This is a genomic window from Sporosarcina sp. JAI121 (assembly GCF_013408665.1).
Lineage (GTDB): Bacteria > Bacillota > Bacilli > Bacillales_A > Planococcaceae > Sporosarcina.
In genome coordinates, this window is record NZ_JACCCL010000001.1 from 550,642 (window position 1) to 651,052 (window position 100,411).

At 42.3% G+C, this 100,411-nt stretch carries 84 protein-coding genes, 1 pseudogene and 1 other annotated feature (1 of these 86 cut by a window edge); of the genes and pseudogenes, 74 read left to right on the forward strand and 11 right to left on the reverse strand.

Annotated features, from left to right (window positions below):
* Positions 1-224, forward strand: the 3' end of a protein-coding gene (locus HDC33_RS02605) for an endonuclease (protein ID WP_179390967.1). 4,300 nt of this gene lie to the left of the window's left edge; 224 of the gene's 4,524 nt are visible here — the last part of the coding sequence; its start codon lies beyond the left edge, outside the window; its stop codon occupies positions 222-224.
* A gap of 154 nt (positions 225-378) precedes the next feature.
* Here the strand turns inward: HDC33_RS02605 and HDC33_RS02610 are convergent, their stop codons facing one another.
* Complete coding sequence (locus tag HDC33_RS02610) at positions 379-1,437, reverse strand: acyltransferase family protein (protein ID WP_179390968.1); 1,059 nt, start codon at positions 1,435-1,437, stop codon at positions 379-381.
* Positions 1,438-1,833: 396 nt separating this feature from the next.
* Here HDC33_RS02610 and HDC33_RS02615 point away from each other — a divergent pair, with 396 nt between their 5' ends.
* Both HDC33_RS02615 and HDC33_RS02620 read left to right on the forward strand, forming a co-directional pair.
* Positions 1,834-2,655 carry an alpha/beta fold hydrolase gene (locus HDC33_RS02615; RefSeq protein WP_179390969.1) on the forward strand — a complete coding sequence of 274 codons (822 nt, stop codon included), beginning with the start codon at positions 1,834-1,836 and terminating at the stop codon, positions 2,653-2,655.
* A 117-nt stretch (positions 2,656-2,772) separates the two neighbouring features.
* The gene (locus tag HDC33_RS02620) at positions 2,773-3,414 is read left to right on the forward strand and encodes a hypothetical protein (protein ID WP_179390970.1); all 642 of its coding nucleotides are present in this window, start codon (positions 2,773-2,775) and stop codon (positions 3,412-3,414) included.
* Between the two features lie 378 nt (positions 3,415-3,792).
* Here HDC33_RS02620 and HDC33_RS02625 read toward each other — a convergent pair whose 3' ends face one another.
* The gene (locus HDC33_RS02625) at positions 3,793-4,821 is read right to left on the reverse strand and encodes an NADP-dependent oxidoreductase (RefSeq protein WP_179390971.1); all 1,029 of its coding nucleotides are present in this window, start codon (positions 4,819-4,821) and stop codon (positions 3,793-3,795) included.
* Positions 4,822-5,046: 225 nt separating this feature from the next.
* Between HDC33_RS02625 and HDC33_RS02630 the strand changes: the two genes are divergently transcribed.
* From HDC33_RS02630 to HDC33_RS02740, 23 genes are all read left to right on the forward strand, one after another.
* Entirely contained in the window at positions 5,047-6,012 is a 966-nt protein-coding gene (locus tag HDC33_RS02630; RefSeq protein WP_179390972.1) for an NAD-dependent epimerase/dehydratase family protein, read from the forward strand.
* 431 nt (positions 6,013-6,443) lie between these two features.
* Positions 6,444-7,838, forward strand: a complete 1,395-nt coding sequence (locus HDC33_RS02635) for an MFS transporter (RefSeq protein WP_179390973.1) — start codon at positions 6,444-6,446, stop codon at positions 7,836-7,838.
* An 82-nt stretch (positions 7,839-7,920) separates the two neighbouring features.
* Positions 7,921-9,600, forward strand: coding sequence for a sigma-54 interaction domain-containing protein (locus tag HDC33_RS02640; protein ID WP_179392596.1), 1,680 nt, complete (start codon positions 7,921-7,923; stop codon positions 9,598-9,600).
* Entirely contained in the window at positions 9,597-10,505 is a 909-nt protein-coding gene (locus tag HDC33_RS02645) for a ketopantoate reductase family protein (RefSeq protein ID WP_179390974.1), read from the forward strand. The genes HDC33_RS02640 and HDC33_RS02645 overlap by 4 nt, the downstream gene beginning before the upstream one ends.
* Before the next feature lie 247 nt (positions 10,506-10,752).
* Complete coding sequence (locus HDC33_RS02650; protein WP_179390975.1) at positions 10,753-11,898, forward strand: acyl-CoA dehydrogenase family protein; 1,146 nt, start codon at positions 10,753-10,755, stop codon at positions 11,896-11,898.
* A gap of 21 nt (positions 11,899-11,919) precedes the next feature.
* Entirely contained in the window at positions 11,920-13,542 is a 1,623-nt protein-coding gene (locus HDC33_RS02655; protein ID WP_179390976.1) for a long-chain-fatty-acid--CoA ligase, read from the forward strand.
* Between the two features lie 31 nt (positions 13,543-13,573).
* Positions 13,574-14,356: an enoyl-CoA hydratase/isomerase family protein gene (locus HDC33_RS02660; protein WP_179390977.1), complete on the forward strand. Its 783-nt coding sequence runs from the start codon at positions 13,574-13,576 to the stop codon at positions 14,354-14,356.
* Between the two features lie 69 nt (positions 14,357-14,425).
* Positions 14,426-15,319 carry a 3-hydroxyacyl-CoA dehydrogenase family protein gene (locus tag HDC33_RS02665; RefSeq protein ID WP_370457398.1) on the forward strand — a complete coding sequence of 298 codons (894 nt, stop codon included), beginning with the start codon at positions 14,426-14,428 and terminating at the stop codon, positions 15,317-15,319.
* Positions 15,316-16,089 carry an electron transfer flavoprotein subunit beta/FixA family protein gene (locus tag HDC33_RS02670; protein WP_179390979.1) on the forward strand — a complete coding sequence of 258 codons (774 nt, stop codon included), beginning with the start codon at positions 15,316-15,318 and terminating at the stop codon, positions 16,087-16,089. The genes HDC33_RS02665 and HDC33_RS02670 overlap by 4 nt, the downstream gene beginning before the upstream one ends.
* A 28-nt stretch (positions 16,090-16,117) precedes the next feature.
* Positions 16,118-17,098 (forward strand): electron transfer flavoprotein subunit alpha/FixB family protein, encoded by a 981-nt coding sequence (locus HDC33_RS02675; protein ID WP_179390980.1) that lies wholly within the window; start codon positions 16,118-16,120, stop codon positions 17,096-17,098.
* Positions 17,099-17,120: 22 nt separating this feature from the next.
* Positions 17,121-17,918, forward strand: a complete 798-nt coding sequence (locus HDC33_RS02680; RefSeq protein WP_179390981.1) for a 3-hydroxyacyl-CoA dehydrogenase family protein — start codon at positions 17,121-17,123, stop codon at positions 17,916-17,918.
* Between the two features lie 15 nt (positions 17,919-17,933).
* On the forward strand, positions 17,934-19,082 hold the full coding sequence (locus HDC33_RS02685; protein ID WP_179390982.1) for an acyl-CoA dehydrogenase family protein: 1,149 nt from the start codon (positions 17,934-17,936) through the stop codon (positions 19,080-19,082).
* A 12-nt stretch (positions 19,083-19,094) separates the two neighbouring features.
* Positions 19,095-20,288 carry a thiolase family protein gene (locus HDC33_RS02690; protein ID WP_179390983.1) on the forward strand — a complete coding sequence of 398 codons (1,194 nt, stop codon included), beginning with the start codon at positions 19,095-19,097 and terminating at the stop codon, positions 20,286-20,288.
* A 1-nt stretch (position 20,289) separates the two neighbouring features.
* Positions 20,290-20,685 carry a PaaI family thioesterase gene (locus HDC33_RS02695; RefSeq protein ID WP_179390984.1) on the forward strand — a complete coding sequence of 132 codons (396 nt, stop codon included), beginning with the start codon at positions 20,290-20,292 and terminating at the stop codon, positions 20,683-20,685.
* Positions 20,686-20,696: 11 nt separating this feature from the next.
* Complete coding sequence (locus tag HDC33_RS02700; RefSeq protein ID WP_179392597.1) at positions 20,697-21,860, forward strand: thiolase family protein; 1,164 nt, start codon at positions 20,697-20,699, stop codon at positions 21,858-21,860.
* Between the two features lie 72 nt (positions 21,861-21,932).
* On the forward strand, positions 21,933-23,231 hold the full coding sequence (locus HDC33_RS02705) for an MFS transporter (protein WP_179390985.1): 1,299 nt from the start codon (positions 21,933-21,935) through the stop codon (positions 23,229-23,231).
* Between the two features lie 69 nt (positions 23,232-23,300).
* Complete coding sequence (locus tag HDC33_RS02710) at positions 23,301-24,278, forward strand: NAD(P)H-dependent flavin oxidoreductase (protein ID WP_179390986.1); 978 nt, start codon at positions 23,301-23,303, stop codon at positions 24,276-24,278.
* Between the two features lie 47 nt (positions 24,279-24,325).
* Positions 24,326-25,942, forward strand: coding sequence for a long-chain-fatty-acid--CoA ligase (locus HDC33_RS02715; protein WP_179390987.1), 1,617 nt, complete (start codon positions 24,326-24,328; stop codon positions 25,940-25,942).
* Between the two features lie 61 nt (positions 25,943-26,003).
* Positions 26,004-26,786 carry an enoyl-CoA hydratase/isomerase family protein gene (locus tag HDC33_RS02720; protein WP_179390988.1) on the forward strand — a complete coding sequence of 261 codons (783 nt, stop codon included), beginning with the start codon at positions 26,004-26,006 and terminating at the stop codon, positions 26,784-26,786.
* A 38-nt stretch (positions 26,787-26,824) separates the two neighbouring features.
* Positions 26,825-27,229, forward strand: a complete 405-nt coding sequence (locus HDC33_RS02725; protein WP_218843152.1) for a PaaI family thioesterase — start codon at positions 26,825-26,827, stop codon at positions 27,227-27,229.
* 308 nt (positions 27,230-27,537) lie between these two features.
* The gene (locus HDC33_RS02730; protein ID WP_179390990.1) at positions 27,538-28,092 is read left to right on the forward strand and encodes a TetR/AcrR family transcriptional regulator; all 555 of its coding nucleotides are present in this window, start codon (positions 27,538-27,540) and stop codon (positions 28,090-28,092) included.
* A 116-nt stretch (positions 28,093-28,208) separates the two neighbouring features.
* On the forward strand, positions 28,209-29,537 hold the full coding sequence (locus HDC33_RS02735; protein ID WP_179390991.1) for an MATE family efflux transporter: 1,329 nt from the start codon (positions 28,209-28,211) through the stop codon (positions 29,535-29,537).
* Between the two features lie 88 nt (positions 29,538-29,625).
* Positions 29,626-31,011, forward strand: coding sequence for a S41 family peptidase (locus HDC33_RS02740; protein WP_255457283.1), 1,386 nt, complete (start codon positions 29,626-29,628; stop codon positions 31,009-31,011).
* 96 nt (positions 31,012-31,107) lie between these two features.
* Here HDC33_RS02740 and sda read toward each other — a convergent pair whose 3' ends face one another.
* Positions 31,108-31,236 (reverse strand): sporulation histidine kinase inhibitor Sda, encoded by a 129-nt coding sequence (sda, locus tag HDC33_RS02745; protein ID WP_179390992.1) that lies wholly within the window; start codon positions 31,234-31,236, stop codon positions 31,108-31,110.
* Between the two features lie 604 nt (positions 31,237-31,840).
* Between sda and HDC33_RS02750 the strand changes: the two genes are divergently transcribed.
* Positions 31,841-32,542, forward strand: a complete 702-nt coding sequence (locus HDC33_RS02750; RefSeq protein WP_179390993.1) for a hypothetical protein — start codon at positions 31,841-31,843, stop codon at positions 32,540-32,542.
* 57 nt (positions 32,543-32,599) lie between these two features.
* On the opposite strand, the gene HDC33_RS16475 is transcribed toward HDC33_RS02750, so the two are convergent.
* Both HDC33_RS16475 and HDC33_RS02755 read right to left on the reverse strand, forming a co-directional pair.
* Positions 32,600-32,734 (reverse strand): hypothetical protein, encoded by a 135-nt coding sequence (locus HDC33_RS16475; protein ID WP_255457284.1) that lies wholly within the window; start codon positions 32,732-32,734, stop codon positions 32,600-32,602.
* Positions 32,734-34,029 (reverse strand): helix-turn-helix transcriptional regulator, encoded by a 1,296-nt coding sequence (locus tag HDC33_RS02755; RefSeq protein WP_179390994.1) that lies wholly within the window; start codon positions 34,027-34,029, stop codon positions 32,734-32,736. Before HDC33_RS02755 ends, HDC33_RS16475 begins: the two co-directional genes overlap by 1 nt.
* Before the next feature lie 188 nt (positions 34,030-34,217).
* On the opposite strand from HDC33_RS02755, the gene HDC33_RS02760 reads away from it, so the two are divergent.
* The gene (locus tag HDC33_RS02760; RefSeq protein WP_179390995.1) at positions 34,218-34,382 is read left to right on the forward strand and encodes a hypothetical protein; all 165 of its coding nucleotides are present in this window, start codon (positions 34,218-34,220) and stop codon (positions 34,380-34,382) included.
* A 10-nt stretch (positions 34,383-34,392) separates the two neighbouring features.
* Positions 34,393-34,551: a hypothetical protein gene (locus HDC33_RS02765; RefSeq protein WP_179390996.1), complete on the forward strand. Its 159-nt coding sequence runs from the start codon at positions 34,393-34,395 to the stop codon at positions 34,549-34,551.
* Positions 34,552-34,646: 95 nt separating this feature from the next.
* Here HDC33_RS02765 and HDC33_RS02770 read toward each other — a convergent pair whose 3' ends face one another.
* Together HDC33_RS02770 and HDC33_RS02775 are read right to left on the reverse strand one after the other, a co-directional pair.
* On the reverse strand, positions 34,647-35,684 hold the full coding sequence (locus HDC33_RS02770; RefSeq protein ID WP_179390997.1) for a PTS sugar transporter subunit IIC: 1,038 nt from the start codon (positions 35,682-35,684) through the stop codon (positions 34,647-34,649).
* Positions 35,685-35,903: 219 nt separating this feature from the next.
* Positions 35,904-36,509 (reverse strand): transposase, encoded by a 606-nt coding sequence (locus tag HDC33_RS02775; RefSeq protein WP_179390998.1) that lies wholly within the window; start codon positions 36,507-36,509, stop codon positions 35,904-35,906.
* A gap of 343 nt (positions 36,510-36,852) precedes the next feature.
* Between HDC33_RS02775 and HDC33_RS02780 the strand changes: the two genes are divergently transcribed.
* Together HDC33_RS02780 and HDC33_RS02785 are read left to right on the forward strand one after the other, a co-directional pair.
* Complete coding sequence (locus HDC33_RS02780; protein WP_179390999.1) at positions 36,853-37,281, forward strand: VOC family protein; 429 nt, start codon at positions 36,853-36,855, stop codon at positions 37,279-37,281.
* Between the two features lie 261 nt (positions 37,282-37,542).
* The gene (locus HDC33_RS02785) at positions 37,543-38,094 is read left to right on the forward strand and encodes a DL-endopeptidase inhibitor IseA family protein (protein WP_179391000.1); all 552 of its coding nucleotides are present in this window, start codon (positions 37,543-37,545) and stop codon (positions 38,092-38,094) included.
* 135 nt (positions 38,095-38,229) lie between these two features.
* On the opposite strand, the gene HDC33_RS02790 is transcribed toward HDC33_RS02785, so the two are convergent.
* Positions 38,230-39,384 carry a polysaccharide deacetylase family protein gene (locus HDC33_RS02790; protein ID WP_179391001.1) on the reverse strand — a complete coding sequence of 385 codons (1,155 nt, stop codon included), beginning with the start codon at positions 39,382-39,384 and terminating at the stop codon, positions 38,230-38,232.
* A 409-nt stretch (positions 39,385-39,793) separates the two neighbouring features.
* Here HDC33_RS02790 and HDC33_RS02795 point away from each other — a divergent pair, with 409 nt between their 5' ends.
* The 3 genes from HDC33_RS02795 (at position 39,794) to HDC33_RS02805 (ending at position 43,590) form a co-directional block, all read left to right on the forward strand.
* A complete protein-coding gene (locus HDC33_RS02795) occupies positions 39,794-40,768 on the forward strand; it encodes an ornithine cyclodeaminase family protein (RefSeq protein WP_179391002.1) in 975 nt (324 codons plus the stop codon).
* Between the two features lie 152 nt (positions 40,769-40,920).
* Positions 40,921-42,081 (forward strand): NAD(P)/FAD-dependent oxidoreductase, encoded by a 1,161-nt coding sequence (locus HDC33_RS02800; RefSeq protein ID WP_179391003.1) that lies wholly within the window; start codon positions 40,921-40,923, stop codon positions 42,079-42,081.
* A 45-nt stretch (positions 42,082-42,126) separates the two neighbouring features.
* A complete protein-coding gene (locus HDC33_RS02805; RefSeq protein WP_179391004.1) occupies positions 42,127-43,590 on the forward strand; it encodes a sodium/proline symporter in 1,464 nt (487 codons plus the stop codon).
* A gap of 613 nt (positions 43,591-44,203) precedes the next feature.
* On the opposite strand, the gene HDC33_RS02810 is transcribed toward HDC33_RS02805, so the two are convergent.
* A complete protein-coding gene (locus HDC33_RS02810; protein WP_179391005.1) occupies positions 44,204-45,061 on the reverse strand; it encodes a MurR/RpiR family transcriptional regulator in 858 nt (285 codons plus the stop codon).
* 289 nt (positions 45,062-45,350) lie between these two features.
* Here HDC33_RS02810 and gnd point away from each other — a divergent pair, with 289 nt between their 5' ends.
* The 28 genes and pseudogenes from gnd (at position 45,351) to HDC33_RS02950 (ending at position 81,572) form a co-directional block, all read left to right on the forward strand.
* A complete protein-coding gene (gnd, locus tag HDC33_RS02815) occupies positions 45,351-46,247 on the forward strand; it encodes a phosphogluconate dehydrogenase (NAD(+)-dependent, decarboxylating) (protein WP_179391006.1) in 897 nt (298 codons plus the stop codon).
* Between the two features lie 35 nt (positions 46,248-46,282).
* Complete coding sequence (locus tag HDC33_RS02820; protein WP_179391007.1) at positions 46,283-47,323, forward strand: TRAP transporter substrate-binding protein; 1,041 nt, start codon at positions 46,283-46,285, stop codon at positions 47,321-47,323.
* Between the two features lie 121 nt (positions 47,324-47,444).
* Entirely contained in the window at positions 47,445-47,948 is a 504-nt protein-coding gene (locus HDC33_RS02825; protein ID WP_179391008.1) for a TRAP transporter small permease, read from the forward strand.
* A 43-nt stretch (positions 47,949-47,991) separates the two neighbouring features.
* Positions 47,992-49,272 (forward strand): TRAP transporter large permease, encoded by a 1,281-nt coding sequence (locus tag HDC33_RS02830; protein ID WP_179391009.1) that lies wholly within the window; start codon positions 47,992-47,994, stop codon positions 49,270-49,272.
* Between the two features lie 28 nt (positions 49,273-49,300).
* The gene (locus HDC33_RS02835) at positions 49,301-50,266 is read left to right on the forward strand and encodes a sugar kinase (protein WP_179391010.1); all 966 of its coding nucleotides are present in this window, start codon (positions 49,301-49,303) and stop codon (positions 50,264-50,266) included.
* A gap of 21 nt (positions 50,267-50,287) precedes the next feature.
* Complete coding sequence (locus tag HDC33_RS02840) at positions 50,288-50,932, forward strand: bifunctional 4-hydroxy-2-oxoglutarate aldolase/2-dehydro-3-deoxy-phosphogluconate aldolase (RefSeq protein ID WP_179391011.1); 645 nt, start codon at positions 50,288-50,290, stop codon at positions 50,930-50,932.
* A 36-nt stretch (positions 50,933-50,968) separates the two neighbouring features.
* On the forward strand, positions 50,969-52,117 hold the full coding sequence (gene dgoD / locus HDC33_RS02845; RefSeq protein ID WP_179391012.1) for a galactonate dehydratase: 1,149 nt from the start codon (positions 50,969-50,971) through the stop codon (positions 52,115-52,117).
* Positions 52,118-52,263: 146 nt separating this feature from the next.
* Complete coding sequence (locus tag HDC33_RS02850) at positions 52,264-53,259, forward strand: C-terminal binding protein (protein WP_179391013.1); 996 nt, start codon at positions 52,264-52,266, stop codon at positions 53,257-53,259.
* Positions 53,260-53,318: 59 nt separating this feature from the next.
* Positions 53,319-53,588 (forward strand): HPr family phosphocarrier protein, encoded by a 270-nt coding sequence (locus HDC33_RS02855; protein WP_179391014.1) that lies wholly within the window; start codon positions 53,319-53,321, stop codon positions 53,586-53,588.
* A gap of 171 nt (positions 53,589-53,759) precedes the next feature.
* Positions 53,760-55,226 (forward strand): alpha-ketoglutaric semialdehyde dehydrogenase GucD, encoded by a 1,467-nt coding sequence (gene gucD / locus HDC33_RS02860; protein WP_179391015.1) that lies wholly within the window; start codon positions 53,760-53,762, stop codon positions 55,224-55,226.
* Between the two features lie 83 nt (positions 55,227-55,309).
* Complete coding sequence (locus tag HDC33_RS02865) at positions 55,310-57,520, forward strand: dihydroxy-acid dehydratase domain-containing protein (protein ID WP_179391016.1); 2,211 nt, start codon at positions 55,310-55,312, stop codon at positions 57,518-57,520.
* Positions 57,521-57,614: 94 nt separating this feature from the next.
* Complete coding sequence (locus tag HDC33_RS02870; protein WP_179391017.1) at positions 57,615-58,514, forward strand: fumarylacetoacetate hydrolase family protein; 900 nt, start codon at positions 57,615-57,617, stop codon at positions 58,512-58,514.
* Between the two features lie 218 nt (positions 58,515-58,732).
* Positions 58,733-59,419, forward strand: a complete 687-nt coding sequence (gene rpiA / locus HDC33_RS02875; protein WP_304625679.1) for a ribose-5-phosphate isomerase RpiA — start codon at positions 58,733-58,735, stop codon at positions 59,417-59,419.
* A 16-nt stretch (positions 59,420-59,435) separates the two neighbouring features.
* Positions 59,436-60,191, forward strand: coding sequence for an SDR family oxidoreductase (locus HDC33_RS02880; protein WP_179391018.1), 756 nt, complete (start codon positions 59,436-59,438; stop codon positions 60,189-60,191).
* 274 nt (positions 60,192-60,465) lie between these two features.
* Positions 60,466-61,464: a P1 family peptidase gene (locus HDC33_RS02885; RefSeq protein WP_179392600.1), complete on the forward strand. Its 999-nt coding sequence runs from the start codon at positions 60,466-60,468 to the stop codon at positions 61,462-61,464.
* Between the two features lie 623 nt (positions 61,465-62,087).
* Positions 62,088-63,110, forward strand: coding sequence for a TAXI family TRAP transporter solute-binding subunit (locus HDC33_RS02890; protein WP_179391019.1), 1,023 nt, complete (start codon positions 62,088-62,090; stop codon positions 63,108-63,110).
* Between the two features lie 34 nt (positions 63,111-63,144).
* Complete coding sequence (locus HDC33_RS02895; protein ID WP_179391020.1) at positions 63,145-63,636, forward strand: DUF1850 domain-containing protein; 492 nt, start codon at positions 63,145-63,147, stop codon at positions 63,634-63,636.
* 41 nt (positions 63,637-63,677) lie between these two features.
* Positions 63,678-65,621, forward strand: coding sequence for a TRAP transporter permease (locus HDC33_RS02900; protein WP_179391021.1), 1,944 nt, complete (start codon positions 63,678-63,680; stop codon positions 65,619-65,621).
* Between the two features lie 93 nt (positions 65,622-65,714).
* Positions 65,715-67,172 (forward strand): SLC13 family permease, encoded by a 1,458-nt coding sequence (locus tag HDC33_RS02905; protein ID WP_179391022.1) that lies wholly within the window; start codon positions 65,715-65,717, stop codon positions 67,170-67,172.
* Between the two features lie 68 nt (positions 67,173-67,240).
* Positions 67,241-68,643, forward strand: a pseudogene (locus HDC33_RS02910) (FAD-binding oxidoreductase).
* The gene (locus HDC33_RS02915; RefSeq protein WP_179391023.1) at positions 68,633-69,925 is read left to right on the forward strand and encodes a (Fe-S)-binding protein; all 1,293 of its coding nucleotides are present in this window, start codon (positions 68,633-68,635) and stop codon (positions 69,923-69,925) included. Before HDC33_RS02910 ends, HDC33_RS02915 begins: the two are co-directional and overlap by 11 nt.
* A 21-nt stretch (positions 69,926-69,946) precedes the next feature.
* Complete coding sequence (lhgO, locus tag HDC33_RS02920; protein ID WP_179391024.1) at positions 69,947-71,161, forward strand: L-2-hydroxyglutarate oxidase; 1,215 nt, start codon at positions 69,947-69,949, stop codon at positions 71,159-71,161.
* 299 nt (positions 71,162-71,460) lie between these two features.
* Entirely contained in the window at positions 71,461-72,531 is a 1,071-nt protein-coding gene (locus HDC33_RS02925; protein ID WP_179392601.1) for an extracellular solute-binding protein, read from the forward strand.
* Between the two features lie 292 nt (positions 72,532-72,823).
* A complete protein-coding gene (locus HDC33_RS02930; protein ID WP_179391025.1) occupies positions 72,824-73,894 on the forward strand; it encodes an ABC transporter ATP-binding protein in 1,071 nt (356 codons plus the stop codon).
* Positions 73,895-73,906: 12 nt separating this feature from the next.
* Positions 73,907-75,628 (forward strand): ABC transporter permease, encoded by a 1,722-nt coding sequence (locus HDC33_RS02935; RefSeq protein WP_179391026.1) that lies wholly within the window; start codon positions 73,907-73,909, stop codon positions 75,626-75,628.
* Positions 75,629-75,717: 89 nt separating this feature from the next.
* The gene (gene argH / locus HDC33_RS02940) at positions 75,718-77,235 is read left to right on the forward strand and encodes an argininosuccinate lyase (protein WP_179391027.1); all 1,518 of its coding nucleotides are present in this window, start codon (positions 75,718-75,720) and stop codon (positions 77,233-77,235) included.
* On the forward strand, positions 77,235-78,170 hold the full coding sequence (locus HDC33_RS02945; protein WP_179391028.1) for an N-acetylglucosamine kinase: 936 nt from the start codon (positions 77,235-77,237) through the stop codon (positions 78,168-78,170). Before argH ends, HDC33_RS02945 begins: the two co-directional genes overlap by 1 nt.
* Positions 78,171-78,713: 543 nt before the next feature.
* Positions 78,714-81,572, forward strand: a complete 2,859-nt coding sequence (locus tag HDC33_RS02950; RefSeq protein ID WP_179391029.1) for an S-layer homology domain-containing protein — start codon at positions 78,714-78,716, stop codon at positions 81,570-81,572.
* Positions 81,573-81,701: 129 nt separating this feature from the next.
* Here the strand turns inward: HDC33_RS02950 and HDC33_RS02955 are convergent, their stop codons facing one another.
* A complete protein-coding gene (locus HDC33_RS02955) occupies positions 81,702-83,117 on the reverse strand; it encodes a DUF6612 family protein (RefSeq protein ID WP_179391030.1) in 1,416 nt (471 codons plus the stop codon).
* Positions 83,118-83,341: 224 nt separating this feature from the next.
* On the opposite strand from HDC33_RS02955, the gene HDC33_RS02960 reads away from it, so the two are divergent.
* The 12 genes from HDC33_RS02960 to ilvA all read left to right on the forward strand — a co-directional run bounded on the left by HDC33_RS02960 (position 83,342) and on the right by ilvA (position 98,643).
* Entirely contained in the window at positions 83,342-84,508 is a 1,167-nt protein-coding gene (locus HDC33_RS02960; protein ID WP_179391031.1) for a hypothetical protein, read from the forward strand.
* Positions 84,509-84,526: 18 nt separating this feature from the next.
* Entirely contained in the window at positions 84,527-86,278 is a 1,752-nt protein-coding gene (locus HDC33_RS02965; protein WP_179391032.1) for a hypothetical protein, read from the forward strand.
* 36 nt (positions 86,279-86,314) lie between these two features.
* A complete protein-coding gene (locus tag HDC33_RS02970) occupies positions 86,315-86,932 on the forward strand; it encodes a class D sortase (RefSeq protein ID WP_179391033.1) in 618 nt (205 codons plus the stop codon).
* A gap of 553 nt (positions 86,933-87,485) precedes the next feature.
* Positions 87,486-89,153: a dihydroxy-acid dehydratase gene (ilvD, locus tag HDC33_RS02975; protein ID WP_179392602.1), complete on the forward strand. Its 1,668-nt coding sequence runs from the start codon at positions 87,486-87,488 to the stop codon at positions 89,151-89,153.
* Positions 89,154-89,157: 4 nt separating this feature from the next.
* Positions 89,158-89,400: a binding site (T-box leader), on the forward strand.
* Between the two features lie 133 nt (positions 89,401-89,533).
* Positions 89,534-91,261 (forward strand): acetolactate synthase large subunit, encoded by a 1,728-nt coding sequence (gene ilvB / locus HDC33_RS02980; protein ID WP_370457446.1) that lies wholly within the window; start codon positions 89,534-89,536, stop codon positions 91,259-91,261.
* Positions 91,258-91,773, forward strand: coding sequence for an acetolactate synthase small subunit (ilvN, locus tag HDC33_RS02985; RefSeq protein WP_179391035.1), 516 nt, complete (start codon positions 91,258-91,260; stop codon positions 91,771-91,773). Before ilvB ends, ilvN begins: the two co-directional genes overlap by 4 nt.
* Positions 91,774-91,807: 34 nt before the next feature.
* On the forward strand, positions 91,808-92,842 hold the full coding sequence (gene ilvC / locus HDC33_RS02990) for a ketol-acid reductoisomerase (protein WP_179391036.1): 1,035 nt from the start codon (positions 91,808-91,810) through the stop codon (positions 92,840-92,842).
* Positions 92,829-94,370 (forward strand): 2-isopropylmalate synthase, encoded by a 1,542-nt coding sequence (locus HDC33_RS02995; protein WP_179391037.1) that lies wholly within the window; start codon positions 92,829-92,831, stop codon positions 94,368-94,370. Before ilvC ends, HDC33_RS02995 begins: the two co-directional genes overlap by 14 nt.
* A 46-nt stretch (positions 94,371-94,416) precedes the next feature.
* Positions 94,417-95,517 carry a 3-isopropylmalate dehydrogenase gene (gene leuB / locus HDC33_RS03000; RefSeq protein ID WP_179391038.1) on the forward strand — a complete coding sequence of 367 codons (1,101 nt, stop codon included), beginning with the start codon at positions 94,417-94,419 and terminating at the stop codon, positions 95,515-95,517.
* 92 nt (positions 95,518-95,609) lie between these two features.
* On the forward strand, positions 95,610-97,019 hold the full coding sequence (gene leuC, locus HDC33_RS03005; RefSeq protein WP_179391039.1) for a 3-isopropylmalate dehydratase large subunit: 1,410 nt from the start codon (positions 95,610-95,612) through the stop codon (positions 97,017-97,019).
* Positions 97,020-97,038: 19 nt separating this feature from the next.
* Entirely contained in the window at positions 97,039-97,629 is a 591-nt protein-coding gene (gene leuD / locus HDC33_RS03010) for a 3-isopropylmalate dehydratase small subunit (RefSeq protein WP_179391040.1), read from the forward strand.
* 36 nt (positions 97,630-97,665) lie between these two features.
* Entirely contained in the window at positions 97,666-98,643 is a 978-nt protein-coding gene (gene ilvA, locus HDC33_RS03015) for a threonine ammonia-lyase (protein ID WP_179391041.1), read from the forward strand.
* A 252-nt stretch (positions 98,644-98,895) separates the two neighbouring features.
* Here the strand turns inward: ilvA and HDC33_RS03020 are convergent.
* On the reverse strand, positions 98,896-100,411 hold a 1,516-nt coding region (locus HDC33_RS03020; RefSeq protein WP_304625680.1), incomplete at its 5' end, for an exosporium glycoprotein BclB-related protein.

Here is a 100,411-nt window from a genome sequence, read left to right on the forward strand (position 1 = left end):
TTGAGTTAAATGAAAAACTTAACAATGGAAGTGCCCCCTACCACGGGAAACTTTCGGTTTTATTGGAATGGCACGAATTAGATCCAATCGATGCATTCGAACAAAATCGAAACGAAGTCATTCAGGAATGGCAAGGCAACCGAAACCCATTCATCGATCATCCCGAATGGGTGGAACTGATTTGGGGAGAGAGTAGTTCAGAAGAATTTCGGATTGCTTCTTGAGTAGGGTTGTAGTGGTGGGAGTTGGAATTGAATGGAGTTGAAGCGGTGACAGTCACCACTACAACTTGGAAACAATTCAGAAAACTAAGCGCGGTTCCATTTACTAGTTAATTCAATATAAAAGCTGAACCCCATATCAAGGGGTTCAGCTTTCTTAATTGATTGCTGGAGTTGTAGCAGTTTTTTTCGGTGAGAAACCGCCAAGAAATAGTTTCCCGTGCGGCATCATTTTTTGAATGATGATGGAAACAATGATTGGAATGAATAATCCAAATGCCGTGAATCCAATAATGCCATATGTGAAATAATCATTTAACAAAATATCTGTGAAAATATGCAAGTACATAATGGAAAGTGAGTGTTTCTCGACATGTTGCAGCCAGTTAAGCGACATTCGGGAAGTGATGAATTGGAATCCGCCCACCAATACGAGTGTGAATGACAGTGGGATGACCAAATCTAATAGGAAATGATCATAACGCAAAAATTTCATGCTTAACCGATAATCAATTAGACTTAAGCTATCAAGCAAGACTGCAGTTACACTGACAACAACCCCCGCGATCATCCAGCGTTTCGTGACGTTCGTCCAAATATCCTTCATGTAATAGCCGAGCGCGAAATAGACGACCGCCATAAGTGCAACGTCGATATTCCAAATCATTGGAATCGCTTGCGAGGCTTCAGATGGTTTTCCGCCAATCACATGCATCGCAATGATGCTTTCAAAGTGGGCGATTATATAAAAGATAGCCAGAATAATGAACTGTTTCGTGCGGCTGAAGTACTTTGTCAGCCATAAGAAAAACAAATACGTAAAGAATAATGTCGTAACAAACCAGAAGACGCCATAAGCACCTCGTACGAAACGACCGCCAACGGCAATTGTCGATAAATCATTTATATACCACGATAAATCCGTATTGCCCGACCCTATTTCTATCCCATAACGAATCAACGTAATACTTACCAGGAAAAACAAATAGGGGACAATCAGTTGCATAAAACGTTTGTGTATCGAAAGTTTTAGCAGGCCTTTTTCCACTACGGGCTTAAAAAACAAACCACTCAAAATGAAAAATGCCGGCATATGAAACCAATAGATATACTTCGAAAGAGGGAAATCAAGTTGTCCCGGATAATGACCAATCACGACAAGAATCATTAAAAATCCCTTCGTGACATCCACCCAGGATAAACGTTTCTTATTCATAACTCTACTCCTCCAGAAAAATGACCTTTTTCAAGTGTATACCCCTATCCCAGGTTTTTATAGCGATGTAACAGTATTGACACGAGAATGAAAGAAAGCTGGAAGTATTTGCGGGTATTGTTGCAGGGGCTGAGTACAGTGGGGTGCCGGTGGGATTGACAGTGGGGTGACAGTCACCACTACAACTCTGGAACAATTCAGAAAACTTCCATAGGGTCCCATATTGTGACGGAATAAAGAAGTACGCAACAATTCCATATTATTCTTTTGGCTAGAACACGACATTCACTAGAAAATGAATTACAATAGTATTCAGTTCATAGCAAAAGTCGACAAACTTCGCGAATTGCTTGTTTTCTATATAGATTAGTCCAAGGGGAAGAGGGTGAATTTCATTTGTTGCATCATGAGACGCACATTTTAAGTCCGAAGCATGATTGGATCGTATTCCTTCATGGGCTGGGCGGCAACTCAAATATCTGGTATAAACAAATACGTGAATTTAAAAAGCATTTCAATCTGCTTTTCATCGACTTGAGAGATCATGGAGGGTCTGTGGATTACGAACCTAGTTTACCTGAGTACACACCGGAAGTATTATCCAAAGACGTTGTGAAGGTGATGGATTTCTTAGCAATTGAAAAAGCTCATTTCGCCGGCATTAGTTTAGGCTCTGTCATTATACATGCGTTGCATATATACGCGCCTAGTAGAATCAAAAGCATGATTTTAGGCGGGGCGATCATTCGATTAACGCCTGTCGCTAAAGCGATATTGAATACAGGGAATCTTGTTAAAAACATAGTCCCGTATATGTGGCTTTATAAAACATTTGCACATATCCTTATGCCGAAAGCACACCATAAGAAGTCGAGAGATGTCTTCATTAAAGAGGCAAAGAAGCTGAGTCAAAAAGGTTTTATTAAATGGTACAAATTCGCTGCGAAGGTTTGCGGGATTTATCCGCAAATTGATAGTGAAAAACATGCAATCCCTAAGCTTTACATTATGGGAGACCAGGATTATATGTTTCTTGGACCTGTCAAGGAAGACACTATACATGATAAATCGTCTTCCCTGCATATCATTGAGCATTGTGGACACGTTTGTAACATAGAAAAACATGGCGAGTTCAATCGGATTGCGATACAATTTTTCAAAGAACAGGAATTGCTTTCAACTACTTTGTTAACCAAGAAGTGTGCCAATACTGCATAGAATGAAAATGAAAACCAGCCAACGATCTTGAATGGCTGGTTTTTTCAATGTGTTCCTTCGCGTGTTATGATTGTAGCAAGATACTAGCAAAAAGCTTTAAGCAATGGAGGAAGAAAAATGGACATAAAAGAACAACAGTTATTTGCCTACTATTATAAGAAGTTTGCCGAAAGAAGTTTTGATGAGAAAGACCTTTACAGTTTCTTGATGTTAGTGAAAGATGAGGCTGAGGGGATAAAAAGTATTCAAGAGCTTGGAAATTTCATTGCAAACCGGGAAGATAGTACGGGGTATGTGAATGAATACCTTGAAGAGTGTAAGCGAATCATCAATAATCTGGGCAAAGAATCGAATGGAAAGAAGATTGAGGATCTGTTCTCGTTCAAGGAGATACGAAACGGCTTTAATACGTTGTTTTTAAAACACGGCTACGAGAAATTGCCTCCGGCGGTTATAAATGATTTCATATTATGCATCATTTCTTTATTGCAGGGCGTTAAATTAGTATCAGGTAATTTGAAAAGAGAAGTGGGGCATCTGAGTTTTGCAGTTTCCAGCAAAGAAATATTTTTGATGGGAAATATGAAAGCTCTTAATAAGGGGCGGTATATTCCCGTAACGTTTCAAATCCTAGTTGCAGAGAATAGTTATGAAAAGGTAAAACCGCAGGACAAGAATGACACACCTTACCTATTCAATGAGGAACTGATCGAGGTTGTAAATATCGATGGAGAAATTGTGATTACGTTTATTGGGTGACAGTCACCACTACAATTCATGAGCAATTCAGAAAACTAAACAACTCAAAATAAGACCAGCCACAATTGGACAGTGGCTGGTCTTTTTGTCTTTACTGCTATGTATTATGCGGCACTACCGGGAAATCCCCAGTCGGATGAGGCGTAGTATTATTTTTCACCTTCCGCCGAAGGTGCCCCTGCGCGGGACAAAGATGTGCCGCTTCTCTGTGATTAGTAGTATATGCATGATTGAAGAAGAATATACATGCTACTATCCGAGGCTGGGTGACAGTCACCACTACAAATCAGACACTATTCAGAAAAACTACTCAATTTTATATAAAGTCAAAGACACCCAGCCATGTGTGTACCTGGCCGGGTGTCATCGTTTAAATGATTAAAGCTTCGCATATTCAGGGTCCGCAACTTTCACAAGCTGTTTACCCAGATTCGTACCTTTGAATAAACCGAGAAATGCTTCCGGTGTATTTTCAAAACCTTCTACAATTGTTTCCTCGTATTTCAGTTTACCTTGCTGTAGCCATTTCCCTAAGTCAGTGGCACCGACACTGAAATCGGCTGCATAATCGCCAATTGTGAAGCCTTTCATAAGCGTACTTGTCTTAATCATGGCGGATTGGATCCGAGGGCCTGTATCTTTTCCATCTGAATTATAAGAAGAAATAGCTCCGCATAATGCAATTCGTGCATGTCGATTTAACAGTGTGAAAACGGCATCTGAAACATCGCCCCCTACATTATCGAAATAGATGTCTACCCCGTTAGGTACGGCATTACTGAGATCGTCCCAGAAGCTTTCCTTCTTATAATTAACAGCTGCATCGAAGCCGAGCTCATTTAGTAAGTAATCGATTTTTGCGTCAGAACCGGCGATACCAACTACCTTGGCGCCTTTAATTTTTGCGATTTGCCCAACTACTGAACCAACAGCCCCGGCAGCCCCCGAAACGACGACCGTTTCACCCTCTTTGGGTTTTCCGATATCAAGCAATCCGAAATAAGCTGTTAAGCCTGGCATACCTAGAATTCCCAAGTGAGTTGTGACAGGAGCAAGGGCCGGATCGACTTTTCGGATTTCTTTTTCAGTCGCTACGGTATATTCAGCCCAACTGAGATTCCCTACGACTACATCTCCTTGTTTGAAGGCGTCAGATCGGGACTCGACCACTTCAGCCACGACACCTCCAACGATGACCTTATTTAATTCAAATGGAGCAATATAGGACTTGGAATCTTGCATTCTTCCACGCATGTATGGGTCGACGGATAAATAAAGTGTCCGCACCAAAATCTCATTTTCGTTTGGAGAGGGAATCGAACTCTCCACAAAATTAAAATCCTCTTTCGACGGCATTCCTTTTGGACGGTTGGCAAGGTGAATTTCCTGTAGTTTTACTAGTGTCATTGAAAGTCCTCCCTTATGGTTGCCAATAAGATGGCAGAGCAAAAAGCATACACGTGCGAAGATCGTGGGTCAAAGAATCAGGACCGGGTGTTCAATTTCGACTGATTATTGATTTCTGGATCCTTACTGGTAGTTGCATCAAAAGAGAATACAACAAAATAAGTTACTGATATAATGGAAAAGACGGAATATTTCTCCTGTAAGATTTGGTAAAGGGTGAGGGAATTGAAAATACTCGTAACAGGCGGACTGGGTTTCATCGGAAGCCACACGGTCGTGGAGCTTTCCAATAAAGGATATGAATGCGTTATAGTGGATAATTTGGCATTAGGTAGTCGTGAAACGTTCGGGCGGATGCAGAAAATCTCCGAATACCCAATTCGATGCAGGAATATCAATCTTTTGGATAGAGAACAGTTGGCGGATGTATTTAAACAAAATCGATTCGACGCAGTCATTCATCTGAACGAGTCGAGAGCGGTCGATGAGTCGATGGAAAATCCACTCGTGCGTCATGAGGATATGATAAATTCCACGGCGAATCTTTTGGAAGAAATGAAGAAAGCGGATGTGAAAAGAATTATATATAGTTCATCTATACCGGCCCGTAAAGATACAACAAGTTTCGGTTGGAATCCATATGACCATACCAATTCAATCGTTGAGGAGATGCTATATGATCTATCCCATTTGGATCCGAAATGGCGGGTTTCGGTTCTGAAATATACCACCCCTGTCGGCGCGCATTCTTCCGGGATGATTGGCGATGAACCGGGCGGAATCCCTACTAATCTGCTGTCCTCCATTGCCATGGCTGCAAACGGTGGGGAAGTGGTTGTGGATGTACCGGGTGAACCTAGTTTGATGGGTTTTATTCATGTGACGGACCTTGCGAACGCGCATGACAAGGCACTGAAATATTTAATCCGGAATGCAGGAAGTCGAACATTGAACGTGGGGACGGGAAAGGGCTATTCCGCGCTGGAAGTTATCCACATGTTCGAGGAAGTGAACGAAGTGAAAATCCCCTATCAAATTGTGGACAAGTATCTGGAAGACTTTGCGATGAATTGTATAGATTCATCGGAGGCAGAAAACGAATTGGACTGGAAAGCGGAACGCGGGCTGCGGGAAATGTGTGAAGATACGTGGCGGTGGGAGAAGGAATCGAAGAGATTGTTGATGGGATAGGGGAGTTTTGTTGATTGAAATGATAATAGGAGAAAAGAGCGTTGACGTTGGGACTGATATCACATGACAAAGAACGGGTATAGGAGTTTTTAATAAACTATTGACTACCCGTCGATTGGGGTAATGTGAACTACACAATGATAATTGTGCTGAGAAAACACCTTCTGTTAAATCGATTTAGTTAAAAGACTAAATTTGATACAGAAGGTTTTTTTAGTTCGCGGTCCTATGTCATAGTATTGTTTTTTTACGACTACTTGAATGTTCATAATTGTAGTGCAGCACCATGGATTCTTACATTTGTTTTTTACAATTTGTGCGTAATAGACTTCCCAATAAAGTTTAGGTCACTAAATTTTGAAAAACTGGCACGATATTTGCATTACATAAATATAAGCGGGGAAATAAATATAAGGGGGGAGAAGCCCAAAATGAATCCTGTAAAACTGCAGAATACTTTTATTGAACCAGATGATTTACTTAGATATGAACTACTATTATATTCCGCAGTATTTTTAAACACGTTAATTACTGTTATGAACACTTCAATGTTTAATGTCGCTATTCCCGATATTATTGACTTTTTTAAGGTGAATGCCCAATCCGCTTCGATGATTGTAAGTAGTTATTCTATTATTTTTGCATTGAGCGCTATTTTATACAGTAAACTTTCTGAATCAATTCCAATTAAATGGTTATTGTCTATCGGCATTTTATTACTTTGTACAGGTTCTATTATTGGAATGACAGCAAACTCCTATTTGGGACTTATACTAGCGCGTATCTTACAAGCATTAGGTGCTTCTTCTATCTCTGCACTAAGTATTATTGTGACTACAAGATATATCCCTTTCAAACGACGAGGAAAAAGACTTGGGCTTGTTGCAGCCGCTGTTACACTTGGCTTTGGAATTGGCCCACTTGTAGGTGGTATATTGACTCAATTTTTGGGATGGAAATATTTGTTTAGTGTTTCTTTATTATCGCTAATTGGATTACCATTTTACTTTCTATTACTGCCACTCGAAAAAAGAAAAAAAGAGGTGTTTGACAACATCGGTATATTTCTTTTCTTCGCAGGAATTGTCCTGTTTTTAGGGACAATCACTTATTCATGGTTATTGAGTCCTTTATTAATCGTAATCGTATTCATTTTTTTAAGGCATATTAACCGTCATAAAGCACCGTTTTTAGAGCCTACATTAATGAAAGACACATCTTTTTTATTTATTACTAGCGTAGGATTTATCACTTTTTTCTGTAATTTTTCTATTTTATTTTTATTGCCATTAACGCTCGTTAGTTCTTTTCATATAAAGAGTTCTGCCATAATAGGTCTTACTTTATTTCCCGGCGCACTTACGGCCGTCGTGATTTCCATACTAGCGGGAAGAGCAGTCGATAGGATTGGTGCTGAATGGGTGGCTTTTATCGGAACGTTTCTTATGCTTATTGCAGGGGTGGTTGCAAGTGCATTGGGAAATTATTCTATTTTATTTATCATGATAATCTTTAGTATCTCTAGTAGCGGCTTTGTTTGTATTACGACAAGCTTTCCTAATATTTTAACGAAAATATTGCCAAGAGATCAGTTGTCCACTGGAATTGGCACACTTCAATTGATTCAATATATGGGCGGGGGTATTGGCGTTACTATATCAGGGAAATTAGTAACCTATTTTGATGATAGGCTACCAGGACACTATCAGTATGTATTCGTTTTTATCACTTTGTCATTTATTGCATTGGTCGCCGTTATTATTTATGGTTACCATTTTAAGTTATTTAAAAGACGGCTAAAACCAGAAAAATCGATTCATGGATAAAGAGCACAGCGAAAATCAAGATTTTGCATTATTAGGAAAACAGAGGTAACATTATTACAAAGGAGTGCTTGTTTTGATTCAGATGGATAATATACCTTTTCTGTATCTTGAGACATCTTTAAATAATGAAGTGCTTAGTATGAATGTGCACCTTTCGGCCGATCTGAAAACAGAAGTGCTGAATAAACCTGTGAGTGAAATTTTTGACGTTTGGCATGCGAAACAGGGAGGAAAATTAATTCAGGCAAGATTGAACAATAAAGGATATATATTTTTAAAAGAACAATTTACTGACTATGGAATTATCTATGTTGGAATTACATCTCAAGAACTTGAAAACAAGTCGAGCGAACTACAAGAGTTGCAACGTATAAACCGTCATCTTGACGCCGTCATTGAGAATTCTTACGATGGTATTTATATTACGAATAAAGATGGAGTCACATTGCGAACGAATTCAGCAATTGAAAGAATTACGGGTATACCGAAAGAATATTATTTGAATAAGAAAGTAGACGATTTAATTAAGCGGGGGATTCTTGAGGATTCTGTTACGCATAAAGTCATGGAGAAAAAGAGAAGTGTATCTCTTGTGCAACTCAATTATTCAGGTAAGGAAACACTTCTTACTGGCAATCCGGTGTTTAATGAACAAGGGGAAGTGGAAAGTGTTGTCACGAATGTACGCGACTTATCTGATCTGAATGGCTTGCAAATCGCCCTTCGGAAAGCCAATGAATTAAATGAAAGCTACCAAAAAGAGATTGAAAGACTAAAGAGAAGCGAGTCCTTCATAGATGGGAAGACTGTTGTGGAAAACGAGCAGATGCGGATTATCTATGATACAGCCAAGCGTATTGCAAATGTCTCCGCTACAGTTCTGATTCTAGGGGAAACAGGTGTTGGTAAAGATGTGTTAGCCAAATATATTTATAATGAAAGCGAGCGGAGAAGAAGCGGCAAATTCATTAAAGTGAACTGTGGTGCAATTCCTTCGCACTTGCTTGAGTCAGAGTTATTCGGTTACGCTGGCGGTGCTTTTACTGGTGCAAGTAAAAATGGGAAGCCTGGCATGTTTGAACTGGCGGATAAAGGATTTTTATTTTTGGATGAAATTGGTGAAATGCCGTTAGACCTGCAAGTGAAACTACTAAGGGTCATTCAAGAAAGGGAAATACAACGGGTTGGTGGAACATCAACAAAAAAAGTTGATGTTCGGTTGCTAGCAGCGACTAATCGGAATTTAAAAGAGATGGTTCAAGAAGGGAAGTTCCGTGAAGATTTATATTACCGTTTAAACGTCGTTCCAATTGTTATCCCGCCTTTACGGGAACGAAAAGAGGAAATACATGAATTAATTAAGTTGTTTTTAAAAGATATCAATGAAAAGTATGGAATGAAAAAAGAATTGAATGCAGAACTTATTTCTTTTTTCTATCGACATAATTGGCCTGGTAATATTAGAGAGCTTTCCAATTTGCTAGAACAAATTGTTCTGCTCAACAGCGTGGATCGTCTTGAGCTCGAGCATCTGCCAGCTGAGTACAAGATGGAAAGCAATGCCCAACCAATCGTTGTCAATGAAACAATGACATTGAAAACAGCAGTGGAAGCAGCTGAAGAAAATCTTTTGAAGCAGGCTGCCGAAAAGTATACGACAACATATGACCTGGCAAAGGCGCTTGACACGAGCCAGCCGACCATCGTTCGGAAACTGAAAAAATACAATGTTCGATTGAAAGGGAGAGATCGTAACCTATGAATATTGGTATTATGGGTAGCGGCGCAGTCGGTTCTTTTTTTGGCAGTTTTTTAACAGAAGCCGGACACGAAGTGAAATACATTGCCCGCGGGAACCACTTAGCTGAAATGAATAAAAATGGATTGGTAATTATGCGAGGGGATGAAAAAGTAACCATCCATCGGACATTCACCGACAACATTGAAGCGCTTGACGACAGCGAACTCATTTTGTTCTGCGTTAAATCAGGGGACACGAAGGAAACTGCGGAACGTTTAAAAAAAGTGATTCCCGAATCGGCCTATGTCATGACGCTTCAAAATGGTGTGAGTAATGAAGAAGAGTTGGTCAAGGTGCTTGGTGAAGAACGCGTGTTATCAGCGGCGGCATATGTGCAGGCTTCAGTTGAATCACCGGGCATGATCAAACAAAGTGGAAGGTATAAACTTGTTATCGGTGCACTTGGTGAAAAGGGGAAAGAAGCCGCGAAAACATTCTCAACGCTTCTAAACGAAGCTCAAATCCCAGCGGATTGTTCTCGGCAAATAATGTTGAGAAAATGGAAGAAGTATTTGTTTAGCTTACTATTTAATCCGTTATCAGCTGCGACGGATAGGTCAATCGGACAAATACTTGAAGATCCACATCTAAAAGAAGTAGCATGGATGATTGGTTTGGAAACAATTCAGGTAGCTAGATTGTGTGGCTATCCATTAACTGAAGAGGATATCCATATTGCCTTTCAAAATGCCGAATTTGCAAAAGAACACACGACATCGATGCTGCAGGATATTCGGAAGGGAAAAGTGACTGAAGCGGACGAGTTAATAGGTTATGTATTGAAAAAAGCTCATGAGCACAAGTCACCGATGAACACCTTGAAAACTGTGTATTTACTGCTGAAAAGTATAGAGAACACCCTTTAAAACTTGTATTTTTACAGGTTTTTTTCTTTTTCTCCGCCAATCACTCAAAAGTGGATCGTTGATTCAAAAATGAATCGCTAATCCATGGGGAATCGACTAGTATTGGATTCAAAATTGAATCGAAAATGTAGTGAATTATGTGTAGGGATATCCAAAACCCAGTCATTCGGCATCTTGAAGTTTGGCACGAAAGTTGCAACTGTCTATATATAGGAAAATGAATGGCCATAAAAGGGAGGAAACGAATATGTTCACACAATTGAAACCAGAGATTGATCAAATGAAACAAATGGTTCGAAACTATGTAGAGAGAGAAGTGGAACCGTATGCACAGCAAATAGAAGAGGAAGATAAAATTCCGCAGCATTTGATAGAACAGGCAAAAGAACTTGGATTGTTCGGTATAAGTATTCCGGAAGAGTATGGGGGAATCGGCTTAAATGCAGTGGGCAAGGCGGTTATACTTGAACAGCTTGGTCGGACGCATAATGGTTTTGTAAGTCTCATTAGCGCACATACCGGCATAGGAAGTACCGGGCTTGTGAAACTCGCTTCCCCTTATTTGAAAGATAAGTATTTACCGGGAATGGCGGCAGGAGAAAAAATCGCAGCATTTGCGCTTTCAGAACCGGCAGCTGGATCTGACGCAACAAATTTAGAAACGAGAGCAGTAAAACGCGGTGATAAGTGGATTGTGAATGGAACGAAGCATTTCATTACGAATGCACCAGTCGCGGATGTTTTTACCGTTTTTGCTTTAACCGATAAAGAAAAAGGGGCAAAAGGCGGCATCACAGCTTTCTTAATCGAAAAAGATTTTCCAGGTTTCACAATCGGGAAAATAGATAAAAAAATGGGCCTCCGAGGATCGTATACCGCCCAGCTTATTTTTGAAGATTGTGAAGTACCCGATGTAAATGTTATCGGAGAAGTTGGAATGGGCTATTTGTCCGCTTTGAAAATTCTCGGTGAGGGTCGCGTTGGACTCGCTGCCCGGGCAGTGGGCTCCTGTGATAAATTGATTGAACTTTCTGCATCCTATGCGAAAGAAAGAAAACAGTTCGGCAAGCCGATTGCGGATAACCAAGCAATTCAATGGATGCTTGCGGATATGGCAACGGAGACGGAGGCTGCTCGAATGCTTACATTGAAGGCAGCACATATGATTGATGATGGAAAAAAAGTGATTAAAGAAGCGTCCATGGCAAAACTATTTGCTTCTGATGTATTTAATAGGGTTGCAGATAAGGCTGTTCAAATTCACGGCGGGATGGGGTACGTAGCCGATTATCCAATTGAAAGGTTTTACCGGGATGCGCGTATCACAAAAATTTATGAAGGTACAAATGAAATTCAACGCCTCATTATTGCACGGAAAGTGTTGGAAGGGTAATTGAATAGGGGGTTGGAGAGGGTGGGAAAAACGGAAAATAAACCATGGAAGCAATGGTATGAAGAGAGATTACTATCCCTAAAGTTACCGGAATGTTCCATTTACGCGCTACTCGAAAATACTGTTAAGCGGTTTCCCTCTCATACAGCAATTGTATTTGAAGACGAAACAACAGATTACACAACTCTAAAGGCACAAGTGGACAAACTTGCTGGAAAATGGAAGGAACTTGGTTTGAAAAAAGGGGATCGGATTGGCTTGATGATGGCCAATCACCCTCTTTATATTGTGAGTTACTATGCAGCGCAGGCGCTAGGTCTCATCGTTGTCCAAGTGAATCCAATGTATACATTTCGGGAGTTAATGCAAATTGTGAATGATTCCGAAACGCAGTATATTGTTTTTGACAAGATAGCCAAGCGTACTGTTGAAGAAATAAAAGTGGTGTATTCGTTCGAACAGTGCTTCTCGATTGAGGATGACGACAGTGGATTCATATCTATTCAATCACTTATTGACAATGGAAAGGCGATCATTGAACCTGAAGTCATTAATCCGCATGAAGATGTCGCCGTTATTCAATATACCGGAGGAACAAGTGGAGTAATGAAAGGCGCAATGCTCACTCATTATAATCTTACTTCAAACGTCGTTCAAAGCTTTGAAATGTACGGCGAGACCATGAGGCAGGGAGAAGAAGTTGTCCTAACAGTGACGCCGCTTTACCATGTGTATGCAATGACGAGTGCAATGAATCTTGGTATTTACATTGGAGCAACGATTCTTTTGATACCTAAATTTGAAATTCAACATGTTCTTGATAATGTGAGGAAATATCGTCCGACATATTTCCCCGGTGTACCTAAAATGTACAATGCGTTTATAAATTACCCGGCTATCGAAAAATATGATTTGAAATGCTTGAATCATTGCTCATGCGGCTCCGCTCCACTTCCTATTGAAGTCATTAAGCGTTTTGAAGAATTGACAGGTGCTGTGATTGGTGAAGGATTTGGTTTATCAGAAGCATCTCCGTCAACACATCGCAATCCGAAATTCTCTAAACGAAAATTAGGTAGTATCGGAATTCCATTTCTAGGCACAGATTGCATGATTATTGACGACAACGGTACAGAACTGAGACCCAATTGTGTTGGCGAGCTGCTAATCAAAGGTCCGCAAATCATGAAAGGCTACTGGAACAACGAAGAAGAAACCAAGCTAGCGCTACGTAACGGCTGGCTGTATACAGGCGACCTGGCAATGATGGATGAAGAAGGCTATTTTTATATCGTAGGCAGAAAAAAGGAAATGATTATCGTCGGCGGTTTTAATATTTATCCACAAGAAGTGGAGAGCGTCTTATACGAACATCCAGATATCCAAGAGGCGGCAGTGGCGAGCATTCCCCACACTAATTTGGAAGAAACGATAAAGGCATTCATTGTACCGAAAGAAGGCGTCACAATCGATATCGAAGAAATCAAAGGGTATTGCTACGCAAAGTTAACGCCGTACAAAGTACCAAAGGAATTTGAAGTGATAGAGGAACTTCCGAGAAACACAGTCGGTAAGCTATTAAAAAGACTGCTTATCAAAGGGGAGCTGGAGAAGAGGGGACTAGAACCAAACGGGAAGAGATAAGGCGAACAGACAAGGAGGGGAGGAATTATTAATGTTACATGATGACTATGAAAACATTGACGTGAAATTTGAAAATAAAGTGTGTGTTGTTACATTAAACCGACCAGAAAAAAGAAATGCACTTGGTCAAGAAATGAGAGAAGAGTTAAGAAGTTTCTTCACTAGCATTAAAGATAATGATGAAGTAAAAGTCATTCTATTAACCGGCGAAGGTAAAGCTTTTTCTGCCGGAGGTGATCTAAGCGCCTTGAAAACGGTGGATGCAGTGTCGGGAAGAAGAAGATTGCAAGCGGGGCATGACATGATCCATTCCATCCTCGATTTAGAAAAACCGGTTATAGCGGCGGTTAATGGTGTGGCTGCTGGAGCAGGAGTCAGTCTTGCATTGGCTTGTGATGTAATCATTGCGGGTCATTCAACTTCCTTTATTCAGAGCTTCATTAAAGTGGGATTGATACCTGATCTTGGTTCCATCTATTTCCTTCCAAGGTTAATAGGACGTCATCGTGCTATGGAACTGATGCTGACAGGTGGAAAAATATCTGCTGACCAAGCGCAGCAAATGGGCGTTATTAATCGTATAGTCCCAGATGATTCACTATTAGATGAAGCATATTCTTTGGCCGCGACATTGGCCGAGGGACCAGCTATTGCAATGGGCTTAACAAAAAGAGTAACAAATAAAAGCATCTTGGCTGACATTAATGAAACGCTTGAGTTAGAAGGTTTTGCCCAAGGTATGTGTTTTGAAACCGAAGACTTCAAAGAAGGTGTGAATGCATTCTTTGAAAAACGCAAACCACAATTTAAGTAATGAATAGTAAGGTATTTCTAACGTTGCATGTTCATCATTACGATCTTTACGGGAGAGGAATTGAGCATAGTGGAAAACAATAAAATCAGTCATGTAGCAGTCGTCGGTTCAGGTGCGATGGGTTCACAAATTGCAATGGTTTGTGCACTTGCGGGTTATCCAGTCACGTTACAAGATATTGAACAAGAAAGTCTTGATAGAGCGAAGGCGTTTCTTAAAAAGCAGATGGACAGTCGTGTTGAAAAGGGAAGATTCACACGGGTAGAAGTAGACAGCGCATTTGACCGACTTTCATTTACCGCTTCCATAGAGGACTTGTCAAATGCAAATATAGTGATTGAAGCGATTGTTGAAAAACTGGATGCGAAACGTGAACTTTTTGCTAAGCTCGATAAAATTGTAGCGGAGAACACGATTTTAGCAACGAACAGTTCAACGATAGTCAGTTCAAAACTGGCAGATGTCGTTAGCTATCCGGAAAATGTTTGCAATATTCACTTCTTTAATCCGGTTCTTGTCATGGAGATGGTTGAAGTGGTGAAAGGACCCCATACGTCTGAGGAAACAGCCGCGAAAAGCATGGCGTTTGTGGAAAGCATTCGTAAAACACCGGTTTTGCTTAAGAAGGAAATATCGGGTTTCATCGCTAACCGTATTCTCGGAAAGTTGATGGATGAAGCGGTATTCCTTTATGAAAACGGTTACGCCACACACGAAGAAATCGATCTCGTCTGTAAAAAAGCGTTGAATCACCCGATTGGACCGTTTGCTTTAATGGATTTAACAGGAATTGACGTAAATTATTTCGTGCGAATGCAACGATATAACGAAAGCGGAGATGAAAAAGATAAGCCGGCTCGTATTGTCGCTGAAAAAGTGGAGAAAGGCGAGCTTGGCAAAAAGACTGGAAAAGGTTTTTATGAATACGATGAAAAAGGGATCAGAGTGGGGGTACTGTCATGAATATAGTTGTATTGCTGAAAAGAACATTTGACACGGAAGAGAAAATTTCAATCGCCAACGGACAGGTCCAAGAAGAAGGCGCAGAATTCATCATTAATCCGTACGACGAATATGGCGTGGAAGAAGCCATCCGACTACGCGATAATCATGGAGGCGAAGTGACAGTCGTATCCGTCGGCGGCGAGGAAGCGGAAAAACAACTGCGGACAGCGCTCGCGATGGGAGCGGATAAAGCTGTTCTTATAAACACAGAAGATGATCTGGATGAAGGCGATCAGTTCACGACTGCGAAAATTTTAACAAGCTATTTAACAGACAAAAATGCTGATATCATCCTTGCAGGCAACGTAGCAATTGATGGCGGAAGTGGTCAAGTCGGGCCACGTGTCGCGGAAGGACTCGGCATTCCATACGTTACGACGATTACACAAATTGAAGTCAATGGCAAAGCTGTCTCCATTACGCGGGATGTCGAAGGGGATTCGGAGAGTATACAGACATCACTTCCTGTGCTTGTAACGTGTCAGCAAGGGTTAAACGAACCTCGTTATCCTTCGCTTCCAGGAATCATGAAAGCGAAGAAAAAGCCGTTAGAAGAAATTGAGCTTGACGATTTGGATCTGGATGAAGAGGATGTGCGGGCGAAAATAAAAACCCTCGATATTTACTTGCCGCCGCAAAAAGCTGCAGGCCGTTTGCTGGAAGGTGACATTTCTGCTCAAGTGGACGAACTTGTGGGACTGCTTCGTAACGAAGCGAAAGTGATCTAACAATAACGTATAACAGGAGGTTTTAGTGATGGGGAGAAAAGTACTTGTATTAGGTGAGGCCCGTGAAGGACAGCTAAGAAACGTATCATTCGAGGCAATTGCTGCCGGGAAGAAAATTGCCGGAGATGGCGAAACAATCGGTGTGTTGATTGGTGAATCGGTCGGCAAGCATGCGGAAGAGCTGATTCAGTACGGTGCAGACCGTGTCATTACAGTCGAAGATGTGCAACTTGCACAGTATACTTCAGACGCATATTCCCAGGCGTTCATGGCCGTTTTGGATGAGGAAAAACCGGAGGGCATCGTTTTCGGCCATACAGCTCTCGGTAAAGACTTGTCGCCGAAAATTGCCGCTAAAATCGGTGTAGGTCTCGTTTCCGATGCAACATCGATTGAAGAGGAAGCCGGTGAAGTCGTTTTCATACGCCCGATCTATTCCGGTAAAGCATTTGAAAAACTGTCTGTGAGAGATGGTATCGTTTTTGCGACAATCCGTCCGAACAACATCGCGCCGCTTGAACAGGACAAAGCGCGGTCCGGTGAAGTTTCAAGCATCGAAGTACCCATTACAAACCTTCGTACCATCATTAAGGAAGTCGTTCGCAAAACCTCAAAAGGCGTCGACTTATCAGAAGCGAAAGTCGTTATTGCCGGAGGACGGGGCGTGAAAAGTGAAGAAGGTTTTGACCTATTGAATGAACTTGCTGAAGTGCTTGGCGGTGCGGTTGGTGCATCCCGTGGAGCTTGTGATGCGGACTACTGCAATTACTCTTTGCAGATTGGACAGACAGGGAAAGTCGTGACGCCTGATTTGTACATCGCTGCCGGCATTTCGGGTGCTATCCAGCATTTGGCGGGCATGTCGAACTCGAAGGTCATTGTCGCCATCAACAAAGATCCGGAAGCAAATATCTTTAAGGTTGCGGACTATGGCATCGTAGGCGATTTGTTTGAAGTCTTACCGATGCTAACGGAAGAGTTTGAAAAGCTTAGAGCGGTTGTAAATTAAAAGACAGTTGGGAGAGGTACAGATGAAAAACATTTCAATCATAGGTGCCGGTACGATGGGAAGAGGAATCGCTCTCACCTGTTTGGAGGCGGGGTACGACGTTAAAGTGCACGATGTGAATGAAGCGTCACTTTCAGTATGCCGTCAGTACATCGAAAAATACAGCGATAAAAAATCAATCGTTTATACAACAGACTTAAAAGAAGCGGCGTATGAAGCAGACTTGATAATAGAAGCTGTTCTTGAATTGATGGACTTGAAAATAGCCGTTTTTAAAGAGCTTGATGTATACGCGCCAAAAAAGACGATTTTAGCGACGAATACGTCAACGATGAGTCCGACAGAAATCGCTGCTCAAACAAGTCGTCCTGCCCAATGTATAGCCCTTCATTTTTTTAATCCGGTACCTAAAATGAAACTTATTGAAGTGATACGTGGTCTTGAAACATCTGAGGAAACGATTGAAAAATGCTTTGCATTCGGCAAATCCATCGGCAAAGAATGTGTGAACATTAATGAATTCCCCGGCTTTGCGGTTAGCCGAATGAATTGTCTAATTGGTAATGAAGCGATGAATATGGTGATGGAGGGAGTCGGGTCAATCGAAGATATTGATAAGTCGATGAAGCTTGGATTGAACCATCCGATGGGCCCACTTGCTCTCGCAGATTTAGTCGGGCTGGATACGCGGCTTCGCAACATGGAATATTTGCATGAGACACTCGGTGAAAAGTACCGCCCTTGTCCGATATTAAAAAAGTATGTAAAAGCCGGTTGGCTTGGTAAAAAAAGTGGGCGCGGATTTTATCGATACGATTAAAAGGGGGGCTAATGAATGAACTTTGAATTGGATGAGGATATAAAGGTTTTAAAGCGGCATGTCCGCGATTTTATTCAAAATGAAGTCGAAAAAGTCGCGATGCAGATTGAAGAAGAAAATAAAATTCCAGGACATATTGTAGAAATGTCGAAGGAAATGGGTTTGTTTGGATTAAGCATCCCTGAAGAGTACGGTGGTCTTGGCATTGGAATGGTTGGGAAGTGTGCATTATATGAAGAAATTGGTGCTACACACAATGGCTATACGACATTGATCGGTGCTCATACAGGGATTGGAACAGTCGGTATTGTGGAAATGGGAAATGAGACACAAAAGCAAAAATATTTACCTGATATGGCGGCGGGCAACAAGATCGGTGCATTTGCTTTAACCGAGCCAGACGCGGGATCGAACGCGACGAATTTGAAAACGACAGCCGTTAAAAAGGGCGATACCTATATGTTGAATGGAACAAAGCATTATATAACAAATGCAACGGAAGCAGACATTTTTACGGTGATGGCCGTGACGGATCCTTCCAAGGGAGCGAAAGGAATTACATCTTTTATCATTGAAAAAGATTTTCCAGGCTTCCATGTTGGGGCAGTAGAGAAGAAAATGGGGTTACGCGGCTCGCATTCGGCAGAAATTATTATGGATAACTGCGAAGTGCCAATTGAAAATGTGTTAAGTGGAGAAGGGCAGGGCTATGTAAATGCCTTAAAGATCTTAACGAATGGGCGTGCAGGGCTTGCGGCAAGAAATTTGGGTTCTTGTCAGAAATTACTCGACTTATCCGTTATGTATGCTAAAGAGCGCATTCAATTCCAGGTCCCAATCATTGAACACCAGGCCGTCGCTCATATGCTGGCGGAGATGGCAGTTGAAATCGAAGCGCTACGATCATTTACATATCGCGTCGCCTGGATGGTTGATGAAGGACAAACAGTCATCAAAGAAGCCGCGATGTTAAAACTTTATGGGTCGGAAGTGTATAATCGCGTCGCCGATAAAGCCCTGCAAATTCATGGCGGTATCGGGTACATTTCCGATTATCCGATCGAACGATTTTATCGGGATGCAAGAATTACTCGAATTTATGAAGGTACATCAGAAATCCAAAAGAATATCATTTCAGGTCAGTTAACTAAAGAGTATGCATAAGGGGGCAATGTTATGGGAGAACGGGTGGTCATTGTCGAGGGTGTACGAACGCCGATTGGACGGTACGGCGGCGCATTAAAAGAAATCAATTCCGGATTTTTAGGATCACATGTCATCGAAAAACTACTGGAAAAAGCATCTCTTCCACCTGAAAAAGTAGATGAAGTTATTTTGGGAGAAGTTCGGCAAACGACTGAATCATCGAATGTCGCTCGTGTTGCAGCGATTCGGGCAGGTATCCCCTGTGAAAAACCGGCATTTACCGTGAATCGCCTTTGTGCTTCCGGAATGCAGGCCATCGCTTCCGGTGTTCAACAAATTCAGTCAAATCTGGCTGCCATCGTGGTCGCTGGCGGAACCGAAAGTATGAGCAGTTCACCTATTTACTTGCGAGGTGCACGTTTTGGCGGGGATAAAACGTATTTAGTCGATTCAAATTTAGAAGCAGGTCAGCAACCGAAAGAAGTTTACGGTGAAGATATGGGCATGGGAATCACCGCTGAAAACGTAGCGGAAAAATACCGGATTTCTAGAGAAGACCAAGATGCATTTGCGATTGAAAGTCAAAAAAGAGCAGCGGCAGCAATTGGTGATGGAAAATTCGATGATGAAATTGTTCCGTATGAAATAAAGTCGAGGAAAAAAACGATTGTCTTTGATAAAGATGAACATCCACGACCGGAAACAACGATTGAAAAACTTGGCCAACTGAAGCCGGTGTTTAAGAAAGAAGGGTCCGTAACCGCTGGCAATGCATGCGGTCGAAATGATGGTGCTTCTGCTGTTCTTCTTATGAGAGAATCAACAGCAAATGAACTGTCGTTGACACCGCGTGTTGCAGTCGTTGACTGGGTCGCGGTCGGAGTACCACCCGAAGTGATGGGAATTGGTCCGGTACCTGCGATTCAAAAACTACTTGAAAAGACAAACTTATCGGTAGAAGAGATTGAATTATTTGAAATAAACGAAGCGTTTGCATCCCAAGCACTCGCTGTGCAGCGCGAACTCAACATTGATTCGGAAAAGTTAAATGTAAATGGTGGGGCGATTGCGCTTGGACATCCTGTTGGTTCTACAGGTTCGCGGCTCGTCGTTACATTAATGCATGAACTGCAAAAAAGGGGCGGTCGCTACGGGATTGCGTCCCTATGTGTAGGCGGTGGGCAAGGAATGGCCATTCTGATCGAAAATCTACAGGTACAGTAAAATGAACGATAAAACAATGAAGATACAGCAATCTACTTTCTTTGACCACCTGGGAATGAAACGGCAAGAAAATGAGGACGGGGCAGTTGTGGTTTCGGTGAATGTTCAAGAGATTCACAAGGACGAAGTCGGGCATATATCGAGCGGTCTTTATTATACACTTCTGGACGTAGCGCTCGGAACGGCAGTGTCTGAACAAGAGGGCGGTTTTACGGCAACAATTGATTTGCATGTTCAAATTTTTAAGCAAGAACAGATTAGTAGACTCGTCTGTAAAGGGTATCACGTCCAGATGAACGGAAACATAGGAAGTGGCAGAGGCGATGTAGTTGACGAAAATGGGCTGCTTGTTGCAACGGGCATGGCGACGTTTAAGGTGACGAAAAAAGCTGAATGAAGGAAGGTGCGATGATGGCAGAACCGGTTATTGTATCGGCTGTACGAACAGCAATCGCCAAACAAGGCGGGGCACTTGCTGCTGTACCGTATTATGAATACGGGGCTCAGGTGATGAAAGAAGCGGTAAAAAGAGCACGGGTTAAAAAAGAAGAAATCGATGATGTCATTTTTGGCAACTGTTTAAGTGGAGGGGGAAATGCTGCACGCATGACTTTGCTTGAAGCGGAATTTCCCGTCACTGTACCGGGACTGACAATTGATCGCCAGTGTGGATCGTCGATTAACAGCGTTGCGCTTGCAGCGGATTTGGTTCGGGCAGGAAGAGGAACGATTTTTTTGGCAGGGGGCGTGGAAAGTATGTCGCGTTCTCCTCATTTATTAGCCCCCTCATCTCGACCGTATGACCGACAGCCTCCCACATTTGTGAAAAGACAACTTTCTCCGACCAAAATCGGCGATCCGCCAATGGGGATTACAGCGGAAAACTTAGCTGAAAAGTATGGGATTTCACGTGAAGAACAGGATCTATATGCCGCGGAAAGCCAAAGACGAATGTCGAAGGCGATGGAAGCAGGATTTTACGACGAACAAATCATCCCGATTAAAGTGGAAGTGGGGAAGGAAAGAGTCCTATTCGACCGTGATGAACATCCGCGTCCGGGTACGACAAAAGAACAACTGAAAAAGCTTCGTCCTGTCTTTATGGTAGAAGGCTCAGTTACGGCTGGAAACTCTTCCGGAGTGAATGACGGTGCTTCGGCAGTTGTGGTTATGTCCGCAGACGAAGCGGAAAAGCGTGGACTGGAAGTTATGGCGTGTGTCGTCGACTCTCAAGTTTCAGGAGTAGATCCCAATATCATGGGGATCGGCCCAGTTCCGGCAGTTCGTAAGTTGTTAGAGCGGAATAATTTAACCATGGAAGACATTGACTTTGTTGAATTAAACGAAGCGTTCGCCGTTCAGGTGCTCGCCTGCAACCGTGAATTAAAGATTCCACATGAAAAACTAAATGTAAATGGTGGTGCAATTGCACACGGTCATCCGATTGCGGCCACGGGAGGTATGCTGGTGGCAAAAGCAGTATATGAAATGAAGAGAAGTGGTGCGAAACGGTCGATTGTGACTGCTTGTATTGGCGGTGGACAGGGAATTGCTTTACTGCTTCAAAAATGAGCGTGAAACGAAGAGATGAATAACTACCAAAAAAACTAGTGAGAAAATAAGGGAAAGAAAAGGGGGATTTCTATGCGTTGGTTTGTTCTTGTTCTACTATTTTTGGGGATGGTTATTAACTTTGCGGACAAGTCAATTGTGGGACTTGCAGCTGTAGCAATTATGAAAGATTTTAATTTATCTTACGCTGCATGGGGTTTAGTTGGAAGTAGTTACTACTGGCTTTATCCTGTCACCGGAATTTTTGGTGCTGCGTTAGCGGACAGGCATGGAGCAAAGAAAATACTTGGCTTCCTCATGCTGACATGGGCTATATTGCAGTTTGGCGTACTAGCAATTACTGCGTTGCCGCTACTCATTCTTTACAGGGTATTACTTGGTGTATTCGAAGCACCATTCAGCCCGATTGCATACAGCCATGCGAATAAATGGTTTCCGCCAAAGCAAAGAGGATTCGCAAATTCTGTAGTCGTGTCCGGCGGTACAGTCGGAGCAATGGTCGTTGCCCCACTCCTCGTTGCGTTAATTGCCACTTTAGGCTGGAAAGTTGCATTTGCCTGTCTTGGTGTTGCAAGTATCGTATGGTTCATTCTTTTCCAGCTCTTCACAAAAGAAAATCCAGTTGCAGTGTATAAAGAGAAGCAGAAGGAAAAGAAAGCTAAACTAGAGAAAATTAAATTGAAAGACTTTCTATTGGTGCTTGCCTCACCAACAGCTTTATTTACAACGCTTGCCTATTTCTCTACTTACTTTCTTGTCGTATGGATTGCGATTTGGTTGCCAATTTATTTGGTGGAAGTCGTACAAATGTCTGCAGTTCAAATGGGGTATGGCGTTGCGATAATAGGAGTTACTTCCATGATAATTTATATAGGCGTATCGATGCTGTCTGATTATTTATATAAGAAAAATCAAAACTGGCGTTTATCCAGGGTATATCTGGTTGCTGGAGCAATGATCACTGGTGCGTTATTTATGGCATCCATTGCGGTTTTTCAGAATCCGATTTGGGTCGTGTTTGCGATGTGCCTGGCAAAAGGACTCACATACGCGATATTGCCGATTGGCCCAACCATCATGATAAATGAATTGCCTGAAAGGGGTGGGCTGATGACGAGCATTTTGACATCATCAGGCAACTTAGCCGGTATTATAGCACCACTCGTCACAGGTTACCTTATTGCTTTAGCAGGAGTCAATAAAATCGCGGGCTATAATTTATCCATTTTATTCATGGCAGGTCTCGTTTTAGTTTTTGGAATACTGTTTGCTATTTTCGTTAGACCGGTTCTGTCTAAGAAAAACGAGGACGAACATGGCAATGAGTTAGCGGAAAAAGATGAACTGGAACCCGGTTCAGCACCTGTATGAATACATCGGTCGTCAAGAGAGTGAATATTACTTCAATTTTAATGTATAAGGACTAGAAGGAGGATGGGAATGAGAACACGAATAACCGACTTGTTGAAAATCGAGTATCCAATTATTTGCGGGGGAATGTTCAGGGTTGGTCGTGCCCCATTAGCAGCAGCAGTCTCGGAGGCAGGGGGACTTGGAATTATTACGTCTGCCACTTTCGAGAAGCCAGAAGATTTACGTCAAGAAATACGACGGGCAAAAAAGATAACAGCAAAACCAATTGCAGTTAACATCAATCTATTTCCAAGCGTCAGGAAAATGCCGAATGAAGCGTATATTGACGTATTGATTGAAGAAGGAATCCGTATTGTAGAGACTTCAGGCCGAAGCCCGGAAGCATATATGAAAGTGTTAAAGGATAATGGTGTCATCGTCATTCACAAAGTTGCAGGGGTTAAATATGCCAAGACTGCAGAGCGGGTCGGATGTGATGCTGTCACTGTTATTGGCTTTGAGGCAGGTGGCCATCCAGGTATGGAAGAGGTGGGGAATGTTGTTCTAGTTCCGCAGACGGTTGATGCGGTACAGATTCCCGTGTTGGCAGGCGGGGGAATTGCTGATGGCCGGGGAATGACCGCAATGCTGGCACTTGGGGCGGAAGGTGTCGTGATGGGCACACGGTTTTTGGCCACTCAAGAAGCTCAGGTGCATGACAATGTTAAACAGTGGATGGTTCAGGCATCTGAAAGGGATACATCATTAATTCAGAAAACAATTGGTACTACTTCGCGTGTTGCCCGTAATGAAGTAGCCCTGCAAGTGTTGGAAGCGGAAAGCAGGGGTGCGGAACTTGAGGAACTTTTGCCATTGATTTCTGGACGTAGGGTTGTGCAAGTATATGAGGAAGGAAACATTGATGCAGGAATATTTTCCTGTGGACAGTCAGTAGGGCGGATTCAAGGTATTCCAACCGTAAAAGAGCTGATAACGGATATGGTGTCCGAAGCGAAACAAACTGCAGACAAATTGGGGCGAATCTCCAACGTGATAAATGCCTAAGTAACGTCGTCTTATCCGCTAAATATGAATGATTTGGGGATGGAAAAATGGATAAACCTTGGAAAACGTTTTACCCGAAAAATATTCCTTATGAAATCGAGATTCCGTCACTTTCATTATATGACCTATTGGATTGTTCTGCTGAACGTCATCCTAATCAGAAAGCAGTGATAGACGGCGATCAAGAACTCACTTATTGCGAATTGAAGAGTGCATCTGACCGTTTTGCGGCTTCTTTATACGAGAAAGGGTTTAGAAAAGGTGATCGAATCGCCTTAATGCTTCCAAACTGCGTAGAATATATCATTTCCTTTTATGCAATCCATCGCTTAGGCGGTGTAGTAGTTCAAGTAAATCCAATGTACCAGTCATCCGAATTGGATTATCTTTTACGGGATTCCGAAGCAACCTGGTTTATTGGTCATAGTGAACAACAGAAGAAGTTGGAGAAAATCGGAATTAGTAATCAGCTCATCATTATTGTAGCCGACAGGGATAAGCAGCAAGAAGACGGTCTTTACGAGTGGATAGCGAAAGGAACGAACAGACTTCCTGACTTGGACATTAATCCTGAAAAAGACCTAGCGCTCCTTCAATACACAGGAGGAACTACAGGAAGGTCCAAAGGGGTTATGCTAACGCATTTCAACATTACGTCCAACGTCCATCAGGATAAAGTTTATACGGCAGATCCTTTACAACTTCAAGAAGCTGGTGAACGTCTGCTCGGATTGTCGCCGTTATTTCATGTGTTTGGGATGGCACGTATGAATAGTGCTATTTATACTGCTTCAACGTACATTACGATAGAAAAGTTTGAAATCGACAAGGTTGTCGATTTGATTCGGAAACATCGGCCGACCATTTTTCCCGGAGTGCCTACTATGTATATTTCTTTATTAAATCACCCTGACTTAACAGCGGACGATTTAAGCTGCTTTAAATACTGCAGTTGCGGTTCTGCACCACTCCCGGTAGAAATTATAAATCAATTTAAAGTGAAATTCGATGTACCTATTTTTGAAGGATTTGGCATGTCAGAAACGTCACCTACGACGCATCGGAATCCTGTTATCGGGAAAAGAAAAGTAGGCAGTATTGGTTTGCCGTATCCTAATACTGATGCCAAAATTGTTGATATGGAAACCGGGACAATTGAGATGCCTCCAGGTCAAGCGGGTGAATTAGTTGTGAAAGGTCCTCAGATAATGAAGGGATACTGGAGAAAACCAGAAGAAACTACCTTAGCGCTACGCGATGGCTGGCTGTACACAGGAGACATTGCCACGATGGATGAAGATGGCTATTTCTTTATTGTCGGTAGAAAGAAAGAGATGATAATTGCTAGCGGTTTTAATATTTATCCAGTTGAAGTGGAAGAAGTGATTTATCAGCATAAAGGAATTGCGGAAGTTTGTGTCTATGGTGTTCCGGATTCATATAGTGGGGAATCGGTTAAAGCTACGATTGTGAAGAAAAAGGGTGCCCAAGTAACTGAGCAGGAAATCATAGAATGGTGCACTGGACAACTGGCTAAATACAAAATTCCTCGTGTAGTCGAATTCAAAGATCAGCTTCCGAAATCCACGGTAGGGAAGATACTGAAACGTGTACTTGTGGAAGAGGAAATTGAGAGGCGTAAGGCAATGGTCGGAGGTAAGTGATGCAATCACGCATGACTATTTAATTGCATTGCTAGTTTAAAAATTAGAGTGGGGTGAAGAGATGAACAGCTATCAAAATATCTTAGTGGAAAAATCAAATCAGCTAGCCTACATTATAATAAATTTGCCTGAGCAGCGTAATCCGTTAAGTAAAGAAACCCTTGGAGAAATGAAAGAGGCGCTAGAAAGATTAAAAAATGACAAAGAAACGAATTGTATTATTTTTACAGGCCAAGGAGATAAATCATTCGCGGCAGGGGCGGACATCAGCCAATTAAAAAACCGTGGTCCCTTAGATGTATTCACACCCAACGGAATGCAGGAAGTATATGATTATATTGAAGCATATGACAAACCGACGATTGCGATGATTAACGGTTTTGCGCTTGGCGGCGGATGTGAGCTGGCCATGGCGTGCGACATTCGAATCGCTTCTGAAAATGCGAAGTTTGGTCTTCCTGAGTTGAATCTTGGTATTATTCCGAGTGCGGGTGGAACTCAGCGAATGGCGCGGTTGATCGGTAAAGGAAAAGCAATTGACCTAATCTTAACCGGTAGAATTATCACTGCTGAAGAAGCGGAAAAGATCGGACTAGTTTCAGAATTTGTACCACAGGACCAGCTAAAGAAAACAGTCGAAAAAACTGCTGCCCAAATACTAGCGAAAGGTCCATTAGCCGTAAAACTTGCGAAAATGGCCATTCATGCAGGATTTGATGCAGATATGAAGACGGGTCTACTGATTGAAAAGCTTGCACAAGCTGTACTATTTTCAACCGATGATAAAAATGAAGGAACAAGCGCTTTTTTAGAGAAACGTTCTCCGGAATTTATTTCAAAGTAGAAGAATTCGTTCAAATTATAGTGTGAAGGAGTGAAGGGATGTTGATGACGGTCGGTGAAATAAAGAAAGAATTTGTAGAAAGTCCTTATCTTCAGCATCTTGGAATAGAAATTCTTTCAATTGAAAAAGAAAATACGAGAATTAAATTAAATGTACAAGACTATCTTTTAAATACAAAAGGAACCCTTCACGGCGGCGTAACTGCTTCAATGTTGGATTTCGTTCAGAAAATGCATCTGCGCTCTGTTTGTAATACAAGGTGTGTTCCAATCAGTTCAACTGTTCATTTCACTGCACCAGTAAAAACAGGGGCTATTTATGCGGAAGCATCAATCATTTCCAGTAGTTATAAGACTGCTTTTTTAGAAGGTATTATCACCAGCGAGAGTGGGGATATTATTTCGAAAGGAACTGGAACATTTAAATTAATTCGCGACGAATAACATGATTTATAAATGAAAGCAGGCGAAATATCTTTCCCTATGTAATAATCAGTTACCATTCGTAGCAGAAGGAATGGGAAATCAGGTTTTGAATTAGGTGTAAGTAAATCCGCGCAGGGAATTAATACTGTTCCCGTCGTGGATTTTTTGTTTAATTATCTGAATAGTTTCCGACTTGACTTGGTGACTGTCACCCAGCCGAATCCAGTAGAACAAAGTAGAATCCACTAGACATTCACCTCATAAACATTGTACACTGGAACCGATAAAACTAAAGTAGTGTTTATAGTTTTACTGGAGGTTATGAGTTGAAGACGCGAATCATGCATGCATTTATTGAGGAAACACGAAATAATGGGATTAAGTTTACGATGGATGACTTGTCAAGACGGCTTGGTATTAGCAAGCGTACGTTATATGAGCATTTTTCTTCCAAGGTGGATATCCTGGATTCGATTATCGATTTGACACTCAATGAGTTCGATGAACAGACACGGATGATTATCGATAATCCCGATTTGACATTGACGGAAAAAATTCGGAAAGCAATTGTTGTCATACCAAAATATAATGAGTTTTACGATCTTCGGATTTTAGAGCAATTGAAACGGTCCTATCCTGCTCAGTGGGAACGAGTGAATCGTGAACTGAATCAGTGGGATGATTTAAAAGGGCTTCTAGAAGAAGGCATCCGCACGGGTGTTGTTAAGGAACGGAATATTGATTTACTGATGAAATTGATTATCGGAGCTTCGAATGCAACGCTCGATCGCCAGTTCTTTTTAGAGCATAGCATTTCTCTTACAGAAGCGCATGAGTCGATTGTAGATGTGTTATTGACGGGTTTTATGAACGCGAAGTAATGATAGACGTGCTGGTCTTTCAAAGGCCAGTCATTTTTCACACCTCATAAAACTTAAAAAACTAAAATCGTTTTTATGTTCCGGTAAGCGCTAAAAGATAAGGAATTGAATTTGTTATGAAAAAGGAACAAGTAGTAAACCGTCTGGATACAGAATCGGTTGGAAAATCTTTTGTAAGGTACTTGGTCCCATCCATGGTAGGGATGTTGCTAATGGCTGTCAACATCGTGGTTGACGGCATTATGGTCGGCCACCGTCTAGGTCCGGTCGCTCTTGCCGGGGTGGGTATTGCAGCGCCCGTCTATACGATTTTCGTCGCGATGTCACTGTGGATTGGAATCGGTGCGGCGACCCGTTACTCGGCAATGATGGGTGCTAAACGTCCGAGCGAGGCGCGTGTCATTTTTTCACATGCGATTGTCTCTATATTTGCTTTGACGTTGATTATCGGGCTTATTGCCTTTTTATTCCGGACGGAACTTGCATATTTATTGGGTGCGAATGCAGATACGTTTCAGTACACAGCGGGTTATATGAATGTCATGTTGCTGTTCGGTTTCATTTTCACTGTTGAAAATGCATTCAGTATTTTAGTGCGCAATGATGGTGGACCAAATTTATCAATGATTGCACTTGTTGCGACGGCATTTGTCAATATTGTATTGAATTATGTGTTCTTATTTGTTCTTGATTATGGCGTTGAAGGAGCTGCGGCCGCGACGATCATTGGTGCATTTGTAGGGCTTGTCATATTGAGCACACATTTTTTCAAGAAGAAAAGTAACTTGCGTTTCGTCCGCTTTAAATTCAATCGGAAGCTATTCTTTCTTATACTTATGATAGGGTTCCCGAGTTTTCTCTCCGAAGTAGGATTTTCAGTGTTTACAATTTCGCATAATCTTACATTTGAACGTCTCGCTGGAACTGTGGGCGTGTCCGCATTTACAATTTTGAACTATGTTCATAGCGTTATGCTGTTGTTGTTTTTAGGGATGGGCGCTGCAATTCAACCGCTGATCAGTTATTACCGCGGGGCTGAAAATGATGAAAAAATCAAGAAAACGGTGCGATTGGCGATTGGGACCGCGTTCGGGGCTGGTATTTTCTTCTTATTGATCGGTCAATTCGCAGCCACACCGATTGTAAGCTTGTTTGGCGATTTCCCGCAAGAAGTGATGGCACTTGCCGTTTCGGGTATCAAGCTATTTTTCATCGCATATCTATTCATGGGGACGAACTTCGTTATGATGACCTATTATCAATCCATCGGCCAGATTCGGATGGCGACGTGGATTACCGCCGCAAGGGAAATTATTATTTTGCTAATTCTACTTGTCATCTTGCCACCGTTATTTGGTGTAACTGGCGTCTGGCTCGCTATACCTGCATCGGAATTCATTGTCCTTGTGACCATCTTTTATTATCACAAAAAATGGAACAGCTAAAACTTTATTCACTTTTGCAAGTAGTTAATCATATGGAATAAGTAGTATACTTATAGAATGAAAGTATAGAAGAGAGGGAGCATGGACCTTGAAAAGAAACGTTAAATCGCTGCTACTATTATTCTCGATGTTGGTTGTCCTACTTCCGTTTGCAACGTCCGCATCGGCTGAACCGCTTGATGAAATCCGGCAATTGGTACACGAATATTATGTTGACGACGTGCCTGAATCGGTGCTATCGAAAGGCTCCATCAAAGAAATCACAAAGCATCTGGATCCCCATTCCGTCTATATGAGCGCAAAGGAGTATGAGGGGTTCATCAATGGAATCGAACAGCGGATTGTGGGGATTGGTGTTGTCCTTGAAGAAGATTTGAAAGGCATCAAAATCATTTCGGTCATTCCAGGCGGACCTGCCGCGCGTGCTGGTATGGAGGCGGGCGATGTGATCACCCATGTAAATGGGAGTAGCCTCGTTGGCAAGTCGATTCAGGTCGCCATTTCATTAATTAGTGGGAAAGAAAAAACGGCGGTCACGCTGACAATTGAACGAATCGGACAAAAGGATTCCCTTACGAAAAAGCTAATAAGGGAAGAGATTACGTTGCCGAATGTTGAATCCGAAATGCTAGGCGGCAATATCGCTTATATTCGTCTGAACAGTTTTGCGACGGAATCCTCGAAAGAAATGAACAAAGCCATTCAATCGTTAACTGAAGCAGATGGTTGGATTGTCGATTTGCGCAACAATGGCGGCGGTTATATAACAGCTGCACAGGACATTGCCGGCTTCTTTCCCACTACCGTCAATGCGTTTCAATTGCGGGAAAAGAACACCAAACCGATGATTTATCCATCTACTGTTCAACCGCGCAAGTTCACAGGAACGACGCATGTCTTAATCAATGAATACAGCGCTAGCGCTTCGGAAATGGTCTCTGCGGCTGTGAAGGAGCAGAAGGCGGCTACACTATATGGTCAAACGAGCTACGGTAAAGGCACGATGCAGTCGATGTACGGATTCGATGATGGCAGTGTGTTGAAGATGACGACAGCAAGGTTTTATTCGCCAAAGGGTCAGGCTGTAGATAAAGTCGGCGTGAAGCCGGATATCGTGACGAAAATAGGGACGGAGCTCGAGATTTCGCATCGGGATCAGTTGATTGCAAAGGTACCGGGATACAAACAACTTCCTGGTCTTGTAAATGTACCGGTGACGAAGAAGTTTACAGTGGAAATGAACACGAAGATGAATTGGAAGCATACTGATAAAAAGGCGATCCAGCTTATCCAACTGGGTGGAAAAGAAATAGAAGCGGCGGTTGAAGTGGTGAATGATAACACCATTTCGGTTGTGCCCAAAAAGCAATTGTCAGCGGGGGCTAACTATATACTTGTGATTCATCCACTTTATAAAGACGCGCAAAATAAATTGATGAAACAAGGCGTCTATCTGGAAATAGCGGTTAACTAATAAAAAGCACCGGGTTATTAGCGATCTCAGTAAACTTTGAGTCGGATAAGAACCTGGTGCTTTTTTAGGATCCATGCGTGAAATTCAAAAAGATAGCTAAATTTTATATTGTAAAGAGCGCCGACGAATTTCCGCTTCCAACAATTGTATGAAGTGAGGATTCAACTTGATGTCTATTGCTTTGAAGTAGGATTCAATAAGCAAGTCATCAGGCAGTTTAATCATCCGGGATTACACCTCCAATATTTTTTAAGGTATGTGTACTAATCTGGAATGTGCATGCATAGATTAGCATGTGACAAGGTTGTACTCTTAATCTACCAAAGAATCTGATTTAGAACAACCGTTCTTCTATCCACAGTCTCCCGTGGATAAGTTGTGGTTAATATGTTTGCAATGCACGTAAAAGTACAGTGAATGGCGGGTATAACGTTAGTAACCTTATCCACAATCGTCAGAATTGCGAAATTTGTCGAAAAGTTTTTAAAGGGGAATTAGATTTGAGAGAGTTTAGAGGGAGCCCAAGAAGACCGGTGGGTGACAGTCACCAAGTCAATTTAAAAACAAACAAAACAAACGTGAATGTTTGAATTGTTTATACAAAGTATTCTATTTATCTTTTAGGAATACCCTTCGAGTCTCTCAGAAGATGACTTGTAGGGTATTTTGCGTTATATGCAGTTTTTAAGCATATAGTGGGAGCACAGATGAATAGGTTGATGTAATGAATAAAACTTCAGAATAATGGAGGAGGAGCGGATTGCATTGCATAAACTGCGGGCATAGGCAGAGCTCTGGGAATTTTTGTGCGAAGTGTGGTACTCCTTTAGTGAATGACGTAGTTGTGATGGAACAAGGGAGCGGAGGAGCAACAAAGCCTAATATACAACCAAACGAAACCATCGAAAAGATTAAAGTTGCAGCTAGGTTGTACTGGGACTATTTCGTGACCTATTTGAAGTCTCCTTCTAACGTAATTGAACGGGAAGAAAAAAATGCGATGAACGGCATTGTTACAATCGTGATCATGGCGATTTTTATTGGTCTTTCGTTTTTCACTTTATTGAAACGTATGGCATTTTCGTTCCTCGCGTATTCGTATGAACCGTCCTTTTTCTCAGTGATAGGAAGTTCAATATTATCTATCTTTATCATCACGGCGATTGTCATCGGTTCGTTGTTCTTGACGGTAAAGTTCCTCGGCCCCGACCATTCATTAACAAGTCTCGTTGGAATTTACGGAACCCACCTTATCCCATCCACATTCCTCGCATTGATCGCTTTACTGTTACTAGTAATAAAAGCGTATGTCTTCGGCAATTTCCTGCTTTCATTCGCACTCCTATTAGCTTTCCTCGTTGTTCCATTGTTCATCCTGACAAAATTAGTAAAACAAGAAGCATTGACGCTCGATCCGTTGTATTGTGTCATCGTTTACGTAGTTATATTTGGAATCGCTTTTTCCATTTTTCTCATGTTTTTAGGTGACTCCATGACAGGCGGCATAATAAGTCAGCTGGATGCGTTCTAGCGCTGATAAAAACAACGAAGGGAACAACTCGGTTAAGAGTTGTTCCCCTCGTTGTTTTTATTTTAGGAGAACGCTTGTGGAATTAGATGTATTAAACAGTTTAGGCAACTGATCTTTAGTGGCGAGAGCTTGATTACCTGTGAAAACACTCAAAACAACAACCAGTATAAGAATAGATAAAATTTTCTTCATTATAAATCCTCCCATCTATTAATTTTTCTATATAAATACCCATATTTATTTGCTTCTTGGTAATAAATAGCCGATAGTTTATATTTCCTATTTTTGTAATACCATTCTGCTAATGCAATCGAATACTTATGAATGTATTGAAAATCCTCTATTGATTTAAAGTAGTCAATTGCATCTTCAGTAATTTCGACGGATAAACCTTGATCACTATGGAGCGATTTGAAAATGTTGAAATGATGGAAATATGATGTTAGATTCTTATCTTTCAACTGCGAGAACATTGATAGACCTTCATTACACCAATCAATTACAAGCTTTTTATTATTTACCTTTGAATATTCAACCACTAAACATAGTACGGAGATTAAAGGAATATCTTCTTCGCTTTTGTATTCGATACTTTTTTTATAGTATTTAATAGCATCTTCGCTATTGCCCATAGTTCCATATAGCGATCCAATATTGTGATATATAATTCCTTTTTCAAGATCCATATTAAATTCATCACATATCTGCATTGCTTTTAAATAGGATTCCAATGCTTCTTGAAATTGTTCGCTTTTTTTTCGCGTAATTCCGATTAGTACGTAGCAATCCAAGACTCTCTTCATCAAAAAGTTTTCCCTAAAATAGTCGAGGGCACTTCTTATATAGTCTATGGTGGTGAAAATCCGACTATCCGCTGTATAAACCACCCCTATCATATAGTTCAATTCCGCTTTTTCCCAAGCTTCTAACGAAATATCATCAACTAATAATAGCACATCTTCAAAATACTCAATCGATTTATTGCGATTTTCTGTAGAATAATAGTAGATTGCGGTATTTAATTTATATAAATAAGTTTGCCGTGGAGTAAAGTCTTTGCTTAATTCTTCAAGATCGTCAATTTCCTTTTTCCGTTCATCTAAATTCCTGCCTACCATAATTCGGAATCTTAACATAATCAGAAGGTATGTGTAATAGAGTGTTTGATTTTCAAATAATGGATTGTGTGTCTCCAAATACTCCAATTTTTGTTTTGTGAAATTGGCATCACGATTTGTAATTACTTCTTTGTAACTAGTTTCCAGCATTTTCTCGAAATCAATTTCCGTTTGCTGATCATTTTTCTGTAACTTCGATGGATCTATGCCTAAACGATTAAATAATAATGTGACGATGTCTTCACTCGGGAAAATTAAATTCCGTTCGATTTTGGATAAGTAAGAAGGCGTGCAGATCCCTTTTGCTAATACTAATTGTTTCATTTGTTGTCTAATCCGTTCTGCCCTTATTAAATGTCCAACTTTCATTAGCGAATCCCTCTCTTTTACAGCATAGTACATACGTAGCATTAATCATACCATTTTAATATGGGAAATTAATTAGCGAAACGCTTAAAAAATGCATGATTTTGAAAAAAATGTCCCAACCTAATTGAATATTATTCCTATCTCTTGAGTGATATGGTTAAGTAAGAGAGAAAAGGGGGATAGTAAGCATGCGAATTGAAGACATTTATTTTGATGAAGCTGTTAAGCGACGGGAAATAAGAACAGCTACTATCCGGCGTAGGGACAAAAAAGTACGGAGTCACGATTCAAAAGAGATTTCCGGTATGGTGAAACGATTGCTTGCCTGCTTATCATTCTTTCGAAGGGAGTGAGATTCTACCTATGGAAACGACAAACGACCAATTTGATGTTGATATTCAAGATTTGCAATTATATCAAATGAAAATGGAACTGATGGAGTTTTTGAGTAAAATGAAATCAAATGGATTTCTGGAATCAGTCGAATTCAGGGATATTTCAATTGAAATCGAACAGATTTAATTCAAAAAGTTATCAGTTGATTTTTTATTGAAAAAGCAACATCACCAAACCAATTGAAGGTTCGCGGATGTTGCTTTTTTGTGACCATGTATTAATTAATCAAAATCCAATTTAAAATCTGCAGCTTTAATCAATTTTAGTTTTCTGGAAAATATGTAGATGAGACCTAGATTAAAGACAATCGGTATAATGAAAAATGTGCTAAGCATGATTGAAATATTTTTCGCCGACCATCCTCCTTCAGCCAGGTTCATATAATTCAAAGGCCCGACCAATCCTGATAAACCGAATCCAGCGCTATATGGGGTTCCTTGGATGTTTAACAATCCAGCCAAAGCGCCAAGAACGGCTGCCGTAATCATCATCGGAAATGCGATTTTGGGTTTCATCAAAAAGTTTTTCATTTGAATTTTAGGTGAGCCTAAAACATGCGCTAATGCGGTCCCAAGTGAGTTAGCTTTGTAGCTGGCAATCGCTAAACCTATACCTGCCGCAACAATGCCTAGATTGGCGGCACCTGCACCCACGCCTGAAAGCATAATAACGGTTGCAACCCCGACTGTCGAAATTGGCAGCAGTATGATGGTGCAGAATATCAGGGCAATAATCGCACCCATTAGAATTGGCTGTAATGTCGTCACGTTTGAAATAGCGACACCTATTATACCGGTGCTATGTTTCATAAATGGCAGTAAAAGATAACCGATCATACCAGGTACTAAGATACTTAACGTGGGCATAAGCAGAATGGAATATGCTTTTAATTTATCGCCTAGCATTCTTACAAACAATACGGCTAATGCAGCTGTAATTCCTATATTAATTACAATTCCAATTCCGTTTAGTGTAATCAATCCGTCAGCGGTCTTTTGTATGACGCCGCTGCCGACCATTGCAGCAATCCCGACACTTGCTGTTTGAATAGGTGTCAACTTAAACGTAATCCCTACCATTACGCCAATCATGACGGGCAATAAGCTCATCACAAATATGGTGATATCGAATAAGTGCTGTAATGCGGGGAAATGAGGAATTAATAGCTTAAGAATTTCCCCCAACAAAGCGTTTGGTATTAATGCGACCACAATGCCAATACTCATTCCATTTAATAACTTACTAACAAAATCCTTCATTTTTCCCAATCCCCCATCTTGCATCATTATTACATAATGTGAATAACTATAAAGAGTGTTGTAGGAATAGTCAATCACTTATTGGGTTTTCGGATTAGTTTGTTGTGTGATGGCTGCTGGGCTCAGGTGGGTGACAGTCACCAAGTCAATTCTAATACATTCACAACAAACGTGAATGTTTGAAAAATACATACAATAAAAAGGGGGTCCCTGAATCATTTATTGTTTCAGGGAGGACGCTTTTATATATTTTTTCAGTTCCTCGTTCTGTTGATAGTCTCTGCAAAATTGGGTGTAGCCTTCAGGGGTTTTATGATATGGATCCGGAAGTAGGGACGGCAAAATAGTGAGGTCGAGGAATGGATAAGGGGTGTCCGTTTTTCTATGGTACAAGCGGAACGAACTGTGGGGATAGTTTTCCATTCGTTCTACGATTGGTTTTTTAGTTGCAACCGGATTTTGGTGTATATATGCACTGACGGAAAGAAGGGCGCCGGGTTCTGGTACCATCCTTGCAAAGTAGCGGCTCTCGTACAGAAATCCGGTGTAGTTATACTTCTTTTTATAGTAATTGCTGTATTGTTTATTAATCAGCCCCATCACTTTGCCAAGCGGAACTTCGGGGGAACGAATTAGCAAGTGAAAATGGTTATTCATGATGCAATAGGCGATTAGTGAAAAAGGGTGTTTGGTATTCGTATACTGAAGGGTTCGAAAAAGTACAGCAATGTCCATCTTGTTCGAAAAGATATTCTGACGATTATTGCCACGCATGACGACATGATCAAAGCAATTTGGATCCCATTTTCGATTTATTCTAGCCATCCAGTCATCTCCATCCCCATTGTTTTTGACTACCATATCTCATCTGGTAGAGAAAGACAATTGTCATAAATAACATGCATGGCGTGAAATTTAAGTTTAAAGGTGAATAGGGGTCCAAAATAGAAATATAGCCCCAAAACACTCCAAAATAAAATTTTGATAACTTCGCTAGATATGTTAGAAACTCCAAGTTATTAGTTGTCAGAATAGTTTCTGATTTGTAGTGGTGACTGTCACCCCCTGGTCTAGATCATCAACACGGCATCCACACCATACAACTGTTATAATAGTGAGACAATTGTTTCGCCAAATAAATTTGAGTAGAAGTGAAGGAGTGATGATAATGTCTGTTGATGTTTATCTGAATTTTAATGGGAATTGTCGTGAAGCGGTGGAGTTTTACGCAGAGGTATTTGGAACTGAGGAACCAAAAATTATGACGTTCGGGGAAACGCCGCCTAATCCGGAATATCCTCTTCCAGAAGAAGCGAAAAACTTGGTCATGCATACCCGGCTGAATATTCAAGGAAGCAATGTTATGTTTTCTGACGTTTTTCCCGGTATGGCCTTTATCGCAGGAAATAATATTAGCCTTGCGGTAGTCAGTGAAGACCAGGATGAGATTAAATCTATATTTGGCAAACTGAAGGAGGGCGGAAAAGTAGGCATGGATCTCCAAGAGACATTCTGGAGCAAATGCTACGGCCAGGTAACAGATAAGTTTGGAATTGAATGGCAATTAAATTATGACAATGGAGAAGTCTTCATGTAATTAGTCATTCCATACGATTGACATTTCATCATAATGAAGAGAAAAACGCAACGCGCATATATAAAGCGCGCTGCGTTTTTTTTTTACATATTTGCACCGATTACCAGCTACATGCGAATCATTTGGAAATTAACTTCCCGCTTTCCCGCATATATATAATCGTGGGGGTTTATCAACGGTCGCTATTTTCCGGGTGTTGAAACTTCATCTGAAAAAATCTACACCCATTTCTATAATAATGAAAACATGGAGGGGAGCTTCATGAAATTTAAAAAGCTTTGGATACTTGGCATATCGCTATTACTATTGTCTTGTACCGCATGTAAACAATCGGATCCGGTAACAAAGATTACCATTGAATTTCCGCCGGGAAAAGCGGTAGAGATTGCGGCAGGATGGGCAGCGACGGAAAGTCTTGTGCAGTCGGGCGGTGTCTATGAAGAGGGTGAATATACGCGGTTCAATTATAAGGGAGAGACATATCGGTATATGGCCAGTCACTTAGACACGAAGAAGGAATTGCGGGCTGAACTTGAAAAGTCTGTAACAAAAAAAGTTGCTAAACGGTATATGAAAGATCATAATTTTATTAAAAAAAATAAGAAGTTGGCGCAAATCGAAGCAGATGGAGGATCCCTTCTTCAATGGGAAGCGGCGACAGCAGAGGAGATAAAATCGAAAAAAAATAAGTACGTATTTGAACTAAGCGTTCCCGTAGGCTATACAGGTACAGTTGATAAATTCAAAGTGACATACGAATATGTAAAAAAGTCTGGTTGGCGTATAAGTAAGCTGCCCGTCTATACGAAATAACCCAAGAAAACCTCACCTGAAAGTTGGATGAGGTATTCTTGAGTTATTGTCAGAATAGTGTCAGATTTGTAGTGGTGACTGTCACCTAGCATACCCAGCCTAACCCGCATACCCGGCACCCCCGGTAATTCCTGCTTATCTGCCCTGCAGTTTTTGGGCGAAATCTTTTATGGTCATTGTGGAGTGGATGCGCTGGCGTTTCAATTCGAATAAGGAATCTCCTTGGAAGACGTTACCTTCGTCGATTGTGTATGCACTCGTTATACCGGCGGACTTTAACGCGCGGATTGCTGCCAGACTGCGTTTTCCGTATGGGTAGGCATGAGCAGTGACCCGGTAATCGTCGCCTAGAATTTGCTTGATGGAGTCATTCGCTTCTTGGAAATCTTTGAAGATTGCCAGTTCCGATTCGTATTGCAAAAGGCTCAAATTCGTGAACGAATTGAACATATGGAATAGATGCGTGTGATTTTGATAGGAATAGACATCCTGTGATCGAATGATGTCTTGTTCTGAAACTGTACTTGGCCGGTCGATACGGCTTGTAATAAGGAACGAAGTAGCCTTGAATCCATTTGTTTTCAAAATGGGATACGCCAAGTCAATTGTTGATTTGTAGCCATCGTCGAATGTAATTAGGATGGATTTTTTTGGTAATGTACCCTTTTTAGTAATCCAGGATTCCAGTTGTTGCGTAGTGATTGTCGTCCAACCGTTTTTCTTCAAATAGTCCATCTGCTCTTTGAACTTTTCGACTTCCAAAGTGGATGGGTTTTGATCCGTTTTGCTCGAAACAATATCGTGATACATCAAAACAGGAATGCCTGGGCCGATCGCCAGCTCGTTTTTATGTATGTACCCCGTTTTACCGCCTATTAGAACGGGATAATAATTTCCCTTTATCCGTTGTACATTAATTGTCATGTTCGGTTGGATCTGTCCGATGCTTTTTGCCTTTACAGCAGGACGCTCCAGAATTTGCACTGGTTTTGATGTGGTTGTGGTTGCGCGAACTGGGTGTGAACCTTTCCAGTTGGTGGGGATAGCTTTTATCACCACGGCTTTTTTCTTCGAGAACTTTACTTCGTCGTTTCCGATGACGGTGTGATAGAAACGGTCTGATTCGTTGAATATCGTGTGCGAAGTCCCTTTCATGAAGACTGCCACTTTCTTATATTCATCAAAAACAGGCGTCGTTTCGGTGATTTTAATCGATTTTACGGTTGATGCATCAGTGAATGCTGGAAATGCTACAAAGAATAGTAGTAAAAACAGAGTGATTTTCTTCAATCTTTTGTATGCCCCTTTAGTCTCTAGTTTCTCTCTATATATGATAGATAGAAAGGATGGAAGTAGCAAGGTGTATTTGAAAATGGATGTAAATACGCGCATTCTTAAATTGTCGTAAATTGTCTTGGTGACTGTCACCCCTACAATTCCAACTATCAACCCAATTCAACCGGAAATATAGAATAGTCAAAACTTATCAACAAAAGTGGTGGATATCCTGTGGTTAACTTGTGCGAAATGTTAATAAAGATAGAAGAGTCAGTCTACTAAGTGTTGATAACTTTATCCACATTGCAGAATGATGTGTTATTTTGTCGAAAGCCGCCTTCAATAAAACGGTAAGAATAAAACTATGAGTCGTGCAATATGTTTCTAGCAGATGCCAATAAGGGACATAGAGGTGAAGCGGATGTTGATAATAAGTGCAAATGACCAAAAGAATCTAGTGAATATGAATGAGGTTTTACACTGTGTGGAGGTTGCTTTGAAGGAATTCTCAGCTTCCAAGACGGACACGCCCATCCGGACGGTTCTTCCTTTTGGAACTGGCAATTCCGGATTAGTGATGCCTTCGGTTGCTGAAGGCTTGAATACGATGGGTCTGAAATATGTAACGGTCGTCCCGGGGAATAAAGATATCGGCAAAAAAGCGATTCATGGCGTTGTTTTACTGTCGGATATAAAGACTGGGGAACCGTTGGCGTTACTGGAAGGATCCTATTTGACGCTTATTAGGACAGGTGCTTTATCGGGCGTGGCGACAAAGTATTTAGCGCGACCCGATGCGAAAAGTTTAGGAATCATCGGGACCGGGGAACAGGCGATAGGACTTTGTGAAGCGATTCTCGCTGTGCGAAATATTGAGGTGATCTATCTATTCAATCGAAGTGTACAGAAAGCATATGAATTTGCAGAGATTGTAGCAACTAGATTTCAAAAAGAAGTTGTCGTCTGTCAGGATTCAAATGAAGTAGTCCGAAATTCCGATATCCTCGTTACGGCTACAACATCCATGGAACCGGTGTTTTCCGAAGAGCTAAAGCCAGGCATCCATGTAAATGCCGTCGGTTCTTTCCGGCCGACGATGCAGGAATTGCCTACGAACGCCATTTGCGCGGCGACTAAAGTCGTTGTCGAATCAAAAGAAGCGGCTCTTGAAGAGGCCGGAGACTTGCACATACCGATTGTCGAGGGCGCATTTTTCCCGGAGCAACTCCATGCAGAACTTGGACAAATTGTCAGTGGTGAACGATCGGGAAGAGAAGATGATCAAGAGATTACAATCTTTAAATCGGTTGGACTAGCCATTGCCGATATCGTCGTTGCCCAGTATTTATATGAACAAGCTATTAAAAGTAAGAAAGGTATTATTGTTGATTTATGAAAAACGTCTTGAAGGGTTCACTGATTAAAGTAGTCAGTGAACCCTTTTTATTTCTTTTTATCGGAATAATGACGACAAATTCGCATATCTTGGATAAACAAATCTGTCGGACAAGTCATACTATTATTTTCAGCTGAAAGGGGAACTGTCATATGAATACAGCAGATATCATCATTGTAGGTGGAGGAGTAATGGGATCGAGTACCGCTTATTCCTTACGAAAGAACGGCTTCGAAGGAAGTATCCTCGTTTTTGAAAAAGATTCCACGTATGAATACTCTTCCACGGCGCGCAGTGCGGGAGGATTCAGGCAATTGTATTCGACGGCTATCAATATTCAACTAAGCCGCTATAGTTTGCAAGTTTATAAAGATTTTGCTGAAACCATGGCATTGAACGGGGAACGGGCGGAAATTGACTTCAAGCAGAGAGGATACTTGTTTTTAGCGACAGAGAGTATGATCCCTTATTTTGAAAAACAACTGACGAAACAACATCATTACGGTGTACCTTCCGAGTTGCTGTCCCCGCAGGAATTATTGTCGATTATTCCTGAACTGGAAATTAGTGATTTGGCGGGCGGCCTTTATTGTCATGAAGATGGTTATCTCGATCCGTACTCTGTCATGCAAGCGTATCGGAAAAATGCCCAGGCGCTGGGGGTTGAATATATTTCCGGGGAAATAATGTCTTTATTGACAGAAAGGGACAGGATAACAGGCGTCCGTTTAGCGGATGGAACGATTTATTCATCACGGATCGTCGTCAATTGTGCCGGTGCGTGGGGAGCGGCATTAAGTGAAGCAATCGGCATGCCGGTGCCGGTCGTTCCGCTGAAGAGGCAAATGTATGTGTTTGATCCATCGGAACACCTTGAAAAAAAGCTTCCTTTAACAATCGATCCAACGGGTGTCTATTTCCGTCATGAAGGAGAAAAGGTTGTTACGGGATTTTCTGATGATTGTAAACCAGGCATCGACTTCACATGGAAGCGCTCATCTTTTGAAAAGCTGTGGCCTATTTTAGCCCATCGTGTTCCGAACTTTGAAAAGTTGAAGTTGGAATCGGGCTGGGCTGGATTATACGATTTTAATACGCAAGATCAAAATGCGATTATTGGCGAGCATCCGCAAATGAAGGGCTACTTTATGGCGCTCGGTTTTAGCGGACATGGGATGCAGCAGGCTCCGGGAGTTGGACAAGGTTTGGCCGAATTGATTTGTAAAGGGGGATACGAAACGATTGACTTGACGCCATTACGCGTCGAACGTTTTGCGGAAAATGATTTGGTGTTGGAAGATGCCATCGTATAACTGCCTACTATAGGTTGACTACTAAATTAGAGGGGGATGGGTAAATTGCATACTATTATAATGATAGAATTCGTTTTGTATTTAGTGCTAATGCTTGTCATCGGATACCTTGTTAGCCGGCGGACCAAAAGCCACGCCGATTTTCTGCTCGGCGGAAAGCAATTGCCGGGCTGGGCGTTGGCATTTTCTGAACGTGCCACGGGAGAATCCGCTTGGCTTTTACTGGGCTATACGGGCTTCGTCTTTGCGACAGGGTTATCGGGTGTCTGGGTTGCAGCGGGAATCGCTTCCGGTATTATCTTCGCCTGGTTATTTTTAGCGAAACGATTCATGAAAGAAGCGGAGGAAACCGGTGCGTTGACACTGCCAAGCTATTTGGCGAAACGTTTCGGCAAACACGGTACAGTTATCCTATGGCTTTCTACTATTCTTATCTTCAGTTTCATGATGTTTTACTTCGGGGCCCAAATTGCCGGGGCGGGCAAAACATTATTCGCCGTTTTTAATATACCTCCGACAGTTGGAGCTGTTGTAAGTATCATAGTCGTTATTATACTATCTTACATCGGCGGATTCGTGACAGTCGTTTGGACGGATATGATTCAAAGTATCATGATGCTCATCACGTTGGTCGTGTTACCAATCGTAGCCCTCTTTCATATTTCTGCTGCCGATTTATCCATCAGCCAGGCATTGACTGCCGCGGGACCATCGATGGATTCCTGGACAGGCGGGGCAATCGGATTTTCGTTGGGATTGTTATTGTTCAATAACTTCGCCTGGTTTTTCGGTTTCCTGGGCGGGCAGCCACAACTGAGTGTTCGTTTTATGGCCCTCCGAAGTAAAAAAGAAGCTAGAACGGGCAGTATCGTTGCCATCTCGTGGACACTTTTGGCATACGGCGGCGCGTTCATGATCGGGATTACCGCTCTCACATTGTACCAAGGGCAAACGTTTGCCGACGTCGAAATGATCTTGCCGTTCATGATACTCGACTTGATGCCTCCTTGGATTGCGGGTATTTTACTTGCAGGTATTCTCGCCGCCATCATTTCTACCGCAGATTCACAGCTAATGGTCATAACAAGTTCGGTCAGTGAAGATATTATTCGGAACGCAATGAAAATGAAGCTATCTGAAAAGAAGCTTGTCGCCATATCGAGAATTACCATCGTTTGTGCCGGGCTCGTAGGCTTGATCATCGCCTTGACATCCAAGTCATTGGTCTTCCTGGTCGTCAGCTGGGCATGGGCCGGAGTGGGCTGCACTTTATCCCCCGCCATCATCTTGACGTTTTTCTGGAAAAGATACTCGGGTATCGGCGTCATCGCGACAATCATTTCCGGGTTTCTCAGCACAGTCATCTGGATTTCTACACCACTCGAGGAAATTGCCACTTCCCGTTTCACGACCTTCTTCATCGCCGCGGCTTTCGGGATTTTGTTTAGTTTACTGTTCCCGGATAAGAGGGAGAAGGCTTTGAAGGTAACGGAAGGTAGTAAGAGTTGACTATTAATTAAAGATAAATGAGGAGGATTCTCATAAGTGGGTTTTGACTTATGGCATGACCTCTTTTTTTGACTCGTATTTACACAGATTGAAAACGTCTTCCAATCAGTTAATCAAGGGATGTTGATGTAAAAATATATAGTTACCTAATAAACAGGGAATCTGCAGAGGAGAAACGACAATAACTCTAGAAACTAACAGGAAAAATATTCACTTAGAGGAAAAGATGGTTTTATTTTTCAGATAAGTATTATTCCAACGTAGAGACATGTTTTTAAGGATTCAGTGCTGTAGAGTTCACCTATGCTAAATAAAGCAAGCCAAGCGACACCCGTTGCGGGGTTGATGATAAAGTGAAATGTACATTTTTTGGTGAAAAACAACCACGCCTATTTGACTTCAAATAGGCGCGGTTGTTTTTTTTAGGTTGATTAGTAATTCGCTCTAAAACTTGTCATTCTTAACGGATACTGGAAATGACGCCTCTCATTCTAGATAAAATCAAATGTTCCTTTCTTATTGCAAGAAGAAACACAACGGATTCTCTCTGAAATTTATAATCCATATCAGTGTTCTTTCCCTGTCGTCTTATTCCTCAAATAATTGTTATTGATCAAATTCGTTTCACGGCAATCGCATTTCTGAGGTTTTGTAGCGATGTCTTCATTCGTTCTTTCAGTTGTATACTCACATTTACATATAACGCATCAATAATACTTAGTTGTGCAAGTCGGGAAGCCAAGGCTTCAGATCTGAATTCAGTTTCCACAGAGATAGTAAGCAGGGATATATCAGCTTTCTCACTTAAAGGCGTTTTTCCGAATTGAGTAATCCCGATGGTAGTTACACCATTTAATTTCGCAATTTCCAGCGCATCTAAGACATCTCTACTTGTTCCCGAATGTGAAATACATACAACGACATCATTTTTGGTCAGTTGTGCAGCACTCATGGCCTGTAGATGACCATCCGTATAACAGTTAGTAAGCAATCCGCTTCTGAGAAATTTATGATGTGCATCCGTTGCGATAGCTCCTGATCCACCGTTCCCGTAAAATTCAATTTTTCTGGCCGCTACCAATGCTTTTACAGCTCGTTGAAGTTGCTGTTGATCAAGAACTTGGAGTGTATCTTCCAAAGTTCTAATATTTGATTTGAAAACTTTTTCGGCGATTGTTTTTTCATCATCTTCTTCATCAATTGTTTCATGTATATCTTTAAAGGTGGTAATGATTTCAGAGGCAAGGGCAATCCTCATTGATTGGTATCCTTTATAACCTAACCGCTTGGTAAAGCGGAAAACAGTTGCGTCTGCAACGCCTACTTCCTCCGCGACTTGATTAATGGTAGAGTGAATAATTTTTTCAGGATGATTTATAAAAAAGTCTGCTAAAGTCTTTTCCTTTTCACTGAGCTGTGTATAGATTGCACGGATTAGAGTGAAACAATGGGGTGTCTTCGAATTAATCATGATTTTTCCTCCCTGGCTGTAGATATCTTCAATAAATTAACTGTTAATCATACCGGAAATTTTAGTATGCAACCTATTTTTGTGATGCCACTCCTTGTCAATTTGAGACATGTCTCTCTATTTTACCTTCTAGACTCAGGATAGGAATAGATATTTCAATAAACATTTTAGAATTTTCCATATAGGGTGTAAATTGAGAAAAAATGTCTTGAATAAAAAAATATTCGGTATATACTGATTTTAGATGAAAAATTATTTCATTCAAAATTATGGAAGGGGTTACAAATGAATGAAACTAGCAATGATTGGTCTTGGAAAGATGGGATATAACTTAGCATTGAATTTAATTGACCATGGCCATAAGGTAATTGCTCATGATGTTAATTTGGAAGCAGTTGAAAAAATTACAGAAGAAGGCGCGATTAAAGCAACTAGCTTGGAAGATGTTGTTCAAAAGTTAGAATCCCCTCGAGTAATTTGGTTAATGATACCCTCCGGAGACGTGACCGAAAACGTTCTATCTACTCTAGAACCGTTATTGGAAAAAGGAGATATCATCATAGAAGGTGGAAATTCAAATTACAAAGATTCAATACGCAGGGGAAAAAAGCTATTAGAAAAAGGAATTCACTTCCTCGACTGTGGAACGAGTGGGGGGGTAGATGGTGCAAGAAGTGGAATTTGCACCATGATTGGCGGAGAAAAAGAAATCTTTGAGAAAATTGAACCGATTATTCGGGATACTGCAGTGAAAAATGGTTATCTCTATGCGGGAAAATTGGGAAGTGGTCACTTTTTAAAGACTATTCATAATGGAATTGAATATGGAATGATGCAATCAATCGCTGAAGGGTTTGATATTCTCAAGAAAAGTGATTTCGACTATGATTTTGAAGGTGTTGCGAAAGTTTGGAATCATGGTTCGGTTATTCGATCATGGTTAATGGAGTTAACTGAAAACGCCTTCTCTAAAGACCCGGAGTTAGAAGAGATTAGAGGAGTTATGAATTCATCAGGTTCAGGGAAATGGACGGTAGAGCATGCATTAGATTTGCAAGTGGCTGCACCTGTTATCACTATGTCATTGTTAATGAGATACCGTTCGGTGGAAGAGGATACGTTTACCGGAAAAGTAGTCGCCGCTTTACGTAATGAATTTGGTGGGCATGAGGTAGTTAAGAAATGATAAGTAACAAAAAACAAAAATAGGAGGAATACAAAATGAAAAAGTTTTTAACTGTTTTTCTATTGGCTGTTATGGTTTTAGCCCTTGCTGCTTGCGGAGATGATGAGGGGGATGCTGCTGTGAAAAGTGATGGAAGTAGTAAAGGTGAAGTAAAAACGATTCGAGCAGGACTAGGTTTAAATGATTTACATCCCCAATACAAAGGTCTAGTAAAATTCAAGGAAATTGTGGAAGAAAAAACAGACGGACAAATCATCGTTGAAACTTATCATAGTGGACAACTTGGTGATGACCGGACAATGACTGAAGCGCTGCAATTAGGTTCACAAGAAGTTACAATTCCGTCAACTGCACCACTAGCTAACTTTGTTCCTGAGTTTGGTATTTTTGACTTTCCATTTCTATTTCCAACTGTGGAAGTGGCTGACGAAGTATTAGATGGCGAAGTCGGTAAGAAGATATTGGATAAGTTAGAATCACAAAACTTAGTTGGCTTAGCTTATTGGGAAAATGGATTTCGTGATGTAACTAACAGTAAGCATGCAATCGCAACTGCAGCAGACTTTAAAGGATTGAAACTACGGACAATGGAGAATGAGCTTCATTTGGAAGCCTTCCGTGCATTAGGCGCAAATCCGACACCAATGGCCTTTACAGAACTATTTACAGCAATGCAACAAAAAACAGTGGATGGGCAAGAAAACCCGCTCGCAACTATTTATCTGCAAAAGTATTATGAAGTTCAATCACATGTTTCAAATACGAATCATGTTTACAGTCCATTTGTATTTTTAATGAGTAAATCATTCTACGACGATTTAACAGAGGAACAACAAAAAATTGTTAGAGAAGCCGCTATCGAAGCAGGCGAGTATGAACGTCAATTGAATCGTGACGCGAACGAGAAAAACCTAGCAGATCTTCAAACTGAAGGAATTACTTACACTGAAGTTACACCTGAAGCACGTGAAGAAATGAAACAACTTGTACAACCTACAATTGATAAGTTTACGGAGAAGATTGGTAAAGAAATTGTGAAAGAAGTATATGATGCAATTGGTGAAGCTTCAAAGTAATTAATTCTAAAGCATTTTATTTGATAGAAGTTGACTTTCTTAACAGCACAGATGCATGGAGAGTCAACATTTTCTTTCCAAATAACAAGTTACTGAAATTTCTTGCAAAGAGGAGATCAAAATGAATATAATTCGATGGTTTGATCGACATATTGAAGAGTTATTATTAACAATCTTATCCGCAGTCATGGTAGCAGTGATTTTTGTACAAGTGGTAATGAGGCAACTTAATAGTTCATTATCGTGGTCAGAAGAATTGGCACGTTTCTGTTTCATTTGGTTAATTTATATTGGTATCAGCTATGGCGTGAAAAAACAAAGACATATTAAAGTAGATGTTGTTTTGGCGTTTCTTAATCAAAAAGGCAAGGTGATTTTAAATATTATTTCTAGTATTTTATTTATGGTGTTCGCAATATTCGTAATAATATATGGCTTTGAAATTGCGAATAAACTATTAAGTTTTGGTCAAAAATCCCCTGCCTTGCAAATTCCAATGGGACTAGTCTATATGGCAGCTCCGATAGGAATGGGGTTAACTCTTATTAGATTAATTCAAAACCTTATTAAACTTATACGAGTTTTACAGGGAAAAGAAAAATTTGAAGAACCAACAATAGTATAAATGTTTCAGGACATAGTCACTGAAACATTTTGGAGGTTAAATGATGACAACTGCTATCCTGTTCGCTAGTTTTGCCGTGCTGTTATTTTTAAGTGTGCCTATTGGTATCTCAATCGGCCTGGCAACGCTAATAACAATATTTTTTACGGGGACTTTACCAGTTGAGTTCTTGGCGAAAGAATTAGTTACATCTGTCGATTCATTTCCATTAATGGCTGTACCTTTCTTCATTTTAGCGGGGGAAATCATGGGGAAAGGCGGAATATCTGAAAGATTGTTTAACGTCGCGAATGCGATAGTAGGAAATAAAACAGGTGGGTTTGCAATCGCGACAATTATTACATGTATGTTTTTTGCAGCTATTTCAGGTTCAGGTCCTGCTACAGTTGCAGCAATTGGAGGAATTATGATTCCGGCGATGGTTCGTAACGGGTATGACTTGAAGTTTGCAACGGCAATCGTTGCTTCAGCGGGATCAATTGGAGTCATCATTCCTCCAAGTATTCCAATGGTTATTTACGGAGTGGTCGGAAATGCTTCAATCGGAGATTTGTTCATTGCTGGTATCATTCCTGGAATATTGGTCGGAATTTCGATGATGGTTTGGGCGTACTACTACTCCAAGAAAAAAGGATACAGAGGTATGGACGAACCAACTTCAATAAAGAAAATAGGAGCGGCATTCTGGGATGCCAAATGGGCGTTATTGATACCGGTCATCATTTTAGGCGGAATTTACGGAGGTTTCTTCACACCAACTGAAGCAGCAGTTATAGCGGTTGTTTATGGTCTATTCGCTTCAATGGTATTATATCGCGAGCTTTCTATTAAGGATTTGCCGAAAGTGATGGTCGATTCGGCATTGACGACGGCGACAGTCCTAATCATTGTCGGAACGGCAACTGCATTCGGACGTTTCCTGACAATCGAACAAGTACCTACAAAAGTGGCGCAAGCACTTATGAAAATTTCGGATGAACCAATAATCATAATCATGCTCATCATGGCTCTATTGTTGGTTGTCGGCATGTTTATGGATACACTTGCAGCAATTATTATATTAACACCCATTTTATTGCCAATTGCGATTCAAATTGGTTATGACCCTATCCACTTCGGAATCTTGATGGTTGTCAACTTAGCGATTGGATTTATTACACCACCACTTGGTGTGAACTTGTTTGTGGCATCAGGAATATCCGGGTTATCACTTGAATCGTTATCACGTGCGGTTCTGCCATTCATTTTCGCTATGCTATTTACGCTAATGCTTATTACGTTCATTCCACAACTATCTATGTTCTTAGTAGGGCTATCGAAATAAGAAATACAACTAATAAAGGACGGATCGTATGAGTAAAATAGACGTCTTTACGTTGGGAGAAACAATGGTTCTATTCCAACCGGAGCAAATGTTGCCCCTGGAATATGTTCGCCAATTCCCTAAAAGTATCGGGGGGGCAGAATCGAATGTAGCAATCGGATTAACGAGGTTGGGCCATTCTGTGGGATGGTTCAGCAAACTAGGAGATGATCCATTTGGTCTGTACATATACAAGTTCATCCGTGGAGAAGGTGTCGATGTATCTTCCTGTGTTTTTACGGATAAGGCGCAAACTGGATTAATCTTTAAGGAACAGCTATCGGCAGAAGATTTAAATGTTTATTACTATCGTAAAAATTCCGCGGCAAGTTTAATGGAAGCAGCTGAATTGGATGAAAATTATATTGCGCAGGCAAAAGTACTCCACATTACAGGGATAACGCCGGCACTTAGTAAATCGTGTTATCAAACTGTGATGAAAGCCATTCAAATTGCAAAAAGAAACAAGATGACAATTGTTTTTGATCCGAATTTACGCCTGAAGCTGTGGACAGCAGAACAAGCAAAAAGTGTTTTTAATGAAATTGCTATTCATGCGGATGTCATTTTACCAGGACTTGATGAAGGTCAATTCATGACTGGAATGACAGAGGTGGAAGACATCGCCGACATATTAATGGGTGATGGTGATAAGACAATTATTATTAAACTTGGTCGTGATGGAGCATATTTACGTACTAAAGATGAAGGGTCTTATATTGAAGGATTTCCCGTTAAACATGTAGTTGATCCAGTAGGGGCAGGGGACGGTTTTGCCGCGGGTATTATTAGTGGAATTTTACGAAAAGAACCGCTCTCATTAGTCGTTAGGCGAGCAAATGCAATCGGTGCAATGGTTGTCAGTGTAAATGGTGATGTGGAAGGTCTGCCAACTTTGCAGACTATCGATCGATTTATGGAACCAATAGGTACTGCAAGAGATGTTAAAAGATAATAGTGACGGGAGATTTCAAGCATGAAAAAGTGGGAAAATCTAATACGACTTAAGGAATCGGGACTGATAGCTGTTATCCGTAGGCCAAAGCAATTGCAGATACATTCAATTGCTGAAGCGCTTGTAGATGGCGGTGTGGAAGCTCTGGAAATTACGATGGATACGCCGGGCGCGTTAGAAATGATAAAAAGTCTGAAAGAAAAGTTCAATGACAAAATCCTAGTTGGCGCGGGTACAGTGTTAGACGCTGAATCTGCTAAAGGAGCAATTGATGCAGGCTCGGATTTTATTTTCTCACCGACTTTTGATGTGAGAACGATTCAGCTTACGAACCGTTACGGAAAAATATCGATTCCGGGCGTGATGACACCAACCGAAATTCTTCAAGCATACTCGGCAGGAGCAGATTTGGTTAAAGTATTTCCGGGAGACTCGCTAGGTGTTAATTATCTTAAAAATTTGCAAGGACCGTTGGGACACATTCCAATGATGCCTACTGGCGGGATTACTTTGGATAATGTTGAGCAATTCATAAAAAATGGTGCAATTGCTGTAGGTGCAGGAGGATCTTTACTTGATGCGAAAGCGATTGAAGATAAACGTTATGACGTATTAACCCGAATTGCCAAAGAATTCATCTGTAAAATTCAGAATGCTAGAGTTTAATGGGTAACAAGAAAATTGGTAATGGGAGGCTTACAAGTGAGGATTACTAAAATAGAAACATTCATTGTTCCACCAAGATGGTTATTTCTGAAAATCGAAACAGATGAAGGAATTGTCGGATGGGGAGAGCCAATCGTAGAAGGTCGTGCAACTACGGTCCAAGCGGCCGTAGAAGAATTAAGTGAGTACATAATTGGGAAAGACCCCCTACGAATAGAGGATCATTGGCAAGTGATGTATAGGAGCGGTTTTTACCGCGGAGGTCCAATCTTAATGAGTGCAATTGCGGGAATTGACCAGGCCTTATGGGATATAAAAGGTAAATACCATAATGCACCGATTTCCGAATTAATGGGTGGTGCTTGTCGAGACTCTGTCAGAGTATATTCCTGGATTGGTGGAGACCGACCAAACGATGTAGGAAAAGCAGCTAAACAGGCAGTTGAAGCTGGATTTACTGCTGTGAAAATGAACGGGACTGAGGAGTTGCAATATATTGACTCCTATCAAAAAATCGATGAAGCTGTCGAAAGAATTGCGGCTGTTCGTGAGGCTGTTGGGGACTACATTGGTATTGGGATTGACTTTCATGGACGGGTTCATAAACCGATGGCAAAAGTACTCGTCAAGGAGCTAGAGCAGTTTAGACCAATGTTTATTGAGGAACCGGTACTGCCTGAGAATAATGAAGCCCTCCGTGAAATCGCACATGCAACGAATATTCCAATCGCGACCGGTGAACGTATGTTTTCTAAATGGGACTTTAAAAAATTGCTTGCGGATGGCTATGTGGATATTATTCAACCTGATTTATCGCATGCTGGCGGAATTACCGAATGTAAGAAGATTTTCGCGATGGCTGAAGCTTACGACGTTGCGGTTGCGCCCCATTGCCCACTCGGACCAATCGCGCTGGCATCATGTCTTCAAGTAGACGCCACCTCGCATAATGTATTTATACAAGAACAAAGTTTAGGTATTCATTATAACCAAGGTAGTGATTTGCTTGATTATTTAAATGACCCAAAGGTCTTTGACTATAAAGACGGCTATGTAGATATGTTGAAAGGACCTGGTCTTGGTATTTCGATAAACGAAGAGTTTGTTAGGGAACAAGCTAAGATTGGTCACAATTGGAGAAACCCAGTGTGGCGTCATAAAGATGGAACAATTGCCGAGTGGTAGTAATGGAATGGATGTATTTGTCTAAGTAATCATCTATTGGACTTAAACTTTTTACCCAAGTGCAAGGTTCGCTACAGTAATGAAAAGTTTTTTCAGCATTACAGTGCTGAAAATTCTATCGGGTGATGTAAAAAGGAGTGATTAAATTGAGCTGTTATAAAGTCATTGTTACCGATTATGAATACACAACATTTGCACCTGAGCAAGAAGTCCTGAGTAAGATTGGCATAGAGCTAACGTATAAACAATGTCGTACGGAAGAGGATGTAATTGCCGAATGTAAAGACGCGGATGCGCTTATTAGTCAGTACGCCCCAATTTCCCGTAAAGTAATTGAAAAATTAGAGAAGTGTAAAGTCATCGCCCGCTATGGTGTGGGATTTAATACGATTGATATTGATGCAGCGACTGAAATGGGGATTATGGTAGGAAATGTAACCGACTATTGCCTGGATGAAGTGTCGGATCACACAATCGCTTTGCTTCTTTCGAGCGCACGAAAAATAACGAAACTTAATAATGCTGTGAAGAGTGGAACTTGGAATTTCAATGTCGGCGTACCGATCTTTCGACTAAGAGGGCGCACCCTTGGTCTTGTTGGATTTGGGAATATCCCGCAAACTGTTGCAAAAAAGGCACAAGCATTTGGTTTAACTGTAATTGCTTATGATCCATTTGTGTCTGAAGCAGTAGCACATGAAATGAATGTAAAACTTGTTACTTTAGACGACCTATGCAAACTCTCGGACTATGTTTCTATTCATGTTCCGTTGAATAAACATACTGAAGGCATGATTAGTAATGAGCAATTCAGCAAAATGAAAAGAGAAGCATTTATTATTAATACCTCCCGTGGTCGAATTATTGATGAAAAGGCACTTATTAATGCATTAGAAGAAGGCAAAATAGCAGGGGCTGGACTAGATGTACTAGAGATAGAACCTATTGATCAAAATAACCCTTTATTAAAAATGGATAATGTCATTTTAACACCACACGCAGCGTTCAATTCTGTCGAGGCAGAAGTTGAATTAAAACGAAAAACTGCACAAAATGTTGCAGATGTCTTATCTGGTTATTATCCAAGATACTTGGTTAACAAAGAAGTGAAAAAGACAGTGAAGTTAGAGGACAGAGTATGAGGAAAGTAATTCGAGTCGAATTGAAATAGTTGGGAGTCTCTAGTAAGGGGGATAAATGAATGGAAAGAAGTGTTAGTAAAACAATTGTTGTTAATATTTCAGAGAATGTAACGATTGTTGAAGTTAGTAAAGCTACACAGAAGTTTCAATCAGAAATCTATCTTAAAAAGAATGTAGATGGATCAATTCATGAAATAAACTTAAAAAGCTTTCTTGGCTTAATAACATTACAGCTTAGGAATGGGGACAATTTAGTAGTTAGTGCTGTTGGGAAAGATTGTGAAAAGGCTTTGAAAGAGGTAGTGGATTACCTTTGTGAGACGGATTAATAGAAGAAAAGGGATAAAAGAAAAAATGAGCTACTCTACTAATAAAAGTAATACCAAGGAAAATACTGTGCAATATTTTTCAGAAGTTATGGTCAGTGTCTATCATTTAATCGGAGACGGAATAGGCGATGTCATAACTTTAAATAATAAAAAATAAAGGGGCTAATAATTATGCTAGTACTATCAAAAGAAAAAGTATTTAAAAATCTAATCAACAACGAATGGGTGGTTTCCTCTTCTCAGGGGACGATTAAAAGTATCAGTCCGTTAAATAAAGAAAATGTAGTAGGCTACGTTCAAAACTCAAACAAAGAAGACCTAGAGAAAACAGTCAATGCAGCACATCAAGCTAAAAAATCATGGAGAAAAATTGGTCAAGCCGCAAGAGGGCAATTTTTGTTTAAAGTTGCAAACATTCTAGAAGAAAATTTAGAAGATATCGCTGAAACAATGACGAAAGAAATGGGTAAAACACTTCCGGAAGCAAAAGGGGAAACTGCGCGTGGTGTCGCAATTCTTCGTTACTATGCCGGCGAAGGGATGAGAAAGGACGGGGATGTAATTCCATCTTCGGATAAAGACGCGCTTATGTTTACAAAACGTACACCACTTGGAGTTGTCGGTATCATTACTCCCTGGAACTTCCCTGTAGCTATTCCAATTTGGAAAATTGCACCTGCACTTGTTTACGGCAATACCGTCGTGTTTAAACCGGCAACCGAAGCTGCCGTTACAGCTGCTAAAGTAGTGGAGTGTTTTGTTAAAGCAGGACTGCCGGCTGGAGTACTGAACTTCATCACAGGTTCAGGATCCGTGATTGGCCAGGATTTGATTGATCATCCTCTTTTAGATGCAATTACATTTACTGGTTCTGAAAGTGTAGGAGAAGGTGTTGCCAAGTCGGCGGCAGCCCGTGGGATTAAGTTCCAATTAGAAATGGGTGGAAAAAACCCGGTGATCGTTACGAAAGATGCTGATATCGATGCGGCAGTTGAAGCTGTAATTAGCGGGGCTTTCCGGTCATCCGGTCAGAAATGTACAGCTTCAAGTCGGGTCATTGTAGAAGAGCAAGTATATGATAGTTTCGTAAATAAATTGGTTGCAGAAACTGGAAAAATCACTGTAGGCGATGCCCTTAAAGAAGGAATCTGGATGGGACCATCGGCTAGTGAAAGTCAGTTTAATACTGTGAAACAATATATTGAAATCGGGAAAGAAGAGGGAGCTACCCTTTTAGTAGGTGGAGAGGTATTGACCGGCGAAGAGTTTGACAAAGGTTTTTACATTACGCCAGCGATTTTCGGAGATGTGCAATCTAATATGAGAATTGCTCAAGAAGAAATATTCGGCCCAGTTATTGCATTGCTTCGCGCAACAGACTTGGAAAAAGCAATTGAAATCGCAAATGCTACAAAATATGGATTGAGTGCATCAATCTTCACAACTAACATCGGTTCCATCCTTGAATTCATTGACGAAATTGAAGTAGGTCTAGTCCGGATTAATGCGGAAAGTGCAGGAGTGGAACTTCAAGCCCCATTCGGAGGGATGAAAGCTTCGAGTACTGGTTCACGTGAACAAGGAGAAGCGGCAAAAGAATTTTATACAGCTATCAAAACTGTTTTTATTAAAGGTTGATTAGTAACAAATAGGAAAGCTGGTTTAGAAGTTTTATAAATTTTTATAACAGATTATTCCCACAAAAAAAGGAGTTTTATACTATGTCAGTTCAATTTCCGAAAATCACAAACTCTATCAATCCATATAGAGATAATGTTCAGGGGAAAGCTAATGAACCAATTACAGTCGCGGGAATACTTGATAGGGCAAAGCTGATTTTAGGTGCGGAGTATATAGGGGGAACGCCAGACTGGTCGTTGGAAGAAATCTATAATCGTTTAGAAGAAAATGCACCGCGAATCGCAATAATTGGCGGATCGGCTGATCATCCTGCTCATATTATGGATTATAAAACTTCTTCACATGCTGCTATACGGATTTGGCAAAATGGTGGAGTACCCTTTTATTTTTCCACACCTGTAATGTGTGACGGAACTGCACAAAGTAACCAAGGGATGAGTTATTCCTTGCAAAGCCGAAACGCAGTGGCTCAAATGGTAGTGAATCAATTGGAGGCCCATAGTTATCACGGCGCATTTGTTTTGCAAGGATGTGATAAGCAACCTTTAGGTGTTGTAAGTGCGTTGGCGCATTTGGACCGTCTTCGACAATATCGAGGTGAAGCTCCTTTCTTCGCGACTTTTGCACCTGCTCATGTGTTGCAAGGAGGAACTATACCAGAAGATTTAATGATTGAGTTTAATCAATTGGCTGAAAAAGCAATAGAATCAGGTGCTACTGATATTGCGGATGATTTAAGAGATGCAATGGATTATATTTTACAATGCTCATCAAATACAGCATTTCAAGGAGTGCTACAACGTGCTGTTGAAAGAGGAATTGTGTCTAAAGAGGCTCACAAAGACTATGAAAAACGCTTGGCTATAGCAACTTGCGATGGTAGTGGTGGTGTATGTGCATTTAACGGAACTGGAAATAGTTCCCGTCATTTAGTTGCAGGTATGGGGCTCGTACATCCAACACTTGAATTATTAACGAGCGCACCTAACCAAGCCCAAGTAAATGAGGGTGTAGACAGTTTGGCAAAAATGATCAATGATCCAGTATTCGGTGTTGCAAATATTATGGCTACAAATATACGGAATGCAATCCGTATACACAGCTCTTCGGGCGGTTCTACCAATTTAATAATGCATATCGTTGCAGGAATGCTCTATGGCGGTTATAAATTTAGGCTGCAAGATTTGAATGAAATTCATCATTCCCACCCAGTCCCGGACTTATTTAATTATAGCTTAACAGAAGGTCGTGATATCTTCTCACTTGCAATGCAATGTTGTGATGGTGATAGCAAAGGAATGGAATCATTGTTCTACGAACTATTGGAGAACGGTGTACCTATGGATGTCGATGCCCCAACGGTAACGGGTCAAACATGGAAAGAGCGACTACAGGACCGGAAGGGGTTATCAGCTGACAATGTAACCGAGAACCCAGTTATTCTATCTTCACCTCGTAGATCGTTTAGCGGAGTAGATGTTCTCACAGGTAATTTTTTTGAAAGTGCGGTAGTGAAAATTAGCGGAATGCCAACTCAACAATTAAATCAATTTGATAAGAAAGTTGCATTTGTTTTATATTTTACAAATGAAGATGATGCAAATAATGGTCTATTGGATTTTGAATTACTATCACAGTTGAAAACAAAGAAGAGTTTCAGTCATGAAAATTTATTGTTAATGTTGAGTGCGAATGCGCCAGACCAGTATGAGGATAATAAAGACCTTGAGTACGAAGATTTATTCGATGCAATGGTTGATAACTATATTATGAAAATCGCAATTACGATTGCAGGACAAGGGCCAATAGCATTTGGAATGCCTGAAATCTTTACACCGATGCAACATATAAACGCCAATCGTAAACTTAAACGACTAGCAGTACTCATTAGTGATGGCCGTTACTCGGGTGTTACATATGGTGCGGCGATTGGTCATATGACCCCAGAAGCAATTGAAGACGGCGGGATTCTGTATTTGCAAACTGGAGACTTATTGTATTTGGACTTAATAGGAAACCAAGTTAACTTTATTGATGCTGATCATTTCAATAATGGAGCATCATCGTTTTCATTTGATACTATCCGGGATAGCAGAAATCATCTAGCCCAGGAACGACTTAAAACAATGGCTAAGCGTCAACGATCTGTGGCGGCTAGCAACCGGATTGTTGGACATACCGATGCGGCGAATGGGGTAGTCCCCAATATTGTGGCTAAAGAGGCCCAATTAGATTACCGAAAAGATGTGTTATTCCAAAAGGAAAATAAACAGATACTTACCTCTCAATAGATAAATGATAAAGAAGTAAGAGTATTGATTTGGATAGAAACATCTCTTTGATACAGCCGGGAAAATTACTATTTTGAAATAGGAGGAATTATTGATGAGAATTATTCGCTATATAAATAATCAAAAACAAAAACAATTGGCAGCAGTAGGCAATGGAAATAAGGTGTATGATTTACCATTTGAAGATTTTATGTCGTTGGTTCAACAAGCTAATGAGCAAGGGCAAACAGCACTTCAAGTGGTTTCAGATATTGTAGTTAAGTCCAAGGATGTATTGGAGTTGGAACAAGTGACACTAACAACACCAATCGATGCACCCGAGGTATGGGCAGCGGGCGTTACTTATGAGAAAAGTAAGGATGCTCGTAACTACGAGGCAACGCAAGGAAAGTTGGATAGCCAAACATTTTACGATAAAGTGTACGATGCTGAACGTCCGGAAATATTCTTTAAATCTACAGCAGCTAGAACGGTTGGTCCAGACGACCCGGTGTACCTACGATCTGATTCGAACTGGCAAATTCCAGAACCAGAACTTGGACTAGTTCTCGATTCAGACGGAACTATACTAGGTTATATTGCAGGGAATGATATGAGCTGCCGTGATATAGAAGGAGAAAATCCCCTTTACCTACCACAAGCTAAAATGTGGAAGAACTCATGTGCTATAGGACCAGCCATCTTGTTGAAAGATGCGGTTGAAAACCCGTATGATTTAACAATAATTTGCCGTATTTTTAGAAATGATGAAAAAGTATTTGAGGGTGAAGCGAAAGTCAATCAATTAAAACGGAAATTGGATGAACTAGTATCATACTTGGTCCTCGACAATGAAGTTTTTGCTGGTACTGTCTTACTGACGGGAACGTGTATCGTCCCTCCTAATGACTTTACCCTTACTGATAATGACCGGATTGAAATTGAAATTCCTGGAATTGGCGTCTTGAATAACCCAGTAAAAGTACAAGAAAAGATAGAGGTAGAGGTACATTAAGTGACCAGATCGTTGAATTGATAAAAAGCTGATAGGCAATGATAAATAAATGAAGATAGTTAATAAAAACATAAACTTCTTTACTTCTCGTATCGATATCTGGAAATATGCGGTTGCTTACGGTACCTTTTCCGTAAGCCAGCCGTTTTTTTATTAATAGTATTGGTCATTAGTGATTTTATAAAGAGAACAGTTAACGGAAAAAAGGGGTGAATCAGATGGGTGAACGAATAATGGAATTACAAAAAAAAATTGCCGGAGAAAAAGCCGCAGAATTTATCAAAGACGGCATGATAATTGGGCTTGGTTCCGGCTCCACAGTGTATTGGATGTTAAAAAAACTTGGAGAAATGATTGAGCAAGGAATGAATGTTAAGGGAATCCCTTCTTCCATCCGCACTGAAGGATGGGCCCGAGAATTCGGAATTCCCCTAACTGATTTTTCAGAAGTTCAACTACTCGATTTGGCGATAGATGGTGCTAATGAAATTGATTCGAGGTTCAACCTTTCAAAAGGCGGCGGTGGATCATTGGTTCGGGAAAAAATCGTCAATACCCATTCAGCAAAATTGATTATTATTGCAGATGACACTAAATTAGTTTCACAATTGGGTAAGGCTCCCTTGCCAGTAGAAATCCTTCAATTTGGCTGGGAAGTAACTGCAATGAAAATTGCACAACTCGGATGTAAACCTGTTTTAAGGAGTCGGGAAGGCGTTAGTTTCGTTTCCGATAACGGAAATTATATCGTTGATTGTGAATTCGGATCAATTCCGAATCCTGAAAAACTTCATTACGAATTAAAGCAAATGGTAGGAGTTGTTGAGACTGGTTTATTCATTGGAATGACAGATATAGTTATTCTCGCAGGTAAAACAGGAGTAAAAGTGATTGAAGCGAAATAAAGCAGGGGGATGTGCAATGAAGAATCTCTTCGATGTAAAAGATAAGATTATTTTAATTACTGGTTCGACTAAAGGAATAGGCTACGCTCTAGCAAAAGGATTCTTGGATGTCGGAGCAAAAGTGATTATCAATGGGAGAGACCCTGAAAAAACAAATTGGATAGCTGCCCAATTAGGTGAAAATGCGTTTAGCTATGCTTTTGATGTTAGCGACCAAGATTCTGTGAATAAAGAGATTCAACACATTGAGGAGACAGTCGGGCCTATTGATGTACTCATAAATAACGCAGGAATACAGCGTCGAGCACTTCTTGAAGAGCTAACGGAGGAAGATTGGGAAACAGTCATCAATGTTAATTTAAGTTCTTCTTTTTATGTTTCACAATGTGTGTTCAAGTATATGAAACCTAGATTAAAAGGAAAGTTAATTCACATAACATCATTGAATGCGGAGGCTGCAAGACCAGGTATTGCGAATTATTGTGCCGCTAAAGGCGGATTGAAAATGCTGATGAAAGCAATGGCAACTGAATGGGGGAAATATAATATTCAAACGAACGCTATTGGACCAGGCTACTTTCTAACAGATTTGACGAAACCGCTTGCAAATGATTCTACTTTTGATGAGTGGGTAAAGGCTGAAGTTCCATTACAGAGATGGGGGAACCCGGAAGAATTAATAGGAACAGCAATATATTTAGCCTCTAGTGCTTCTAATTATGTTAATGGTCATACTGTATATGTAGATGGAGGTTGGCAAGCTTCCTTATAAGGTGTTAAATACCTAATCTATTCCTAATTGAATCATTCGATTGGGAGATTTCCTGTTTGAATAGTGTTCAAATTGTATTGGTGACTGTCACCTATATTCCAGTAGTACAAATGTAAAGTCCCTCACTTGGAAAAACATATCATTCGGCTATATAAAAGTGTACAAACAAGTAGGTCTATAAAATACACTAAACCTGGAGTGAATTAAATTGAATGAACAAGAACCTAAAAAAGTCAGAGATAGGGGGATTACAATCGGTCGTCTTCCAGTCGGAATGAAAAATTGTATAACGGATGTGAAGGGTGTGAAAGTAGGTCATATAACGCTGGATAATCCATTGCAGGGAGAAGAATACGCTGCTACAGGCGTGACGGCTATTATACCCCATGGCGATAATCTATTTAGGAATAAAGTAGTGGGCGCGAGCTATGTATTGAACGGTTTCGGGAAAACAACAGGACTTGTCCAGGTAGACGAATTAGGTCTGATTGAGTCTCCGATTATGCTGACCAATACGTTTGGCGTTCCCGCAGTTTCGCAAGGGACATTACAGTATATGATAGAAGAAAACCCTGAGGTTGGAGATACGACCGGGACAATTAATCTGGTTGTCGGGGAATGCAATGACAGCAGGCTGAACTCGATCCGCGAGCTATCGGTTCAGCCAAGTCACGCTGTTGCTTCTATTAAAGGCGCTTCCACTGATGCATCCCTGGAAGGGGCGGTTGGAGCAGGAAAAGGCATGATATGTTTTGGCTATAAAGGTGGAATTGGTTCTTCATCACGAATCGTCAATGACGGAGAAGGTGGGAAGACCTATACGGTCGGCTGCTTAGTCCTTAGTAACTTTGGTAGAAAAGAGGATTTTCAACATGAAAAATATAAACTGGATGACAACCGGGAAGTGCCTACGTATCCCAAACCGGCTGACGGATCCATCATGATCGTCTTGGCTACAGATGCGCCGCTCGACAGCAGGCAGCTGCGCCGGGTAGCGAAAAGATGCGGAATCGGACTGGGAAGAACGGGCAGCCATTTCAGCAATGGCAGTGGTGACATAGTAATCGCTTTTTCGACAGCGCACAAGGTTCCGCATTTTACTACGAATACTGTCGAAACAAGGCGGCAATTGAGGGAGGATCACCCAGTCATGAATGACCTATTCCTTGGTGCGGCTGAAGTTACAGAAGAAGCGATATTGAATTCTTTATCGCAGGCAGTAGACACTACAGGGCGGATGGGGACTACCGTTTATGCTTATCCGTTTGGCTGAATGATGATAGTTTGAAAGTGGCTTAAAATTTTCCACCATTAGAATTGTGTCAGAATTGACTCGGTGACTGTCACCCAGTCAATTCTTCTTTTGTTAAAGTATTTTGATTTTTTAGTTATTAATGTTTACAAAATAATGCCAATGCAATAGAATTGGAGATAATGAATCATGTTGAAACGCTCAAACGTTCATCACGCATGATCTACTAAAAAACACTTTATGAAAAACAATACTGCCTAATCTGTTGATATCCTTGTTGGATCCCTCACCGCAGATAAAAGCCAGTTTAATTCGACTTACAGCTATACTGTAGTCTATTTGAACTGGCTTTTAAATTTGTCCGGATCACTAAAAGTTTCCTCAACAGTGTAACGAAAAAAAGATATAAATTTAATAATCATAATAATCTACCTTGACTAAAATTAATCAGAACTTGTATGCTAAGATGAGTTCTAAATGGAAGGAATAATTATCCTTGTTTATCGAAAAAAGGAATAATTGCTACTGGATTTAATTAGACAATTACATGTATATGAGTAAAGGAGGTTGAATATCAATTTCATAACATCATGTGAGGAGCCAATTATTAACTAACATGCTAGAAAACTAGGGGGAATCTAATAATGAAAAGATCAATATCTTTCTTAAGCTTGGCAATGGCATTTGTTTTTTTACTTTCCGCTTGTAATGCTGAAAATGCCGTTGAAAGTGAAAGTGTCGGTAATGATGATAGTCTCGGTGGTGATGATTATGCCAAGGCATTGGATGGCGAATTCATCACGGTTCTTACGGGTGGTTCTTCCGGTGTTTACTTTCCGTTAGGAGGAACAATGGCGAAAATCTATCAAGATATGGGCGCTAAAGCAAACAGTCAATCTACGGCTGCATCGGCGGCTAATGCTACAACGCTCAATCAAGGCAAAGCAGAAATCGGTTTTTCTATGGGGGATGCGGCATCAGATGCTTATGAGGGAATAGATAGCTTTGAAAAACAAGGCGCGCAGGAAAATCTACGTTCCATTGCATCGCTTTATACGAATTATCTTCAAATTGTAGCAACGAAAGGTTCCGGCATTAAAACAATCGAGGATCTTAAGGGGAAAAGAGTGGCTGTCGGTGCACCTGCATCTGGAACAGAAATTAGCGCTCAGCGCGTGCTCGCTGCTTATGATATGACGTATGACGATATTAAAGCGGACTACCTATCTTTTTCTGAAGGTGTAGAAGGAATGAAGAATAATAATATTGATGCAGTCGTCATTTCTTCGGGACTTCCAAATGCCGGCGTATTGGAACTAGCTACAAGTAAGGAAATTGTTATTGTAGAAATTGATAAAGAAAAGATTTTAGAAATGCAAAAAGATTATCCAACATTCTTCCCTACCGTCGTATCTAAAGATGTGTATATCGGAATGGATGCAGATGTTCATACGGTTGGTGTAAATAATGTACTTATTACACATAAAGATGTATCCGATGAAGTAGCATACGCAATGACTAGGGCGTTGTATGATAATATTTCACAATTACAAAATAGCCATAACGCCGCTAAAGACATTGATATTAAAAAAGCTTTAGAAAATCTACCCGCACCGCTGCACCCGGGAGCCAAGAAATACTTCGATGAACAAGGGATTAAGGAATAGACGTTTATTGTGTTAAAAGGTGATGCGGATAACTATGAAAAAGCTTGTTGTTAGTATACTTCTAGTGTTGATTGCAACCGGAATCCTATTCATTCCGGTTCAATCAGGCTTTCTATTAACAGACGTAGATGGAAAGCCGTTTTATTTCATTTCGGATAAGACAAAAAGAATCATCATAGGATGGCGCCATTCCGTCGAATTAACCCCATGGGAAGAGACTTATCAAGTTTTAGATAATGGATTATTTTCGCTTGAATCTACTACGTACAAGTCATATGGGGCGGGGACTCCGGATACCGAGGGAACTGCGGAGATGCGTTCTGATGGTTTTATCCATGTAACAGGAATAAAGCGGGTCATACCCTATTACTCACTCCTTTACAGCCCTATTTCTCACTATACGATTGAGCTGTCAGGAAAAAAGTATCCATTAAGCATTTTTGTTCCTGATTATCAAATTGTACAGTTTCATTATGAGACACTTCCAATCTATAAATGGATTTCTATTAAATTTATCCATAACTGAAAATATTACTAACATCTTTCAATTAGGAGGAGGGAAATTAGATGACTACTGAACATTCAGAGGAGCAAATCGATAATCAGAAGATAATGGAGAAGTTTGATACGGAGTCACGCTATAGAAATTTGACTGTTCCATGGATGATCCGCGTTGTTACACTTCTATCGGTCGGGCTGGCACTTTTTCACCTTGTTACTTCTTTTACCGGACCACTTGTTACATTGCAACACCGGGCACTTCACACAGGCGTGATTTTGGCGCTTGTATTTCTGTTGTATCCCTCACGAAAAAAAGCCCCTCGGCAGCGTGCAACAATCATAGATTTCATTTTGGCCGCGTTGTCCATCGCAACGATTGCCTATATTTTTATTGATTATCTAGGTATTGTCCAAAGGGCGGGTATTCCAAGTCAGACAGACAAAATATTTAGCTTTCTAGTCGTCATGTTAGTAATAGAAGGGGGGCGCCGTGTCGTCGGTAACGGACTGACCGTCATGTGCGCCCTCTTCTTATTGTATGCCTTTTTCGGTCCGCGACTTCCGACAATCATTGCCCATCGCGGATATTCAATTGAAGACATTCTGACGTATATGTATTTAACGACAGAAGGTATATATGGAACAGCTATCGGTGTATCGGCTACATATATTTTCTTATTCGTCTTATTCGGGGCATTCCTGAATCGTACAGGAATGGGCCAGTTATTTAATGATACAGCGCTCGCAATAGCCGGCCATACTTCAGGGGGACCTGCAAAAGTGGCTGTATTATCTAGTGGTTTTCTCGGGTCAATCAATGGATCAGCGATTGCAAACGTTGTAACGACAGGTGCATTCACCATTCCACTTATGAAAAAGACAGGTTACTCCAAAAACTTTGCTGGTGCTGTTGAAGCGGCGGCATCTGTCGGCGGTCAAATACTCCCTCCAGTAATGGGTGCAACAGCTTTCATAATGGCGGAAACACTTGGTATGCCATATGCCCAGATTGCACTTGCAGCACTTATACCAGGGATATTATATTACCTCGGAGTCATTATTGTTGTTCATTTACGTGCAAAAAAGCTTGGATTACGGGGTATGTCCAGGAAAGAACTTCCGAATATTAAAGCAGTCATGAAAGAGAGAGGACATTTATTAATTCCGCTTGCTATTTTGATCTATATGCTTTTTGGCGGATTCACTCCAATTTATGCCGCTGCTTGGGCAATTATTTCTACAGTTGTGATTGCAATGTTCAGGGCCACTACAAGAATGAATGTTAAAAGTATACTTCAAGCGCTTGAGGAAGGTACACGTAGCGCATTGGGAGTGGCGATGGCGTGTGCAATGGTCGGGATTATCGTTGGCGTTGCATCGCTAACTGGTTTTGGTTTAAAGATGACCTCAGCAATACTGGTCCTTGGAAATGACACACTTATTTTAACGCTATTCTTTACGATGATTGCTTCGATTATTTTGGGGATGGGACTTCCATCGATTCCGACATATATTATTACATCATCAATGGCGGCTCCTGCTCTCATGCAGTTTGGAATAGACCCTTTTATTTCACATATGTTCGTCTTTTACTTCGGCATTTTTGCTAACTTGACACCGCCGGTAGCGCTTGCTGCATTCGCTGGAGCAGGAATTGCAGGTGGCGATCCAAATCGGACAGGTTTTATTTCCCTTAAGCTTGCGGGGGCGGGGATTCTTGTTCCATATGTTTTCGTCTATGCTCCTGCGTTGCTCATGCAGGATGCTTCCGCAGGGGAAATAGCATGGATTTCCATAACGACGGCAATTGGAATCCTCGCTCTGGGTGTGGCATTTGAAGGGTATTATTTCACGAATATTAACATGGTTTTCCGCATTATCGCTGCAGTCAGTGCGGTAACATTGGTCATACCAGGTGTTTTGACGGATACGATAGGGCTATGCTTATTCCTTGGGTTAACAGCTGCCCAGGTTGTTCAAAGGAAACGAAATACCGTTTCAACAGCATAATTGTGTAAATAAATTCAGCAGCGGGGAAGTTACTATTCTTCGCTGCTTTCCTATTATGAAAGGGCGGCTGAATAACAGGAAAGGTAGAAGATAATGAAATCATTCTCGGAAAAACAAAAAAGTCATAAAATTATTCTATTTACGAATGATCACTTCAAATCGATAGGGAGCGTAACTTTAGCTGTCTTGGTCTTTGTGTTGATGCTGTTCGGTCTGCCGGATACGTTTTCCGATTCTGCGAAGCTAATGACCGCCATTGTTAGTGCCGGGGTTCTTTTATGGACGTTGGAGCCCATTCCGATGGGACTTACTGCATTAATCGTTTTACTAGTAATGCTTTTATTTAATGTTGCCGAGTCGTCTATAATCTTTAGTGGATTTGCTTCTCCTGCTACCTACCTAATTGTTGGAGGGATGATGCTTGCTGAAGCGGTAAATGAGACATCTTTGATAAAAAGGGTCACTTATAAAATACTAAGTAGATGGGGTACCCATTCCAAAGGGCTATTAGGTAGTTTGATCATTATTCAGCAAATTCAGGCCCTATTTATACCATCAACGGCCGTACGTTCCGCATTAATGTTACCGATCGCATCGATGGTCATAAAAACCGTTGATGCAAAGCCTGAAAGTAATTTGAGAAAAATGATTATGTTGGGCGTTGCTTTTGGAGGGAATATTAGTGGAACAGCAATCATGACAGCAGCGATTGGGAATATTTTAACCGTAGAGCTTCTCAATCGTATAGCTGGAATAAAAATAACGTACTTTCAATGGTTTTTGTATACATTTCCGTTATGGCTACTATTGATTCCCGCAGTATGGCTTTTATTATTGAAAATGTTTCCGTTGCCGAAAGAGCAACAATCATTTCCCATGATAAAAGCGGAAATGGAATCAAAGCTAGAAGAATTAGGCCCTGTCAATAATCGGGAGCTTCGCTGTTTAGTTATCCTTCTTTTTATTGTAGGACTATGGATAACTGAACCGTTCCACGGCATGCATCCGTGTATACCTGCTTTAATCGGGACAGTGTTGATGACTTTACCGGGGATCGGCTGCGCCAACTGGGATGCTGTTGTGAAAATTAATTACAATACTATATTGCTAATAAGCGTCACACTATCAATGGGTTACACGCTAATCGATTCAGGTGCTGCAGATACGATCAGCGAATATTTGAGTGTAGATTGGTTTTTATCGTCCATACAAAATCCATTGCTTGCTGTGATAATAACTATATTCATGGCGCAACTTTTCCACAAATTGATATCAAACGTTGCAACTGCAGTTGTCACGCTCGTTCCGATTATTTTGAGCGTGGCCTCAAATGCCAATGTAGACCCATTAGCAATTGGATTTACAGCTGGACTGACAAGCCTATACGGTTTTCTGTTAGTCGTTGAAACAATGCCGAATTTATTGGCACATAGTTCTGGAATGATCGCACAAAGAGACTTTTTAAAACCTGGTTTGTATGCGACGTTACTAACCATTATCGCAACAATCTTTATAGCGTCTACGTGGTGGAAAATAATCGGTCTGGTATAAAGTTTCGAAGAGTACGGTTTCGCTGTGCAGATGTAGAAGGGGGTGATGTATTGGACTGGAACCAGGAAATCGTTATTCAAAAACTGATTGAGGCAGTAGGAAATCCAGCGAGGGTACTAACGGAAGTCCAGGATATCTATAGCTATTCTTTCGATGCCTCATTTGGTGTCTATAAACCGGATGTTGTTTGTCAGCCCATGGCGACCGAGGAGGTTGTTGAAATCGTCAAGGTTGCGGGACAATACGCTGTACCCGTTGTCGCGCGGGGAACAGGTACAAGTTTAAGTGGTGGACCACTTCCGGTCAGGGGTGGTATTGTGCTTGACTTTACCTTATGGAATACAAAGCTTGAAATCGATCCGGATGATTTGATAGCTGTTGTATCGCCAGGCGTTATTACTTCGAAGATTAATGAGAAAGCGAATGAATTCGGACTTATGTATCCGCCAGATCCAAGTAGTGCTCATGTCTCGACGATAGGAGGAAATCTTGCGGAAAATGCCGGAGGACCGCGTGGATTGAAATATGGTGTGACGAAAGACTATGTTCTCGGTTTAGAAATAGTAACTGCAGAAGGGAAAATCATTAAAACGGGTGGTAGAACCGTGAAAAATGTTACGGGATATGACCTTAAAAACTGATTGTCGGCTCTGAAGGAACACTTTGTATAATTACCGAAGCGACGTTGCGACTCATTCCGAAACCACCTGCGACGAAGACTGCAATGGTCTTATTTGATGAATTAGTTGATTCGGGACGTGCAATTTCTAAAGTACTTCGTGCCGGTATTATACCGTCCAAGATGGAAATTATGGATAAGCATTCCTTAATAGCCGTTGAAGAGTATGCATCTCTAGGATTACCTACAGATGTAGAGGCAATTTTGCTAATTGAATTAGACGGACATCCACTTGCTATAGAAGAGGAAATGAAGCGTGTAGCGGATGCGTGTTTGGGCGCTAATGCAAGGAATGTACGAGTGGCAAAAAATGAACTGGAAGAACAGCAATTATGGCAGGCAAGAAAACTAGTTTCCCCGGCGATTGTGAAAATAAAACCGACAAAAATATCAGAAGATGCAACGGTTCCTCGCAGTAAAATACCGGAAATGTTTCAACGCCTGAAAGAAATCCGCGAAAAATATAATGTACATCTTGTCGTATTTGGGCATGCGGGAGATGGAAATCTGCATCCGAATATTATCGCGGATCAACGTGATGAAGAAGAGATGCGAAGAGTTGAACTGGCAGTGGAAGAAATTTTTGAAGCAGCTGTAATGCTTGGGGGAACACTATCCGGTGAACATGGAATCGGCCTAATGAAATCACCTTTCATGGAAATGGAGCTAGGCCCTGACGGTTTACACATGATGAAACTTATTAAATATGCATGGGATCCACAAAATATGTTAAATCCGGGAAAGATTTTTCCAGAGCCCGGGCAAAGATTCGAGTTGCGCCATGAGCAATGAAAAAAAGCTGCGAGAAAAACTGGCGTATGATGAGACATTTAGTTGCGTTCAGTGTGGATATTGTTTACCGGCATGTCCTACATATGTTTCTTTCGGGAAGGAAACGCATTCACCGCGGGGGAGAATCAATCTTGTGAAACTTGCCGCGGAAGGGAAAATCACACTTCATGATATGGCAAATCCCATAGATCTTTGTCTGGGATGTCGGGCGTGTGAAACAGTTTGCCCGACGAATGTTGAATATGGAAAAATCCTCACTTCCGCAGTGAACGCTCTTGCGGAGTATCGGGAAAAGGATAGAAGTCGCAAGGAAAAGATGCTGAGAAGTATCGTCTTTCATCATACGTTACCAAATAAGTTCGTACTGAAATTGATGGGAAAAGGACTTTATATTCTGCAGAAAACCAAAATGGATAAAGTATTGCGGAAGTCTACTATTTTGAATCACATACAGCCATCTATCGCTCGAATGGAATCGATAACACCCGAAGTTAAGCTTCCTAGAAAACGAATTAGTGAATGGTCGTCAACGAAGAGTAGGCCGCGTTTTCGAATTGGCTATTTCCCGGGGTGTGTGATGGATACATTTTTTGCAAATAGTAATGACCTTGCGATTAAACTTTTGGAAGCAGCGGGATGTGAAGTCATCACTATTAAGGAACAGGGATGTTGCGGTGCACTTCAACATCATAGCGGTGAGAAAACGAAGGCAATCGCACTTGCGCAGAAGAATATAGAAGCGTTTGAGAAACATGAATTTGATTTTATTGTGAATGCGATTGGCGGCTGCGGCGCCGCACTTGTCGAATACCATCTTCTGTTTGATGAAAAAGATCCTTGGTTCAAGCGAGCCAAAGAATTCGGGGAAAAGAACAAAGATATTAGTGTTCTCCTAGCAAAGCTAACGTTACCTTTCACGAAAAGTATTAGAAAAGTCGTGACTTATCAGCCATCGTGTCATTTAACGAATGTCCAGAAAATAGTGGATGAGCCATTGGAAATGTTGATGCGTGTGCCAGGAATTACGTATGTCCCGATGGAACAAAAAGATATGTGTTGTGGTTCGGCAGGTATTTATAACATTGTTCATCATGAAGAGTCGATGCTTGTTTTAGATAACAAAATGAAAAACGTACAGAAGGTTATACCCGAAGTGATTGTAACGACGAATCCTGGCTGTCATCTTCAGATGCTAGTTGGCGTTCAGCGCGAGGGGTTGCAGGATGAAATAAAGGTCGTTCATCTTGTAGAAATGATTGCGGAAGCATGCGAAATTCAATGAGGCGGCTATGGGGGATGCAGAATGAGAGATTATATTATTATTGGCGGGGGAATTGTTGGGCTTGCAGTCGGTATGACCATTCTTGAACGAAATCCGCTTGCTACCGTAACAATCCTTGAAAAAGAAAAGAAACTTGCAGAGCATCAAACCGGGCATAACAGTGGGGTTATCCATTCGGGGATTTATTATAAACCGGGCAGCTATAAAGCTAGGTTTGCAAAAGCCGGAAGTGAGGGAATGCGCAAGTTTTGTCAGGAAAATGGAATCGATCATGACATCTGCGGAAAAGTTATTGTTGCAACGAATGATCATGAATTGCCTCGGCTAGAAAAGTTGTATGAAAGGGCTCTTCAAAATGGTCTGGATGTCAAAAAGTTGAATAAAGAAGAGCTGCTTGAAAAAGAACCACACGTCAACGGATTAGAAGCTATCCATGTTCCGACGGCGGGAATTGTGAATTATAAGCAAGTATCTGAAAAAATGGCGGAGATCATTCGAAACAATGGCGGTGTAATTGTGACCGGTGCCGAGGTAAAATCAATCGATGAAAAGTACGACGGTGTTACGGTTGAAACGAAAAATAAAACGTACAAGGCAAAATTCCTCATCAATTGTGCAGGTCTGTACAGTGATCGAATCGCCAAAATGGCGGGCTATCTAGTCGACATGAAAATCCTGCCATTTCGTGGCGAATACTTCAAACTTAAAATAGAGAAAAGAGTACTAGTCAATAACCTGATCTATCCCGTGCCGAATCCTGATTTCCCATTTTTGGGTGTCCACTTCACAAGAATGATTGATGGTGAGGTCGATGTCGGACCGAATGCGGTGCCTGGCTTTAAAAGAGAAGCTTATAAAAAAACCTCATTTAATATGAAAGATTTTGGTGAAATGATTGCATACCCAGGCTTCTGGAAATTAGGATTAAAACACTCCAAAGAAGGTTTAGAGGAAATGGTTCGATCGTTCAGCAAAAAGAAATTCGTTGAAAACGCCCGGTTGCTTATCCCGGACATATCTGTGGATGATCTTATTCCGGCAGAAGCCGGTGTACGCGCGCAGGCACTTAAAAGCGACGGCAACCTAGTCGATGATTTCTTTATTGTAAACGGACGTACTAGTGTGCACGTTTGCAACGCACCTTCCCCAGCTGCAACCGGGGCGTTGGAAATCGGCAAAGAAGTAGTGAATAAAATCGAGCAGATCGAAGGTAGAAAGCTTGTACTCAATAGATGAGAAGTACCCGGTCGTTTGTATTCAAACAACTAATTTGCAGAAGTCAGAATAGTTTCAGAATTTACTTGGTGACTGTCACCCAGTCAATTCCCTCATAAATACGGTGTGCTCCTGTCTAGTATCCCGAATTGATAGATTAATTTGACTATAATTCTTTTCCAATTTAAACTAATATAAATGATTATCTTTGCAGAGTCATATAGTAACAGAGTTGTAGGTAATGTTAGCTCTTCGGTACCATGCAATCGTTCACATAATGAAAAGGGGGTATTTTATTGAAGAAAAAAGGGTTGTTCAGTATGTTGCTTGTTTTTCTTCTCCTGTTTGCGGCGGCTTGTAGCGCTGACAAAGAGGAAGGCGGAACTGCTACGGATGAAGGCAAGACTTCGGACGAAAACGTGACTAAAGACGAAGAAGCTTCAGGAAAGCTTGTCATTTACACGGGACGCGATGAAAGCGTTGTTGAGAAGGTCGTTGGAATGTTCAATGAAAAGTACCCTGATATCCAAGTTGAAAATTTGACGATGGGGGCACAGCAAATTCTTGAGCGTGTCCGCGGAGAGAAAGCGAATCCTCAGGCGGACTTTTGGTGGGGTGGTACACAATCCGCGATGATGGTGGCTGCGGATGAAGATCTGCTATTGCCATTCAAGCCATCATTTGACGATGCGATTGCAGCGGAATACAAAGATCCGGAAGGTCGATGGTATGGGGAAATGCTGTTGCCGGAAGTGATTATGATCAACAGCGACGTGTTGACGCCGGAGACGGGTCCGCAAGATTGGGATGATTTGTTGAAGCCGGAATGGAAAGATAAAATCGTTATCCGCGGAGTTCTAGCGTCCGGGACGATGCGTACAATTTACTCATCGATGATTTATCGCCAAGGTGCTGATACTCCTGAAAAAGGCTATGAATGGCTCAGCAAGTTGGATGCAAACACGAAAGATTATGCACAAGATCCGACGAATCTCTATTTGAAGCTGGTGCGTCAAGAAGGAACGGTATCGTTATGGAACTTGCAGGATATTCTGCTGCAAAGCAAGTTGAACAACCAGCCGTTTGACTATATTTATCCGGAAAGCGGCGCGCCGATTCTCGTAGATGCGGTCGGTATCGTCAACAATGCGAAAAACGAAGCGAATGCGAAACTATTCTATGAGTTCCTATTTGATCCGGATGTTCGTGCAGAGCTAGCGGAAGAATTGTATCAGATTCCGACACGTTCAGATATTGCCAAAGAAGATATGCCGGATTGGTATCAAGACCTTGACTTAAAGGCTCTTGATATCGATTGGGCAGTGATGGCTGAAAAAGAAGCGGAATGGATGGAGCATTGGGATTCGAATATTAAAGGAAAAGGTAAATAAGTGTAGTTGAACGATTCAGTAAGTATATGTTCTTCATCATGGAACAGTGTCTAGCTCCGGGCGCCAGATGCTCGGGTCATAAGTCGAAGCTGCTCTGCGGCATAGACTGCTGCTCCGCATCTTTGGCTTATGTCTGTCGCATCTAGGCAGGCGCCTTGCGCTTTTCATCAAGACCTCGGGTAATCAATCTCGGGGTCTTTCCTTTACATAGAGACTAAATTTCATTGGAGACTAAATTTGAACAGAAACTAAATTTGAATAGAATCTAGAATTGATTGGAAGAGGTGAGGGAATGAAGGGTGTTCGATTAAACGATATAACGAAGACATTCGGCAAAGTCCACGGCGTGAAAGATTTGAATATCGACATACAACCGGGCGAGTTTTTCACATTCCTTGGACCGAGCGGATGTGGGAAGACGACAACGCTACGTATGATTGCGGGATTTTATTACCCGACGGATGGAAAAATCTTCTTCGATGATCGGGACGTGACGAGATTGCAACCAAATAAGCGTGACATCGGTATGGTATTCCAAAACTATGCCCTTTTTCCGCATATGACGGTGAATGAAAATATTGCATTCGGCTTGGAAGTGAGAAAGTTTTCGAAAGAAGAAATCACTAGGAAAGTGGATGAAGCGAGGAGACTCGTGCGACTTGGACAGTATGGCGAGCGGAAAATCAATGAGCTCTCCGGCGGTCAGCAGCAACGGGTCGCCTTGGCCCGGGCACTCGTCATCAAACCGGATATTTTACTCTTGGATGAACCGTTATCCAACTTGGATGCGAAGCTGCGCGAGGAGACGCGGATTGAAATTAAACGTCTGCAGGCGGAGCTTGGCGTGACGACAGTTTATGTCACGCATGATCAGACTGAAGCGATGGCGATGTCCGACCGGATCATGGTGATGGAAGATGGTTATGTACAGCAAATCGGCACGCCGCAGGAGATATACAATCGCCCGGTGAACAAATTTGTTTCATCGTTCATCGGTGAATCGAATACTATAGAAATGACAATCATGTCAATCGATGGGGAAAAAGTCATCGTAAAAAATGAACACGGAGTCCTGATAACGGGACTTTTAGAAAACAGTTCTCCGCTGGCCCCTATGAATAAAGGGGAAAAAGTCCATGTGTCGATTCGTCCGGAATCCATTCATCAAGGCGAAGGGGAGAATACACTGACCGGGGAAATTACATTTGTTGAATTCACTGGACTAAGTGTTAATTACATGGTGGACATACCAGGGATTACGCTTAAAGTGATGATCATAAATACAGGCGGAAAACTGTTGGAAATCGGGGATTCGATCCAGTTGAATATTCCGGCCCGAAGCCTTTACTTTCTTGGCGAATAGGGGGTTCAGCTTATGAAGAAGCAAACAATCCAGTCGTCGCAAGATAGCTTGTGGGCACGCATTACACGGTCCCCTTCATTCATTTATGTCCTTATTTCACCATTGTTCCTTATTTTGTTCGGCTACGTCATCTATCCGTTTTACCAGACGTTCATCCAAAGTTTTGGCAGTGAAACGGGACTGAACAATTATGAACGTTTTTTCAGTTTTGAAAGTACGGCCAATCTTGAAGCGCTCTGGACGAGTGTGTACATTTCGGTCATCAGTGTCATTACGTGTGCGATTGTCGGCGTGTTAATGGCATTTTTACTTGAACGGTATGATTTTCCAGGGCGGCGTATGCTGTCCGTTCTCGTACTGGTTCCAATGGCGTTGCCGCCGCTTGTCGGCGTGTTATCGTTTACATTTTTATATGGGGAAAGCGGGATTATTCCCCGCGGTCTCCAGCATATATTCAACTTAGAGCAAGTACCATTTGCGTTGGAAGGAGTATGGGGCGTCATCGTCGTCCATACGTTCACGATGTATACGTACTTCTATTTGACCGCTTCGGCGGCAATCAAAGGGCTTGATCCTTCATTGGAGGAAGCGGCGACAAACCTTGGCGCAAGCAGACTTCGGATTTGGCGGAAGGTCATCTTGCCGATGCTGACGCCGTCGCTCGTTGCTGCAGCGCTTCTTGTGTTCATGATTTCCATGGCGTCGTACACTGCACCGCTCATTTTCGGTGTGGAGCGGACAATGACGATGCAAATTTACTTATCGCGGACGAACGGTAATCTAGATATGGCGGCAACGCAATCAACGATTTTATCGTTCGTATCGATTTCGTTTTTGATCATCATGAGATGGTACCAAAACAAGCGGAATTACCAAAACTTGAGTAAAGGGATCAGTGTTCATCGTTCGGAAGTGAAGTCGAAGGTGATGAAAGTGCTTTCTGTCATTCTCTCATTTGTCGGTGTCATCATTTTACTATTACCGATTTTGACGCTAATTCTTATTTCATTCTCAGTGGACGGCACATGGACGATTCAAGTATTGCCGCCTGAATATACGTTTGACCATTACAAAGCATTATTCACGGATGAACGGACGTGGCGACCGATTTGGAACTCGCTGCAAATGGGCTTCGTGGCAACTGTCGGGAATATCATATTCGGTGTTGCAGCGGCGTATGCGATGGTGCGGCTTAATTTCAAAGGGAAAACAGTGCTTGATATTTTAATAATGGTTCCATGGGCGCTGCCTGGGACAGTCGTTGCGGTGAATTTGATTGCAGCATTCAGTGAGGAAAATATCTTCGCTTTCAATCAAGTACTGATTGGGACATTCTGGATATTGCCTCTCGCCTATTTCATCCGCCACCTGCCGCTCGTCTTCCGTTCGACATCAGCGTCGTTAATGCAGATGGATCAATCGATTGAAGAAGCTTCGAGGAGTCTTGGCGCAGGCTGGTGGATGACGTTCCGCAAAATCGTCCTGCCGTTGACATTGACGGGGATTTTAGCGGGAACATTGCTCGCGTTCGTTCAAAGTATCGGGGAGTTTGTTGCATCGATTCTCATTTATAGTACATCGACGATGCCTTTATCAGTCGCGATTTTTCAGAAGATGTACGCATTCAAATTCGGTACGGCCTGTGCGTATGGTGTACTGCAAATCATTTTAATTCTCATCGTATTGACGATTTCGGAAAAGTTGTCGAAAGGATCCGCAGGTTCTGCGGTTTAGTTATATTGTGTGGGAATTGACTGGGTGACTGGCACCCACGCAATTCTCGCACAATAGATTTATCCCCAATCGGAAGGATGGATTGTATTATGATCAGAAACTTCAAGGACCGTATCAATGAGGCAGAGGGGGAAGAGTTCCCGTCGAAAACGTATCGGAAAATGGTTCTGCAACCAGCTTACGATGAAGCGAAAAAATACTTTTTGCATTCGATGATCCAAATCCATGCTGCTCATTTGAAGATGCTTGAAGAGCAGAGCATCGTAAGTCCGGAAGATGCGATCACGATCGGGAAGGCGATACATGCGTTGGATGTGGATTACTACAGTACGGACCATTACAATCCGCTGTTTGAAGATCTCTTTTTTCGCATTGAACACGATTTGATTGAAGAAGCGGGGGAGATTGCGGGGAATTTGCATATTGCGCGAAGCCGTAACGATATGGGAATCGCTATTTATAGAATGACATTGCGGAAAAAACTGCTTGAGTTGATGAGTGAGATGCTGGCGTTGAAAGACGCGCTGATTGCTTTTTGCGAAGAACATGTCGATACGGTCATGATCGGCTACACGCATACGCAACAAGCGCAGCCGACGACGCTGGCCCACTATTTGAAAGCTGTCGTTGATCAATTAGGCAGGGACTTCAAACGTGTCCAATCGGCGTTTGCAACAGTGAATCGTAGCAGTATGGGAGCTGCAGCGCTTACAACGACGGGTTTTGACATCAGCCGCGAGCGGATGAAAGATCTGCTGGCGTTTGACGATATTATCGAAAACTCGTGGGATGCGGTGGCAGGCGCGGATTATATTACGGAATCGGCAACTGCAATTCAGCTTGCAGCGTTGAATTTGGGACGCACTGTTCAAGACTTTCTGACATGGGCGACACAGGAGTTCAACGTTTTCACATTGGCGAATCCGTACGTGCAGATCAGTTCGATCATGCCGCAAAAACGCAATCCCGTTTCGATTGAACATATGCGATCCTTGTTGTCGGCGGTCGTCGGCGATACGAATACGGTGTTGACGATGGTACACAACACACCATTCGGGGATATCGTTGATACTGAAGATGATATGCAACCATTTCTGTGGAAATCAATCGATCGGCTCATCGGGATTTATCAATTGTTCGGCAGCGTTGTTTTGACGATGAAAGTGAATAAGAAAAAGTTGCTCGAACGGGCGGAGAACAGTTTTGCCAACGTGACTGAACTCGCTGATACGCTCGTCCGTTCAGAGGGGATTTCGTTCAGACAATCCCATCATATCGTCAGCAATTGCGTGAATGCTTTGTTGGGGGCGGCCGAAGATTCGCTGTTGGGTTTAACGTGGCAGCTTGCGAATGACCAAGCGATGCTCGTCTTAAATAAAGGGCTGACAATTTCCGAAGAGGATTTTTACGCCACTTTACGTCCCAAACATTTCATTGATATACGGACAATATATGGGGGACCTTCAGCTGTAACGATGAAGACTTCACTCGAGAAATCCAAAGAGTTTGCGAAAGATGCGATGCAATGGCTAAATGAAAAAGAACGTGCCATTTTAGATGCTGAAGTTCAGTTGGAAACATTTAAAACTAACTGGAGTGGTGCATGATGGATGAAGTGATTCTCGCAATAGATGGCGGAGCGACAAAAACAGCTATGACTGTGCAAAAACGTAATGGGGTTGTACTTTTTGACGGTAAAGGAGAAGGCTCCAATTTCCAGACTGTAGGTGCAGATAAAGTAAAGGAAGTCCTTGGTTCATTATTAGCGGAGGTACGAAAGGTTCTTCCTAAAATGAAAGTGGAAATCGCAGTTTTCGCACTCGCCGGTATCGATTCGAAACAAGACGAACTGGTTGTTCGGGGGATTGTAGAAGAAGTGAGTCGTTTACATGGACTGCAGGCAAGCAAGCTGATTATCGAAAATGATGCGGAAGCAACAATGCTTGGGGCGACAGGTGGAAAACCTGGTGCCCTCCTCATTTCAGGGACAGGCTCGATTGCGTATGCCCATGATGCAAAAGGGAAAATTGTACGATCGGGCGGCTGGGGCCACAGGGCAGGGGACGAAGGAAGCGGCTACTGGCTTGGCCGCGAAGTGCTGCGTGCTATATTCCGCATGGAAGATGGAAGAGGTCCGGAGACGACGTTGAAGCGGGAAGTATTGCAAGAGTTAGAGCTGGATTCCGTTCAAGCCTTGGCGGGCTGGCTTTTCGCTTCGACGTATTCAGTGGATAATGTTGCAAGTCTTTCGCGTGTCCTCAGTACTTGCGCAGAAAAAGGCGACGGTGTAGCGATAGGCATCATGGAAGAAGCAGCGGACGAGCTGGCGTTATTGGTTGGGGCAGTGTTGCGCAAATGTGAACTGGAAAACGTGGAAAGTGATATCTATTTGAACGGCGGGGCACTGATCAACTCCGAAATGCTCGTCAATGGACTTAGAAATCATGTAAAAACGGAATTCCCCTTATGTCAGCTAATCACCTCAACAAAATCCCCGATTGAATCTATCGTGGCGCGGGGATGGTTGGAATTGTCTGGGTGACAGTCACCCAGACAACTTCAACACAAACACAACAAACATGAAAGTTTGAACAACTTGAACAATTTTTCTTGGACTGTTTTTAATAGAGACATAACATCAGACATCAATCTGCTAGGTAGAATGATGTCTTTTTACTATAGTGAAATTATTAACGTAGTCCTTTCAACTGACTACCTTCTATCTAAATAGTTAGTTTCGAAAAAAGTTATAGATAATAAATGATAATAGTTCGTTTAAAGAGTATAGTGAACGGGTAGAGTCTACTGTAAGGTGAATCATGCGCTCCACGTCCGCGGTGATGTCGGTAGCAGTTGAATTCATCTTATATTTACGTTAATTAGTACTGCTAATTCCGGTTTGTCTCTATCATTCTAGCAAACAATTATACCCATAATTTGGACTATGATAGAATATATCTAACATGCTAAGATAGAGAGGCAACAAAAGGTACATAAGCAGTACCGCAACATTCAAGAGAGAATGAAATGAAGAATTTTACATTATGCATTCATTTCTATCTATTTAAGAGGAGGAAATTATTTTATGTCTAGTAATCAATCATCGAAGTATACGAAGTTTATAGTAGGAGCTGCATCCGCTGCACTCGTAGCATCTGCGGTAGCGCCGGTAGCAAGCGCAAAAGATTTCAATGATACAAAAGGAAACACACACGAACCAGCAATCGACGCACTATCTGATGCAGGTGTTATCACTGGCTACCCGGACGGTTCATTCTTGCCGAACAAAACGTTGACTCGCTCAGACGTTGTTAAATTGATGGGTAAATGGCTTGTATCTGAAGGATATAAAGTTCCGGAAAACTATAAAACTGAGATGCGTTTCGCTGATTTGAAACCAACATCAAATGATGAGCTATTGCAATATGCTGCAGTCGTTAAAGACAATGGCGTATTCAACGGCAGTAACGGAAATCTTTTGGCTGGCGACAACATCACTCGTGAAAACATGGCAGTCGTTCTTGTTCGTGCATTCGACAAAGTAAATGATTTCGACCTAGTATCATATGTAAAAGAACAAGATTTCAAGAAAGACGTTATCGATCTAGCGAAAGCGAAATCGGAAGCACGTCCGGCTATCGACGTTCTAGATTACTTCGATATCACGAACCCAGCTGCACCAGCTTTCAACCCTAAAAACACAACAACTCGTGGACATTTCGCTACGTTCCTTCACAAATCAATCAAAACAGACTTCTCTGAAGTTAAAGAAGCACCTGTAGATGAAAACCAAGTTGCAGTAGACGCAGCGGCTGAACAAGTTAAAGCTGGCGCAGTAACTGTTGCACGCGGAAACTATGCAACTGACGCTAACAAACTAGCAGCAGTAGAAGCATATGTTACTTCACTAGTAACTGAAAAAGACGTAGTAGCAAAAGTAGCTGCAGGCAAAACTGCTGGCGAATATGATGTGACACTTACTAAAGGTGAAGCAAAAGCTGAGAAAACAATCGCTGTAACATTCGATTTCGCGGCAGACGATCGCTTTGTTACTGAAGTGAATGCATTGAACGGTACACAAGTTGAAGTTAAATTCAGCGCAGCTGTAGATAAAGCTTCTGTTTTCAATACAGATGGTACACTTAAATCAAGTGTGGTTTCGCTAACTTCTTTAGATAAAGTAAACGCTGGATCACTTAAAGGTGAACTTAGCGCAGATGGAAAAACTCTAAAAGTTACATCGGAAAACGCTCTTTCAAAACGCTATGACGTTGTCATTGATGGATTGAAATCAGTAACTGGTGCAGCTTTCGACAAGTATGAAAAAACAATTACAATTGAAGCTGACAAAACGGCTCCTACTATTACTGGAACGGAAAGAATTTCTGCGTCAGCAGTAAAAGTAACTTTCTCAGAGCCATTAAGCACTCTCGGAACTGTTTCTTACAAACTAGCTGATGGTACAAAAATAGTTGCTGACGGAAACGGTATTTCTAATACATTCTCTGCAGGAGATTCTGAAGTGATTTTCACTATCGGTAGCGACGTTGCAGCAAATAAAGAAGTAATTGCTACATTTATCGGAGCTAAAGACCAAATCGGTAACTTGATGACTCCAAACCCTGCAACCGCATCATTCACGAAAGGTGCTGCCGATGGAGTGGCTCCGACAGTATCATCCATTACTCAGACAGGCACTAAGACGTTTGCAGTTAAATTTTCTGAGGCACTTCTTGGAAAACCGGTAATTTCTATCAACGGTACACAAGTATCCGCTGATAGTGTAGTAAAAGACACTACTGATGCTACTAACTATATTGTTACTACGGAAAATGTACTCGATGGAGCTAATACTGTAAAAGTTTCTGCATTTAAAGATTTAAGCGGAGAAGCAGGAGCTGATCTCAGTAAAGTTGTAACATTTGTTAAAGATGTAAACGCTCCTACAGTAGTTTCAAGCACTGTAGTAACAGATGCTGCGGATGCTAAAGAATACTTGGAAATCACATTTGACAAAAATGTTTTAGTTACTGATGCTTCTAAAGTGAGTGCTAGTGGCTCATATGTGAATAATCATGTGACACATGATTTCACTGGTGCAGAAACTGCTGTTGTATACAAAGAAGCTAACAACAAAAAAGTTGTTCGCGTTTCCCTTGCTGCTTTGCTTTCAGAAACAGCTAATTCTAAAGGCGTAAAAGGTGCAGCATATAAGCTTGACCTCACGTTTACAAATGTGAATAGTGAAGCCGGAGAAAATGCAAATGCAGTCAAATCGGTGTCATTCACTCGTGGCGAAGATGGTACAACGGCTTCTGATGCTAAAATCAGTCTTGCAAAAACTGACGGCATAAAACAATCTGCTGATAATAACATAGTTGAAGTAACTTTCGATAAGACTGTAGATGCAGCAACAGCAACTAATGCTGCAAACTATAAAATTGATGGTGCTATAGTAGAATCAGCTACTGTTAAATCAGGTGATCTTAAAAAAGTAACCCTTAAATTGAAAGCTGATTCCAATACATTTACAGGCGAACGTAGCGTCGTTATTGAAAATGTAAAAGCAAAAGACTCCTCCGTAGCAATGGACAAATTTGAAGGAACAGTTTCACTTAATGAAAACGTAGCACCAACAGTTAAAAATGCAAAATTAACTGCAACTAACAAAATCACGCTTACATTCTCGGAAAATGTAACAAATGCTGCGACTGCAACTGGTGATTTTGAATTATTAGTAGGTGGAAAGACTGTTGCTACGACAGTAACAACTGCTAAAGAGGTAAATGGATCTACAACACTTGTATTAACATTAAACAAAGCTGTATCTGCTGACGATCTTGCTAAAGGGTTATCTCTACAGGCAGCTACTGGCACGATTAATGTTGTAGACGAAGTTAATAACTTAGTTAGACTTTCGTCACCGGTTATTGTTGAACAATAAAATTTGTACAAGTTTTTTAGGAAATCAAACAAATATTTTAAATTATACATGGATTGTTTAATTGCATAACAAACAAAAAGCGGAACAAGCTCACACCAGAGCTAGTTCCGCTTTTTCTATTCTATCTTTTTACTTCTCCGCACTCTCAGCCTCTCCAAACTCCAACTCTAGTTCTTTCATATACTCTTCCATGCTGATTGCGTTTTTAATAACGTCTGCAGGAATAGTAATTTCATTTACTTTATTGAAGTTGCTGAATGTGCCGGCGATTGTTTGTTTGATGGAGATTGTATCTTCATCCACGCCCATTGTCATATGTGTAGTTCCTTTTGTATCTAGTGGGAACAACGTTTTTTTGTCGATTGTCGTGACAACGTAGTATTCTTCGATGTTGATTGCAAGGTCATCAAAAATGTTTTCAATTCCTTCTTCTTCAGTCGCTTCATCAGTCGCGTCTTCTTCAACTGCATCTTCTTCAGTCGCTTCATCAGTCGCGTCTTCTTCAACTGCATCTTCTTCAGTCGCGTCTTCTGCAACGTCTACAGCTACTTCCTCCGCCTCTATAGCCGCATCCTCATTTTCAGATACAATTGAATCGTCTACCGTGCTGCCGCCAGTTAATTCAGCGGGTAGAAGACCTGTCAGTAGGGACATCGCTTCTTCCATCATTTCACCAAATTCTTCGTTTGTCAGCGTTTGCGTCATTACGTAGACATCGTCATATTCAAAGATGTGTACGCCTTTCGTGAATTTCTTCGTCAATTCCAACTGCGCCAGTGGGTCTGCTTGTGCGACGGATGCCTGCAACAATCCATCTGTTAAAGCGTCGTCGAACTTAACCCATTTGTCGCCGATTTTTTGGAAATAACCATCTTTCGTGAAGTATGTTTCGGAAACATCCTCCATCTCTTCACCTTCAAGATTCATTGTCATCTTTGAAAGCATGTACATAGCAATCGGATCCTGGATCACGTTCATTTCGATATCCATAAGCATATCGATTGCTTCTGCTTCAAGTGATGATTCCATTTTTTGATCCAGTGTCATTTTTGAAGAATAGCTTGTCAGTTCCGCTGCCAGCATTTTCTCGAAAAATGCATCGACATCTTGTACACGGTTTGTCGTAATGTTTACCGTTTTTTGATCCTCTGAAACTTCCACTTTAAAACCTTCTAGTTGAGATAAAAACTCACCAGAAACATAGTTTCCTGCATTTTTCAAAGTAAGCGGGAATTCAGTGTCCGCTTTTTTGCCGTTCACTGCAATTGAATGTGCCGCCGCATTGAAATCGACTGTTAAATGCGTATTTGTCACATTCACTTTACCTGATTTGTCTTTCGAAACTTTATAGCCCGCTTCAGTAAACAAATCTTCCACTGGAATCAAAACCTGATCCTGTGACATGAACGGTTGCTCGTACCCTTTAACTTCGACGCCATCCACTATGAATTTCATTGCGGATGATTGGGCGGAAACTAATCCGTGTGGCAGCGCGAACGATAGTGCAAAAACGAACGCCAATGCCCATGTAGCCATTTTCTTCATTACTGTAAAACCCCCATAAACGTATTGGTAAAATTTACTTACTAGATTGTAAGTATACTACAAATACGATTGTATTCTGAAAAGGTTTCGTTTATTACGTAAATAATTTGAAAATGTTGACATTTAATCTATTTAAATAGTTTGACAACCTTTTAGAGGGGTACATGTAAATAAAGGAATCTAGTAATACTTTCTTAGCTATTTCGAGGAAGGTGGTGAACCGATTGAAAAGAATATTCATAGTTTGTATGCTTTGCTTTTCTCTATTGCTCGTCTCACCAGCTTTTGTTCACGGTGAAGGAGAGGAATTGCCGAAGAAAAACGCCAATGGGTTGTTGTTTGACACGTTGCAAAACGTTGGCGAGGGTGTGAAAAGTACAACACAGTCTATTGAAACGGCAGTTGAGGAAACTGTAACGAACACGGTTACTAGTACAGACCAGGTCGTAACTAGCATTGTCGGGTCAGTGAAAAATGATGCCGGCCATGCAATACTTGAGAATGCGACTGAAACAATTATAAAAACTGTGGAACATACCACAACTGAAGTGACGAGTACGATAGACTCGGTCGTCAATGAATTGCCGGTTGTTTCCGTTGTCGATGAAGTAAAAGCAATAGGGAAGCAAACGACGACTGAAGTGGTGAACACGATCGATAAGACGGTGGATCCAATTGTGGATAAATTGCCGCCCGTACCTGTCGTCACTCCACTTGTTAAAGAGACGATTTCTGCAGTTCGGCTGGATTCTGTCCTAGCCGGGGAAAGTAAATCACAAGAACCAGTTGTCGAGACGGTAGAAACTAATACTGTACAAATCAACACAGGCAACGAAAACTCATACTTAGAAGAAGAATCCGCAATCGTGGCAGTTCCAGCAGTGGAAATTGCCGATTCAGTTAATAAAATGGAATCTGTAACAGAAAAAATGGAAGGTATCCTGGACAAGCCAGTAATAATTCCTGATGACACTCGAGTTTCTGTGGCAGAATCTATTTTACAAGAACTTCCCGATTCAGATAGTAACAAAATCATAGCACCACAACAAAAAAGTGGTACTAGTGGTGACTCTTCTAACTTCACAACAGGCATGTCGATAGGGGAAGAGAACCGAAAGACTACTCCACCGTTTAATTCCGAAAAGAACTTGAACCATCTTTCAGTTTCTGCTATAACAACGTTTACATCTTCAACTGCATCTCTTCCATTACTAATAAGCGGCCACAATGATTTAAGTTTTGGAGTAGTTGTTGATGTGTTTTCCCTCATTACCTCTAATGGCAGGCAATGGATGCCGCCCGATGAAAAAGCGATGATTCAATGGATTCATGCTCCTCCGGGGCAACCGCCAAAACAAACTCCTTTTTTTAATGTGAATCAAACATTATAAAAAAGGAGAGGGATATTAATGAAAAACAATTGGACAAAATATGTTGGGGTCAAGTTAGGAATGTGCTTAGCACTGAGCTTCTCCCCTTCATTTGTGAATGCGGATGAAACTGGAGAAGAGAACTATGTAAACTTGGATAGTAACCTACTGAACAAAAAGGTAGATAAATCAACTATCGTGGATATTCAAGCAGATAATGTCCCGGTTTTAGGAGACTTGATAGCACAGATTCCAACAAAAAGTCCTGTTTCTGCGAATGCCAGTGAAGAAGGAGAGGATAGTCAGCGAAATTCCACCCTTGCAACAGTCGAGTTGAGTAATCCAAACGGTCTAATCGATGATCTGAATGTTTCAGTCCTAGATCAAAGCAGCATGCAAGATGACAACTCCTCCGAACGTGAAAGCTCACTCGCATCAGTCGAACTGTCAACACCAATCACAAATGAAGTGGAGGTGGATGTTCTTTTGTCGGAGCACCAATCCAGTGATGAAAGCTCATCATATGACGGTGGCTTAGTCGAGTTGAATGCGGATGAACTGCCTGTACTCGGCGAGGTGCATGCCGGCGTATTGGACGGTCACTACGCAAATGACAGTGAAAGTGCATCATTGTCATCGGGTTTGATTCAAGCCGATTTGGATGATGGTTTACTGGATGACACTTCAGTTGACGTCCTTGCCGTGGATAAATCAATGAGTGAGGAAAGCAGTCAACAATCAACTTCATTAGCATCTGTCAACGTGGGGGACGATTCTGTGGGCGGCCTCGTGGATGAATTGGAAGTCTCTGTCTTAGAGCAAAGCAGCATGCAAGGCGACAACTCCGCTGAAAGGGAAAGCTCACTTGCATCAGTCGAACTATCAACACCAATCACAAACGAAGTGGAGGTGGATGTTCTTCTTGCGGAGTATCAATCCAATAAAGAAATCTCTTCATATGATGGTGGCTTAATCGAGTTGAATGCAGGAAATCTGCCTATACTTGGCGAGGCGCATGCCGGCGTTTTGGACGGCCACTACACAAATGATGGAGAAAGCCAATCTTTCTCATCGGGTTTGATTCAAGCCGATTTGGAGGAAGGTTTACTGGACGATACTTCAATTGACGTCCTTGCGTTAGATAGATATATATATGGAAAAGGAACGTACAGTAAATATAGCGGCGTTGCATTGGTCGTTGGAAATGGAACAAATGGAAACGTCGATGTCAGCATTCTGACAACTGAAAAATTTCAACCCGTTGCAACTGTTACACAGCCCGTTTTACCCGATGAAGATGCTGAAACCGCGACACCCGGGGATGAGTCAACCGACTTAACGCCAGGCGAAAACGGAAATGCAACGCCAACCGAAAACACAGACGACTTGAAACCAAGTACCGATGCAAATGAGCTGTCGCCAACCGAGGGTGCAGACAATCAAATGTCAGATAATGAGTTTGATGGAGTTTCACCAAATGAAAGTGCTACCGGTCCAAATTCAGACAGTAATGCAAGCGTCACAGGCGATGATACGGTTGAAATGACGCAAGGCGAAGATTCAACATCAAAGGTGAAAGATGAAGGTGTTGTATGGGCTGCAAGCGGTTCTAACGCAATGAACGATGATGGTGCCAAGAATGCGATTGGGATGAACGGAACCCCTGTAATAGGTAATGACATCGGTTCAATGTTGCCGAAAACAGGAGGCATCTTCGACAGTGTTGTGCTTACTATAGTCGCATTACTGCTTTTGACAGTCGGTCTGGGTATCCGTCGATTTGCTCATTAATCCAAGTGAATTATAGAGCAAGGAGCGGATGTATAGATGAAAAGAGTACTAAAATGGCTTGGAAACCTCATGATTTTGGCAAGCATCTTTCTGCTAGTCTGGTTAATTGCAGGAAATATGAATAGCAGACAACAGCAAAACCAATTTTTGGACGCTTTCGAATCGATAAAGGCTGAAGCCGGCTTCAATATGCCGATTTCAGCTGATGAACAAGAACCTTTCAATGATAAAACACAAGGATTCCATGGAATTGAAGGTGTATTGACCATCCCGCTCATCGAATTGGAATTACCTGTACTGTACGGCGCCGATTCGGTTAACCTTAGTCGGGCATTGGGAGCTGTAGCCAATATGGACAGGCCGGGTGAAATGGGCGGCAGCTATGCAATCGCCGGACACCAAGCCCATGTGTTCGGTGCATTTTTCAATCGCCTCCATGAGGTTGAAGCTGGTACTAGATTCACTTACGAAACACGTGAAGGAACCATGGAATTCGAAGTTTTTGAGGTGAAAGTGGTCAAGCCGCACGAAGTGGATGTCCTTGACAGGGAAAAAGATATTGCGCTACTTTCGCTGATCACATGTTATCCCGCGAACTCCAACAAATACAGATTAGTCATTCAAGCAAAAAGAGTAGATACACTAACACCTTAATGAAACGCGGAAAGTAATACTCCCTCATTGCCGATTCCCGGCGGTGGGGGATTTTTAAATTGTGTCAGAATTGACTGGGTGACAGGTACTTTCTAATGTCGTCGGAAGGTAGCTAAGTTCGATGCAAACAAGACAACGCTCTACAAAAGGTAAACAACATTCCGTGGAAACTAAAAAGGTTAATTATCTGAATAGTGTCAGAATTGACTGGGTGACTGTCACCTCACGAAACTCCCTCCCGTGAAACGCCCCGAAAACGCAAAAAAGCGAACAAGTTAGAATAAATTAAAAATAATTAAATGTTGAACAAATTTTGTCATATGCGATATATCGCACTTTGAAAGGCTTGTAAGCGGATACATTAAAACTCATTATTTTAAATTGGTTAATAATTTTAAAAACACTGTTGACTCCAGTGAATATCCATTATATGATGACATCAATCCAATTCGGTTAGTGATTCATTTCACAAACTACATAACCTACCAACAAGATAGACAGACGTAAACATGTACGTGATTTGATGAGGAGTGAGTACACCATGGAAAGACCAATGAGAAGTGACATGATTAAAAAAGGTGTAGACCGTGCGCCGCATAGAAGTCTACTGTACGCTACGGGCGTTAGAATGAAAGATATGCACAAACCTTTCATCGGTGTCTGTAACTCCTATATTGATATTATTCCAGGCCATATGCATTTGAATAAATTCGCGGAAGTCGTCAAAGAGGCGATTCGCGAAGCGGGTGGTATCCCGTTCGAATTCAATACAATCGGTGTTGACGATGGAATTGCAATGGGGCATATCGGTATGAGGTATTCATTGCCAAGCCGTGAACTCATCGCCGACTCGGCAGAAACAGTAATCAACGCCCACTGGTTCGACGGCGTATTCTACATTCCGAACTGTGACAAAATCACGCCTGGTATGTTAATGGCAGCAGTTCGAACGAACGTCCCGTCAGTCTTCGTCTCAGGCGGACCGATGGAAGGCGGCGTGTCGTCAGATGGCAAGCCCTTATCACTCGTTTCCGTGTTCGAAGGTGTCGGTTCCTACAAACAGGGGACAATGACAGCCGAAGAGCTGCTCGACATCGAACAGAGTGCATGCCCGACGTGCGGATCCTGTTCAGGAATGTTCACGGCGAACTCGATGAACTCGTTAATGGAAATGCTGGGAGTTACAGTTCCGGGTAACGGAACAATCTTAGCCACTTCGGATGAACGCCATCGACTCATTAAAGAAGCAGCGGAGCATCTCGTCCGAATGGTGAAAGAAGATGTGAAGCCACGTGACATCATAACGAAAGAAACAATCGATGATGCATTCGCACTTGATATGGCAATGGGCGGTTCTACAAACACAGTCCTCCATACTCTTGCGATAGCTCATGAAGCAGAAATCGAATACGATGTCCGGGATATCAACGAAGTTGCGAAACGAATTCCATATTTATCTAAAATTAGTCCATCTTCTGACTATACGATGCACGATGTCCATCTTGCAGGCGGGGTCAGTGCGATAATCAAAGAGCTTTGTGAAATTGAAGGGGCCGTCCATCCAGACCGGATGACGATTACCGGAAAATCGCTCTATGAAAATGTGAAAGATTCACATATTCTCAATGAAGAAGTTATTCGGCGCCATGATAATGCATACAGTCCTGTAGGCGGGTTGTCCGTACTATTCGGCAATATCGCACCGGACGGCGGCGTCATCAAAGTAGGGGCGGTCGATCCATCCATTAAAGCGTTCCGAGGAAAAGCCATTGTGTTTGAATCCCAGGAGGATACACAAGAAGGCATCGATAACGGAACGGTAAAAGCAGGCGACGTTGTCGTCATCCGTTACGAGGGTCCGAAAGGCGGCCCGGGAATGCCTGAAATGCTTGCACCGACTGCAGCAATAGCAGGACGCGGTCTGGCAACGAAAGTCGCACTCATTACAGACGGACGGTTTTCAGGGGCGTCACGCGGTATCTCGATTGGCCACATTTCACCGGAAGCGGCTGAAGGCGGACCGATCGCATTGGTCGAAAATGGTGATATCATCGCAATCGACTTAACAAACCGTACGATTGAACTTGAAGTTTCAGATGAAGAACTTGAAAAAAGAAGAGCACACTTAAAACCATTCGAACCTAAAATTAAAAAAGGCTATCTAGCCAGATATTCAGCGCTTGTCACTTCTGCAAGTACAGGCGGTGTCATGAAAATTTAATAGATTAAAATCAATGATGGGGCAAAAGTAATTAGAACCTGTATTCACAGAGAGCCGGTACCGCTGGAAGCCGGCAATACAACTAGTTGCGACATCACCCCGGAGTGGATTGCTGAAAATAAAGTAGGCAATCCCGGGCGCAGAGAAATCAGCGCTCGTTATAAAAAGAATAGACCTAGTCTATTCATGAGGCAGCTAGATTGCTGCGAACAAGGGTGGTACCATGAAAAGTTTTTTCATCCCTATGTAAAGAAGAGTTTCTTTGCGTGGGATGAAAAGACTTTTTTATTTCGAAATAAAAGATTGATTATTCTAAAGTAAAAGTAAGGAGGAGTTTATAGATGAATGCTGAAGTTCAAACGAAGCAAGCAGTAAAGGAAATGGCGCCAGAGCCCGTGCATGAGCCGCTACAGACCGAACAACCGAAAGATGGGTCTGCTGTACTCATTCAAGCTTTGAAAAATCAAGGTGTTGAAGTTGTCTTCGGCTATCCTGGAGGAGCTGTCCTACCGATTTATGACGCATTGTATAAAAACCCCATTTCCCATGTGCTTGCACGTCACGAACAAGGCGCGATTCATGCAGCTGAAGGTTATGCACGCGTTTCAGGAAAACCGGGCGTCGTCATTGCAACATCAGGGCCGGGAGCGACAAATTTAGTGACAGGAATCACGGATGCCATGATGGATTCGCTGCCACTCGTCATCTTCACAGGTCAGGTGGCAAGTTCGGTAATCGGTACGGATGCATTCCAGGAAGCGGATGTTATCGGAATCACACAGCCGATCACCAAGCATAACTACCAGGTGAACGATGTAGCCGATTTCCCGAGAATAATCAAAGAGGCATTTCATATCGCTTCAACAGGACGCCCGGGGCCAGTACTCGTCGATGTTCCTAAAAACATTGCAACGGGCCTTTTCATTCCAACGGGCGACATGGACGCAGAAGTGGATTTACCGGGTTATCAGCCGACAACGACTCCGAACTATTTACAAATCCAAAAAGCGGCGGAAGCTATCTCCAAAGCGAAAAAACCGCTGATCCTGGCGGGTGCAGGAATTCTTCATGCCCAGGCGATGGATGAATTGAAAGAACTTGTTGAAAAACATCAGCTACCTGTAACGAACACGCTTCTTGGATTAGGAAGTATTCACGGTAACCACGAACTATTCCTTGGCATGGCAGGCATGCACGGAACGGTTACTTCCAACATGGCAATAAGCGAATGTGATGTACTCATCAATATCGGTGCACGTTTCGATGACAGACTGACAGGCAATCTGGCAACATTCGCACCGAATGCGAAAGTTATCCACATTGATATCGATCCAGCTGAAATCGGCAAGAACGTACCGACAGAAATCCCAATCGTAGCAGACGCTAAAGAAGCACTCCAAGCACTGTTGAATCAACAATTCGATTCACCGGAAACAGCAACATGGCAGGCATACTTAAAAGAATCGGCTAAGCGGTTCCCGTTATGGTATGAAAAAGACGAAGAAGGAACTGTCCTTCCGCAACAGGCCCTTGAAATCATCCATCGTATTACAAAAGGGGATGCAATCGTCACGACGGACGTCGGACAGCACCAGATGTGGACTGCTCAGTACTATTCACTGAACAATCCGGATCATTGGGTGACGTCAGGCGGACTCGGCACGATGGGCTTCGGCTTCCCGGCGGCAATCGGCGCACAAATTGCCAAACCTGACGCCCGTGTCATCGCAATTGTAGGGGATGCCGGTTTTCAAATGACTGCTCAGGAATTGTCTTTGTTACAGGAATTGCGCATTCCGGTCAAAGTCATCATTCTGAACAATGGCTGTCTTGGAATGGTACGCCAGTGGCAAGAGACATTTTATGAAAAGCGCTACTCACAATCATTGATTCCGGTTCAGCCGGACTTCGTGAAACTGGCAGAAGCATACGACATCAAAGGTTACCGCATCGAAACATTGGAAGAAGCAGAAAGTGTTTTCCAGGAAGCATTATTGTCTGATGAACCCGTTCTCATCGACTGCCGCGTAAAACAACTGGAAAACGTATATCCAATGGTTGCACCAGGCAAAGGACTACATGAAATGATCGGGGTGAGCAAAGTATGAAACGAGTAATTACAGTAACAGTCATCAATCAAAGTGGCGTATTGAACCGAGTGACCGGTTTGCTCATGAAAAGGCAGTTCAATATTGAAAGCATCACGGTAGGTCATTCCGAACAGCCGGGCAGATCGAAAATGACGTTCATCGTTCATGTTGAAGATGAGCAGAAAATCGAACAGCTTGTCAAACAGCTCCAAAAACAGATTGACGTCCTTAAAGTCAATGACATTACAGACAAAGCGATCGTCATGCGGGAGCTCGCGCTCGTAAAAGTCATTTCCCCGCCGCACGTCAGAAGTGAAATGAACAGCATCATCGAACCATTCCGGGCAACAGTCATCGACACTGGGAAGAACGTCGTTACGTACCAAGTGACGGGGAATCCGGAAAAAATCGAAGCGTTCATCGATCTGCTCCGACCGTATGGCATCAAAGAATTGACGAGAACAGGCGCTACGGCATTTGTCCGTGAAACCCAGAAAGTCCAATCACCACAGTTATCCATTTTAAAATAATATAAAAAAACCCACTATTAGGAGGAAAACAATTATGGCTAAAATGTATTATAACCAAGATATCAACGAAGGACTTCTACAGGACAAGAAAGTTGCCATCATCGGATACGGATCACAAGGTCATGCACACGCCCAAAACTTGAAAGACTCAGGATTCGACGTTGTTGTCGGCGTTCGCGCAGGAAAATCATTTGATCAGGCGAAACAAGATGGACTGAGCGTAACTTCTGTCCGTGAAGCTGCGGAACAAGCGGACGTTATCATGATTCTATTACCGGATGAAAGACAGAAACAAGTGTATGACGAAGACATCCAACCGGCTCTTAAAGCAGGAAAATCACTTGTTTTCGCACACGGATTCAACGTTCACTTCGATCAAATCGTTCCACCTGCTGATGTTGACGTATTCTTGGTTGCTCCAAAAGGACCTGGACATCTCGTTCGCAGAACATTCGAAGCAGGCGCAGGAGTTCCAGCATTATTCGCAGTCTATCAAGACGTTTCAGGTCAAGCGAAAGACGTCGCACTTGCTTATGCAAAAGCAATCGGATCTGCTCGCGGCGGTGTACTCGAAACGACGTTCAAAGAAGAAACTGAAACGGACCTATTCGGAGAACAAGCGGTACTATGCGGTGGATTGACTTCACTTGTCAAAGCTGGTTTTGAAACACTTGTAGAAGCAGGATACCAGCCCGAACTTGCTTATTTCGAAACATTGCACGAAACAAAACTCATCGTCGACTTGATGTATGAAGGCGGAATGGCAGGCATGCGCTACTCAATCTCGGATACAGCCGAGTGGGGTGACTTCGTTTCAGGACCGCGTATTGTTGATGCAGATACAAAAGCACGCATGAAAGATGTCTTGACTGACATTCAATCAGGTAAATTTGCTAGAGAGTGGATTGCAGAAAACGAAAACGGTCGTCCGAACTTTAATGCATACGAGAAATCGGAAGCTGAGCACGAACTTGAAGTAGTCGGTAAAAAACTTCGTGCAATGATGCCATTCGTCAATGAAGGTGCAAAATCAAAAGAGGAGGAAGTGGTGGGTAGTGCGACAAATTGACATATTCGACACAACTCTTCGGGACGGTGAACAGTCTGCCGGTATTAATCTAAACACCGCAGAAAAGTTAGAAATTGCACGTCAACTTGAAAAATTCGGGGCTACAATCATCGAAGCAGGGTTTCCTGCTTCATCCCCGGGTGATTTCGAAGCGGTGCAGCGCATTGCAAACGTAGTGAAAAATTCAACGGTGACCGGTCTTGCCCGCGCAATGAAAAGCGATATCGAAACATCTTGGGAAGCACTCCGCGGTGCGGAACAACCCCATCTCCATGTATTTTTAGCAACTTCACCTATCCATATGGAATATAAACTCCAGAAAACACCGGACCAGGTCGTCGATATTGCAGTAGAGGCAGTGAAATATGCACGCAAGTTTTTCCCTCTTGTCCAATGGTCTGCGGAAGACGCATTCCGTTCCGACCGGGAATTTCTGGTTCGCATCATCAATCAAGTGATTGCAGCGGGTGCAAATGTCATTAATATTCCGGATACGGTTGGTTATGCAACACCTGCAGAATACGGGGCTTTGTTCAAGTTTTTGAAAGAAAACGTAACAGGTATCGATAATGTGAAGCTTTCTGCACATTGTCATGATGACTTAGGATTTGCTGTCGCCAACTCAATCGCAGCGATTGAAAATGGTGCCGATCAAGTTGAAGGTACAATCAATGGAATCGGAGAGCGTGCAGGAAATGCGGCGCTTGAAGAAATCGCGGTAGCACTACATATCCGCAAAGACTTTTACGGCCTAGAAACGGGCATTAACTTACATGAAATCAAACGCACGAGCCAGCTCGTCAGCCAATTGACAGGCGTTGTCATCCAGCCGAATAAAGCGATTGTCGGCAAAAATGCATTCGCACATGAATCTGGAATTCATCAAGACGGCTACCTTAAAAATCGCGAGACGTATGAAATCATTACGCCTGAACTGATCGGTGACAAAACTGAACCGCTTGCGCTCGGTAAACACTCTGGGAGGCATGCATTCAAAGACCGTGCCGTTTCAATGGGCTTCGATCTCAGTGACGACAAGTTGAACGAAGCATTTGTTGAATTCAAGAAGCTTGCGGACCGTAAAAAAGAAATTACAAAAGATGATCTTTTTGTATTATTCACAGATCAGCAAATCCAAAATAATGATGTACCCGTTTATAAGTTTACAGATGTTCAAGTTCAATATGAGACTGCGAATGTTCCAACTGCGACAGTTACAGCTATTAATCCGAATGGAGAAACGGTGTCTAAATCAGCAACGGGTTCAGGATCGGTTGAAGCCATTTTCAATACGCTGGAATTGCTTGTCGAAGGTGAAGTTCATATTCTCGATTACCGCGTCACATCAATCGGCAAAGGACGCGACGCACTTGGCGAAGCTATCGTCAATTTAAGCATCAATGGTGAAGTTTCCATTGGACGCGATGTCGCGCAGGATGTCTTGGGAGCCTCAGCTAAAGCCTATTTAAATGCGATTAACAGGCAGTTGATCAAAGAACAAACCAAAACTAAAGAAGTCGCAAGGTGAATTGACGGAATAGTAAATTTTTAAAACAATAAGGAGGAGAAGTTCTATGGAGAAGAAAGTGGCAGTATTACCAGGTGACGGAATTGGTCCAGAAGTGACGGAAGCGGCAGTGAAGGTTCTTGAAGTGATTGCAAGACGCTTCAATCATACATTCCACGTAGAATATGGAACGATCGGCGGCGATGCGATTGACAAACATCAAAATCCACTTCCGGACGAAACGGTCAAACTTTGTGAAGCGAGTGATGCAGTACTTCTCGGCGCGGTAGGCGGTCCGAAATGGGATCAGAATCCATCTGCACTGCGTCCGGAAAAAGGCCTGCTAGCGATTCGGAAACATTTTGATCTATTCGCAAATCTGCGGCCTGTGAAAGCTGTGCCATCTTTGCTCCATGCTTCTCCTCTAAAAGAAGAAGTGGCAAAAGACGTGGATATGATGATCGTACGGGAATTGACAGGCGGTTTGTACTTCGGAGAACCGAGTCGTCGTACGGCTGATGCTGCAGTGGATTCACTTGTTTATACACGAGAAGAGATTGAGCGTATCGTCGTCAAATCCTTTGAAATTGCAAGGTTGCGCAGAGGGAAAGTGGCGTCGGTCGATAAGGCGAATGTGTTGGAGTCGAGTAAGCTATGGCGTGAAGTTGTGGAAGAGAAAAAGAAAGCTTATCCCGATGTTGAAGTGGAGCATATGCTAGTCGATTCCACTGCTATGAAGCTTATTACGAACCCGGCAGCGTTTGACGTCGTCGTAACGGAAAATATGTTCGGGGACATTTTAAGTGATGAAGCATCCGTCATTACGGGTTCACTCGGTGTTCTTCCATCAGCGAGTATCCGCTCGGACGGTTTCGGTCTATACGAACCGGTCCACGGTTCCGCGCCTGAAATTGCCGGACTTGGCATGGCCAATCCCGCAGCGGCTATCTTATCGGCCGCTATGATGTTGAAGTATTCGTTCAAAATGGAAACGGAGGCATCGGCAATTGAAGAAGCGGTTAACACTGTTTTCGAAGACGGCTTCTTCACGGCGGATCTAGCGGCTTCCGGGCAACGCGTTTTGTCGACAAAAGAATGGACAGAAAAAGTTATCGACGAACTGGATACACAATTCGTATCGAATAGCATTATGTTTTCATACGTTTAACTTCATTCAACAGAAGTCTTCCGCTGAATGACGGTAAAGCCTCCGGCACAATTACGCGGAGGCGTAATTGATGAGAGAGGAAGGGCTAGCATATGGCAAAGAACATCATCGAAAAAATCTGGGATCAGCATATCGTCTATGAAGAACAGGGGAAGCCAGATCTGCTCTATATCGATCTTCATTTATTGCACGAAGTGACTTCTCCGCAGGCATTTGAGGGGCTTAGACTTGCGAATCGCACTGTGCGAAGACCCGATCTCTGCTTTGCAACGATGGATCATAACGTGCCGACACGAAACCGCGATGCGATTAAAGATCCTATCGCGCGTAAACAAATTAATACATTGCAGACGAATTGCGATGAATTCGGTATTCCGCTTGCGAATATGGATCACCCGGACCAAGGAATTGTACATATCATCGGACCGGAACTTGGACTGACACAACCCGGTAAGACAATTGTTTGCGGCGATAGCCATACATCCACACACGGCGCGTTCGGGGCAATTGCATTCGGCATCGGTACGAGTGAAGTCGAACACGTCCTATCCACACAAACGTTGTGGCAATCAAAACCGAAAACAATGGAAATCCGCATTAACGGAAAACTTGGATTCGGAGTAACTGCGAAAGACGTCATTTTGGCGATCATCGCAAAATTCGGAATCGATATGGGTACCGGTCATATCATTGAATTTACGGGTGAAGCAATCCGGAACTTGACAATGGAAGAACGGATGACCGTATGCAATATGTCTATCGAGGCAGGGGCGAAAGCCGGTTTGATCAGTCCTGATGAAACGACTGTCGCTTACTTGAAAGGTCGGAGATACGTTCCGGAGGGTAATGCATTCGAAGAGGCGGCTGTACAATGGCTATCCCTCGCTTCAGATGATGGCGCAACATATGATACGATCCTTGACATGAATGCGGATGAAATCGAACCGTTTGTGACATGGGGAACAAACCCTTCAATGGGATCTGGAATTTCTGCAAACGTACCTTATGCGAAAGACTTTGATTCGGAATCAGACAAAGCTGCATTGAAAAAGGCACTAGCATATATGGGTATTGAAGAAGGTGTCCCACTTACATCCATCGAAATCCAGCACGTTTTCATTGGTTCATGTACTAATGCAAGATTGAGCGATCTGCGTGCAGCCGCAAAAGTGATTGCAGGAAAGAAAGTCCATCCTTCTGTCACGGCAATTGTTGTACCTGGTTCACGAACTGTTAAAAAGCAGGCTGAAGAGGAAGGGTTAGATGCTGTATTCCTTGAATCCGGTTTTGAATGGCGGGAATCGGGCTGCAGTATGTGCCTCGCGATGAATGACGATGTCGTCCCGGCGGGTGAACGATGCGCTTCAACATCGAACCGGAATTTCGAGGGACGTCAAGGGGCAGGGGCACGGACACATCTTGTGAGCCCGGCAATGGCAGCCGCTTCTGCAATTGCAGGTCGTTTCGTAGACGTCCGCGAATTGCAAGCTGTCCATTCATAATGGAGGAGAGGATGATTAGATGGAACCGATTAATGAAGTCGTTAGCGTCATAACACCGCTAGATCGTAAAAATGTCGATACCGACCAGATTATTTCAAAAGAGTTCTTGAAGCGAATTGAGCGTACAGGATTCGGAAAGTATTTGTTTTATCATTGGCGGCATAACGCGGACGGAACTGAAGTGGCAGATTTCATCTTGAATGATGAGCGGTTCAAAGGATCAAAAATCCTCGTCGCTCAAGAAAACTTCGGTTGCGGGTCCTCCAGGGAACACGCACCATGGTCGATTTTGGACTATGGATTTAATGTCGTCATCGCGCCAAGCTTTGCAGATATCTTCTATAATAACTGCATGAAAAATGGGTTGCTTCCTATTAAGTTGAAACCGGCTGAAGTTGAGGAACTATTGGCAACCGGACAAAAACAGTCATATTCAGTAGAAGTCAACCTAGTTGAACAAACAGTTACGGGACAGGATGGCAAGACTTATTCGTTCGACATCGACCCGTACTATAAAGAGATGTTGTTAAATGGGTGGGATGAAATCTCCTTGACTTTCCAATATGAAGAACAAATCGCCAATTACGAAAGGCGACAAAAGCTCGCATAAAATGCGACGAAAAGGGGAGATGGTGTAATTGGGAATTTGTATGAAACAGCGCGTCTATTCGAAGCATTTGAACGTTTAACGGAAAATGTTCATCGAACGCCTTGTAAACAATCGGAGACGTTGAATGAATGGACACAGTCAGAAGTGTATTTGAAACTTGAAAACTTGCAGAAGACAGGATCGTTTAAAGTGCGAGGTGCATTCAATAAAATCTCGCAACTGTCAGCAGAAGAATGTGCAAAAGGGTTGATAGCTGCTTCCGCGGGCAACCATGCACAGGGCGTTGCGTTAGCAGGACGGAAAGCAGGGGCGAGGGTTACAATTTTCATGCCCGAAACGACTCCCGCAACAAAAGTGGACGCAACCCGAAAATACGGAGCGACTGTTAAACTTGTCGGGAAAAGTTTTGATGAGGCATATAAAGCCGCCCGCACCGAACAACTTGCAACGGGTGCAACATTCATCCATCCGTTCGATGATCTTACAGTTATCGAAGGGCAGGCGACTGTTGCGATGGAAATGTTGCAACAGCAACCTGACCTGGACATAATCATTGTGCCGGCAGGCGGTGGAGGCCTGCTGGCGGGGACTGCGCTGGCGGTCAAAACAATTCGTCCAACAGTTAAAGTAATCGGTGTTCAGGCCGTAAATGCACCTGCGATCGTCTCAGCCTATCATGGCAGAAAAAATAATCCGTCCCACTTTTTACCGACGATAGCAGAAGGAATATGTGTCAGGGAACCGGGAAAAGTTACGATGGATATCATTCATAATTACGTGGATGATATGATTACAGTGACCGAAAAGGAAATATCTTCAGCAATTCTTTTCATGTTGGAACGTGAGAAATTGCTCGTCGAAGGGGCCGCAGCTGCTGCGATTGCCGCTGTTTTAAACAAGAAATTACCTGTATCATCTAACCGCGTCGGCGTAATTGTATCGGGTGGTAATTTCGATGTCAGCAAGCTTGGGAATTGCATTGCAGAATGTAATGATTCCGTTCTTAATTTCTAATAGAATTACTATGTTTATTGAACAATGAAGATTATTGGAATATAAAGTTGACGTATTTAAGGTGAATTATGGCGGAAGTCGCCCCAAAAGCATCTATGAAGGAAATCTTTATGCCAACTTATATCCAATTACTCGTGTTGATATAATAGTTGAATTGAAAAAACCCCTTTCATTGTTATGAAAGGGGTTAATTTTTTGCTTTTTGACAGTTCCTATACTGCTTCATATGAACTGTGTTTTTTGTGTGGATTTTTATATACTGATCGTTAGTCCCGCACTAGCGCCACCTGTGACAGTGTTTACAAGAGAAATGCCTGTTGCGCTTGCAGAGAACACCATTAGTAAACGGTCACCTTGTGCTACTGGAACTGAAATTGTACTAGATGAAGCAAAACTTAGGTTACCAATAGAGATTAGCCCAGTTAATGATGGAGTCAGAGTTAAAACGGCAGTTGTAGGGGTAAAGACATTGCTGCCCGCTGCTGCCCGATAAACTTGTGCAGTGATTGTTACAGTGGATAAAAGAAGTGTCAATGCCACTGTAGTCTTAAATGTGGCTGACATTGCTGTAATAGTACCGGCTTGAGGTACTGTAAAGGCATATTCAAATGGCAGAAGTGTTGTATTGATATTCCCGCCTAGAACGGAGACACCCGTTGCAGACCCTCCGAATCCAACTAAACTTGTGGTGCCAACTAATCCACCTGCAATGGTAGTCAAGACAGCAGGAGTACCAGATGCAAAAGGAATAAAAGCTCCAGCCCCAGTTGCACCAGTAGCGCCGGTTGCACCAGTAGCGCCGGTTGCGCCAGTAGCCCCAGTAGCCCCGGTTGCCCCAGTAGCTCCAGTTGCGCCAGTGGCCCCGGTTGCGCCAGTAGCCCCAGTTGCGCCGGTAGCTCCAGTAGCACCGGTAGGTCCAGTCGGTCCAATTAGTCCCGTAGCCCCCGTAGTGCCGGTTGCGCCAGTCGGTCCAGTAGCTCCGTCAGCTCCAGTTGCGCCCGTAGCACCGGTAGGTCCAGTCGGTCCAATTAGTCCCGTAGCCCCGGTTGCGCCAGTCGGCCCAGTAGCTCCGTCAGCTCCAGTTGCGCCAGTAGCCCCCGTAGCACCGGTAGGTCCAGTCGGTCCAATTAGTCCAGTAGCCCCCGTAGCGCCGGTTGCGCCAGTCGGTCCAGTCGGTCCCGTAGCTCCGTCGGCCCCAGTTGAGCCAGTCGCGCCGGTCGGTCCAGTCGCGCCGGTCGGTCCAGTAACTCCGTTCGCTCCAGTTGCGCCAGTAGCACCAGCAACCCCAGTAGCACCGGTAGGTCCAGTCGGTCCAATTAGTCCCGTAGCCCCGGTTGCGCCAGTCGGCCCAGTAGCTCCGTCAGCTCCAGTTGCGCCAGTAGCCCCCGTAGCCCCGGTAGGTCCAGTCGGTCCAATTAGTCCAGTAGCCCCCGTAGCGCCGGTTGCGCCAGTCGGTCCAGTAGCTCCGTCGGCCCCAGTTGCGCCAGTCGCGCCGGTCGGTCCAGTAACTCCGTTCGCTCCAGTTGCGCCAGTCGCACCAGCAACCCCAGTAGCCCCGGTAGGTCCAGTCGGTCCGATTAGTCCAGTAACTCCAGTAGCCCCGGTTGCACCAGTATCGCCGGTCGGTCCAGTAACTCCGTTCGCTCCAGTTGCGCCAGTCGCACCAGCAACTCCAGTAGCCCCGGTAGGTCCAGTCGGTCCGATTAGTCCAGTAGCTCCAGTAGCCCCGGTTGCACCAGTAGCGCCGGTCGGTCCAGTAACTCCGTTC

Coding starts and splice junctions, on each gene's coding strand:
- HDC33_RS02610 (WP_179390968.1), bottom strand. CDS start 1,437: ATGAATAAGAAACGTTTATCCTGGGTGGATGTCACGAAGGGATTTTTA.
- HDC33_RS02620 (WP_179390970.1), top strand. CDS start 2,773: ATGGACATAAAAGAACAACAGTTATTTGCCTACTATTATAAGAAGTTT.
- HDC33_RS02625 (WP_179390971.1), bottom strand. CDS start 4,821: ATGACACTAGTAAAACTACAGGAAATTCACCTTGCCAACCGTCCAAAA.
- HDC33_RS02635 (WP_179390973.1), top strand. CDS start 6,444: ATGAATCCTGTAAAACTGCAGAATACTTTTATTGAACCAGATGATTTA.
- HDC33_RS02640 (WP_179392596.1), top strand. CDS start 7,921: ATGGATAATATACCTTTTCTGTATCTTGAGACATCTTTAAATAATGAA.
- HDC33_RS02645 (WP_179390974.1), top strand. CDS start 9,597: ATGAATATTGGTATTATGGGTAGCGGCGCAGTCGGTTCTTTTTTTGGC.
- HDC33_RS02650 (WP_179390975.1), top strand. CDS start 10,753: ATGTTCACACAATTGAAACCAGAGATTGATCAAATGAAACAAATGGTT.
- HDC33_RS02660 (WP_179390977.1), top strand. CDS start 13,574: ATGTTACATGATGACTATGAAAACATTGACGTGAAATTTGAAAATAAA.
- HDC33_RS02670 (WP_179390979.1), top strand. CDS start 15,316: ATGAATATAGTTGTATTGCTGAAAAGAACATTTGACACGGAAGAGAAA.
- HDC33_RS02675 (WP_179390980.1), top strand. CDS start 16,118: ATGGGGAGAAAAGTACTTGTATTAGGTGAGGCCCGTGAAGGACAGCTA.
- HDC33_RS02680 (WP_179390981.1), top strand. CDS start 17,121: ATGAAAAACATTTCAATCATAGGTGCCGGTACGATGGGAAGAGGAATC.
- HDC33_RS02685 (WP_179390982.1), top strand. CDS start 17,934: ATGAACTTTGAATTGGATGAGGATATAAAGGTTTTAAAGCGGCATGTC.
- HDC33_RS02690 (WP_179390983.1), top strand. CDS start 19,095: ATGGGAGAACGGGTGGTCATTGTCGAGGGTGTACGAACGCCGATTGGA.
- HDC33_RS02695 (WP_179390984.1), top strand. CDS start 20,290: ATGAACGATAAAACAATGAAGATACAGCAATCTACTTTCTTTGACCAC.
- HDC33_RS02700 (WP_179392597.1), top strand. CDS start 20,697: ATGATGGCAGAACCGGTTATTGTATCGGCTGTACGAACAGCAATCGCC.
- HDC33_RS02705 (WP_179390985.1), top strand. CDS start 21,933: ATGCGTTGGTTTGTTCTTGTTCTACTATTTTTGGGGATGGTTATTAAC.
- HDC33_RS02710 (WP_179390986.1), top strand. CDS start 23,301: ATGAGAACACGAATAACCGACTTGTTGAAAATCGAGTATCCAATTATT.
- HDC33_RS02715 (WP_179390987.1), top strand. CDS start 24,326: ATGGATAAACCTTGGAAAACGTTTTACCCGAAAAATATTCCTTATGAA.
- HDC33_RS02720 (WP_179390988.1), top strand. CDS start 26,004: ATGAACAGCTATCAAAATATCTTAGTGGAAAAATCAAATCAGCTAGCC.
- HDC33_RS02725 (WP_218843152.1), top strand. CDS start 26,825: ATGTTGATGACGGTCGGTGAAATAAAGAAAGAATTTGTAGAAAGTCCT.
- HDC33_RS02735 (WP_179390991.1), top strand. CDS start 28,209: ATGAAAAAGGAACAAGTAGTAAACCGTCTGGATACAGAATCGGTTGGA.
- sda (WP_179390992.1), bottom strand. CDS start 31,236: ATGATTAAACTGCCTGATGACTTGCTTATTGAATCCTACTTCAAAGCA.
- HDC33_RS16475 (WP_255457284.1), bottom strand. CDS start 32,734: ATGAAGAAAATTTTATCTATTCTTATACTGGTTGTTGTTTTGAGTGTT.
- HDC33_RS02755 (WP_179390994.1), bottom strand. CDS start 34,029: ATGAAAGTTGGACATTTAATAAGGGCAGAACGGATTAGACAACAAATG.
- HDC33_RS02760 (WP_179390995.1), top strand. CDS start 34,218: ATGCGAATTGAAGACATTTATTTTGATGAAGCTGTTAAGCGACGGGAA.
- HDC33_RS02765 (WP_179390996.1), top strand. CDS start 34,393: ATGGAAACGACAAACGACCAATTTGATGTTGATATTCAAGATTTGCAA.
- HDC33_RS02770 (WP_179390997.1), bottom strand. CDS start 35,684: ATGAAGGATTTTGTTAGTAAGTTATTAAATGGAATGAGTATTGGCATT.
- HDC33_RS02775 (WP_179390998.1), bottom strand. CDS start 36,509: ATGGCTAGAATAAATCGAAAATGGGATCCAAATTGCTTTGATCATGTC.
- HDC33_RS02780 (WP_179390999.1), top strand. CDS start 36,853: ATGTCTGTTGATGTTTATCTGAATTTTAATGGGAATTGTCGTGAAGCG.
- HDC33_RS02785 (WP_179391000.1), top strand. CDS start 37,543: ATGAAATTTAAAAAGCTTTGGATACTTGGCATATCGCTATTACTATTG.
- HDC33_RS02795 (WP_179391002.1), top strand. CDS start 39,794: ATGTTGATAATAAGTGCAAATGACCAAAAGAATCTAGTGAATATGAAT.
- HDC33_RS02800 (WP_179391003.1), top strand. CDS start 40,921: ATGAATACAGCAGATATCATCATTGTAGGTGGAGGAGTAATGGGATCG.
- HDC33_RS02810 (WP_179391005.1), bottom strand. CDS start 45,061: ATGATTAATTCGAAGACACCCCATTGTTTCACTCTAATCCGTGCAATC.
- gnd (WP_179391006.1), top strand. CDS start 45,351: ATGAAACTAGCAATGATTGGTCTTGGAAAGATGGGATATAACTTAGCA.
- HDC33_RS02820 (WP_179391007.1), top strand. CDS start 46,283: ATGAAAAAGTTTTTAACTGTTTTTCTATTGGCTGTTATGGTTTTAGCC.
- HDC33_RS02825 (WP_179391008.1), top strand. CDS start 47,445: ATGAATATAATTCGATGGTTTGATCGACATATTGAAGAGTTATTATTA.
- HDC33_RS02830 (WP_179391009.1), top strand. CDS start 47,992: ATGACAACTGCTATCCTGTTCGCTAGTTTTGCCGTGCTGTTATTTTTA.
- HDC33_RS02835 (WP_179391010.1), top strand. CDS start 49,301: ATGAGTAAAATAGACGTCTTTACGTTGGGAGAAACAATGGTTCTATTC.
- HDC33_RS02840 (WP_179391011.1), top strand. CDS start 50,288: ATGAAAAAGTGGGAAAATCTAATACGACTTAAGGAATCGGGACTGATA.
- HDC33_RS02855 (WP_179391014.1), top strand. CDS start 53,319: ATGGAAAGAAGTGTTAGTAAAACAATTGTTGTTAATATTTCAGAGAAT.
- gucD (WP_179391015.1), top strand. CDS start 53,760: ATGCTAGTACTATCAAAAGAAAAAGTATTTAAAAATCTAATCAACAAC.
- HDC33_RS02865 (WP_179391016.1), top strand. CDS start 55,310: ATGTCAGTTCAATTTCCGAAAATCACAAACTCTATCAATCCATATAGA.
- HDC33_RS02870 (WP_179391017.1), top strand. CDS start 57,615: ATGAGAATTATTCGCTATATAAATAATCAAAAACAAAAACAATTGGCA.
- rpiA (WP_304625679.1), top strand. CDS start 58,733: ATGGGTGAACGAATAATGGAATTACAAAAAAAAATTGCCGGAGAAAAA.
- HDC33_RS02880 (WP_179391018.1), top strand. CDS start 59,436: ATGAAGAATCTCTTCGATGTAAAAGATAAGATTATTTTAATTACTGGT.
- HDC33_RS02885 (WP_179392600.1), top strand. CDS start 60,466: ATGAAAAATTGTATAACGGATGTGAAGGGTGTGAAAGTAGGTCATATA.
- HDC33_RS02890 (WP_179391019.1), top strand. CDS start 62,088: ATGAAAAGATCAATATCTTTCTTAAGCTTGGCAATGGCATTTGTTTTT.
- HDC33_RS02895 (WP_179391020.1), top strand. CDS start 63,145: ATGAAAAAGCTTGTTGTTAGTATACTTCTAGTGTTGATTGCAACCGGA.
- HDC33_RS02900 (WP_179391021.1), top strand. CDS start 63,678: ATGACTACTGAACATTCAGAGGAGCAAATCGATAATCAGAAGATAATG.
- HDC33_RS02905 (WP_179391022.1), top strand. CDS start 65,715: ATGAAATCATTCTCGGAAAAACAAAAAAGTCATAAAATTATTCTATTT.
- HDC33_RS02915 (WP_179391023.1), top strand. CDS start 68,633: ATGAGCAATGAAAAAAAGCTGCGAGAAAAACTGGCGTATGATGAGACA.
- lhgO (WP_179391024.1), top strand. CDS start 69,947: ATGAGAGATTATATTATTATTGGCGGGGGAATTGTTGGGCTTGCAGTC.
- HDC33_RS02925 (WP_179392601.1), top strand. CDS start 71,461: ATGTTGCTTGTTTTTCTTCTCCTGTTTGCGGCGGCTTGTAGCGCTGAC.
- HDC33_RS02930 (WP_179391025.1), top strand. CDS start 72,824: ATGAAGGGTGTTCGATTAAACGATATAACGAAGACATTCGGCAAAGTC.
- HDC33_RS02935 (WP_179391026.1), top strand. CDS start 73,907: ATGAAGAAGCAAACAATCCAGTCGTCGCAAGATAGCTTGTGGGCACGC.
- argH (WP_179391027.1), top strand. CDS start 75,718: ATGATCAGAAACTTCAAGGACCGTATCAATGAGGCAGAGGGGGAAGAG.
- HDC33_RS02945 (WP_179391028.1), top strand. CDS start 77,235: ATGGATGAAGTGATTCTCGCAATAGATGGCGGAGCGACAAAAACAGCT.
- HDC33_RS02950 (WP_179391029.1), top strand. CDS start 78,714: ATGTCTAGTAATCAATCATCGAAGTATACGAAGTTTATAGTAGGAGCT.
- HDC33_RS02955 (WP_179391030.1), bottom strand. CDS start 83,117: ATGAAGAAAATGGCTACATGGGCATTGGCGTTCGTTTTTGCACTATCG.
- HDC33_RS02965 (WP_179391032.1), top strand. CDS start 84,527: ATGAAAAACAATTGGACAAAATATGTTGGGGTCAAGTTAGGAATGTGC.
- HDC33_RS02970 (WP_179391033.1), top strand. CDS start 86,315: ATGAAAAGAGTACTAAAATGGCTTGGAAACCTCATGATTTTGGCAAGC.
- ilvD (WP_179392602.1), top strand. CDS start 87,486: ATGAGAAGTGACATGATTAAAAAAGGTGTAGACCGTGCGCCGCATAGA.
- ilvB (WP_370457446.1), top strand. CDS start 89,534: ATGGCGCCAGAGCCCGTGCATGAGCCGCTACAGACCGAACAACCGAAA.
- ilvN (WP_179391035.1), top strand. CDS start 91,258: ATGAAACGAGTAATTACAGTAACAGTCATCAATCAAAGTGGCGTATTG.
- ilvC (WP_179391036.1), top strand. CDS start 91,808: ATGGCTAAAATGTATTATAACCAAGATATCAACGAAGGACTTCTACAG.
- leuB (WP_179391038.1), top strand. CDS start 94,417: ATGGAGAAGAAAGTGGCAGTATTACCAGGTGACGGAATTGGTCCAGAA.
- leuC (WP_179391039.1), top strand. CDS start 95,610: ATGGCAAAGAACATCATCGAAAAAATCTGGGATCAGCATATCGTCTAT.
- leuD (WP_179391040.1), top strand. CDS start 97,039: ATGGAACCGATTAATGAAGTCGTTAGCGTCATAACACCGCTAGATCGT.